The following is an 83,710-nucleotide window of genomic DNA, read 5'->3' on the forward strand; positions in this document are numbered from 1 at the left end:
GGCGGAGTTGCCGCCGCTGAGGAGGTTCGCCCCCCGGTCGGCCGGTCCGGGGCCGGTCGGGGTCGGATAACCGCTCGTGCCGTACGCGACGACCGCCGCGGCACCCTCCACTGTGGTCCAGCCGCTGACCGGGCCGGGGGTTCCGGTGCCGCCGCTCGTGGCGTCGGCACCGGGGTTGACGATGAGGTTCGCTGTCTGCTGCATCACGCCTCCTGGCAGGATCGACAGCAGCGTGGAGGCACTCGCTGTCCGGGCGGGGACAGCGGTATGACGCCGTGGTGAAGCACGGAGGACCAGTCGGCGTGGAACGCTGCTCGGAGCAGGCTATCGGCCCCGAACTGTGACGTCCATCGATGTTACTTTCGAAACTCTCCCGGGTCAGCCCGCCAGGTGGCCCCAGCGGTCCTCGAGCTCGGCCCAGGTGCCCTGCGCCATCGGGCGGCCGCCGTGCAGCACCACCACCCGGTCGGCCTGGGCCAGTGCCGCCCGCTTGGACGTCGAACCGACCACGGTCACGCCGGAGCCGCGCAGCGCCGCCCACAGTGCCAGCTCTGTGGTCACGTCCAGGGCCGAGGAGACGTCGTCGGCCAGCAGCAGCTCCGTACCGGGCGCCAGGGCCCGGGCCAGCGCGAGCCGCTGCAGCTGCCCGCCGGACAGCCGCGTGCCCTTGTGCCCGATGAGCAGCTCCAGTCCGCTGCCCGCCGCCGCCAGGTCGTGCTCCAGCTGCGCCGTCGAGACCGCGGCGGCCGCGTCGACCTCGTGGCCCAGCCGGATGTTCTCGCTGACCGTGCCGGACAGCACCCGCGGCAGCTGCGCCACGTAGCCGACCTGGTTGGGGCGCAGGAACAGCTCCGGCTCGGTGACCCGGTCGCCGTTCCAGGACAGCGCCCCGCGGTGGTGCACGATCCCGGCCAGCGCCCGCAGCAGCGACGACTTGCCCGACCCGACCGGGCCCACGACCAGCACCAGCTCGCCCCGGCGCACGGTCAGGTCGACGTCGCTGACGCCGACCGTGCCGTCCTCGTGCACGGCGGTGAACCCGGTCAGGTCCAGCTGCCGCAGCGGATGCCGGGGCACGGCGTCCGGGCCGGGCGCCGTGCCCGCCGAGAGGTCCACGCCGGGCACGGACGCGGAGTACGCGCCGGTGCCCGCCATGGCCACGGTCCGTCCCGTCCAGACCCGGGCCGAGGGCAGCTGCGACAGCAGTGAGGCGGTGGTCCAGGCGAACCAGCGCGCCGCGCCCAGCGTCGACACCACGATCAGCGTGGTGGCGGCGGGGACCTGCCCGGCCATGTACAGCGCCCAGGCGCCGATCGGCAGCAGGCCGCTGAGGATCGCCGGGGTCGAGCGCGACCACACCTGGGTGGCGATCTCGCGGCGCTGCCTGTCGCTGCGTACCGTGTCCAGGTCGGCCAGGCGGGCCAGCACCGGCCGGGTCGCCCCGGCGAGCTTGACCGTGCGCGCCGACGACAGCGACGACACCAGGAACGTGGCGAACGTGGCCCGCGCCGCTACGGTCTTGGCCGCCGACCGTTTAAGCACCGGGCCGAACAGGGCCGCGGTCAGGCCGGACACCACCATCGTGCCCGCGAAGAACAGGCCCGGGATGTAGGAGCCGGACACCAGCGTCATCGCGGCGATCGCGATCAGGCAGATGAACTGGTCGATCAGGTTGTCGGCCAGGATCACCACCCGCTCGTTGTCGCCGCCCTGGGCCACGACCTCGGCCGGGGTGTGCGCGCTGACGCGGCGGGGGCCGGTCTGGCCGTGCACCAGCCGCAGGTTGATGCGCAGCATCTGGCGCACCCACCACTCCGGGAACCAGATCGCGGTGTAGTACGTGGTGGGGACGGTGAGCACCAGCGCCGCGGCGATGCCGAGCGCGGGCCACCAGGGGCTGCCCGTGCCGTCGACCAGGTCGGCCCAGAACCAGGGCAGGATCGCACCGTCGAGGCCGAGCAGGACCATGACCAGGAACAGCAGCACCGAGCCGAGGCCGAAGCGCGGGTCGTTGACCATCAGGCGGTAGATCTCGCGCAGGGTGCGTACGCGCGGGGCGGGTGGCAGCGGCGGCGGGTCGGCCTTCGGCGGCGGGGTGGCGGCCACCTCGTCGACCAGGGCCGCGGGGGAGTCGGGCGCGACGACCTCGTCGTCGAGCACGGCGGTCGCGGCCCGCGGGCCGTCCAGGCCGTACTCGGTGGCCAGCACCAGCCCGCCACCGGTCTGGGCGGGCACGACGGCGGCCTCGACCGGGTCGGCCAGGCCGATGCGGCTGCTGGCCAGCAGCTGCGCGAAGCGGCGCGACTCGCGCAGCGGTCCGGACTCGACCACCTCGCCGTCGGCCAGCACCACGACCTCGTCGCAGGCGCGCACCGACGACAGGCGGTGGGCGATGACGATGCCGATGCGCCCGCGCATCACCCGTTCGGCGGCGCGCTGCACCTGGCCCTCGGTTACCGGGTCGAGCCGGGCGGTGGCCTCGTCGAGGATGAGCACGCGCGGGTCGCGTACCAGCACCCGGGCGAAGGCGACCAGCTGCTCCTGCCCGGCCGACAGCACGTGGCCGCCCTCGCCGAGGCGGGTCTGCAGCCCGTCGGGCAGGGTGGCCACCCACGCGGTCAGGCCCAGCTCCTCGACGGCGCGCTCGGCGGCGCCGGTCAGGGCCGGGTCGAACAGGGCGATGTTCTCGGCCAGGGTGCCGGCCAGGATCTCGGTGCGCTGCGGCACCACGGCGATCCAGCGGCGCAGCGCCTCCAGGTCCAGGTCGAGCAGGTCGACGCCGCCGAGGGTGACCGTGCCGCGCGGCACGTCGACGGCCCGGGTGAGGATCTTGGCCAGGGTGGACTTGCCTGATCCGGTCCGGCCGACCAGCGCGTACGACCGCCCCGGCGCGAACGTCAGGTCGACCTCCCGCAGCGCGGGCCGGTGGGAGTCGGCGGCGTACCGGAAGGTCAGCCCGCGTACCGCGATCTCGCCCGTGCTGGGCGGGGCGCCGCCGGCCGGCTCCTGCGCCACATCGCGCAGCAGCTGCACCCGGGCCCAGGCGCCCAGCGCGTACTGCAGCTCGGGCAGCATGCGGCTGACCTGCTCGACGGTGCCGCCGAAGGCCAGCGCCAGCAGCCAGACCCCGGTCAGCTGGGCGGTGTCGACGCGGCCGGTGGTCAGCGCCCACACCCCGGCGAGCACCACGGCGCCGATGCCGGCCCGGGTCGCCCCCGAGGCGATGGTGTTGACCTTGGAGGAGAGGCGCCACACCCGGCGGCCGCGGGTGAGCACCTCGGCGGCGCGGCGGGCGTACAGGCGCAGCACGTAGGGGCGGCCGAGGCTGGTGCGCACGTCGTCCTGCCCGTGCACGGACTCCTCCATCACCGCGGCCAGGTCGGACCAGGCCTCCTCCTCGTCCATGCGGGCGGGGGCGATGCGGCGGGCGGGTTCGCGCAGCGAGTAGCCGAGCGCGGCGGTGAGCGCGAGCATCGCCACCCCGGCGGGCCACCACACGAACAGCGCGGTCACCGTCGACAGCAGGCCGACGCAGCCCGCCTGCGCGATGCGGATGCCGCTGCTGCGCAGCTGGGAGGCGACCTGGTAGACGTCGCCGTCGATCCGGTCCAGCAGCTCCCCGACGGGCGTGACCTCGAGCGTGGGCAGGCTCTGCCCGAACGCGACCCGGCACAGGCGGCGGCGCACGTCGGCGGCCCAGTCCGCGGTCAGCCTCGCCATGATCAGGCCGACCACGAGGTCACCGAGCACGACGACGGCGAGCGACACCGACAGTGCGGCGAAGGCCAGCGGGGAGCGGTCGACCAGCACCGGCCCGGCCAGGGCCGAGGCGAGCGCGGCGCAGGCGGCACCGGCCACGATCAGCACCGCCACCACCAGGGTGCGGCGGGGCGAGGTGGCCCATAGGTCACGAAGAAGTCGCATGAAGGGCCCCCAGCCGAGTCTGTGCTGGCCCCAGCATGCGATGGCCGCCCGACCGGTTTCAAATCAATTACGGTGAACCCGCCGACCGGCCTGGGGCACGTCGATTCCGCAGCTCATGTCAACCTGAGCATTGCCCGGGCGGACCCCTTGCGCCACAACGCCATCCGGGGCGTATAGTGAAGGCACGCTCGTCGGACGACTTCCCCCGTGGTCGCCCGACGAGCCTTTTCTTTGCGCCGCCCGACACACCCGTACCCCACCGTCGCGTCTGGACGCGGCAGCCGGTCGGCCATCGTCGGACCGGCTGATCGGGTGGTTCGCCAATCTGTAACGCTCTACGGTGTTGGCACCGGCGCCAGTCGCACCTAGCCTCGCCCGCATGGACCAGCCTCGCCGCATCGATCGCGACCTGCCCGAAGCAGAGCTGGCACGCTTCGTGCTCGACCGCTACGCCCGCCGCCTCGGCGACGCGGGCCGGGCCGCAGCCGCCCGCGACGCCGGGCTGCGCGCCCTGCTCGACCAGCTCACCGCCCGGGTCGGGGACCTGCTCGCCCCCGACGACCGCCAGCCCACCCTCGACGAGCTCGCCAGCTACGCCGACGGCCTCGTCGACGCCGCCAGCGGGCTCGGCTGGACTCTGCCCGAGGGCGAGGACGTGCTCTGGCGCTACGCCGACGAGATCACCTGGCGGCTGGTGGCCGTCTGCGAACTGGCCTCGTCCAGGGTCGAGGGCGCCGACGTCTGACGCGCCCTCAGCGGTTCGCGGGATCGGCGGTGTGCGGCTCGCGACCGAGCTGCCGCCAGCTCGTCTCGGCGACGTCCACGTCGTAGTGCCTCGCCGCGGCCAGGATGTTGGCGAAGGCCAGGTCCCGATCGTCGTCGTTCACGTCCTTAAGCTGGTCGAACCGCGCCAGCGCGTTGCGGACGTGCTCGGCGTCGGTGAGCGGCAGCTTCCGCTTGTCCGGTATCGCGAACACGTGCTCGGGCAGGTCGTTGCGTTCGGCGGTGGTCAGCTCGCCCTCGCGCTCGTGCGCCCGCCAGGTCGGTCTGGTGCTCATTCTCGTTGGATACCCGCTGCGGCGTCCCGGGCAAACCCGGCGGCCGGGGCGGAATGCCGCGCGCCGACCGCGGGTTGGTGCGTTGCGTAAGCGTGACCGAACGAGGGAGAACCTGATGACCAGTAACGCCGACGCGGCGATCGCCGCGCTGCGGTCCGGCTACGACCACCTCGCTCCGCTCGTGGCCGGGCTGGACGAGGACGGCCTGGCCGGACCGTCCGGGTCCGCCGAATGGGACGTGTCGCAGGTGCTGAGCCACCTGGGCAGCGGCGCCGAGATCCACCTGGCCACCCTGGAGGCGGCGCTGGCGGGCGAGCCCAACAAGGGGATCGAGTTCAACCGGGGCGTGTGGGCGCGCTGGGACGCCATGTCGCGCACCGAGCGGGCAACGGCGTACGTGACCGCCAACGAGAAGATGCTGCGCCGGTACGAGGAGCTCGACCCTGCCACCCGCAAGGAGCTGCGGGTCGACCTGGGCTTCCTGCCCGCCCCGGTCGACGTGGCCACCTCGGCCGGGCTGCGGTTGAGCGAGTTCACCTTCCACTCGTGGGACGTACGCGTCGGCACCGATCCGGCGGCCGTGCTGCACCCCGAGGCGGTGCCGCTGCTGCTCGGCTTCACCGGCGGCATGTTCGCCTGGCTGGCCAAGCCCGCCGCGCTGGAGGGCCGCGAGGCGAAGGTGCGGGTGGAGCTGACCGAACCGCACCGCGTACTGGGCCTGCACCTGGCCGACCCCGTGGTGCTCGGCGACGTGCCCGAGCAGCCGGACGGCGTGCTGCACCTCCCGGCCGAGGCGTGGCTGCGCCTGGTCGTCGGGCGCCTGTCGCCCGAGCACACCCCGGCCGGGGTCGCGGTCGAGGGCGCAGCCGACCTGGACCTGCTCCGCCGGGTGTTCAAGGGCTTCTGATCCGGCGGCGCGCACGGGTGGGGTCGTCCGGACGACCCCACCCGTGCGCACACTGTCATCGGGAGGTGCGGTCGCCGACCCGGGCCATGAAGCGCAGCAGGTCCGTGTGCTGGCGCCCGACGACCGGCTCGGCCCGGTCCAGGGCCGCCGCGATCTCCGCCCGTACCTCGTCGGACGGGTGCCGCAGCCGGGCGCCGTCGGGCCACTGCCGCACGGCTGCCCTGGCGAGCTCGCGGATCCGGTCGTCAGGGTCGGTGAGCGAGTCCAGCGCGGTGCGGAGGGTCCACCACGGATCACGTCCGGTCCAGGGCCCGCAGCGCCGTGATCCGGTGGGCGGACGGCCGACCGGGGGCGGCCAGGTCCCGCAGCGGTTGCCAGCCTGCGCTCGGCTGCTCGGCGATGGTCCGCACGGCCAGGCGCAGCACCGCCCCGGACTGATCGTCCAGCAGCGGCCGCAGCAGCTCACCCGGGACCGGACCGAGCCGCCGCAGGCCGCGCAGCGCCGTCAGCCGTCCCCTGGCGTACGGGTGGGCCAGGTTCGCGCGGAGCAGCTCGGCGTCGTCCGGTGTGCCGGTCTCGCCGATACCGGCCAGCACCGGGACGGGCAGCGGCTGCCCGACCGCCAGCCGGCGGTAGTGGTCGACCGGGTCGCCGCCCGCCCGCCGTACGGCGGCCTGGGCGACCTCGCGGACCAGCGGATACCGGTCGGTCAGCGCGGCATCGGCGTCGAACTCCCCGAGCCGCGCCAGCAGCCGGACGGCCTCGGCGCGGACCAGGGCACTGCGGCTGTCGCGCAGGCGGCGCAGCACGGGCAGGTCCGTCGCGGCCCGGGCCAGCACGGCGTGGGCGCAGGTGCGCCGCACCATCGTGTCCCGGTCGCGCCCGGCCGCCGTGAGCAGCTGCTCGACCCCGATCCGGTCCAGACCGGCCGTGTAAGCAAGTCGGCGCACCCGGTCCGGTCCGGCCGCCAGCAGCGGCTGGAGCTGCTCGGGGGACAGCCCGGCCAGCAGGTCCGCGACCTGGCCGCGCAGCCAGCCGCCGTGCAGGCGGCCGTCCAGCGCCACCGCCAGGTCGACGGTGAGCACCAGCAGCGGGCCGTCGTCGGCGACCCCGGTGAGCACGGACGTGAGGGCGTGCTGAGCGGCGGCGCGCACCTGGTGCGCCCAGTCGCAGGTGCGCAGCATGAGCACGGCCGCGCTCGCGGGGCGGCGGTGCCCGGCGAGCCGGATCGCGGCGGCCTCGCGCAGCCGCCCGTCGGGGTGGCAGCCCGCCAGCACCAGGTCGAGTGCGTCGGCGGTGCCCTGGAGCAGCTTGCCGGGCAGCCTGTTGCGTCGCCCCGCTCGGCGGGCGGCGTCGGCGGCCGCGCGCAGCTCCGGTTCGAACCGCAGCCACCAGGCGGCGTCGCGCCCGTCCAGGGCCGTCAGGGTCGCGGCGCGGGTGTCGTCGTCTTGCGGCAGGTCCAGCAGGGACCGGGCCGTGTCGTCCAGGCCGTCGCCGGTCGTGCCGGGCTCCGACTCACCCGGCAGCGTCGGTGCGGTACCGGTCGGACAGCTGCTGGGCCAGCCGGTAGGTCAGATCGTCGGATCCGTTGAGGACGAAGTGGTGCGACTGCGGGGACGGCATCCGCGGATGGTATCGACGGATGCCTAACTCCGGGTTAACGCGCGGCTACCGGCTAGGCCACACGCCGAGCTGCGCCCCCGCCTCGTCGATCGCCACGTACTGGTCGCGGATGACGTTCAGGGCCTGCTCGGCGTGCGCCTTGACGGTCCGGTCGCTGCCGTAGTTCCGCTCCTGGCTGATGTCCTTCATGCTGTTGCCCGTCGCGGCCCGCTGCGTCCGCAGCCACAGCCAGTCGAACGGCGCCCCGGCGGTAGCCTGCTTCAGCTCGGCGGCGACGGCCTGCTGGTTCTCGGTCATCTCGCCGGGCAGCTTCACCCCCGCCCGGTCGGCCACCGCGGTGAGGTCGGCGTCGAGCTTGGCGTACTCGTCGTGGAACCGGTTGCCCAGGTCCTTGACCTGCGCCGCGGTGCCGCGCTGCGCGGCCAGGTCCGCGGCGGCCATCCCGGCCAGATAGGCCTGGTGCGCCGAGATCATGTAGGTGAGGTCGTTCGGGGAGGGCTGGGCGGCGGCGGGCGTGGCGACGGCCACCGCGACCGCCGCCGCGACGACGATGAACAGTCCTCTGATCGGGTTCATGGCGGTGCCCTTCGTCGGGGCCGGTGCCGGCACCGGCCACCCGGGGACGTACCCCCGATGGGCGCGCGGCATGCCACTGTCAGTCGGCGATGCCGACGGCCTGCCCGATGGTCTCGGGCCGGTTCAGCGCGTCGAGCATGGCGTGGGCGACGTTCGCCCTGCTGGCGAAGGCGCCGGGCGCGTTGCGGCCCAGGGCGAGCTGGTAGCGGCCGGTGAGCGGCTTGTCGGTGAGCCTGGGCGGCCGGAACGAGGTCCACGCCAGCCCGCTGGCCCGCAGGGCGTCCTCCATCAGGGCCAGGTCGGCGTAGTGCTCGCGCAGGATCGCCTTGATCAGCGGCCCGCCGAGGTACTTGACGAAGAAGCTGTCGCCGGGGTCATGCCGCGGCGGGTGAGGGTTGCCGGGCGAGGCGACGGTGGCCACGGGCGCGGCGCTGACCACCACGATGCGGCGTACGCCGGTGGCCTGCATGGCGGCGATGACGGCGCGGGTGCCCGGGGCGGTCACGTCGGAGTCGGCACGGCGCCGTGGCCCGAGGCCCGACAGCACCGCATCGGCGCCGTCCACGGCCCCGGCGAGGGCGTGCGCGTCGGGTGCGCTGAGGTCGGCGCGCACGGCTCGTACGCCCGGCGGCAGCTTCGACGGGTCGCGGACGACCGCGGTGACCTCGTGACCTGCGGCGGTGGCCTGCTCCAGGATGTGGCGGCCGATGCCGCCGGTGGCGGCGAATAGGGTGAGTCGCACGGTGCTTCCTCTCCGGCGCGAAGCGTCGCGCCGTGGACGGCTCAGTTCGTACAATATGAGAATCGTATTATCTGAGTTCGAGGTTCATACAATATGACTTCCGTAACAGGTGCGGATCGCGACCGGCGCCGGTTGACGGCGGGTATCAAGCGCACCCTGCGCGACCTGCGCAATCAGCTCTCCATCCTCAACCGGCAGGTCGGGGGGCGGCTCGAACTGAGGGACGTCGACCTGGACTGCCTCGACGTGATCAGCCGCCATGCGCCGATCAGCCCGAGCGCGCTGGCCCGCCAGGCCGGCCTGCACCCGGCCACGCTCACCGGCATCCTCGACCGGTTGGAGCGGGCGGGGTGGATCGTGCGCGACCGGCACCCCAGCGACCGGCGCGCGGTCACCCTGCGGCCCGTGACCGACCGCGGCGCCGAGATCTTCGGCCTGTACGCGGGCATGAACGCCTCCCTCGACCAGATCTGCGCCGGTTACGACGAGGAGCAGCTGCGCCTCATCGCCGACTTCCTCGACCGGGCCAACACGGCCGGCCGCGACGCGGCGACGCGGCTGGCCGAGGGTGATTAGTCGGGACGCCATCCTTTAAAGACGGTGGTATTGACACCCGGGGGTCTTCATACGACGCTTGGGAGCGCTTCCATTCATCGCTCCCGATAAGGACGCAACCGTATGAGACCACGGACCTCGCTGCTGGCGTTCGCGCTGGTAGCCACCACCCTGGCCATCCCGCCCGCCCAGGCGCAGGCCGACCCCGCCGTCACCGTCTCCGTCAACGCCCGCGCCGGGCTGGAGAGCGTCAGCGACGCCGCGATCGGCGTCAACCACGCCGTCTGGGACGCCGAACTCGGCACCAACGCCGTCGCCGACCTGATGAAGAACGCCGGGGTGCAGGCCATGCGCTACCCCGGCGGGTCGTACTCCGACATCTACCACTGGCGCGACAACACCGCACCCGGCGGCTACGTCGCGCCCAACACCGACTTCGACCACTTCATGGCCGGAGTGCGGCGCGCGGGCTCGCAGGCGGTGGTGATCGCCAACTACGGCACCGGCACCCCGCAGGAGGCCGCCGACTGGGTGCGCTACGCCAACATCGAGAAGAACTACGGCGTGAAGTACTGGGAGATCGGCAACGAGCTCTACGGCAACGGGCACTACGGCTCGGCGTGGGAGGCGGACGACCACGCGGACAAGAGCCCGGCCGCGTACGCGGAGAACGTCAAGCAGTTCGCCCAGGCCATGAAGGCCGTCGACCCGACGATCAAGATCGGGGCGGTGCTGACCACGCCCGGTAACTGGCCCGACGGCATCGTCGCGGGCGGCGACGCCGGGACCTGGAACCAGGTCGTGCTGTCGATCGCCGGTCCCTCGGTCGACTTCGTGATCCTGCACTGGTACCCGGGCGGCTCCGGCGCGGCCGACGCGCTGTCCAAGACCGCGCACGTCACCGACGCGGTCTGGCTGGTGCGCAACCAGATCACCAAGTACGCGCACAAGGACCTGGGCATCTCGCTCACCGAGGTCAACGCCGGCTACGGCCAGAACACCCAGCCCGGGGCCCTGTTCGCCGCCGACGCGTACGCCTCGCTGATCGCGGCCGGGGTCTTCACCATCGACTGGTGGAACGTCCACAACGGCATCGGCACCACCTCCACCGTCGAGGGCCAGCCCGACTACGGCGACTTCGGCCTGCTGTCCAGCGGCGGCTGCACCACCGACGGCAGCGTCTGCGAACCCCCGATGAACACGCCGTTCGCGCCGTACCACGCGCTGGCGATGCTGTCGAAGTTCGCCCGGCCCGGCGACCAGCTGGTCAAGGCCGCCGCCTCCGACCCGCTGGTCAAGGCGCACGCCGCCCGGCGTGCCAACGGCGACCTGGCCGTCCTGCTGGTCAACGAGGATCCGGCCGCCGCCAAGCCGGTGACCCTGAGCTACACGGGCTACTCCCCGGCGGCCACCGCGCAGGTGTTCACCCACGGCAACGGCGCGACCGCCATCACCACCACGACCGGCAGCGCCACCTCGGTCACCCTCGCGCCGTACTCGCTGACCACCCTGGTCCTGCGCCCGACCGGCGCCGTCACCGGCCCGGCCCGCCCCGGCCGCCCCGCGGCCGGCGCGGTCACCGCCACCGACGCCACCCTGACCTGGGCCCCGTCGGCCGGCACCGGCCTGAAGTACGAGATCCACCGGCAGAACGGCACCATCACCGAGCAGTGGGGCGAGACCACGGCCACCACGTTCACGGCGCACAACCTGCGGCCCGGCACCCGCTACACCGTCAACGTGATCGCGCGCGACGGCTCCGGCAAGGTCTCCTGGGCCTCGCCGCCGGTCATCTTCCAGACCGGCACCCCGGCCGCCTCCTCCTGCGCGGTGACGTTCGCCGACGTCAACGACTGGGGCAACGGGTACGTCGGCAGCATCGACATCACCAACACCGGCACCAACCCGATCGACACGTGGAACCTCGCGTTCTCCTGGCCGACCGCCTGGCAGCAGTTCAACAGCGGCTGGAACGGCACCTGGACCTCGACCGGCTCCTCGGTCCTGGCCAGCAACGCCGACTTCAACAAGGTGATCGCCCCCGGAGCCACCGTCAACATCGGCCTGGTCGGCGGCTACTCCGGCCCCAACGTCCCACCCGCCCTCTTCACCCTCAACGGCACCCTCTGCACCACCCGCTAGCCCTGAAGTAAGGAAGGGGCCCTTCTTATCGGAATCCGATGTGGAAGGGTCCCTTCCTAACCGCCGGAGGCGCGGCGGGTGGCGGCGTGGAGTGGCCGGTAAGCCTTGCTCAGGTCGTCAGCACTTACTAGTGTTCCTCGGGCAGCCCAGCGCCTGGAGGAGCGACCATGGAACCCGTACGGCTCGCGCTGATCGGTGCCGGAGACCGGGGCACCGGGTACGCCCGGTGGGCACTGGCGCACCCCGACCGGGCCCGCGTCGTCGCCGTGGCCGAAGCCGACCCGGACCGGCGCGAGCGCCTCGCCGCCGCGCACGGCATCGCCGAGCAGCACCGGTACCCGGACTGGCGGGAACTGCTCGCGGCCCGGCCGGACGCCGACGCGGTCGTCATCGCCACCCAGGACTCCGGGCACGTCGAGCCCGCCCTGGCCGCCGCCGCTGCCGGGCTGCACATCATGCTGGAGAAGCCGATGGCGCCCACCCCGGCCGACTGCGTACGCGTGGTCGACGCCGTCCGTGAGGCGGGGGTGCTGCTCGCGGTGTGCCATGTGCTGCGGTACGCGCCGTACACCCGGATGGTCAAGCACCTGGTCGACTCGGGCGCGATCGGCGAGATCGTGTCGGTGCAGCACCACGAGCCGGTCGGCTTCTGGCACCAGGCCCACTCGTTCGTGCGCGGCAACTGGCGCCGCCAGGACCTGTCCAGCTTCATGCTGCTGGCCAAGTCCTGCCACGACCTCGACTGGCTGCAGCACATCGTCGGGCGCGACATCGCCAAGGTGTCCAGCTTCGGCGGCCTGCGGCACTTCCGCCCCGAGCACCGGCCCGAGGGCGCCGCCGACCGCTGCCTGGACTGCGCCGTCGAGCCTGCCTGCCCGTACTCGGCGAAGCGGCTCTACGGCGGGCGGCTCGCGCAGGGGCAGCACTCCTGGCCGCTGAGCGTGGTCACGCCGGTGTTCACCGAGGAGGCGCTGCTCGCGGCGCTGCGCGAGGGGCCGTACGGGCGCTGCGTGTACGCCTGCGACAACGACGTGGTCGACCACCAGGTGGTCGCGATGGAGTTCGACGGCGGCGCCAGCGCGGTGTTCACCATGAACGCGTTCAACACCGGCGGCCACCGGCGGACCAGGCTGTTCGGCACCCGCGGCGAGCTGGTCTGCGAAGGCGACGACATCACCGTGTACGACTTCGTCAGCGGCGCGACGACCCGCCACGACCCCAGCACCGTCGGCGGGGCCGACGCGGCGGGCGGCCACGGCGGCGGTGACGCTGGTCTGATGGACGCCTTCGTCGCCGCCGTGGCCACCGGCGACGCCGGGCATATCCTGTCGGGCCCTGCTCAGACGCTGAACTCGCACCTGGCCACCTTCGCCGCCGAGCAGGCCCGCCTCGACGGCACCGTCGTCACCGTCCAGAGGTAAGGAAGGGACCCTTCTTATCGCTTTCCGATGTAGAAGGGCCCCTTCCAAACGTGGTGGCGGTGCTCATGCGGCGGGTGGGCCGGGGCATTCGGGGTTGGTGTGGCGCAGGCGGTGGATCAGGTCCGACCGCAGGTCGGCGATGCCCTGCACCTCCGGCGCCCGGAGCAGCACCGCCCCGTTCCCGGCGTAGCCGATGAGGATGGACCGCGGGAGCGGGCCTGCCTTCTCCGCGCCGGGCGGGTCGCCGAGCTCGAACCAGCTGGTGACCTCGTCCCAGCGCGGTACGGCCGCCGCGGCGGGCCGGACACGTGAAAGGGCTGCCCGGCGCGCCGCGCCGAACAGCCCTTTCACGCCCCCGATCGCGGCACCCCACCCTCGCACCGGGTGGCGCGCCACGCCGGTCAGTAGGCGAGCTTGATGATGCCGGGCAGCGACTTCTCCGCCAGGTAGATCTCGGAGAAGTAGTCGTAGCAGTTGCCGCTGGTGTTGGTGCTGCCGCCGCTGAGCACGCCCTTGGCCGCGACGCTGCCGTCGCTCTTGATCGTGTAGATCGGGGCGCCGGAGTCGCCGCCCCGGGTGCAGTTGCCGTACCGGTACGCCTCGGTGGCGTTGCGCAGCATGGCGCCGTCCGAGTAGCGCACGTTCACCAGCCGGTTGATCACCCGGAAGCCGCACATCTCGCCGGTGACCTGGCCGCTCACGCAGTACTGGTCGCCCAGGCCCGACAGGGTGGTCCACTTCGAGGTGACCTTGCGTGACGAGGACGAATTGCTGCCGCCCCGGTACACGTTGCCCCAGGAGAACAGGTTGGTGCCCATCTTGATCGTGGACACGTCGCCGGCGTAGTAGCTCTGCCCGTACACCCTCACCGAGCCGGTGGTGTTGTTCCAGTTGTCGGCGGTGACGGTGCCCATCTTGCCGGTGGTCGGGTTGTACGCGCTGCCGTTGAGGCTGGTGCAGTGCCCCGCGGTGAGGATGTACGAGGCACCCTGGTGCGTCCAGGCGAACGCGGTGCTGCAGCTGCCCACCGAGGTGGAGAAGTAGGCGCCGCCGTAGAACGGGCTGGTGTCCGACTGGCGGGTCGCCTTTCCGCTCAGCGTCGGGAAGCCCGGCACCAGCCACAGCGCGATCCGGTCGGCGCCGTAGCGGGTGGCCAGCGCCTCGCGCAGCGGCTGGGTCACGGCGGCCGCCTTGACCACCACCCGGTTCGTCTCCGCGTCGACGAACGCGGTGCGCAGCGCGCCGCTGTCGGGCAGGTCGGTCAGGGCGAGCACCTCGTCGCGCGGGCCGATCAGCGCGTTCAGGCTGTACTTGACGGTCTTCTTCGTCGGGTACAGCGAGGTGCCGCCCACCACCTGCGGCGTCGCCAGCGCCCTGCCGGCCGACCGGAGCAGGGTGTCGTCGCCGGAGTTCGGGTCGGACTCGACGTTGGGCGGCTTGACCTCGGCGTACGGGTCGTCGACCGGCTCGATGGCCTCGGCGCCGTCCCCGGCCGTGCTCGGCGGCTGGGTGGAGGTGTAGACGGTGATCGAGTTGCCGGCCAGCGACGACACGGTGGTGCTCGCCGCGGCGGTGACGGTCGAGTACAGCACGCCGTCGGCCAGGTACGGCATCGACAGCTCGTCGGGGTAGGCCTCGGCGCGGGCCATGGCGGTGGCGTACGCGTCCTGCGCCGTCGTACCGGCCCACTCGTTGGCGCCCGGGTCGGCGGTGATGACGGCGACCGCGGTGCTCGTCGCCGGTTGCGCGGTGGTGATGTCGGCGTGGGCCGCGCCCGGCGCGGCCACGATCGACACGGCCGCGGCCGTGGCGAGCACGGTCAACCGTCCGAGATGTTGTCTCACAGGGCATCCGATCTGTCTGCGATCCGGATTGGATCATCGGGAGCCTAGGATCGTCGGGCCTCGGCCCGTCCTCGTTTCATCCTCACCGTGCCGCGGTCGCGTACGGCTGAAGGAATCACCGCCGACCGATGTGATCTGATGTGGACATGTACGGCGCAAGGGAAGACGGCGGATATTGACGACTATCTGGTTCGGTGTGCTCGGCCCGCTGGAGGTCCGCGCGGACGGATGCCGGATCGGTCTCAACGGCCCCCGTCAGGAGCGGGCGCTGGCCGCGCTGCTGCTCGGCGCGGGCGCCGTGGTCACCTTCGACGAGCTGGTGGACGCCGTCTGGGAACGCCCGCCGGCCACCGCCCGCCGCCAGGTGCAGGACCTGGTCGGCCGACTGCGCCGGGACCTGGCCGGCGCGGGCGCCGCCGCCGACCTCATCACCACCCGCGGCTCCGGCTACCTGCTGCGGCCGGAGTCGGCCGAGATCGACGCGTACGGCTTCGAGCAGCTGCTCGCCCAGGCCCGGCAGGAACCGGACCCGCTCGCGGCGGCGAAGGTCTACCGCGAGGCGCTGCGCCTGTGGCGCGGTGAGCCGCTGGCCGGGCTGGGCAGCCCCCGGCTCGAACGCTCCGCCCGGATCTGGCAGGAGCGGCACCTGCTGGCCTGGGAGGAGTGCCTGGAGGCGGAGCTGTCGCTGCCGGGCGCCCGCGACGTGACGGCCGAGCTGGCGGCGCTGGCCGACCGGCATCCGTTCCGGGAACCGCTGGTGGACCTGCTGATGCGGGCGCTGGACGGGGCCGGTCGGCGGCCGGAGGCGCTCGCCGCGTACCACCGGCTGCGCCTTCGCCTCTCCGAGGAGCTGGGCCTGGACCCCGGACCGAGGCTGCAGGACCGGTACGCCGCGATGCTGCACAGCGATCCCGCCCCACCCCGATCCGCGACTCCGGCAGTCCCGGCCCCGGCGCAACTGCCCCTGGCCGGGCACGGGTTCGCCGGACGCGGCGTCGAGTTGGCCCGCCTGCACGCGCTGCTGCCCGACGACCCGGACGGCGCCACGACGGTGGTGGCGGTGGTGGGCACCGGCGGCGTCGGCAAGACCACGCTGGCGGTCCACTTCGCGCACCGGGTGGCCCGCCGCTTCCCGGACGGCCAGCTGTACGTGAACCTGCGCGGCTTCGACCCGGGCGGCACGGCGCTGGCGACGGCCGACGCGGTACGCGGATTCCTCGGCGCCCTCGGCGTGCCCGCCGACCGGGTGCCGGCCGACGAGCAGGCCGGCGTCGCGCTGTACCGCAGCCTGCTGGCGGGGCGCCGGATGCTGGTGCTGCTGGACAACGCCCGCGACGCGACCCAGGTGCGGCCGCTGCTGCCCGGCTCGGCGGGCACCATGGTGCTGGTCACCAGCCGCGACCGGCTGGCGGGCCTGGTCGTGGCCGAGGGCGCCCACCCGGTGACCCTCGGCGTGCTGACGGCGGCGGAGTCGCGGGAGGTGCTGGCCAGGCGGCTGGGCCCGCTGCGGCTGGCGGCCGAGCCGGACGCCGTCGCCGAGATCGTCGCCCGGTGTGCCGGGCTGCCGCTGGCGCTGCGGGTCGTCGCCGCGCGTGCCGCGCTGCAGCCGGACTTCCCGCTCCGGCGGATCGCCGGTGACCTGGGCGAGGGCGAGGTGCTGGACGCGCTCGGAGCCGACGACAGCGCCACCGATCCGCGCAGCGTGCTGTCGTGGTCGTACCGGCTGCTGAGCGCGCCCGCCGCGCGGCTGTTCCGGCTCCTGGGCCTGCATCCGGGACCGGACTGGACGCTGGACGCGGCGGCCGCGGCCGCCGGGGTGCCGGTCGACCAGGCGCGGCGGTCGACCGCCGAGCTGGTCGGTGCGCATCTGGTCGTCCAGCATCAGCCCGGGCGCTACACCTGCCACGACCTGCTCCGGGCGTACGCGGCCGAGCTGGCGACGACCGAGCCGGACGACCGGCGGCAGGCGGCACGGCAGCGGCTGCTCGACCACTACCTGCACACGGCGTTCGCCGCCGACCGGCTGCTGCTGGCCGGGCGGCGCCCGATCGAGCTCGCGTCGCCCGGAGCCGGGGTGCCCGTGCGCTCGTTCGACGACATCGAGCAGGCCCAGGCGTGGCTCGACGCCGAGCACGCCGTGCTGGTCGGCGCGGTGGCGGCCGCCGAGTCCTGGGGCTGCGACGTGCACGTCCGCCAGCTGGCCTGGTCGCTGGCGACGTACCTGCAGCGGCGGGGGCACTGGCGCGACTGGACCGCCACGCAGGAGGCGGCGGTGCGCGCCGCGCGGCGCCTGGGCGACCGGGCCGGGCAGGCCGACACGCATCGCGGCCTGGGCCGGGCGCTGGCGCTGCTCGGGCGCCACGACGGGGCGATGGCGCAGCTGGATGCGGCGCTGGCGCTGTTCGTCGAGCTGGCGGACCCCGTGGGCCAGACCGACACCCATCTGGGTATGAGCTGGGTCCGCGAGCGGCAGACGCGGCTGCCCGAGGCGGTGTCGCACGCCCGGCAGGCGCTGGCGCTGTCCACGGCCGACGGTTACGTCCGCGGCCAGGCGAGCGCGCTCAACAGCCTCGGCTGGTACCACACCGTGCTCGGCGACCATGAGCAGGCACTGTCCTGCTGCGAGCAGTCCCTGGCGCTGCACCGGCGCGGGGGCGACCTGCGCGGGCAGGCCGAGGCGCTGGACAGCGCGGGCTACGCGCACCTGCGTCTGGGCCGCCACGAACGGGCCGTGGACTGCTACGGGCAGGCGCTGGAGCTGTTCCGGCGGCTCGGGGACCGGTACCTGGAGGCGTACATGCTGGACCGGATCGGCGACGGGCACGCCGAGGCGGGCGCGGCGGTCGAGGCGGCGCGCTGCTGGCGCGCGGCGGTGGTCATCCTCGCCGAGCTGGGTCACCCGGACGAGGCCGAGACCAGGCGGAAGCTCGATCCGGACTGACCGGTGCGCGGCTACCGGTGGTGGTCGAGGGCCTGGTGGGCCTCGGCGCCGCCGGGGTCGGCGTGCACGGTCGCGGCGGACAGGCGCCCGATGGCGTGGATGAGCCGGTGCTCGGCGTCGACCGCGATCGCGTGCCCGACCCGGACGGGGGCCTCGGGGTCGACCACGATCTCGCACTCGGCCCGCAGCGTGTGCCCGATCCAGCGCATCCGCACCGCCCCCACCTCGCGTACGCCCGGGGTCTCCCGCAGCGCCTGCTCGGCCGTGGCGACGAGGTCGGGGTCGACGGCGTCCATCAGCCGCCGGTACACCTCGCGGGCGGCGTCCTTGAGCACTACCGCGATCGCCAGCGTGATCAGCAGGCCGACGACCGGGTCGGCCCAGGACCAGCCCAGGGCGACCCCGCCCGCGCCGAGCAGCACGGCCAGCGAGGTGAACCCGTCGGTGCGCGCGTGCAGCCCGTCGGCGACCAGCGCGGCCGAGCCGATCCGCCGGCCGACCACGATCCGGTACCGCGCCACGATCTCGTTGCCGAGGAACCCGACGACCGCGGCCGCCGCGACGTACGGCAGGTGCGTGACCTGCTGCGGGTGCAGCAGCCGCGACACGGCCTCCCATCCGGCCCACACCGCCGACACCGCGATGGTCAGCACGATGAAGATGCCCGCCAGGTCCTCGGCCCGGCCGTAGCCGTAGGTGTAGCGCCGGTCGGCCGGTCGCCGCCCGACCAGGAACGCGATGCCCAGCGGCACGGCCGTCAGCGCGTCGGCGACGTTGTGCAGCGTGTCGCCGAGCAGCGCCACCGACCCGGAGAACAGCACCACCACCGCCTGCAGAGCGGCGGTGGCGCCGAGGACCAGCAGCGACACCCACAGCGCCCGGATCCCCTGGCGCGAGGTCTCCATCGCACTGTCGACCTTGTCCAGGCTGTCGTGCGAATGCGGCGTGACCAGGTGCTTCAGCCGATGCCACCAGCCGTCCGCCCGGTGGTCGTGACCGTGCTCGGCGTGCGCGTGGCCGTGCTCGTGCTCGGCGTGCGCGTCGGGTGTGCTCGAGGGTTCAGGACGGCGCATACCGGGATGATATGTGCTGCCCAGGTCGGCCCGCTTGGTCTGCCCGGGGAGTGGGCGCCGGGTGTGGCCGGGCGGCTTCTGGGGCTGGTGATCCCCGCTTGCGGTCATACCACCGATCTGGAGCCTTGGAATTCACCCAGAACAGCGATCTTGCCCGAAAGCTGCTGAAAGACGTGTGCCAGGCAGGGCTGGCGGGCCCTGCCTGGCGTCTACGGTTGGGGAGGTAGACGTCTTACGGGTTGGTGAAGCCCATGGTGTAGCTGCCGGAGCCGCTGTAGGCGTGCACCCGGTAGCGGTAGGAGCCGGCGGTGCCCGAGTAGGTCAGGGTCTCGGAGCTGGACGAGGTCGCGCCCTGGGCCACGACGACCCACGCCGACCCGTTCCACTTCTGCAGGTACAGGTCGTAGTCGGTGCCGGACGGGCCCGCCAGGCAGCCGCGGTGGGTGCCGGAGGCCGTCGAGGTGTAGTAGCTGTTGTCCGGCTGGTAGGCGCTGGCGCCGCTGGACAGCGAGCCGCTGCGGGTGAACTCGTAGCCCGTGCAGCCGGTGGTCGGCGGGTTGCTGGGCGGGGTGGTGCCGCTGGTCATCAGCGTCAGGCTGTACGCCTGCAGGATCTCGTTGACCGGCTGGAAGTACGTGGTGCCGCCGGAGGAGCAGTTGCCCGAACCGCCGGAGGTGACGCCCTGCGCCTGGCTGCCCGCGATGAGCGAGCCGCCCGAGTCGCCCGGCTCGGCGCAGACGTTGGTGCGGATGAGCCCGGTGACGGTGCCCTGCGAATAGGTCACCGACGCGCCGCGGGCCTGGATGGTGCCGCAGTGCCAGCCGGTGGTCGAGCCGGAGCGGCACACCGACGCGCCGACGGCGGCCTCGGTGGAGCCGGCGACGGTCACGTTGCCGCCGGAGTAGTTGTTGACGTACGGGCGCGGGGTGTTGCCCGAGGCGACCTGGACCCAGGCGTAGTCGTTGCCGGGGAAGCTGGAGCCGCGGAAGGTGCCGCTGGGCTGCGTGGTGGTCGAGCCGGTGGTGCCGCAGTGGCCAGCGGTGACGAAGCCGCCGACGACCGGGAAGCCGACCGAGCACCGGCTGCCGCCGATGTAGTAGGCGTTGCCGCCGATCACGTCGATGTAGGGCACCGGGCGCTCGGTGGACGCCTCGACGCGTACGGCACCGGCGTCGATGCCGCTGGCCTTGATGAACGAGGCCGCGTCGCCGCCCGCGTGGGCGAGCACCACGACGCTGTTGGTGGTGACGTCGACGTACCAGCCGGGGACCGACTTGGGCGCCTTGGCCGCGACCGCGTCGAGCTTGGCCTTGGCCGCGTCGAGCTGGGCCAGGCTGAGCTTGACCACCTGGGGGGTCGCCCCGGCGGCCTTGACCTGCTCGGCCTGGGCGGCGTTGCTGACCGCCACGGTGAAGGTCTTGGCGTCGGCCGACAGCCACGCGCCGCTGTAGCTCGCGCCGAGCGCCTTGCGCAGCTTGAGGTCGGCACCGGCGGCCTTGGCCTCGTTGGCCAGGCGGAGCTGGACGCCCTTGGCGTCGAGCTTCAGGTCGCGCGACAGAGCCTGGAAGACCTGCGGCGACACACCGGCCGCGATCGCGGCGTCGGTGGTGGCGTCGGGGCGCTGGCCGGCCACGGCCGGGTACGTCAGCGCTGCGGTGATGCCCAGGGTGAGGGCGGCCACCGCGGAGGTGTAGAGGATTCTCCGGTTCATGCCGGGTAGTCAACCGGCAATCCATTTATATGAGTAGATATTGGTTCGGTCATAGCGTCATGCGATGGAACCCCGGGCCGCGAAGCGCGGGTTGGCCTCGCGCCACTTGAGGTAGTGCGGGTTGCGGGCGGCCGACTCCTCGTACGCCGCGGTGGCGTGGGCGAGCATGACGTCGGCGAACTCGGCGGCGGCGCTGCGCGGATGCCAGCCCAGCAGGTGCCGCCAGCGCAGCGGCCCGCCCGCGATGGGCACGGTGACGATGCCGTCGACCCGCCGGAAGGTGGCCTTGCACAGGCCGACCGCGTGCCCGGCGTGCACCGCGTCCAGGGCGTTGCCGATGTCCATCTCGTACATGCTGCGCGGGGCGAATCCGGCCCGCGCGCACGCGGCGGTGAAGCAGGCGCCGAAGCAGCCGTCGCCTGGCATGCTCGCCCACTGCGCCTCGGCCAGGTCCGCCAGGTCGATCTCCCAGCTGCCGGCCAGCGCGTGGTTCTCGGGCAGCATCACGAAGACGGCGTCGGTGGCGATCTCGCGCCAGACCAGGCCGTCGTCCGGATCGCCGGGCACGGTGTCGCCGCAGACGCCTACGACGCAGAAGTCGAGCTTGCCCGCGGAGGTCATCTCCGACAGGTTGTCGGCCCAGTGCGACGGATGGGTGAGCACCTGCAGGCTGTCGTTCTCGGCCGTGAGCCGGGACATGAGACCGCCCAGGATGGGCCCGTTGACCGCGCCGATGCGCCACTGGTTGGGCGGCAGCCGGTGGCCCGCCAGCTGGGTGGCGTCCTCCTGCAGGCCCTTCATCGCGGGCAGCACCACCCGGGCGCGGCTCAGCACCAGCTCGCCCAGCGCGGTCGGGGTGGCGCCGTGGCGGCCCCGCTCGAACAGCGGGCCGCCCAGAGCGCGCTCGATGCGCTGCAACTGCGCGGTGACGGCGGGCTGGGCCAGCCCGAGCAGGGACGCCGCCTTGGTCACGCTGCCGGTGTCGGCGATCGCGCACACCACCTTGAGGTGGCGAATCTCAAGCTCCATGGCCCTCCGGGAGTGCGGTCGGCGCGGTGGTGACCGCGGTTTCGCAATCGCTGGATCAATGTACGGATAGACGGTGGGCGCTGAGTATATGTCAGCCGTGCGCCGAAACCGACATTTAACAATGCGCAGGCGGCGCACCCCCGGAAGGGTTGCGCCGCCTGCGTTTCGCGGGTCAGTTCAGGCCGTTGTGGATGGCCGCGGTGAGCTCGCCGGTGGCGGTGTCGCCGTCCAGCGACCACGCCATGCTGCCGCCGAGGCCGTTGGCCTTGATGTAGGCCGTCTTCTGGGCGATGACCTGCGGAGTGTCGTACGACCAGAACGCGCTCGAGCCGTACTTCCAGGCCGCGCCGGCCACCGGGTCGTAGAAGACGGGGCCCTGCTTGGCGACCACCTTCTTGTAGTCGTCCACGCCGTCCTCGTAGGTGCCCCGGGCGGGTCCGCTCGCGGCCTGGTAGAGCCCGTTGCCCGTGCTCGCGACCCCGGTCCAGCCGCGGCCGTAGTACGGGATGCCGACCACGATCTTCGCGGCGGGCACGCCCTGGGCCAGGTAGGTGTCCACGGCCAGGTCCACGCTGAACGGCGAGGACGCGGTCGAGTACAGGTTGGACTGATGGCCGGTCTTCGGGTCCCACGCGCCGACCAGGTCGTAGCCCTGCACGTTGCCGAAGTCGAGGTGGTTGAACAGGGCGGGCTCGACCCCGGCGCTGATCTTCGCCGGGTCGGCGGGCAGGAACGCGGTCAGCTGGAACACCCGGCCCACCTGGGCGCCGTAGGCGGCGAGCTGGCTGCGGAACTCGGCTGCCAGCAGCGTGAAGTTCTGCTTGTCCTGGGGCCGCACCACGTTGCCGGCGTTGCCCTCCGAACCGGGCCACTCCCAGTCGAGGTCGAACCCGTCGAAGACCCCGTACGCGCTGCCGGGGCCGCCGTGCGGCGAGGTGCCGATCAGCGGCAGGTTGCCCTTGATGAACAGGTCGATGCAGCTGGCGACCAGCGTCTGCCGCGAGGCCGGGGTGAGCGCGGCGTCGGAGAAGTACTTCGACCAGGTCCAGCCGCCCAGCGACAGCAGCACCTTCAGGTTCGGGTACATCGCCTTGAGCTTGCGCAGCTGGTTGAAGTTGCCGGCCAGCGGCTGGGTGACCACGTCGCCGACCCCGTCGACGGACTCACCGGCCTTGAACCGCTTCTGGTAGTCGGCCCAGGCGTCGCCGACCCCGGCCTCGTTGGCCTCGAAGCAGCGGCCGTCGGCGCCGACGTTGGCGAAGGCGTAGTTGATGTGGGTGAGCTTGGCGGCCATCCCGGAGGTGTGCAGGTTGCGGACGAGGAAGTTGCGGCGGTAGATGCCCCACTGGACGAAGTAGCCGACCTTGACGTATCCGGTGGCCGCTGCCGCCACCTGGGCGGAGGCGGCCTGGGCCGGAGCAGGGGCGACGACTGCGGCACCGGCCAGCAGTAGCGCCGCGAGGGCGAGGCGGGTTCTCATGCCGCTCGAAGGTAGATCCGGACATTTTTCACAGCATCAGCCATTCGAAGGAGTCGATGTAGTCGGCGCCCTGTCACGTGTACGCGCGCTCCTGCATCGTGTACAGCTCGCGGTACAGCCCCGGCCGCGACATCAGCTCCTGGTGGGTGCCCTGGTCGGCCACGGTGCCGCCGCTCAGCACGACGATCAGGTCGGCGGCGCGTACGGTCGAGAACCGGTGCGAGGTGAACAGGGTGATCGCCCCGGCACCCCGGGCGGCCCGGCGCCCCGACGCGGCGAAGCGTCCGAACAGGGCGTCCTCGGCGTGGGCGTCCAGCGCGGCGGCGGGCTCGTCCAGCGCCAGCAGCAGCGGGGTCGGGCGCAGCAGGGCGCGGGCCAGGCCGATCGACTGCCACTGGCCGCCGGACAGCTCGGTGCCGTCGGCGTACCCCCGGCCCAGCATGCCGCCCAGGCCGCCCGCCTGCGCCACCACCGCGTCGGCGCGGGCCAGCCGGGCCGCCGCGTGCAGCGCGGTGTCGTCGGCGGCCAGGGCGAGCTGGCCGATGCCGATGTTGGTACGCACGGACAGGTGCAGCTTCGCGAAGTCCTGGAACAGCATCGCGATCCGGCTGTGCCACTTCGCGGCCGGGAGGTCGCGCAGGTCCACGCCGTCGACGGTGATCGCGCCGCTGGTCGGCTGGTAGAGCCCGCACAGCAGCTTGACCAGGGTGCTCTTGCCGGCCCCGTTCTCGCCGACCAGCGCCACGGTCGCCCCGGCCGGGATGGTCAGGTCCACCCCGTGCAGCACCGGCTCGGCCGCGCCCGGGTAGGCGAAGCCGACGCCGCGCAGCCGGATCCCGCGCCGCAGCCGCCGGGGCGTCTTGGCCCTGGCCGGTGCGGCAACCGGCACGGCGGCCGCGAGCTCGTCGAACCGCTGGGCGGTGCGCGCCGCCGCGGCCATGGTCGCGTGCAGCCCGATCGCGCTCGCGACCTGGACGCTGATCTGCACCGCCAGGGTCACCACGAGCACCACCTCGCCGACGGTCGCGGTGCCGCGCACGGCCTGCTGCAGCACGACCAGGATCGCCCCGCCGTACGCGGCGGCGAACAGCAGCTGCCCCGCGCCGCGCAGCGCGGCCGCCCGCCACTGCGCGGCCCACAGCGCGTCGGTGGTCTGCCGCCATGCCGACCCGTGCCGGTCGAGCAGGTGCGCGTCGGCACCGGACAGCCGGATCTCCTTGACGGCGTCGGCGTCGGCGGCCAGCGACAGCAGGTGCGAGGCGAGCCGTCCCGCCTCGGCGGTGCGTTCGCGGGCCCGGTTGGACAGTTCGGCCGCGCGCCGCGCGATCAGCACCGGCGGCACCGCCGCCAGCGGCAGCAGCGTCAGCCACGGGTTCACCGTGGCCAGCAGCACCACGGTCACCGCGGCGCGCAGCGCCAGCCCGGCCAGGTGCAGCACGCCCTCCAGCGCGGGCCGGGTCTTGGCGGCGTCCTCGGCGGCCAGCGCCAGGGTGTCGTTGAAGTGCGGATCGTCTAGGTGGGCGATGCCGCTGCCGCCGCCCGCGAGCGCGGCCAGGCGCCGGTCGAGTTCGGTGCCCGCCTGCTCGCCGACCTCGAAGTAGTACAGGTGGGCGAAGTGGCCCATCATCAGCTCGAACACCAGCAGCGCCGCCACGCCGACGGCCATGGCGGCGGCGGTCGCGGACTGCCCGCGCAGCGCGGCGTCGGTGAAGTCGCGCAGCAGGAACCCGACGAACGGGGTGCTCAGGTAGCCGATGAGCAGCAGTGCCACGCCGACGGTCAGCTTGCGCCGGTCGGCGCCCCAGGCCAGGCCGAGCACGAAGCGTACGGCCGTGGACAGCGAGGAGTCGGTGTTCTTCACGCCGCCACCGCCTCGTGGTCGCGGAACCGGGCGGCCTGGGTCTCGAACAGCCGCGCGTAGCGGCCCCCCGCGGCGATCAGCTCGTCGTGGCTGCCCTGCTCGGCCACGACCCCGTCGGCCAGCACCACGATCCGGTCGGCGTGGCGCACGGTGGAGAACCGGTGCGAGATGATCACGCTGGTGGTGCCCCGGGTCTGGGCCAGGAACCGGTCGAAGAACTCGACCTCGGCCCGTACGTCGAGGGCGGCGGTGGGCTCGTCCAGCACCAGCAGGGCCGCGCCGCGCGACATCGCGTGCAGGGCGCGGGCCAGCGCGATCCGCTGCCACTGCCCGCCGGACAGGTCCTGGCCGCCGGTGTAGCGGCTGCTCAGCGGGGTGTCCAGGCCGTCGGCGAGCCCGGCGAGCAGGTCGTCGGCCCCGGCGCGCGCGGCGGCGTGGCGCCAGTCGGCGGGGGTGCCGGTGCCCAGGCCGATGTTCTCGCCCGCGCTCAGCTCGTACCGGTTGAAGTCCTGGAACACCACGGCCAGCCGCCGCTGCCAGTCGGCCGGGTCCAGCGCGCGCAGGTCGGTGCCGTCGACCGTGATCGCGCCGGAGTCGGGGTCGTAGCAGCGGGTCAGCAGCTTGACCAGAGTGGTCTTGCCGGCCCCGTTGAGCCCGACGATCGCGGTGCACCGCCCGGCCGGGATGGTCAGGTCCAGCTGCTCGAAGACGCGGTGGCCGCCGGGGTAGGCGAAGCCGACCGCCTCGAAGCGGACCGCGTCGCGCGGCTGCGGCGCCGGCCGGTCGCCCGCGGCCGGTGCGGCGTCGCCGCAGGCCCGCTCGAAGCGGAGCAGCGCGGCGTACGCGCGGCCGCCGAACTGGGTCTGCACGTCGGCCTCCGGGAAGTAGACGCCGAACCGCATCGGGATCAGCACCGCCTGCACGGCGATGCCGTAGCCGAGCAGGGTGAGCTGCCCCTGCGCGGTCGCCTGCGCGATGCCCGCCAGGCTGAGCGCCCCGCCGACCAGCCCGATCAGCGCGAACCCGACGAACGGCCACAGCAGCAGGCGCCGCCGCATGGCCCAGAGCGGGTCCAGGTAGCCCCGGTGCTCGCGGTGCAGCCGCCGGGTCAGCCAGCCGAGCAGTCCGAGCACGCGCACCTCCTTGGCCGCCCCGGTGCCGGTGGCCAGGCCGCGTACGTAGGCCAGGCGCCGCCGCCGCGCCGACAGGGCGTCCCAGTGCGCGCCGAAGCGGCCCAGCGAGCCGCGCTGCCCGAACCGGATCACCAGCGCCGTCACCGCCACGATGACGGCGGTGACCGGCGAGAGCACCACCGCGATGAGCACCACCGCGCCGGCGAGCTGGGTGTAGCGGGCCAGCAGCGCGGGCAGCGCGGCGGCGGCGTCGCCGGGTGACGGGGTGGTCCGGTCCATCGCGGCCCGCACGTCGGCGAGCAGGTCCAGGGTGCCGGGCCGCTCCAGGGTCGCCACCGGCGCCCGCCGGTACGCCGCGACCAGCGCGCGCCGTACGCAGTGGGCGTCGACGCGGCGGGAGACGAGTTCGGCCAGGGCGGTTTGGAACGGGCCGAGCAGCTGCTGGACCGCGAGCGCCGCCAGGGTCAGCGCGGCGGTGGCGCCGAGCGCGCCCTCACCCCTGGCCACGGCGGGCACCTGGGCCAGCAGCTCGCTCATCGCGACGATGAAGGCGATCGGCGCGAGTCCGATCACGATGCTCATCGCCAGGGCGGCGGCCACGGGGCCGGGGCCCGCGTGCGGTAGCAGTCTCGCCAGTTCGATCCACCGACGCACGGCGCCTCCAGACGGCACGGTCGCTTGTCCGGCCACCGGTCGGACACCTCGGTGGCAGCGGCACAGTCATCAGGGAACTTAACAGTTAAGATACTTAAATGCACGTGTCCCTGTCGGCCGCCGTGACCGCCCATCCGCGCCGCCGCGCCGCTGCCCGGGCGCTCGCCGAGAGCGTGCCGGAGCTCGCGTTCGAGGTGGTCGAGGACCCGGTCCCCGACGGTCCGCCCAGTGCCCTGCGGGCCGCGCGGCTGGCGTGGGCGCGGGCCGATCCGGCCGCCACGCACCGGGTGCTGGTGCAGGACGACATGCGGCTGGCCGACGGGTTCGCCGCCCTCGTGCGCCGGGCCGCGGCCGCCCAGCCCGAGGCGATCCTGTGCCTGTTCACCGAGTGGGGTTCGCGCACCTCGCCCGCGGTGCGGCTGGCCGCGCTGACGGGGGCGGGCTGGGCGCCGCTGCTCGACCCGTACGTGCCGACCACCGCCGTGGTGCTGCCGACGGCGGTGGCGCACGCGCTGGCCGAGTTCCCGGCCGAGCCGGACGAGCCCGACGACGCGCTGCTGCTGCGCTTCGCCGGCGAGCACGGGCTGAGCCCGTTGGTGAGCTGCCCCAACCTGGCCGAGCACGAGATGGGGGAGTCGCTGGTCGGCAACGACATCCTGCACGGGCCGCGCCGCGCCGCCCTGTTCGCCGGGCCCGACCTCGGGCCCGCCTTCGCGCCGGGGTCGGTGCTCGCCGCCCGCATGGTGCCGCATCTGCTGCTGTTCGACGGCATCGCGATGTGCCAGGTGCGCGACGACGCGGGCTGGCACCTGGTCCGGGCGCACGACTTCCTGGCCCCGTCCGGCGTGACCGTCGCCGACCTGCTCCACTGGTATGCCGAGCGGGCGCACCGCCATGATCCGGCGGGTCGGGCGCGCCGGGTGGTCGCCGACTCGCTGCTGTTCCAGCTCTGGCTCACCGCGTTCTGCTACGGTGTGGCGGCCTCCGATGTGGTCGGTGGATCGGGCGAGCTCGGCCGCGCCCTCCGCTCGCCGCTCGGCGCCGCCGCGTTGCGCACGCTGGCGCCCGGTGCATTGCGGCGATTCGTGCCGATGCATCGACTGGGGGCTTTGCATCGCTTGCTCTCTCCGCTGCTAAAAGAGACGATTAGCGATGGATTCAGCTATGCTGAGCAGCACGGACATCTATTCTGGAAAGAACCTTTTCAGTATGAGTAAAGCATGCTAATAGTTGTACAGGTACAGATGCCGCGCAGCCGTTGAGACGGGTGGTCGTCGATGGAGTTGCAAGCACTGCTCAGCCCGGAGGGCCGGTTGGCTCCATTCCGGATATACGCACAGCTGCACGACGCCGGTGACGCCAGCCCCATGAACCCGCGCCGCGACGGCTACGCCCTCGCCGTGCACGGCCACGACGCCGTCGCCCACGTGCTGCGCGACAGCGGCTTCCGGCAGATCGACATCGATTACCTCGACCGCAACCGGCCCCGCTGGCGCGACCACGCCTGCCTGCGTACGCTGCGCAACTCGCTGTTCTTCAGCGACGGCCCCGAGCACACCCGGATGCGGCGCGTCATCGCGTCGTTCTTCACCGCCCGCCGGGTCGCCGCGTTCGAGCCGGAGATGACCAAGGTCATCCACGACCGCATCGACCACCTGGCCCGCGCCGGCGCCGACGGCACCGTGCTCGACTTCATGACCGAGTTCGCCTACGACGTGCCCAGCCGCATCGTCGGCGACCTGCTCGGCGTGCCGGAGGCCGACCGCGACTGGTGCCGCCCCCGGGTGACCGCGATCGGCGCCATCTTCGAACTCGACGGCAACACCTGGTCCAACCTGGCCCGTGCCGACCGGGCCGCCACCGAGCTGACCGAGTACTTCACCGACCTGGTGCGCCGCCGCGCCGACGATCCGCGCGACGACCTGGCCAGCGAGCTGGTCCGGGTGCAGCAGGAGTCGCCGGGGCGGCTGAGCTTCGACGAGCTGGTGGCCAACCTGATCACCACGTACAACGCGGGGTTCGTCACCACCACGCACATGTTCGGCAACGGGCTGCGGCTGCTGCTGGAGCATCCGCTCCTGCGGGAGCGCGTCACCGCCCGGCCCGAGAGCGTCCCGGCGATCGTGGAGGAGATCCTGCGCCTGGAGCCGCCGGTGCAGTTCACCATCCGGTACGCCATGGCCGACACCGAGGTGGGCGGCCACCCGGTGCGCGCCGGGGACACGCTGCTGGTGCTGCTCGGCGCGGCCAACCGCGACCCGCGCTTCTTCCCGGACCCGGACGCGTTCGACCCCGACCGGGCAGCGGGCGCGTCGAGCCTGAGCTTCAGCCTCGGCGGGCACTACTGCCTGGGCGCGACCATGACCCGGATGGAGGGCGCGATCGCCTTCCCGGCCCTGTTCGAGCGGCTGCCGCGGCTGCGCCTGGCCGGGCCGCCCGCGCCGCAGACCCAGTTCATGTTCCGCGGCCACGACCACCTGCCGGTCCGGGTGGACTGATGCAGGTCATCCCGCGTCGCGCCGACACCGCCACCACCGCGCCGCTGTCCCTGCTGCAGCGGCGGATGTGGCACCTGTGCACCGCCTACCCGGGCACGGCCTCGCCGATCGTGGCCGTCACCAACCGCATCGCCGGTCCGCTGGACGTGCCCGCGTTCACCGCCGCCGTGGCGGCCGTCTGCGACCGGCACGACGCGCTGCGCACCGTCTTCGCCCTCGGTGACGACGGTCCGGTGCAGGTCATCGCCCCGCCCGGCGGCACGGAGACCGAACTGGTCGAGCTGGGCGGCGCGGCCGACGGCGAGCGGCGCGCCCTCGAACTGGTCGGGCAGCTCACCGGCGCGCTGCTCGACCTCGACGGCGGGCAGCTGGTCCGCTCGGTGCTGATCCGGCTCGCCGACGACGACCACGTCTGGTGCTTCACCGTGCACCACCTGCTGGCCGACGGCGAGTCCGCGATGGTGATCGCCCGCGAGGTCGCCGCGCTCTATCGGGGTGCGGCCCTGCCCGATCCGCCGATCGGCTACGCCGACTTCGCCTCCTGGCAGCTGGCCGAGGCCGCCGGCGGCGACGACCTGGCGTACTGGGCCGGGCAGCTGTCCGGGGTGCCGGTGCTGGAGCTGCCCTGCGACCTCCCGCGGCCGCCGGTCAAGAGCACCCGCGCCGACCAGGTCGACCTCCACCTGGACGCGGTGCACGCCGACGCCGTCGACCGGCTCGCCCGCGCCCAGCGCGCCACGCCGTACATGGTGCTGCTGACCGCGCTGCTGACGGTGCTGGCGCGGCGGTCGGGGCAGGACGACGTCTGTGTCGGCACGCCCGTGTCCGGGCGCCTGCTGGTCGAGACCGAGGACGCGGTCGGCCTTTTCGGCAACATGATCGCGCTGCGCGCCGACCTGTCCGGCGCGCCGACGTTCGCCCAGCTGCTGGCCCGGGTCCGGGCGGTCACCATCGCCGGGCTGGGCCGCCAGTCGGTGCCGTTCGGGCAGGTCGTGGCGGCGGTCGACCCGCCCCGCGACCCGTCGCGCACCCAGGTCTTCCAGGTCATCTTCGCGCTGCACACGCAGACCGCCGGTCCGGCCGAGCCGGGCCTGGACTGGCGGCCGTTCGGGTCCAGCGCCCCGCAGATCCTGCACGACCTGGTGCTGGACAGCTGGCGCGGACCGTCCGGACTGGATCTCACCCTTCGCTACGACACCGGACTGTTCCGGCCCGAGACGGCGGCGGCCATGGCGGAGCAGTTCGCCACGGTGCTGCGGGCGATGGCCGCCGACGCCGACCAACCCGTGTTCCCGGTGGTGACCGGTGGGTAGGCGGCGGCACATCGCCTTCTTCAACGTGCCCGCGCTGGGCCACCTGTTCCCGACGCTTGGGGTGGTCAGGGAACTGGTCCGGCGCGGGCACCTGGTCAGCTACACCGCGACCCCGGACCGCGAGGCGTACGTGCGCGCGGCCGGGGCGCGGGTGGTGCCGTACCGGTCGACCCGGCCCGGCGACACCGACCCGGACCTGCGCGCCCCCGCCCGCGAGGAGCACGTCGGGCGCAGCATGCTCAACTTCCTCACCGAGGCCGAGGCGACGCTGCCGCAGTTCGAGCCGGCGTTCGCCGCCGACCCGCCGGACCTGGTGCTGTTCGACCGGATCGCCTTCGCCGGGCACCTGCTGGCGCTGGCGCACGGCGTCCCGTCGATCCAGCTGTGGCCGATGATGGTGTCGGCGCCGCAGTGGTCCATCGGCGAGGTGGTGCACATCGACGGCACCCACCCGACGCTGGCCGAGTTCGCCGTACGCGCCGACAAGTTCCTGGCCGAACGCGGCCTCGCCGAGCACGGCCCGCAGCTGTTCCTCACCCCGCAGGTAGCCCACCACCTGGCCTTCTTCCCGCGCGAGTTCCAGTACGCGGGGGACATGTTCGGCGCCGGGTACAGCTTCGTCGGCCCGTGCACCGTGCCGCGCGCCGGGGACCAGCCGTGGCACCCGCCCGCCGACGGCTCGCCGGTGGCGCTGGTGTCGCTGGGCACCCTCAACAACCGCTGGCCCGACTTCTACCGCCTGGTCTTCGAGGCGTTCGCGGACACGCCGTGGCACGTCGTGCTGCCGGTCGGGCGGCGGCTCGACCCGGCCGACCTCGGCCCGGCCCCGGCCAACGTGTCGGTGGTGGCGACGGTGCCGCAGCTGGCGGTGCTGGCGCACGCCAAGGTGTTCGTGTCCCACGCGGGCATGGGCGGCCTGATGGAGGGCGTGCAGGCGGGCGTGCCGCAGGTCGCCATCGCCCGGACCCTGGAGCAGGACGTCAACGCTGCCCGGGTCGCCGACACCGGCATCGGTGCGGTGCTGGACGTGCGCACGCTGACGCCGGGTGAGCTGCGGGCCACTGTGGACCGCGTCGCGGCCGATCCGCAGGTCGCGGCCGGGGTGGCCGCCATGCGCGCGCACGTGCTGGCGGCCGGGGGCGCGGCCCGCGCCGCGGACGTCATCGAAGCCTGCCTGCCGGCGGTGGAGGCCGGGGGCGGATAAGCCGACGGGCCGCCCGGATGCCCCCCGGGCGGCCCGTTCGCCTCATCGATTGATGGGCCAATTTATATCAGCCGAACCGACATATTTCACCACAGATTTGTATGTAAGGAACTTTACTGATTGCTGGCATCGTGAGCGCGTCACGGCGGCAGATCGCCACCCCCTCATGGAATCTCTGGAGGTTCCACACGTGATCACCGTTTTCCGGCGGCGCGCCCTCATCGGCGTCGCCACCCTGGGTCTGCTGGCGTCCACAGTGGTGGGCGCGGCCGGACCCGCGTCGGGCGGCCTGCCCGCCCGCTGGGTGGGGACCTGGGGCACCGCGCTGACCGCCGCCAGCCTCGGCAACACCGGCAGCTCCCTGGCCGGCTTCAACGACCAGTCGATCCGCCAGGTCGTGCGGATCTCGCTGGGCGGGGAGAAGGTGCGGCTGCGCTTCACCAACGCGTACGGCAACCAGCCGCTGTCCATCGGCCACGTCACCGTCGCACTGCCCGCCACCCCCGGCTCGGCCCAGCTCAAGCCGGGCAGCGTCCGCGAGGTCACCTTCGGCGGCAGCGCCTCGACCACCGTCTACAAGGGCGCCGACGTGCTCAGCGACCCGGTCGACCTGTCCGTCGAGCCCGTCTCCGAGCTGGCCGTCACCATCTACCTGCCCACCGCCACCGGCCCGGCCTCCTGGCACTGGACCGCGCGGCAGGCGTCGTACATCTACGCCGGCGACCACGCGACCGACGAGACCGGCGCCGCCCCGACGGCGACGTACAACAACTTCTTCTACCTGGCCGGGGTCGAGGTGTCGACCAAGACCGGGCTGGGCACCGTCGTCGTGCTCGGCGACTCCGTCAGCGACGGCTCCGGCGCCACCTTCGGCGCCAACACCCGCTGGCCCGACCAGCTCGCCAACCGCATCAACAGCACGTTCCCGGCGCTGGGCGACCCCGGCGTGATCAACGTGAGCCTGGCCGGCAGCGAGGTCACCCGCGACGGCATCGGCCTCAACTCGCCCGCCCTGGGTGAGAGCGCGCTGGCCCGCCTCGACTACGACGTGCTCGCCCAGCCGGGCGTGCGCAGCGTCATCCTCGAGCTCGGCGTCAACGACATCAGCTTCTTCAACGACCCGGCCGCCCGGATCACCGAAGGGCTGCGCCAGCTCGCCGTGCAGGCCAAGGCGCGCGGCATTCGGGTGGTCGTGGCCACGATCGGGCCGTTCGAGGGCTACTCGTCGTGGACGGCCGACAAGGAGGCCACCCGGCAGGCGGTCAACACGTGGCTGCGCGGCAGCGACGCGTTCGACAACCTGCTCGACCTCGACCAGATCGTGCGCGACCCGGCCGCGCCGAGCAAGCTGCTGCCCGCGTACGACAGCGGCGACCACATCCACCCGAACGACGCGGGTGCCGCCGCCATCGCCGCGGCCATCCCGCTCTGGCAGCTGTAGGTGACCATGCTCCGCACCCTGCCCGAACTCCTGGCCGTCCACGCGGCGGCCCGCCCCGACCACACCGCTCTGCGGCTGGCCGGCGGCACCGGGCAGGGTGCGGAGCTCACCGCGTCCGAGTGGCTGACGCGGTCGCACGCCACCGGGCACGGGCTGCTCGACCGGGGCGTCCGGCCCGGCGACCGGGTCGCGCTGGTCTTCGACGGCTCCGGGTGGCTGGACTACGCGGTCGCGTACGCGGCCGTCACCGGCGTCGGCGCGGTGGCCGTGCCGCTGTCGGCGAGCCTGCCCGACGCGCGCCTGCGGGAGCTGTACGAGCACGCGGGCGTCACCGCGACCGTCGGCACCGGCGGCTGGAGCCTGTCCGCCCTGGACAGTGGCCGAACCGATCCGCCACCGGTCACCGTCGAACCCGGACAGCTCGCGCAGATCGTCTACACCTCCGGCACCACCGGCACCCCCAAGGGCGTGGCGGCCGCGCACGGCAACCTCACCCACGGCCTCGACCCGGCCCGCCCGCCGCTGCGGCACTCCCGCCACGCGCTGCACGCGTTCCCGCTGGGCACCAACGCGGCGCAGACCATGCTGGTCATGGCCATGGTCGCGCACCCGACCATGGTGGTGCTGCCCGCCTTCGACGCCGCCGACTACGCCCGCGCCGCCGCCGCCCACCGCGCCGGATCACTGTTCCTGGTGCCCGCGATGGCCACCGGGCTGCTCGAAGCCGGCGCGTTCGACCACCACGGCCTGGACTTCGTGGAACTCGTCTCGTGCACCGCCGCCGCGCTGCCGCCCGCGGTCGCCAAAGCGCTGGCCGCGGCCCTGCCCGAGGCCGTCATCGTGAACAACTACACCTCCACCGAGGCCGCGCCCGCGCACACCAGCATGGTCTTCGACCCGGACCGCCCCGCCTCGGTCGGCCGCCCGGCGGGCGGTGCCGACCTGCGCATCCTCGCCGCCGACGGCGAGCCCGCCGCCCCGGGCGAGACCGGCGAGGTGTGGCTGCGCGCCGGTGACACCGCCCGCGCCTACCACGGCGACGCCGCCGCGACCGCCGCCACCTTCCGCGACGGCTGGGTGCGTATGGGCGACCTCGGCTACCTCGACCCCGACGGCTACCTCTACCTCGTCGACCGCGAGTCCGACCTGATCAACGCCGGGGCGTGGCGGGTGTCCACGCTGCGCGTCGAGGCGGCCCTGCACGAGCACCCGCAGGTCGTCACCGCCGCCGCCCTGGGCCTGCCGCACCCGGTGCTCGGCGCCACCGTGGCCGCCGCCGTCGTGCTGCGCGACCCGGCCGCCGCCCCCGACCTGCGCGCCTTCCTCGCCGACCGCCTCGCCGCGTACGAGCTGCCGACCCGCATCCTGACCGTGCCCGAGCTGCCCCGCAACGCAAGCGGCAAGGTGCTCAAGGGCGCGCTGCGGGAACTGTTCGCCCAGCGTCCGGCGCGGGTCGCGCCGCGTACCGAGGCGGAGTCGGCGCTGGCCGGGCTGTGGCGCGAGGTGCTCGGCGCGGCCGAGGTCGGCGTCGGCGACGACTTCTTCGCCCTGGGCGGCGACTCGATGCGCGCCACCCGGCTGGCCGCCGCCGCCACCGCCCGCCTCGGCGTCGACGTGCCCGTCTCGCTGGTCTTCGACCACCCGGTGCTGGCCGCGCAGGCGACCCGGCTGGCCGACCTGGCCCCGTCGCGGCGCGACAGCGCCACCGCGGTCGACACGGTCCCGCTCAGCTCCACCCAGGAGAGCATGCTGGCGTGGATGTGGGCCACCGGCGAGCCCCGCGACGTCGGCCCGATCAGCATCGGCATCCGGGTGCGCGACCAGCTCGACCCCGACCTGCTGGAACGGGCGCTGACCGAGGTGATCGGACGGCACGAGTCGCTGCGTACCGTGTTCGAGCGGGACGTGGCGCGGGTGCTGGACAGCTGCCCGCCGGTGGTGACCCGGGCGGCGGCGCGCGACGCCGGGCACGCGGGGGAGCTGTGCCGCGAGGACCGGGAAGGCGGCTTCGACACCACGCGCGGACCGCTGGTGCGGGCCATGGTCGCCAGCGTCGCCGACGACGACCACGTGCTCGGGCTGGCAGTGCACCACCTGGTGTTCGACGGGGCGTCGATGGGGGTGCTGCTGCGTGAACTCGGACTGGCCTACTCGGCGCTGCGGACCGGGGCGGGGCTGCCGCCGGTGCCCGCGCTGACGGTGCGGGACTTCGTGTCGTACACCCGGAATCGCTGGCAGACCACGCTGCCGCACTGGCGGGCGGTCCTCGACGGCGCGCCGGCCAACCTGGTGCCGTTCGCCGGGCGCAGGACCGCCACCCGGCTGCGCAGCGCGCAGCTCGAATGGGCCCTCGACCCGGCGCTGGTCGACGGGCTCCACCGGGCCGCGGCCGCGCACGGCGCCACCCCGTTCATGGTGATCGCCTCCTGCTGGGCGGCGGCGCTGGCCGAGCGCACCGGCACCGACGACATCGTGCTGATGTCGCCCGTGCCCGGCCGCACCCTGCCCGGCAGCGAGGCGCTGATCGGCTGCCTGAGCCAGTCGCTGCTGCTGCGGGTGGACACCTCCGGCCCGCCGAGCGCCCGTGAGCTGCTGCGCCGCACCCGGGCGGCGGCGCTGGCGGCGCTGGACCACCAGCACTACCCGTTCGTGGAGTTCTACCGCAGGCACCCCGGCGCGGCCTGGCTGCGGGTGGAGAGCTGGGCCGGGCAGGCGCACTTCCCGGGGCTGGACTCGGAGGCGTTCGAGCTGCCCCGGGCCCTGGACGCCGACTGGCCCACCCCCGGCGGCGAACCCGACCTGCAGGCCCCCGAGCTGGCCGTGGTGCAGCACCCCGGCGGCCGCGTCGCGGCGCATCTGCTGTGGAACCATCACACGTTCGACCGGTCCACCATGGACGAACTCGCCGACCGGGTCACCGCCCTGCTCGCGCGGGCGGTCGGCGAACTCGATCCGCAGTCACCAACGTACGAGGAGCAGTGATGAGCACCCCCGCGCAGCACGGCATGTGGTTGACCGAACGCCTGGGCCTGGCCGCGACGGCCTACCACATGCCGCTGCCGGTACGGCTGCGCGGACCGCTCGACCTCGACCGCCTGGCCTCGGCGGTCGCGGCCGTGGCGGCCCGGCAGCCGGTGCTCGGCAGCGCTTTCGTGCAGGACGGCGACCGGGTGCGGCTGGTTCCCGCGAACCGGCCGCCGGTGCTGGCGGTGGTGCCGCCGCCCGGCGACGTCGAGGCGTTCGTCCGCGAGGCCGCGCTCGCCCCGTTCGACCTGGCCGACGGGCCGCTGGTCAGGTTCAGCCTCGCCCCGCTCGGGCCGGGCGAGCACCTGCTGCTGATCGTGGCGCACCACCTCGTCTTCGACGGCGAGTCCAAGGAGATCCTGCTCGCCGACCTCGCCGACGCCTACTCCGGCCGCGCCACGGAGCCGGTTCCGGCCTTCGCCGACCTCGCCGACACCCAGGCCGCCGGCATCGAGCAGCTCGTGGGCCCGGCAGCCGAGCACTGGTCGGCCGCGTACGCGCCCGCCGGTGAGCCGAGCCTGCCCGGACTGCGCGGCCGGGGCGGCGCCGCGGCCACCCCGGGCACCACCGTCGCCGCCGAGTTGGACGCCGCCGCGCTGCGTACCGCCGCCGACCGGCTCGGCGCGACCGTGTTCGAGGTGGTGCTGGCCGGGCTGCTCACCCTGCTCGACCGGTACGGCGACCCCGCGCCGACGGTCAGCGTCGACTTCGGCACCCGCCCCCGCGACGGGCACGGCACCGTCGGCCTGTTCGTCAACGAGCTGCCGCTGGCCGTGCCCGCCACCGGCCCCGACGACCACGGCACCGCGGCCGACCAGGTGGCCCGGGTGCGCGGGCTGCTGCGTGCGGCGTACCCGCTGCGCGCCGTCCCGCTGTCGCGGGCCGTGTCCGGGCTCAGCCCCCGCGCCGCGCTCAGCCCCGTGTCGGTCAGCTACCGCCGCCGCACCCGCCCCGAACCCGACTTCGCCGGGCTCACCGCGCGGATCGACTGGACCGCCCACCACCACGCCGCCCGCAACGCGCTGCACGTGCAGCTGCTCGACGACCCGGCCGCCCCGGCGCTGCCGCTGCTGCTGCACTACGACCCGGCCCGGCTGGACCGCCGCGACGCCGAGCGCATCGCCGGGCACCTGCGGGCGCTGCTGGACGGCTTCGCCCGTACCCCCGACGCGCCGCGCCACGACCTGGACCTGCTCGCCGCCGACGAGCGGGACCGCCTGCTGCACACCTGGAACGACACCGCCCGCGAGCTGGACCTGTCCACCACCCTGACCGACCTGGTCGCCGCGCAGGTCGCGGCGGTCCCGGACGCGGTCGCGGTGATCGCCGCCGACCGCACCCTCAGCTACGCCCAGCTGTCGGCCGAGGCCGACGCCATCGCCGCCGACCTGGCCGGGCGCGGCGTCGGCCCCGGGGACCTGGTCGCGGTGTGCCTGCCGCGCACCGCGCACCTGCTGCCCGCGCTGCTCGGCGTGCTGCGCACCGGCGCGGCCTACCTGCCGCTCGACCCGGAGCACCCGCCCGCCCGCCGGGCCGACCTGCTCGCCGACGCCCGCCCGGCGGCGCTGCTGTCCGCACCGGACGGCGCCGTCGTGATCAGCGGGCCGGAGCACGAGCCGCGCCGGGTCGACCGCGACCTCTGCTACGTCATCTACACCTCCGGCTCCACCGGCCGGCCCAAGGGCGTGCAGATCAGCCACGCCAACGTGGTGAACCTGCTGCACGCCCTGCCCGAGGTGGCCCCGACCGGCCCCGGCGACGTGTGGCTGGCCGTCGCCCCGGCCGCGTTCGACATGTCCGTACCGGAGCTCTGGCTGCCGCTGGCCACAGGCGGCACCACCGTGCTGGCCACCGCCGAGCAGTCCCGCGACGGCGAGCGGCTGCTGGCGCTGCTGCGCGACCGGCGGGTCACCCACGCGCACCTCACCCCGTCGACGTGGCAGCGCCTGGTCGACGCCGGTTACGACCAGCCGCACGTGACGGCGTTCTCGGGTGCCGAGGCGCTGCCCGAGCCGGTCGCGGCCGAGGTGCGCAAACGGTCGCTGCGCCTGGTCAACCTGTACGGCCCCACCGAGACCACGGTCTGGTCCACCGCCGCCGAGATCGTCGACGGGGCGCCCGTCACCATCGGCCGCCCCCTGGCCAACACCACCGCGTACGTGCTGGACAGCGGGCTGCGCCTGGCGCCCGAGGGCGTCATCGGCGAGCTGTGCCTCGGCGGCGCCGGGGTGGCCCGGGGCTACCTCGACCGGCCGGAGCTGACCGCGGCCCGCTTCGTCGACACCCCGCTGGGGCGGCTCTACCGTACCGGCGACCGGGTGCGGCAGCTGCCCGACGGCAGCATCGAGTTCCACGGGCGCACCGACGAGCAGGTGAAGGTGCGCGGGTTCCGGATCGAGCCGGGCGAGGTCGAGGCGCACCTGCGGGCCCTGCCGGCGGTGACCGACGCGGCGGTGGCCGTGGACGGCGACGCGCTGGTGGCGTACCTGGTGGGGGATCCGGCGCCGGTGCGGCTGCGCGAGCTGCTGGCCGAGCAGCTGCCCGCACACCTGGTGCCGTCGTCGTTCGTACGCGTCGACGAGCTGCCCCGCAACGCCAACGGCAAGCTGGACCGGGCCGCGCTGGCCGGGCTGGCCGGCACCGTGCTCACCCCGCAGGCCAGCCCGCGCGCCTTCACCGGCCTGTCCCTGCAGGTGTACGAGATCTGGCGGGAGGTCCTCGGCCACGGCGAGTTCGGCCCCGACGACGACCTGTTCGACCTCGGCGGGCACTCGCTGACCGTCACGAAGATCGCCGCCCGGCTGCGCCAGCGCCTCGGCGTCGACCTGCCGCTGCACGTCTTCTTCGACACCCCGACCATCAGCGGCGTCGTCGCGGCGGCCGGGGACGGCAAGGGGTGACGTCGGTCGATACGCTGTGGGACCCGTCGCCGACCCGGAGGGCTGCGCATGTTGGTCGAGGATGATCCAGATCCCGCGTTTCGGCAGGTCACGTTCAGCTGGGCCGGTGACGGCGCGGCGGACGTGTTCGTACGCCTGAACACCGTGTCCTACCAGCACCACCTCGACGGCGACCTCAGCCCGCTGCTGATGACCCGCCACGACGACGGCGTATGGCGGCTCACGCTGCGCCTGCCCGCCGACCACCGGGGCACGTACATGTTCTGCCCGTCCCCGGTGCCGCTGGCCGGGCGGCGGCTGTCCGACGCCGAGTGGCAGGCGCTCAACGCCGCCGCCACCGGCGACCCGGCCCACCCGGACACCCTCGGCCCGCTGCCGTACGACCAGACCGTCCGTCCGGTGCTCGCACTGCCCGCCGCCCCGCCGCAGCCGTGGCTGGCCCCCCGGCCGGGGGTGCCCACCGGCACGCTCACCGAGCAGCTCCATCACAGCGTCGAGTTCGGCACCGCCCGCCGCCTCTGGACCTACAGCCCGCCCGGGTATGCCGACCTGGCCGACCTGCCGCTGGTGCTGCTGCTCGACGGCGACGACTGGTCGCACTGCGGCCTGCCCGCGATCCTGGACAACCTCATCGCCGAGGGTGCCGTCCCGCCCGCGGTCGTCGTCATGATCGACGCGCTGGACACCGGCACCCGCACCGCCGAGATGACCGACCACCCGCGCTACCTGCGGTTCCTGCTGGACGAGGTGGTGCCGTGGGCGAGCGGCCAGTGGCGGGTCACCACCGACCCGGCCCGCACCGTGGTGGCCGGGCAGAGCTTCGGCGGGCTGATGGCCGCGTACGCCGGGCTGCACGCCCCGCACCGCTTCGGCCTGGTGCTGACCCAGTCCGGCTCGTTCTGGTGGCCCGACTCCGGCGGCGGTGATCCCGACTTCGCGAACCGCCCGCTGCTTCGCGGCTTCGCCGCCGCCGGCCGGCTGCCGCTGCGGATCTACCAGGACGTCGGCCTGATCGAGCAGCCCCGCCTGCTGGGCTCCAACCGCCACCTGCGCGACGTGCTCCTGGCCAAGGGCTACCCGCTCGACTACCGCGAATACCAGGGCGGACACGACCTCGCCTGCTGGCGCGCGAGCCTCCCCACCGCCCTGATCTCCCTCCTTACCCCCTGACCCGGCGCCGCGCGCCGGGTGGCTCGGCGTGCAGTTTCGGGGAGAGTGCTGGAATCTCGGGCTTGATTCGCACACTTTCCCCGAAACTGCACACACCCACAGCCGTCAGGCGGGCACGGGGACGGCGGGCCGCCGCGTGCGGCGCCGGACGACCCACTCGACCACGGCCACGTTGATCAGCCACCCGGCGGCCATCAGCGCGGCGCGCACGTTGCCGGTCGGGATGCCCACCAGCACCATCCAGGGCAGATGGGTGAACGCCTGGGTGCCCGCGCCCTGCCCGACGGCGTAGCCGCGCATCATCCACACCCGGTGGGTCGGGAAGTCGCGCCTGCGGGCCGCGAGCAGGCCCAGCAGGATCGACACGGCCATCAGGCTGCCGAACACGAGCCGGAGCACGCGCACCGGCAGGCCGTCGCCGGGCGCGTCCGGGTACAGCACCGACATCCACAGCCCGGACAGGGCCGCGGCCAGGCCCAGCGGCACCGCGACCCGTCCGGCGGCCCGGTGCCAGCCGCTGCGGCGCCGCAGCGCGGGTGCGAACTGGAACGCGCCGAGCAGGCAGAACAGGGTCGCGCTGAAGATGTGGATGAGCACCGGGACCGGCGCGGCGAAGAAGCGCGCGTTCTCCTGGGTCACCTCGGCGCCGCCGAACAGCTGGGCGAGCCGGGCCCCGCCGCCCGCCGCGGGGATCAGGGTCAGCAGCACCAGCCCGGCCGGGACCAGCCACGGCCGCCTGCGGTGAGGGGAAGTCGTCATGCGTCGATCGTCGTGGTCCGGGCCGGTCGGCCCATCGGTCCGCGGGCCCGGACCGGCGCGCGCGGGGAGGAGGGAATCGGGCGTACTTTCGGCCGGGGCGCTCGTGATCAGGGGGGCGGCTGGCGTCCGATCCGGCCGGTGTCGTACGCCCAGATCGCGGTCTCGACCCGGTTGCGGGCCCCGAGCTTGGCCATCAGGCTCGCCACGTGGGTCTTCACCGTGCTGAGGCTGATGTAGAGCTGCGCGCCGATCTCCTGGTTGGTGCGGCCCCGGGCCAGCGCCGCCAGCACCTGCTCCTCGCGGTCGGTGAGCGGTTCGATCGGCTGCCGCGCGGGCGTGTCCGGGGCGGACCGGGCGAACGCCCGCAGCAGCCGGGTGGTGACATTCGGGGCGATCAGGGCGTCGCCGACGGCGGCGGCGCGGACCGCCTGGGCCAGCAGCGCCGGACCGGCGTCCTTGAGCAGGAAGCCGCGTGCTCCGGCGCGCAGCGCGGCGTAGACGTACTCATCCAGGTCGAAGGTGGTGATCACCACGACGGCGGGCCGCAGCGGCAGCGCGTCGATGCGCCTGGTCGCCTCGATGCCGTCCATGCCCGGCATGCGGATGTCCAGCAGGCACACGTCGGGGCGCAGCCGCGCCGCCAGCTCCACCGCCTGCGCGCCGTCGGCGGCCTGCGCCACGACCTCGATGCCGGGCTGCGTGCCGAGGATCATCGCCAGCCCGGCGCGGACGATCTCCTGGTCGTCGGCGACCAGCACCCGGATCGGGTCGCTCATGCCGGAGCGTGCCTCGGCAGGCGCGCGGTCACCAGCCAGCCGTGGACCGGGCCGGGTCCGGCGGTGCAGACGCCGCCGAGCAGGCGGGCCCGCTCGTACATGCCGACCAGGCCGTAGCCCGCGCCCGGCTGGCCCTGCGCCCGGCCGTCGTCGCTGACCGACAGGTGCACCGCGCTGTCGTCGGCGGCCACGCTGACGGTGACCTGGGTGGCGTGGCGGGCATGCCGCAGCGCGTTGGTCAGCGACTCCTGGGCCAGCCGGTAGACGGCGGCGTCCACAGCGGACGGCAGGCCGACCAGCTCGCCGCTGAGCCGGACGTCGACCACCGGGCCGGAGCCGGACCGGCCGGCCAGCCGGGCCAGATCCCGGATCTGCGGCTGCGGACTGAACCCGGCCGGCTCGTCGCGGCGCAGCACCCGCACCATCGAGCGCAGCTCCGCCAGCGCCTTGGCGGCCTCGGCCTCGATCACGTGCAGCGCCTCCACGGCCGCCTGCGGCTGCGTCTGCGCCAGCGCCAGCCCGGCCTGCGCCCGGATCGCCATCGCCGACACGTGGTGGGCGACGGTGTCGTGCAGGTCCCGGGCCAGCTGCTCGCGCTGCCGCAGCCCGATCTGCTCCAGTTCGCGCTGCCGGGCGCGGGCGCGGAAGCGCAGCGCGGTGCCGAGCGTGAAAGCGGCCAGAAGCACGGCCCCGCCGCCGATCGCGTCGCCGAGGCGCAACGGGTCCAGGGTGTACGAGACCGCCACGCTCGCCGCGATGAACGCCGCGCCCAGCACGGCGGCGCGGCCGGACCCCCACCGGAACAGGCTGTACGGCAGGAGCAGCAGGTAGATCGTGGTGACCAGCTCCGCCCGGGTCCCGTCGCCGAGCAGCGGCGCGACCGTGGTCACGGTGAACGACACGGCGATCATCAGCAGGGGGTGACTGCGGCGCCACAGCAGCGTCGGCAGCAGCCCGACCGTCAGCACCAGCGCGGGCAGCCGGTTCGGCAGGGTGGCCCGCAGCGCCGCCTCCAGCGCGATCGCCGCCAGCAGCACGCCGATCAGCACCCGGTCGTGTGCCAGGCGGCGCGGCGGCGGTTCGGGAGCCGGCTCGTGCCAGAGGGAGAGGATCAGACGACGCACCGCCTCATCGTACGAACGCCTGCGCCGTACCAGATCGGCCCAAAGTACGACCGTTTCCGGTCCTACCTGGACCGTACCGGCGAAAACCGCTCGTGCCCGACCCGGTGCCGCACTACGGTCTCCGCTCGTGACCGCGATCTTCGAACCTCCGCTCTCCCGGCGCCTGCGGGCGGCCCGGCACGTGCTGATCGCCGGCGCCGGCGGCGGCTTCGACGTGTACGCCGGGCTCCCGCTCGCCCTGGCCCTGCGCAACGCCGGGGTGCGGACCACCCTGGCCGGCTACTCGGTCAGCGAACTCGGCGCGCTGCCGCCGACCGCCTGGCTGCGCTCCGGCCTGGCCGAGGTCCGCCCGGACAGCCCCGGCAACGACCGCTACTTCCCGGAGCGGACCCTGGCCCGGTGGCTGGCCACCCAGGGCCACGACCCGGTGGTGTACGCGTTCGACCGCACCGGCGTGCGCCCCCTGCGCGCCGCCTACCGCGCCCTGGTCGAGAGGCTGGACGTGGACGCGGTCGTGCTCGCCGACGGCGGCACCGACATCCTGATGCGCGGCGACGAGGCCGGGCTGGGCACGCCGGAGGAGGACGCGACCAGCCTGATCGCCGTCGCGGGCCTGCCGGTGCCGGTGAAGCTCGTGGTCAGCCTGGGCTTCGGCATCGACTCCCATCACGGCGTCTGCCACGCCCACGTGCTGGAGAACATCGCCGCGCTGGACCGGGCGGGGGCCTACCTGGGCGCGTTCTCGATCCCGCCCGGCGGACCGGAGGCGCGGGCGTACCTCGACGCGGTGGCGCACTCGGTGCGCGAGGCGCCCCGCACCGCCAGCATAGTGAACACGCAGGTGGCCTCGGCGCTGCGCGGCGGCTTCGGCGACGAGCACGCCACCGGCCGTACCGAGGGCACGGAGCTGTTCGTGAACCCGCTGATGGCGATGTACTTCGGGTTCGACCTGGACGGGCTGGCCCGGCACCTGCACTACGGCGCGGCGCTGGAGCGCACCCGCTCGCGCACCGAGGTGGCCCTGGCCATCGAGGAGTTCCGCGAGGGCCTGGACCGGCCACGGCCCCGGCGCCTCATTCCGCACTGACCGCCGCGCCGGCTGGGGTACGCCCCGGCCGGCGCAGGTGTGCTCCGGCGCGCAAACGGGTACTGATCAGGCCATGGCCAACATCGGATACACGCTCATGTGCGAGCAGCGCGGCCCGCGCGACCTCGTCGACGACGCGGTACGGGCCGAAGCGGCCGGTTTCGACTTCGCCGTCTGCTCCGACCACTACTACCCCTGGCTGCCCGAGCAGGGCCACGCCCCGTACGCGTGGGCGGTGCTGGGGGCGGCCGCGTACGCGACCGAACGGATCGGGCTGATGTCGTTCGTGACCTGCCCGATCCAGCGGTACCACCCGGCGGTGGTGGCCCAGAAGGCGGCGACGGTCGGGGTGATGTCCGGCGGCCGGTTCACCCTGGGCCTGGGCGCGGGCGAGAACCTGAACGAGCACGTCGCGGGCGGCTGGCCGCACACGACCCAGCGGCACCACATGCTCGACGAGGCGCTGGAGATCATCCGTCCGCTGCTGGAGGGCAAGACGGTGCACCACAGCGGCGTGTACTTCGACGTACCCGACGCCAAGCTCTGGGACCTGCCCGAGCAGCCCGTACCGATCGGGGTCGCGGTCTCGGGCCGCTCCTCCTGCGAGCTGGCCGCGCGCCACGCCGATGCCCTGGTGGCGGTCGAGCCCGACCCGAAACTGATCGAGATGTACCGCGAGGCGGGCGGCCGCGGTCCCTGCTACGGGCAGGTGGCGCTGTGCTACGGCCCGGACGAGCAGGAGTGCGCCCGCATCGCGCACGAGCAGTTCCGCTGGTTCAACCTCGGCTGGAAGGTGATGGCCGAGCTGCCGCACCCGCGCTCGTTCCACGCCGCGGCGCAGTCGACCACCCCGGACCAGGTGGCCGAGCAGATCCCGTGCGGCCCGGACCTGGACCGGCACGTCGAGGCGGTGCAGAAGTTCGTCGACGCCGGGTTCACCGACGTGGCGGTGGTCCAGATCGGTGGCGACACCCAGCCGGAGTTCCTCGACGTTGCGCAAAAGGAACTGCTGCCCGCGCTTAACCGGCTTTCGCCGTCCGCCCGCCCCTAGTCTGGAGGCATGTTTCCCAGGGTTGGCGAGCTGCGCGGGATGGAACTGGGCACGCCGGGCGAGCTGCGCGAGCGGCTGAGCTCGCTGGTGCTGGCGGGAACGAAGACCGCCACGGCAGGGCTGCTCGCCGAGTACCGCGCCCAGCAGGAGCAGCTGGAGCACATCGGCGAGCGGGAGGCGCTGCTCGGCGACGGCGGCCGGGTGCTGGCGATCATCGAGATAACCCGGGTCGAGCTGGTGCCCTTCGCCGAGGTCACCTGGGAGTTCGCGCAGGCCGAGGGGGAGGGCTTCACCAGCATCGAGCACTGGGCGCAGGCGCACCGTCGCTACTGGGAGCGCGAGGGGTACGCCGTGGACGACGACACCGAGGTGGTGTGCCTGTGGCTGCGCGTCGTGCCGAACGCCGACAAGCCGTGACCGCAAACTTGCACACCGTTTGCACGATATGGCGGGGTTACAAGTTGATTTAGGAAATGTTTCTGTCGATATCTTGCCGTGCCCCCTCCGTACACATAGGGTCTAGCCAATCCCCGCCCGGGGATCGCGGTCCCGCTCGCCGCCCGTTCGGTGCCGGACACCCGTCCGGCGACGGAGGGTGACCCCTGGGCATCGGGGCGGCTTCCCCGTCGCCCGTGCGCCTCCGTCCCGGTGCCACGGTCGACCCCGCCTCCATGCCCGTGCACCGCGCGCCCTCCGTCACACCGGCATGTGATGGAAGGGAACTTGCATGGCAATCTCACGCCGGAGGCTCATGGCCTCCACCGCGGCGGGCTCCGCGCTCGCGGCCGCCGCGACGGGGGAGCTGCTCGCGGCCACCGCCGCCCCGGCCGCCGCGGCGAGCCCGGTCGGCGACGTCGTCGGCAAGATCACCGTCGGGTATCAGGGCTGGTTCGCCGCGATCGGCGACGGGTCACCGCTCAACGGCTGGTGGCACTGGGCGAACAACTGGGGCCAGCCGCCGTCGCCGGGCAACAACTCGATCGTGTCCTGGCCGGACATGCGCGACTACCCGACGTCGTACCAGACCGCCTTCAACAACCTGAACAGCGGCCAGCCCGCCCGGCTGTTCTCGCACTTCGACCAGTCGACGGTGAACATCCACTTCCAGTGGATGCAGCAGCACGGCTGCGACACCGCGGCGCTGCAGCGGTTCAACCCGACCGGCGGCGAGGGCCCGATCCGCGACGCGATGACGGCCAAGGTGCGCACCGCCGCCGAGGCCACCGGCCGCAAGTTCTACATCATGTACGACGTCACCAACTGGACGAACTTCCAGTCGGAGATCAAGGCCGACTGGACCAGCAAGATGTCGGCCTACACCTCCTCGACCGCGTACGCCCGCCAGAACGGCAAACCGGTCGTCTGCATCTGGGGCTTCGGCTTCAACGACCCCGGCCGCCCGTTCCCCCCGGCGCCGTGCCTGGAGGTCATCAACTGGTTCAAGGCCCAGGGCTGCTACGTCATCGGCGGCGTGCCGACCTACTGGCGCCAGGGCATCAACGACTCCCGCGCCGGCTTCTTCGACGTGTACACGGCGTTCCACATGATCTCGCCGTGGATGGTCGGCCGCACCGGCGACGTCGCCGGCCTGGACTGGTTCTACAACAACGTCAACCTCGGCGACCAGGCCGAGTGCAACAACCGCGGCATCGACTACCAGCCGTGCGTCATGCCCGGCGACCTGTCCAACCACGCCCGCGCGCACGGCGACTTCTACTGGCGGCACTTCTACAACATGATCCGCCTGGGCTGCCAGGGCATCTACATCTCGATGTTCGACGAGTACAACGAGGGCAACCAGATCGCCAAGACGGCCGAGAACGCCTCCATGATCCCGGCCGGGACCAGCTTCGTCACCCTCGACGAGGACGGCACCGTCTGCTCGTCGGACTACTACCTGCGCATCACCGCCGACGGCGGCAGGATGCTCAAGGGCCAGATCCCGCTCACCGCGACCCGCCCCACCCAGCCGGTCGTGGGCGGGCAGCCGCCCGTCGACGCCGACCTGGCCCGGGGCAAGGCCACCTCGGCCAGCAGCAGCAACGGCGGCTTCGGCACCGGCAACGCCGTCGACGGCAACCAGGGCACGTACTGGGAGAGCGCCAACGGCACCTTCCCGCAGTGGCTCCAGGTCGACCTGGGCGCCGCCTCGACGGTCAGCCGGGTCGTGCTCAAGCTGCCGACCGGCTGGGGCCAGCGCTTCCAGACCCTGTCCGTCCAGGGCAGCACCGACGGCAGCGCGTTCACCACCATCGTCAACCCGGCCCAGTACTCGTTCGACCCGAACCAGGCCAACACGGTGACCGTCACCTTCACGGCCCGCACCGCCCGCTACGTACGGATCAACATCACCGCCAACACCGGCTGGACGGCCGCGCAGGTGTCCACGCTGGAGGTGTACGGCACCGCCCCGCAGGGCGACACCCAGGCGCCCACCGCCCCCGCCAACCTGCGCGTCACCGGCCAGACGGCCAACAGCGTCTCGCTGGCCTGGAACGCCGCCACCGACAACGTGGGCGTCACCGGATACCAGCTGCGCCAGAACGGGGCGGTCGTCGCCTCGACGGCCGCGACGTCGTTCACGGTCACCGGCCTGAACCCGTCGACGACCTACAGCTACACGGTCGCCGCGCAGGACGCCGCGGGCAACGTCTCCGGCCAGTCCAACACGGTCAGCGCCACCACCAGCCCGGCGCCCAGCGGCAACCTGGCCAAGAGCAAGCCCACCACGGCCAGCAGCTACGTCCAGAACTACGTGCCCCAGAACGCGACCGACGGCGACGCGAACACGTACTGGGAGAGCGCCAACAACGCGTTCCCGCAGTGGATCCAGGTGGATCTGCAGGCGGCTACGTCGATCAGCCGGATCGTGCTGAAGGTGCCGCCGCCCGCGGCGTGGGGGCAGCGCACCCAGACGATCGCGATCCAGGCCAGCAACGACGGCACCACCTGGACGACGCTGGTGGCGCAGGCCGGGTTCGTGTTCAACCCGTCCTCGGGCAACCAGGTGACCATGACGTTCCCGGCCGGCGCCCGCAGGTACGTGCGCGCCTACTTCTACGGCAACACCGGCTGGCCCGCGGCCCAGCTGTCGGAGTACGAGATCTACGCCTCCTGACCCGCCCGGCCGCCCCGGTGCCCCACCACCGGGGCGGCCACCCGCACCGGACCCGCCCCGCCCGCCTGACCCCTCCCTTCTGACATAAACGCTGGCCTATGTGGTGGGAAGGTCGACGTTCGGGGTCCACTTGGCATCGACGGTGGCCCATCTGGTGGCCCGGCACGCCGAATCCGTCCTCTGGATAGGCCAACGTCAATGTAAAAGGCAGGCGCCGGGGCGGCCGAATCGGGTTGATTGCGGCTTAACGGCTGGCGTGCGGAGACGGCACGCCGGGTGTCGGGCGGGGGACAGCGCGGCGGCGCCGCTCGTGCAACCCTGAGCGCGATGCGTACCCACAGCCTTCCCCGGGCCGCCGCCGCCCTGCTCGCGGCGCTGCTGTGCGCGTTCTCCGGCGCCGCACCGGTCTCCGCCGCGACGATGGCCGCCCCGCTCGGCACGACCGTGCTGCAAAGCCTCGACACCGAGTTCGGCCCCACCCGCGCCCCCCGCCTGTTCACCGCCGCCTGCGGGCAGGGCGAGGAGCTCCTCAGCGGCGGCTGGGCCGGGTTCAGCCCGTTCGTCGAGGTGCTGGGCAGCTACCCGTCCGACGAGCAGGGCCGGCCGGTGGCCCCGGGCGGGCGGCCGAGCGCCTGGACCGTCGCGGCGTACAACCGCGGCAAGGACGTGCTCCAGCTCCAGGTCACCGCCGCGTGCCTGGCCGGGAGTGACGGGCAGCCCGCGGTCGCCGCCGCGACCGACACCCGCGCCGACCAGGCGTTCGCGCTGGCGGTGGCCTGCCCGGACGGGACGGTACGCACCGGCGGCGGCTTCCGGTCGGAGTGGACGCCGCAGCTCGGCGGCGCCACAGTGCACGGCAGCTTTCCCTCGGGTGACACGGACTGGACCCTCGATGTCCGGCTGACGCCGGGCGACCCCGACGTCAAGGCGCGCGCCACGGTGACCGCGTACGCGGTGTGCCTGGCCGGTCCGAAGGCCAGGGCCGAGACGGTGCCCGTCGACCTGGGCCTGGACAAGGCCGAACCGGTGTGCACGGGCGGCGGCGACATCTTCGCGCCGAAGTGCGTCGTGCCCCGCTCGGGCACCGCGAGCGCGCTGTGCCCGGCCGGGCTGACCCTGACCGGCGGCGGATACCAGCTACTCGAAGGCGACCTGCCCGGTGACACGGCGGTGCTGGTCGCCACCCCGCTGGACCCGGTCGCCCGGCGCGGCTGGACCGTCGCCGTACGCGGCGACGCGCCGACCGACGCCCCGATCACGGTCCGGCTCAGCGCCGTCTGCGTCTTCGCCGCGGAGAGACCGGTCCTGGACACCGGTCCGCCGATCGTCACCCTGCCGAACCCGACCGGGCCGAGCAGGCCGCTGCTGGTAGCGCTGGTCGGGCTGGGCGGGTTGCTGCTGCTCTTGCTGGTGGCGCTGGCCCTGTGGCGGATGCTGCGCCGCGACCGGGGCGAGCCGGCGGCCGGGGTCGGCGTCGAGGTCGTGGTGCGGTCCGGGCGCAGCGGCTACCGGCTGGACGGCTTCCGGGAGGACCTGTGACGACGGTACGGGAACTGCTGTTCGGCGACGTCGTCGGCGGCAGGGCGGGCGAGGCGGCCGATCGGGTCGAGCAGGCCGCCGAGCAGCTGGTCGGCGTCGGTGCGCTGCCCGCCGCCGACGAGGCCCCGGCGCTGACGGTGGCCCGCGCGTTCATGACCCGGGTGGCGCAGCTGCTCGACGTCGAGGTCAGCGACGTACTGGTCGGGGCGTGGCGGACCCGCTCGGCGCTGCTGGACGCCGCCCGCCGCACCCACGCCGCCCCGGGCACCAGCGAGCAGGTCGTCATCAAGGCCTACGCCCTGCCCTGGGAGTACGAGACCGAGCTGGACCTCGTCGTCAACGGCCGGACGCTGACCACGGTGACCGTGCTCGCGCAGGCCGAACTGGAGGTCACCGCGCTCGTGGCGACCGTCGCGGCGGGACGGCTGGCGCGGCTCGGCGGGGGCGACTGCCGGATGACCGCCCGGTTGCGTGTGCGCGGCGCCGATCCGCAGGCCGACGTGCAGGTCGCCCAGGGCGAGCGCACCTTCGCGGTGCCGTACGAGGTGAAGACCGGCGAGCGCGGCATCCCGCTGATCGAGCAGGCCCGCGACGTACCCGCGCAGGCTCCGGCGCCGCAGGCGCAGACCCGCACGCCCGCCTGAGCGAGGGGCGGGCGCAACGGTCGGACATCATGGTCGGGTGGCGCCCGCGGGTCGGCGCCCGGTGATGCGAGGAGGACGCCGTGACCGCGCTGGGTGCCGTGTTCGTGCCGATGCTGCCGCCGGAGCGGCTGCGCCCGATCGTGCGGGCCGCCGACGAGGCCGGGCTGGACGAGCTGTGGCTGTGGGAGGACTGCTTCTTCGAGAGCGGCATCGCCACCGCGGCGGCGGCGCTGGCGTACAGCGAGCGGCTGGTCGTCGGGGTGGGGCTGCTGCCGGTGCCGCTGCGCAACGTGGCCATCACCGCGATGGAGCTGGCCACCCTGCACCGGCTGTTCCCGGGCCGGGTGCGCGTCGGCGTCGGCCACGGGGTGCAGGACTGGATGGGCCAGGTCGGGGCCCGGGTGGAGTCCCCGCTGACGCTGCTGCGCGAGCAGCTGGACGCGCTGCGGGCGCTGCTGCGCGGCGAGGAGGTCAGCTGCCAGGGCCGCTATGTGCGGCTCGACAAGGTCAAGCTGCGCTGGGCGCCGGAGCAGCCGGTGCCGGTGCTGGCCGGGGCGACCGGGCCGCGCACGCTGCGCCTGGCCGGCGCGGCCGCCGACGGCACGATCCTGACCGGCGGCACCACCGTCGAGCAGCTGCGGGCCGCCCGCGTCCAGCTCGACGCGGGGCGCGCCGAGGCGGGCCGCACCGACCCGCACCCGGTCACGGTGTACCTGCACAGCGCGACCGGACCGGACGCGGCCGCGCGGATGGAGACCGAGCGGGTCGAGTGGCGCTACGACACCATGGCCGGGCGCTCGGCCGTCGGCGACGGGGCCGAGGTGGCGGCGTCGGCCCGGCAGTGGGTGGAGGCGGGGGCCGACGCGGTGATCCTGCAGCCGACCGCGGACGACCCGGACCCGGAGGGTTTCATGCGGTTCGTCGCCCAGCAGGTCAAGCCGCTGCTGTAGACAGAGGTGCGGGCGAGGCGGCGGTAGCGGAGGTGCGGGCCGCGGCGGCTTCGGCCGCGCGTGCCGCTCGCCCGGTCCCGGCCACGCCCTGCGTGATCCGAAATCGCGGGCGCTGGGTGCTGCTATAACGACACCCAGCGTCCACGATTCCGGATCACCATCCGGCACCGCGGCGCGAGGCGGCCGAAATGCGGGCTGGCGGCGGGCAAAGCAGACATATCATTCAACGTGTCGCTGATCTGGTCCGGTCCCGCCGCCGTGCGCGCGGTGCGGGCCGCCGTACTGGTGCCGGTCGTGTTCGCAGTGCCGCTGCTGGTGCTGCACTCGACCCCGATGGCGACCTACGCGGCGTTCGGCGGATTCGCCAGCCTCGTCCTGGCCCAGTTCGGCGGCGCCCGCCGGGACCGGGCCGTCGCGCACCTGATGCTCACCGCGGCCGGGGCGGCGCTGGTCGTCGTGGGCACGCTGGCCAGTACATCGGCGCTGACCGCCGCGCTCGCGACGCTGGTGGTCGCGTTCACGTCCTACTTCGCCGCGGTGATCGGGCCCAACGACGCCTCCGGCGCGGCCGCCGCAATGCTGCCGTTCATGCTGGCCGCCTCGGCGGCGGCGCCGCCGTCGGTGCTCGGCCCGAGAGTGGGCGGCTGGGTCGCGGCGTCGCTGGTCGGCGGGCTGGCCGTCGTGCTCACCTCGCCGCGTACCGCCGGACAGCCGCTGCGCGCCTGCGCCGCCGAGCTGTCCGAGGTGCTGGCCGACGAACTCGAGGCGGGGCTGCGCGGACCGGTCCCCGAGCAGGTGCGCGGGCGGGCGATCGCCGCGCTGCACCAGCTCATCGCGCTGTTCGTGTCCACGCCGTACCGGCCGAACGGGCTGGTCATCGCCGACCAGGCGATGGCAGGGGTGGTGGGCCAGCTGGAGTGGGCCAAGGGGCTGGTCACCGACGGCCTGGACCGCTCCGGGGACCTGCGGCAGGCCGACGCCGCCGAGCGGGCCCTGCTCGGCAGCTGCGCGCGGGTGCTGCGGCAGGTCGCCGGGCTGCTGCGCGGCGACGGCGGCGAGCCCGACCTGGACCGGCTGGAACACGACCGGGCCGCCTGCCTGGCCCGGCTGGACGAGGCGTGCGACGACTCCGGCCCCGGCACCCTGCGCTCGGTGGTGGTGCCGTTCTACGCGCTGACCACGGCGGTCGCGGTACGCGCGGTGGCGGTCGACGCGCTGATCGCGCAGCGCGGTGCGGACCCGCTGACCGTGGGCGAGAGCCGGCGCGACTGGGCGGTGCTGCCGCAGGCCGACGTGCCGCCGTCGTGGCGGCTGGCGACGCCCGCCGGGGTCGCCGGAGTCGTGCTGGGCAACGCGAGCCTGCGCTCGGTATGGCTGGTCAACGCGCTGCGCGGGGCGGTGGCGCTGGCCGCGGCGGTGATCCTGGTGCAGGTCAGCGATGTGCGCAGTGGCTTCTGGGTGCTGCTCGGGGCGCTGTCGGTGCTGCGTACCAGTGCGGCCTCGACCGGCACCCAGGCGGTCAAGGCGATCGTCGGCACGGCGGCCGGGGTCGCTGTCGGCGCGGCGCTGCTGCTGGTGGTGGGCACGTCGACACCCGCGCTGTGGGTGGCGCTGCCGCTGTCGATCCTGGTGGTCGCGTACGCCCCGGGCATCCTGCCCGACGTCGTCGGCCAGGCCGGGTTCACCGTGGTCATCCTGGTGCTCTACAACATCCTCGCCCCGACCGGCTGGACGCTGGGCCTGGTGCGGCTGCAGGACGTGGCGATCGGCTGCCTGGTCAGCCTGGTCGCGGGCGTGCTGGTGTGGCCGCGCGGGGCGGGGGACGTGGTGCGCGACAACCTCGCCGACGTGTACCGCCACGGCGGGCGGCGCCTGACCGAGATGGTCGGCCGCGCGCTGGGCCGCCCGGCCGACGCGCCGCCTCCCGCGTGGCGGCCGGGGGCGTCCATGGTACGGCTGGAGGACGCGCTGCGCGGCTACCTGGCCGAACCCGGCTCCAAGCGGATGGCCCGGCGCGACCTGTGGCAACTGGTCATGGCGGGGGTACGGCTGCGGCTGACCGCCGACTCGCTGTCCGGCCTGGTCCCGCGCGCCGCCTCACTCGACGCGCACGGCGACACCCTGGTCGACCACGCGCACGCCCTGGCCGACTTCTACGACGGCATCGCCGGGCAGCTCGGCCGCCCCGACGGCCGCCCGCCCACGCCGCAGGTGCCGCCCGCGCTGACCGAAGCCGAGATCACCGGCGAGCGCCCCGGTACGCCGCAGCAGCGCCTGCGCCGCCGCTGGGTCGCCGAGCACCTGCGCCACGTCGAACTGCACCTGGCCGACCTGCTCGGACCCGCCGAGGCGATGGCCGAGCGGCGCCGCCGCGGCTGGTGGCACTGAGCCCCGTCACAGCCCGGCGGGCGACTCCGCGTTCGACACCAGCAGCGACGGCTCGCCGGACCCGTCGGCGGGCACCGTCCAGATCGACGGCGTGCCGTCGGCGGCGCGCAGCGTGTACGCCACCGTCGCATCGTCCAGCCAGGCCGCCTGGTCGTCGACGCTGCGGGTCTCGGCCAGGTTGGTCACCCGCATCGTGTCCAGGTCCAGCCGCGACAGCCGCCACCCGTTGGTCGGCTGGTCGTCGATCGCCTGCTTGAACGCGATGCGCCTGCCGTCGGGCGACAGCGACGGGCACTCCACGTTGCTCGCCAGCGTCCGCACCGTACGCGCCGCGAAGTCGCCCTCGACCAGGTAGCGCTTGCCGCCGGTGGCCATGGTCGCGTAGAAGCGGTTGTCGTCGGCGGTGAAGGTGACGCCCCAGAAGTTGACGTCGGCGGCCGTGTGCCGTGCGCCTTCGACCGTGACCGCGAACTCCTCCAGCGAGTTCACCAGCGCCCCGCCGCGCGTGTCGTAGATCCCGGTGCGGGTGGAGAAGCCGCCGCTGTTGTAGGAGTCGCCGCCCACGAACGTCGTCCACGCCACCATCCGGCCGCTGGCCGACACCCGCGCCCGGTTGGGCAGGCCGGGCACGGTGAACTCCTTGGTGGTGCCCAGCTTCGCGTCGAGCACCATCAGCTGGTACGTCCACGCGTTCACGGGGTGGATGCAGACCCCGGTGCCCGCCGCCGCGTAGGTGCGTACGCACTCCAGCGCGGCCAGCGAGCGCGACCCGTCCGGGTCGGTGCGGGCCGAGACGGCCAGGTGACGGTCGCTGACGAACAGCAGGCGCGGCCCCGGGTCCAGGGTGACCGGCACCGTGGCGACCGGCGCGGGCTCACCGCGACGCCCGGCGAGCACGGTGTACGCCCCGGCAGCCAGCAGCAGCGCCACGCTCGCGGTGACCGCGACCAGGATCCGGCCCCGCCCCGGCGGTGCGCTCGCGGGGACGTCGGTGCTGGTCGCGTCGGTGCTGCTCGCGTCGGCGGTGCTGGTGCTCATCGGGTCGGCTCCACGGGCTGGGTCGGGACGGCGGGGCGGGCGGTGGCGCGGGTGCGCAGCAGCGCGACCGTGGCCGCGATCGCGACCAGCACGGCCGCGGCGGCGACCCGGCTGGCGGCCTGCGGGCCCCACAGCGTCCAGGCCAGCCCGAACAGCACCGAGGAGACGAGGTAGGACAGGGCCTGGCCGGTCTGGATCAGGGCGATGCCGGTGGTGCGCAGCCGCTCCGGCAGCACCGGCCCGGCCAGCGCCATCAGCACCCCGTCGGTGGCGGCGTAGAAGACACCGTACAGCCCGAGGGTCAGCACGAGCAGCGGCCAGCCGCCGACCGGCCCGAACACCAGCAGGTACGTGACGGCCAGCGCGGCGTACCCGCCGAGCAGCACCGGCAGCCGCCCGACCTTGTCGGCGAGGATGCCGATCGGGGTGGCCACGAGCAGGTAGCCGAGGCTGGTGCCCGCCGCGAGCAGCGGGAACCAGACGAGGCTCACCTCCTCGCGCCGCTGCAGCATGAGGTAGAGGAAGCCGTCGCCGATGGTGGCCAGGCCCAGCAGGCAGGCGGCGAGCACCAGGCGGCGGACGGGCGCCTCGGCCAGCAGCGTCGCGGCGTCGCGCAGGCGTACCGGGGCGGCGTCGGGCTTGGCGGGCAGGGCGCCCCGGTGGTCGCGTACGAACAGGGCCAGCAGCAGCACTCCGACCGCGGCGACGCAGAAGCTGGTGACGAAGACGGCGTCGTAGGACTGCGCGGCGGCGGCCAGCACCCCCAGCGCGACCAGCGGCCCGAGGAACGCGCCGATGCTGTCCATGGTGCGGTGCACGCCGAAGGCCCGGCCCAGCGCGTGCGGGGGAGTGGACAGCGTGATCAGGGCGTCGCGGGGCGCGGTGCGCAGCCCTTTGCCGGCTCGGTCGGCGGCGATGACCAGCCCGATCGCCCCGGTGGAGCGCCCGGCGGCGAGCAGCCCCAGTTTGGCGACCGCCGACAGGCCGTACCCGATCCCGGCCACCAGCTTGCGCCGGTGCGTCCGGTCGGCGAGGTAGCCCCCGGCCAGGCGCAGCAGCGCGGTGGCGCCGGTGTAGACCCCGTCGATGGCGCCGTAAGCGAGCGGGCTGAGCTGCAGGCCGAGCACCAGGTACAGGGGCAGTACGGCGGTGACCATCTCGGAGGAGACGTCGGTGACCAGGCTGACCGCGCCGAGGGCGAAGACGTTGGCGCTGACCGCGCCGAACCGGCCGCGCCGCCCGGTGCGCTCCCCGGTCGGCGGGGCGCCGGTCGGGGTCCCGGACTTGACGGTGGACAGGTACACCGGCTGCGTCTCCTTAGGTGCTGCGTTGCGGCCCATCCTCGGCCGGTCACGGCAACGCACGGTCGGCACCAGGCACCGGGCGGACGTGCATCCGGTGAACAACCGGTGTCCGCCGTGGACATGGTTCGAGCGTGCACCCCCTGGCCATCCGAGGCATACACGATGTTCACTTAATGGTGCCCCATCCCCACCGATCAGTCCCCGCATTCCCCGCGCTGGCACCCGATCCAGTGACCCCCCTCCGAGAAGGGACCGACATGCGCAAGGGACGCATCCGCGTCGCGGGTACGGCGGGCACGGCACTCGTGCTCACCGTCGCCGCAGTCACGGCTGTCCTGACGGCGTCGGCCGACCTGGCCGCCGCCGCCACCGCCACCTTCACCCCGGTGGCCGACACCTACGTCCAGCAGAGCACCGCCTCGACCAACTACGGCACCGCCACCCAGTTCATCGTCGACAGCTCACCGGCGCGCCGCAGCTTCCTGCGGTTCACCGTGAGCGGCATCAGCAGCCCGATCACCAGCGTCAAACTGCGCATCAAGACCACCTCGGCCCTCGACGCGGGCAGCGCCGCGGGCGGCGTCTTCAAGGCCATGTCGAACAAGACCTGGTCGGAGACCGGCACCACCTGGAACAACCAGCCCGCCATCGACGGCGCCACGGTCGCGACGCTGGGCGCGGTCGTCCGCAACACCTGGTACGAGATCAACGTGACCTCGATCGTGACCGGCAACGGCACGTTCAGCTTCGGGGCCAGCTCGTCCAACAGCGACGGTGCGTACTACGACTCGCGCGAGAGCGGAGCCGACTCGCCGCAGCTGGTGGTGACCACGAGCACCACCCCGTCGCCCAGCCCGTCGGTCTCGGCGCCCGCCGGGGACCCGGTGCTTGTCGGCGCCGGTGACATCGCCAGCGACGGCAAGGGCGACGACGCGACCGCCGCGCTGCTCGACACGATCCCCGGCACGGTCTTCACCACCGGCGACAACGTCTACACCAGCGGCACGGCCGCCGAGTTCGCGACGTACTACGAGCCGACCTGGGGCCGGCACAAGGCGCGCACCCGCCCGGCGCCGGGCAACCACGACTACTACACCGCCGGTGCGGCCGACTACTACAGCTACTTCGGCGCGCAGGCCGGGGCCGCGGGAGTGGGCTACTACTCGTACAACCTGGGCAACTGGCACGTCGTGGCGCTGAACTCCAACATCGCCATGTCGGCGGGCTCGGCGCAGGAGGCGTGGCTGCGCGGCGACCTGGCCGCCAACACGAGGCCGTGCACCCTGGCGTACTGGCACCATCCGCTGTTCACCTCCGGTGCCAACCACGCCCCCGACACCACCACCCGCCCGCTCTACCAGGCGCTGTACGACTACAACGCCGACGTCGTCGTCTGGGGCCACAACCACCAGTACGAGCGGTTCGCGCCGATGAACCCCGCCGGGGTCCTCGACAACGCCCGGGGGATGCGCTCGTTCGTGGCGGGGATGGGCGGGGCCGACTTCTACGGGTTCGGCACCATCCAGGCCAACAGCCAGGCCCGCAACAGCGACACCTGGGGGCTGCTCAAGTTCACGCTGCACGCCGGCGGCTACGACTGGCAGTTCGTCCCGGAGGAGGGCGGCACCTACAGCGACAGCGGCACCGGCACCTGCCACTGACGTGCCCGACCGCGGTGCCCGGGTCCGCGCGGACCCGGGCACCGCGCCATGGGCGGCGAGGCTTGTTGCAAACGACTGGCAACAAGGGAAGACTTCAGGTGTGCCGCCCACCGTCGCCGTCGAAGTCGTCCTGCTGTCCGAGCAGGACGGCCGCCTGTGCTACCGCGACCTGCGCGGGCCGCTGGTCGACGGGCTGCACCCCGACGACCTGGCCCGGCGCCTGGCCGGGCTGACCCTGTGCGTGCCGGGCGCGCTGCTGCACTCCACCTCGTGGCGGATGGACGAGGGCGCGGTGGTGCTCACATACGCCGCGCTGCCCGACCTCGACCCCGGGGCGCGGCCGCGGGCGGTCCGGGTCGATGCCATGTCCGGTGGCGGGCACCCGCTGACGCCCAGCCCGCACACCGTCGACCTGGACGCGGTCGCCGTGCACGCGTGCCGCCACCTGGCCATGCTGGCCACCACCGACGAGACCGTCGAGGGGGTGGTCCCGCTGCTGCCGGGGCTGTGGGAGCTGCTGCGCAAGCTGCCGCCGAGCCCGGCCGGCGCGCTCGGACCCGCTCCGCTCTGACCGGGGCGTCCGACCTGCTCGCCGACCGTGCGGTGAAGCGGGCGGCGAGCAGGTCGAACAGGGGACCGGCCGCGTCCATGAGCGGTGGGCACGGTCGGCGGCTCGGATCAGACCGGTGCGTGAGCGGCGAGGAACTCGAAGAACGCCTTACGGGCCAGCGCGTTGGTGTTCGGATTGATCAGCCGGACCCCGTGGCCGTTGTCGGTGACCAGGACCAGCCTGCGGTCCGCGCTGGCGGTGGTGGCGTCGCTCATCTGCCGCGCCGCCTCGGCGAAGCGGGGTTCGCCGGTGCCGCACAGGTACAGCACGGGCATGGTCAGCTCGTCGGCGACGTTCAGCACGCTCTTGCCGACCGCCCCGAACGCGAACGGCGCGGAAAGGCTGACCACGGCCACCGGCTTCGGCGTCAGCTGAGTGGCCGCGACCAGCACCGAAGTGCCGCCCATCGACGCGCCGACCAGCGCCACCGTGGTCGCGCCCTCGGCGCGCAGCAGCTGCACCGCCTCGGCGACATCCTCCTCGAATGGCCGGGCGGTCAGTTCAGCGGTGCCGTGACCGTTGAAGTCGAACGACAGGACCCGGTAGCCCTTGTCGCGCAGCTCCAACGCCACGGCGGCCCAATAGCACAGGTCGGCGTCGGCCTCGTGCGCGAGCACGACCCCGGCAGCCCCGGTGCCGACGACGACGCCGTCGAGTCCGTGGCCGAACCGGACCACCTTCCCGGCCGCCGTGAACGCCGGGCAGGCCGCACCCGGCACGGCCACGGTGCTGGTCGGCGTCGGTGCCGCGCTGGGTGAACCGGTCGTGCAGCCGCTCAGCGCCAGCAGCATCGCCGCGCCGAGCATCATCCGTCGGGACATGTCCGTCCTCTCGCCTCTGTCCAATACTTACGAACAGGACGCAAGAAAGCATCGTAACGTTGTCAAAAATGAGATTGTCACTGCCTCCGTTGGTCGGGTCGGTCTCCGCGGGTCGCGGCAAAACGGTTGAGCCGGCGGTGTCGGACTGCCTAGCCTGCGCTCATGCTTGACAGGACAGAAGCGTGAGCGCCCGGCTGGCCGAGATCGGCCGCCGGACCGTGCAGATCGCCGAGGACGGCGAATACACCAACCCCTCCGGCGCGACGGTGCAGATCGGCGCCGAGGTGCGGGCGGCGGTGGCCGGCACCCGCCACTACGTGCCCGAGCGGCACGTCGAGCCGGTCGGCCCGGCAGGTGCCGCGCGGATCGAGGTGACCCGCGAATCCACCCTGGTCGCGGCGCGCCGGACCGGAGCCGACGCGGCGACCCTGGTCTTCGCCTCGGCCAAGAACCCGGGCGGCGGCTTCCTCGGCGGGGCCAAGGCGCAGGAGGAGAGCATCGCCCGCTCGTCGGCGCTCTACCCGGCGCTGCTGGCGGCACCGGACTTCTACGCGTACCACCGAGCCCAGCGCGACCTGCGCTACAGCGACCGTGTGGTCTACTCGCCCGGGGTGCCCGTGTTCCGCGACGACAAGGGCGGGCTGCTCGACGAGCCGTACCGGACGTCGTTCCTGACCGCGGCCGCGCCCAACCTCGGCGCGATCGTGCGCAACCAGCCCGAGCACGCCGCCGACGTGCCCGCGGTGCTGCGCCGCCGGGCCCGGCGGGTGCTGTCGATCGCGGCCGCGCACGGCCACCGGACGCTCGTGCTCGGTGCCTGGGGCTGCGGGGTGTTCCGCAACGACCCGACGGTCGTGGCCGGCGCGTTCGCCGAGGCGCTGCGGGCCGTCGACCGCTTCGACCACGTCATCTTCGCCATCTACGACAACCTGCCGCACACCCCGGTGCACGCCGCCTTCGCCCGCGCCTTCACCACCGCCTGAGCCGGACCCGGCGCCCTCTGACTCGGAAGCTCGGGCGTGGGCCCGCCCGTTCGCGGGGGATCGCGGTGGCGAAGTCACACCCTATGTGATGTGGCCACACCGCATAGGGCGTGGGCCCGCGCATCGGATGGTCCCGGGCGCCCGGCTGCCGCAGCTGCGGTGGCGGCAATCCGTTTTCATGGCGCGAGCAGGGTAGGTAGTCTCGCCGCGTGATCGAGATTCCTACCGAAAGACTCATCCTGCGCGACTGGCGTGAAACGGACCTGCCCGCGTGGGCGGCCATCAACGCCGACCCTGAAGTGCGCGAGCACCTCGGGCCGGTGTGGGACGAGGCTCGGTCCGCGGCCTCGATCGCGCACTACCAGGAGGAGCACCGGCGCAACGGGTTCGGGTTCTGGGCCGTCGAGCAGCGCGACCGCGGCGAACTGATCGGGTTCGCGGGCCTCGACGTGATCGACCCGGACATGCCGTTCCAGGGCGTCGAGATCGGCTGGCGGCTCGCCCGTTCCGCCTGGGGCCACGGGTACGCCTCCGAGGCCGCCCTGGCCGTGCTGAAGTTCGGATTCGAGACGGCCGGGCTCGACGAGATCCTGGCGATCACCGTGGCGGCAATGTCCGTTCGCAGGCGGTCATGCGGCGCATCGGCATGACCCACGCCACCGACCTCGACTTCGACCACCGAGAGACCCCGGACGGCGAACTTCTCCGCCACATCGTGTACCGCAAGCACCGCTGAGCGCTGTCGGAGTGGGCCGTTACGGTCTCGCCCATGGTCACAGCTGATCTTCAGAAGTTGGACGACGTCGACACGTGGATCTTCGACCTCGACAACACGCTGTATCCGCCCGCATTGGGACTGACCGGGCAGATGGATGCGCGGATCCGGCAGTTCCTCGCCGAGTTCTTCGGGCTGGACGAGCACGGCGCCCGGGCAAGGCAGGCCGAGTTGTGCCGTGAGCACGGCACGACGCTGCGCGGGCTCACCGTCGCCCACGGAGTCGACCCGCATGAGTTCATCGCGCGGGAGTACGAGATCGACTACGACGCCCTGCGTCCGGATGCCGCACTTGACGCGGCGCTCGCAAAGCTGTTGCCTGGCCGCCTGCTCGTGCACACCAACAGCGTGGCCGAGCACGCGCGGGTGGTGCTGGACCGGCTCGGCGCGGCGTCGCGGTTCGAGGCGGTGTTCGATCTGCTCGCCGCCGAACTCGTACCGAAGCCGGATCCGGACGCCTACCGGCGCCTCGTCGAACGGCACGGGATCGACCCGACGCGCGCGGTGATGGTCGACGATCTCCGGCACAACCTCGAAGTGCCGCACGCCATGGGTATGCGGACGATCTGGGTCGACCACCACGGCCGCGCGGACAGCCTCCCGCCCGCTCATGCGGCCTGGCCCGACCTCGTCACGTCGGACCTGACCGCCCTGCTGACCCAGGTCGCTGCTACGCGGGCGCGGAAGTGAGGGCGAGGTCGCGTCCGGGACGCTCGCCCGAGAGGACGGCGGCCGCTCAGGCCGCGTCGAGGTCGTAGTCGAAGGTGTAGCGGTGCTCGCCGTCGACGATGTCGATCGCGAACGTGCCGCGCAGGCCCGCCAGCTCGCCGGTGCCGGAGTCGGGCACGACGACCACGCTGAGCGTGCCGTCGCCGCGTGACATCAGCCCGCTGTGCTGGAGCACGAACGTGCCGGTACGGCCGTGCAGGGTGCCGGTGACCTGGTCGATGGCGACGTACCCGGCGGAGTCGGGCACGGTCGAGCCGACCGACAGCATCTGCGCGATGGCGGTGGCCTGCAGGTCTCCGCTGATCTCCTTGCTGACCCGCATCCGCCCGATGGCCGGGTCGCCGCTGTCCAGCTGCTCGAAGCTCACCTTGAACGTGCCCGTGGCCCTGGCGCCCATCATCCTGCCCCCTCAGTCGACGACCACCCCATCCCAGCAGACGCCACCGACACCCCGTTAAGAAGGGGCCCTTCCGCTACGTAATGCGATAAGAAGGGCCCCTTCCTTTCGCCTGGGGCGCAACCGGCGCACAACCTTGCGGCAGCCCTGGCGCAGCCCTGCGACAGCCGGTGGGCCGTGCACTGGGCTCATGGCGTACACGGAAGGGAGAATCGTCATGAGACGGTGGCGGATGAGCGCCGCGCTCGCGGTCGCGCTGGTCGGCGGCAGCATGGTGGCGCTGCAGTCGGGTTCGGCGCAGGCGGCGGCGACGCCGGAGGAGACGGCGATCGCGCGGGCCAACGAGGCGATCCGGTCGCACCCGGACCTGTTCCAGGTGTCCGAAGGTGACACGTTCACGGTGTGGCGGGCCAACGTGGCGCGCAGCGGGGCCGCGCACGTCCGGTTCACCCGCGAGTTCAAGGGGCTGCCCGTGCTGGGCGGTGACCTCGTGGTGCACCTGGCCGCCGACGGCGGCCTCGACGGGGCTTCGCTCACGCTGGCCCGGCCGGTCGGCGTGGACGTGGCGCCGAAGGTCGGCGCCGAAGAGGCCGCCAAGGCCGCGCGGGAGGCGCTGCGGGCCCGGGAGGTCGGTACGCCGCAGCTGGCGGTCGACGCGGTCGGCGGCACCGGCGTGCTGGCGTGGGAGGTGCCGGTGACGCTGGAGGAGGGCACCGCCGAGGCGGTCGTGTCGGCCGTCGACGGCAGCGTGGTGCGCTCGGCGCGGCTGGAGCAGGAGGTCGCCGGCACCGGCGACAGCGTCTACTCCGGCACGGTGACCCTGCAGACGACCCTGCAGGGCGGGCAGTACAAGCTGATCGACCCGACCCGGGGCAACGCGACCACCTGCAACCTGAACCACGCCATGTCGGGCACCTGTACGACGTTCTCCGACGCTGACAATGTCTGGGGTGACGGGAACCCGGCCACCGACCAGAGCGCGGCGGTCGACGTGGCGTACGGCGCGGCCAACGCGTTCGACTACTACAAGAACGTGCTGGGCCGCAACGGCGTCTTCGACAACGGCGTGGGTGTCACCTCCCGGGTGCACCGGGGCGTGGACTGGGTCAACGCCCGCTGGAACAGCACCGCCAAGGTGATGGAGTACGGCGACGGCGAGGGCGGCGTCCATCCGCTGGTGTCGCTGGACGTGGCCGGCCACGAGATGTCGCACGGCGTGACGCAGGGCGCGGTGCCGCCCGGCGGCCTGGTCTACTCCGGCGAGTCGGGCGGGCTCAACGAGTCCACCAGCGACATCTTCGGCACGATGACCGAGTTCTACGCCAACAACCCGCAGGACACCCCCGACTACCTGCTCGGGGAGGAGATCGACATCTTCGGCAACGGGGACCCGCTGCGCTACATGTACGACCCGGACGCCGACGGCGCCTCGAAGAACTGCTTCTACAACGGTGTGGGCAACCTCGACCCGCACTACTCCTCGGGCGTGGCCAACCACATGTTCTTCATGCTGGCCGAGGGCAGCGGGCAGACCGCGTACGGCACCAGCCCGACCTGCGACGGCTCGTCGGTGGTCGGCATCGGCCGGGACAAGGCCGCCAAGATCTGGTACAACGCGCTGAACAACTACTTCACCTCCGGTGAGACTTTCGCGCAGGCCCGCGAGGACACCCTCGACTCGGCCAAGGAGCTGTACGGCAAGTGCAGCTCGGCGTACTTCGCGGTGGCCAGGGCCTGGGCGGCGGTGAAGGTCGGCCAGCCGCTGTCCTGGCTGAGCTGCCTCAAGATCTTCCACATCGTGTGGATCGAGTGGCCGCGCAACCCGATCCCGGACCCGGGCCCGCTGAAGTGGGTCACCAAGGTCCAGGAGAAGGGCGTCCAGGAGGTCGTCGAGGTGGGCGTGCACGTCAGCCACCCGCGCCGCGGCGACCTGCAGATCGACCTGGTGTCGCCCAGCGGGAGGTCGTACCGGCTCAAGAGCGCCGACCGCGAGGACCGGGGTGCCGACGTCGACGAGACGTTCCCGGTGCGGCTCGGGCAGGTGCTGGAGCCCGGTGAGTGGACGCTGGTGGTCGAGGACACCGTCAAGGGGGAGGGCGGCCGGCTGCTCGGCTGGACGCTGCTCTACTGATCGATGAACGTCCGTGCCTGGTCGGCGGCCCCACGGCCGTCGGCCAGGCGCACAACCTTTCCACAACCGTGCCGCCCTAGCGTCGTCGGGGTGGCCGTCCTCCCGGCCACACCGTGCTTGAGCTCTGGAGTGGACACATGAGACGCATCGTACGTCGGCTGGGCGCCGCGGCCCTGACCGTGTTGACGACGATCCTGCTGGTCCCGGCCCCGGCGCAGGCGGCGCCTGCCGGGCTGGCCTGCGGCAGCGACTGCTGGGTGCTGTCCAAGGACGCGATCTGCTGGGAGACCGAGCAGTGCCCGATCGACCTGGTGATCAAGGGCAAGATCGGTAAGGGCGGCGTCGCGGTCCGGTTCTGGACCGAGGACCTGCGCGCCCAGGCGCCCGACGACTACGAGCCGGTCAAGGAGGGCCTGCTGGAGCTGGTCGAGGGCGACACGGAGCGCAGCATCACGCTCCGGCTGGTCGCCGACGGGGTCGCCGAGCGCGACGAGACGCTGCGGGTGTGGCTGACGACCGGGCTCGGCGAGCCGCTCGCCGTGACGGTGACCATCCTCGACGCCGAGAAGCGCTGACAGGGTGCGGGGTGGCGGCGGGTCCGGGTCTACCGGGCCCGCCGCTTTTCAGTCCAGGCCGGCCAGGGCGTCGGCCTCGGCCAGGGCGTTGGCCTTGCGGTACAGGTCGATCGCGTGCTGCCGGTGCTCGGCGGCCGTGTCGCGGTCACCGGCGAGGTCGGCCAGCGCGGCCAGGTCGCGCAGGACGCAGGCGGTCTCGTACGGGTCCGGCGCCCGGCTGCGCAGCGCCAGCGCCAGGTGCAGGAACCCGCCCGCGGCCACCGGGTCGGGCCGGTGCAGGTGCACCCGCCCGATGCTGGCCAGCGCCACCGACTCCAGGTGCTGGTCGGCCAGCTCCTGGCTGAGCGCCAGCGCCTGCTCGAACTCGGCCAGTGCCGCGTCGTGGTCGCCGCCGCGCAGGTGCGCGGTGCCGATGGTGGTGCGGGTGTCGGCCTCGTAGCGGCGGTCACCCGCCAGGCGGCGTACGGCCAGTGCCTGGTGCAGGTATGACAGGGCGTCGGCGAGCTCGCCCCGGGCCAGGCGCGACTGCCCCAGGCTGCTCAGCGCGGCCGCCTCCAGGCGGGCGTTGGGCAGCTCGCGGCTCAGCGCCAGGGCGCGGGTCAGGTACGCGTCGGACAGCTCCGGGCGGCCCATCCGGACGTAGGCGTCGCCGATGTTGTTGAGCGACAGCGCGATCCCGAGCCGGTTGTCGATGCCGGTGTGCAGCGCCAGCGCCTGCTGGTACGCCTCGACGGCCTCGTCGAAGCGGCGCAGCCCCGCGCAGGCCACCGCGATGTTGTTGTGCACGTGCCCCTCGCCGCGCTGGTCGCCGCAGCGGCGCATCAGCGCCAGGGCGCCCTGCAGCGCGTCGATCGCCTCGTCGTGCCGGTGCGTCTGGATCAGCGCCACCCCGTACGCGCTGCGCATCAGCCCCTCGGCCGCCGGGTCGCCGTCCACCTGCGCGGCCCCCACCGCCTGGCGGCACAGCAGCACCCGGTCGCCCCAGTGCCCGCGCGAGTCGTAGAAGCCGGTCAGCAGGTAGGTGAGCTGCCAGGCGGCGGTGGCGTGGCCGTGGCGGGCCGCGTACGACACGACCGGCAGCAGGTTGGGCCGCTCGCCGTCGAGGAACGCCAGCGCCGCGTGGTGGTCGGCGAACTCCGCCGGCCGCGCCACCTGCGGCCGCACCCGGTCGCGGCCGGGGTCGACGATCCGGTTGGCGGCGTCGGCGACGCCCAGGTACCAGTCCACGATCCGGCCCGCCGCCGCGGTCCGCTCGGCGGCGCCGTCCTCGGTCTCGGCGCGCTCGCGGGCGTACAGCCGCAGCAGGTCGTGCAGCCGGTGCCGCCCCGGCGCCTCCTCGGTGACCAGGTGCGCGGTGAGCAGCTCAGCCAGCGCCCGCCGGGCCGGTCCGGGCCGCTCGCCCAGCGCCGCCTGCGCGACCCCCGCGCCGAACACCGGCCCGGGATGCTGCCCGAGCAGCCGGAACAGGCGGGCCGCGGCGGGCGACAGGGCCCGGTAGGCCCCGGCGAACACGGCGCGCACGCTGCGCGCGTCGCCGGGCACGGCCAGCTCGTCGAGGCGGTCCTCATCGTTGAGCTCGTTGTTCAGCTCGGCCAGCGCCCGGCCGGGGCGGGCGGCGAGCTTCGCGGCGGCGATGCGCAGCGCCAGCGGCATCCGGTCGCACAGGTCCGCGAGCTCGGCGGCGGCCTCCGGCTCGGCCCGTACCCGCTGCTCGCCCAGCACCCGCGCCAGCAGCGCCACCGCCTCGTGCCGGTCGAGCGCGCCGAGGTCCACCGCGCGTACGTCGTGGTGCGTGGCCAGGGCGGTCGGCTGGTGGCGGCTGGTCACCAGCAGCAGGCTCGCGCCACCGGCCGGGACCAGCGGCAGGACCTGCTCGGCGTCGGCGGCGTCGTCCAGCACGAGCAGCACCCGCCGCTCGTGCACCAGGCCGCGGTAGAGCGCCGCCCGCGCCGCCGGGGCGGCGGGCAGCCGGTTCTCGGCGACGCCGAGGCTGGTCAGCACATGCGCGAGGGCTTCGGCCGGGTCGAGGGCGCCGACGGGGTCGTGGCCGCCGAGGTCGAGGAAGATCTGACCGTCGGGGAAGTGCGGGGCGGCCCGGTGCGCCCACTGCACGGCCAGGGCGGACTTGCCCATACCGGCGGGTCCGGCGATGTGGCCGATCCGCCGCTGCCCCGCCAGCAGCGTGTCCAACGCCGACAGCTGCGCCTCGCGGCCGGTGAAGTGGCCGGCGAGGGCGGGCAGCTGCGCCGGGCGCGGTCCGGCGGCGACGGCCGGGACCTGCGGCGCGGCCGCCTGCACCGGCGCTGCCGGGGCGGCCAGCGCCGGGTCCTCGCGCAGGACGGCGGTGTGCAGGCGCTGCAGGGCCGGGCCGGGGTCGGCGCCGAGCTCGTCGGCCAGGTGCACGCGCAGCCGCCGGTACGCCTCCAGCGCGTCGGCGGGCCGCCCGCACCGGTGCAGCGCCAGCATGTACAGCTCGACCACCCGTTCGCGGTGCGGATGGTCGACCAGCAGCCGCTCCAGCTCGCCGACGGCCTGCCGGTGGCGGCCCAGCCGCAGCTCGGCGTCCCACAGCTGCTCGATCGCGCACAGCCGCACCTCGTTGAGGCGGGCGGCCTCGGCGGCGGCCCAGCCGGTCGGCTCGCCGTCGGCCAGCGCGTCGCCGCGCCACAGCAGCAGGGCCTCGCGCAGCTCGGCCGCGGCCCGGTCGGGGTCGTCGGCGTCCAGGCGCGCCCGCGCCGAGGCGACAGCGGACTCGAACAGGTGCGCGTCGACCGACTGCGCCGGGATGTCCAGCCGGTAGCCGGTGTGCTGGGTGCTCAGGGCGCCGTTGAGCCCGCACGCGTCCAGCGCCTGGCGTACCCGGGCGATGTGGCTGTGCAGGGTCTTCACGGCCGTGCGCGGCGGGTCCCAGCCCCACAGCGCGTCGATGAGCCGGGGCTGGTGCACGACGGTGCCCGCGTTCATCGCGAGCACCGCCAGCAGCGCCCGCTGCCGGGCCCCGATCAGCGCGGCCGGGCCGCCGGTGCCCGACGCCTCGATCGGGCCGAGCACGCGCACCCGCGACTCGCTCACCGCGCACCCCTTTCCGCCGGCTCCCACTCAGACTGGCAAACCATCCGGGGGTACGGCCGCAGACTGTCGCGATGCCGTCGCAGCACGGTCAGGCGGTCCAGCCCAGCCACGCCTCCCCGGCGCTGATCACGGCGAACCAGAACGCCGCGGCGACCACCGGCACGGCCAGCACCCACCAGGGGCGGGTGCGCCACCACATGATGCTCGCGATGAACAGCGCCGCCCAGACGATCATGAGTACGGCGACCGCCCAGCCCGGGGCGAGCAGGCCGCTGGCGGCGTACCAGACGGAGATGAGCAGGTGGCCGGCGAGCCCGACCATTCTGGCGATCTTCGCGGCGAGACTCAGCTGCGTCGCCGCCTGCGGCGCCGGTGCCTCGGTCATCCTCGCTCCTTTCGGCGCGGCCACGTGCCGCGGTTGGCAGCAGCGTGCCAGAGCGGACACCGCGGAGCAATCAACGATGAGTCCGGCGTACGCCCCGGCCGGTCTAGGCTGGGCACGTGACGGTCGTCATGCCCGTTCTCGCGGGTCGGGACGCGGAGCTGGCCCGACTAGACGCGGCCGCCCGCGCGGCCGCGGCCGGGCAGGGCGGCATGGTCCTGATCGTCGGCGAGAGCGGCATCGGCAAGACCACCCTGCTCGACGTGGCCGCCGACCGCTGCCGCGACCTGGGCATGCGGGTGCACCAGGGCGCGGCTGAAGAACTCGAACAGGAGATCCCCTTCGCCACCCTCGCCGCCTGCCTCGGCATCGGACCCGCCAGCACCGACCCGGACCTGGCGCCGCTGTCGGGCCTGCTGCGCGGCGAGGACGTGTTCGTCCACGGCGTCGCCGCCGCCGACCACGAGTACGCCATCGGCGAGGCCGTGCTGGCCCTGGCCGACACCTGGACCACCACCCGGCCCCTCGTGCTGATCGTCGACGATCTGCAGTGGGCCGACACCGCCAGCCTGCACGTCCTCGACCGGCTCACCGAGGGCCTGGCGAGCATGCCGCTGCTGCTCATCCTGGCCAAACGGGCCGCCGACCGCCGCGGCGAGGTGGCCGCCTTCTGGTACTGCCTGCGCGACCGGGGCGCGGCGCAGCTGCGCCTGGCGTCGCTGTCCGACGACGCCGTCGCCGACCAGGTCACCGCGCTGCTCGGCGCCCCGCCCGGACCGCGGCTGCGCGGCCTGCTCGACGGCGCCGCGGGCAACCCTCTCTACATCCGCGAACTGGTCACCGCGCTGCGCGACGACCAGTCCGTCCACGTCGCCGACGGCTGCGCCGAACTCGGCGACCGCGCCAGCGGTGACCTGCCCGGATCACTGGTCGGCGTGATCGGGCGCCGCCTGGACGCCCTGCCCGGATCCACCCGCGACGCCCTGCGTACCGCCGCCGTGCTCGGCGGCTCGCTCAGCGCGGCCGAACTCGCCGAAGTGCTGGACCGCCCAGCCGAGGACATCGCCGCCGCCCTGGGCATCGCCGCGCGCGGCGGGCTGATCACGACCGGACCCCGGACCCGGTTCCGGCACGCGCTGATCTGCGAGGTGCTCGCCGCCCAGGTCCCGGCCACGGTACGGGCCGCGCTGCACCTGCGCGGGGCGAGGGTGCTGGCGCGCCGGGGCGCCTCGGTCACCCGGGTCGCCGAACAGCTCGCCCAGGGCGCGACGGTCGATCCGGCGATGCGCGACTGGCTGGCCGAGCACGCCCGTACCCTCATCGCCCGCGCCAGCGGCCGCGCCGTGCTGCTGCTGCGCCGCGCCCTGTCCACCGGGGACCCGGCCCGCGCCGACGAGCTGCGGCTGCACCTGGTCCGGGCCCTGCTCTGGCACGGCGAGCTAGACGCCGCCGAGGCGAACGCGCGCCAGGCGCTCACCGCCGCGCCCGCCGCCGACCGCGCCTCGCTGTACTGGCTCCTCGTGCAGGCCTGCTACCGGCAGGGACGCCTCGACGACGCGCTCGCCGTCGTCCAGACGGCCGTGGCCGACCCCGACGTCGGCGAGGTGAGACGGGGACGGCTGCACGGGATCGCCGCCGTGGCCAGGATGTTCCAGGTGCGCTTCGACGACGCGGCCGAGCAGGCACGACGTGCCCTGGACAGCGGCGCGGCCACCGGTGACGAGCACACGCTGGGGCTGGGCGAGCTGGCCATGGCCGCCGTCACGACCATCGGCGGCGACGTGCCCGGCGGGCTGGCCCTGGCCTGCCGGGCACAGCGGCGGCTCGGGCAGGGAGTGCTGCCGGACCTGCAGGTCGACCCGGACGCGACGGTGGCGTACTGCCTGATCGGCCTCGACCGGCTCGCCGAGGCCGACGAGGCGCTGGCCGTGGCCGCCGAGCGCAACCGGCGCACCGGCGGGGCGTACCTCGCGTTCACCCACCGGCTGCGCGCCGCCGTGCGGTTCTTCGACGGCCGCTGGGACGACGCCCTGCTGGAGATCCAGACCGGCCTGGAGACCGCCGACCCGCTGGGCGAAGCAGGGCGGCTGCGCGGGCTCGCCGACGTCATCCGCGTGCACCGGGGCCGCTGGGCCGAGGTGGGCGCGACCCTGTCCGAGCAGGCCGAATCGGTGTACACAGGCGGTGATCAGAGCTACGCGCGCTGGGCGTACGCGCTGACCCGGGAGGCGTCGGCCGGGGCGGCCGAGGCGCTGCGGCTGCTGCTGCCGGTGTGGGAGCAGGCGGACGGGATCTTTCCGAGGCGGGTGGTGTACCGGATCTGCCCGGACCTGGCCCGAATGGCCGCCGCCTGCGGGGAGCGGGAGCGGCTGGCGCGGCTGGTGGCGGAGCTGGACGAGGTCGCGGGGGAGGAGCCGTGCCCGAGCCTGGGGGCGACCGTGCGGCTGTGCCGGGCGCTGACCGAGGACGACGTCGCGTCGATGCTCGCGGCGGCGGAGTCGTACGCGCAGGCCGGGTGGCGGCTGTGGGAGGGGTACGCGTACGAGAACGCGGGAGTGCTGCTCGCGCGGGCGGGGCAGGCCGGACCGGCCCGGCAGCAGGTGGACCGGGCGCTGGCGATCTACGAGCGGCTCGACGCGGAGTGGGACGCGGGGCGGGCGGGGGCGCGGCTGCGGGAGGCGGGCGTGCGACGCGGGGTGAAGGGGCGGCGGGGGCGGCCGAGGCACGGCTGGGCGGCGCTGACCGAGACCGAGCGCAGGGTGGCCCTTATGGTGGCCGAGGGGATGTCGAATCCGGAGGTCGCGGCGCAGATGTTCCTGTCCCGGCGTACGGTGCAGTCGCACGTCTCCAGCATCCTGGCCAAACTGGAGATCAGCTCGCGGGTGGAGCTGGCGGTGCTCGCCACGCGTGAAGCCGCACTGGACTGATTACTCCGTCACTGGCGGTGGTCTCCGGCCAAGACTTCGTCCCCGGTCGGGTGAGATCGCTCGACCTGGTTCGACCCCGCATGATCCGGCTTCCGGGCATAAAACTTGAATCGCATCAGCGTCCACACCCCGAGCCCGCACGCGACCAGTATCGGGATCCCATCGGTCAGCAAGCCTTGAAGCCTGAACACCGCGAGTCCGAATGTCAGCTGTCCGACGATGGCGGTGATGATGACGGCGCGGACCAGCCGACGGGCGAACTCCGGTTTCGGGGGGCTGCTCGGTGTGCGCTGATCGACCTGGATGCCTCGTTTGTCGGCCGCCATCGTGGCAGCCCATGTGAGCATGCGGATAACCGCTGTGAACGCTGCCCACAGCATCATGATGAGGAAGATCCACCCTCGACTTCCACTATCCCCGTACAGGGCGTTGAGGCTCGTGCTGAACGGGATGGCTACGGCGGTTCCGTAGCCCATCGTGGACTGCCGTGCGGCCAGGAACCATGATTCGGCAGTGGACTTGAGCTGGCGCTTATTGAGACGCAGCTGCAGCCCTCGGGACCGCCAGAAGAACATCATGACGACCGTTGCGGAGGCTACCAGCGCAGAGATCGCGACGACCTCGGAGTACGGGAGGTCATTCCACTTGCCCTGATGCTCAATAAGGATAGGGGCCAGGGTCGTGGGCGTTATCGTCAGCACATAAATGATGACTGTCGGCCGGACTGCACTGCGCGCCTGGTAGATCGCGTAGATGGACCAGGCTGCTACGACGATTTTGATGATGAACGAAAGATAGTGGAACTTGGCTTCGCCTTCCGCGATCAGTGCGAGGTCGCTGGCGACCAGGGCACACAGGAACACGGCCAGCAATACCATCGCGAGGACGCTGGGGAGATCCATGTCTGGTCGCTTGCCCGGATTGAGCGCCCTCTCCACCCGTGCACGCACGGGTGGCTCGATGTATCTCTGAAGCAGGTAGCGGAGAAACAGTGCAAGCGCGAACACCGCTGCCGTCCGGAGCAGGCCCTTGAACGCGGTGCGAGGGGTGAAACGCTCGCCGCGCTGGCCCGCCAACCAGTCGATGAACACGTCCAAGACCTTGTCGAAACCCGCGTGCATGATCGCTCGAAAAGAGGTCTCGATGACACCTGTCTGACGTGGAGCACCATTCTCGCTCATGCTTCTCCGGTTGGTTGGGATGCGGCCTTACCGCATCCAGAGCATCTGCATCACAGTCGCATGTGGAGGCACTACTGTCGTCCTACGTACATTGGGAGCCTTGGAAACTCTTTCCATGAGTGAGTGACAAAGGGTCAGGTTGAGATGTCTGTCCGGGTGACCCCGCAGTCGTGCTCATCTTCAAGGCAAGGATGGCGGTTGCCGTCGGTGGTCAGCCGACATCGGCCGACGTCGGCTTCCTCGGCACGGCACACTCGACTGCCTACGGGCGATCGCACCGTACGGCTTCGGCTCCGGCATCATGCTGAGCGGCGGGACGTGCCGTACCTCGGCTGAAATTCGCTGTTCCGTGGTGTTGGGGACCTGCGAACCTGGGGCGGTGACCACCATCCGCGAGTCGTCCTGGTCGGCCTGTTCTCGGCCAAGAACCGTCGTGTTCGTCAACGACCTGAACGACCACCGGCGCCGGTCGCTGTCCGCCCGCCTCCGGCGACCGGTGCTCGCGGCGGTTGACCTGACTGCGGCTGGCTTCACCGACGCACTGCGATCCCAGCGCTCGAAGACCCGGATCTCGAAGACCCGGACAAGGACCTCCCGATGAGTGACACGCCGCGGCTCGGCCCGGCGCCGCAGCGCATCACCGTCGGGGCGGAGCTGGTGGGCCGGCTCGTCGCCGCCCAGTTCCCCCAGTGGTCTGACCTGCCGGTACGGCCGGTGGCAAACGGCGGTTGGGACAACCTGACCTTCCATCTCGGCTCGGAGATGTCCGTGCGGCTGCCCACTGCCGCCGAGTACGCCCAGGCGGTGGCGAAGGAGCACCGGTGGCTGCCGGAGCTGGCCTCCCGCCTGCCGCTGCCCGTCCCCGTGCCGCTGGCCAAGGGCGCGCCTGGTGCGGGCTACCCGTACCCGTGGTCGGTCTATGCCTGGCTCGACGGCGAGCCCGCGAGCCGGGCCCGTGTCGGCGACCCGGTCCGGTTCGCCGCCGACCTGGCCGGATTCCTGGCGGCGCTGCGCCGGGTCGATCCCGCCGACGGCCCGCCTCCCGGCACGCACAACTGGTTCCGGGGCGGCACGCTGCGTACCTTCGACGGGCTGGCCCGGCGCGCGCTGACGAAACTGGACGGCCACGTCGACACGGACCTGGCCCGCGAGATATGGAAGAACTCGCTGGACGCCCCATGGGACGGGGTGCGGACCTGGTTCCACGGCGACGTCGCCCAGGGCAATCTGCTGCTCGCCGACGGGGAGCTGGCCGCCGTCATCGACTTCGGGACGTGCGGCGTCGGCGATCCGGCCTGCGACCTGGCGGTGGCGTGGACGCTGCTGACCGCCGAGGGGCGGCGCGTGTTCCGGCAGCGGCTGTCCGTGGACGGGCCGACGTGGGCGCGCGGACGCGGCTGGGCGCTCTGGAAGACCCTCAGCAACTGCGCCAACAGCCTGGGCGACACTGACGAAGACGCCGCGAACGCACGGCACGCCCTGGATGAGATCTTCGCCGAGTATGCCGCGGATGACGGGCACTAGCAGGCTCGACGCCTTCAGGTTCCGGCCATCGTGATCATGACATCGCCGCTCATATCCGAATTAGCCTAGTCGACGTAATGCCGCCATCTCTCGTAGCCTCTACGCGGCCTCACCTTCTCGAGAATGCGGCTTCAAGCCGCATCCGGGCGGGCGGCCGCACACCCCCGAGCCGCTGTGAAAAGAGAAGGCATGAACGAGTACCCGGCCGCGCCCGGTGAACAGCCCGTGACTCCGTCCCCGAAGCCGCGGCGACTGCTGTGGCCGGTGCTGGCCCTGGTCGGGGTGCTCGCTGGCGGCGGCGGCGCGGCATACGCGCTGTCGGGCGACGAGACCTCCTCGGACACCACGCCCACGGCGTGGGGCACGCCGCTGGCACCGGCGGAGCCGTCCGCGTCTTCGTCCGAGTCGCCGTCAGCCGCGCCGACGGCTTCGGCGTCCCCGTCTGCGAAGCCGTCACCGTCCGTGCAGCCGTCGCCCACCAAGGCGGCGTTGAAGATCACCCTGCGGGTGCCGTCGACGCTGGGCGGCCTGCCGAAGTCGCCGGAGCGACCGGAGGACCTGCCCGGCATGCGCCAGCGGTACCCCCAGGCGAAATGGGTGTCCGCGAGCTATGGCAAGCAGGAGGACCTCTCCGCGCCGAGCATCGCCTTCCAGGCGGGCACCTCGTCGAAGCTCAAGTCACCGGCCCAGGAGGTGGAGTGGCTGTGGAACAACGCGACCGAGGGCGAGTTCAGGGCCCCTTCCTCGGTCTCGACCGGCAGCCTCGGCGGCAAGGCCGTGTGCGGCAACCACGACGTCCTGAGGACCGCCTGGATGTGCGTATGGGCCGACAGCGGCAGCGTCGGCGTGGTCGTGCTGTGGGCCTACGAGGCGAGCGAGGCGAAGTCGGAGTTCGTCCGCGCCCGGGCGCAGATCGAACGGCGCGGGTGATCGACGGGCGGGCGGCCGTCCTGCGCCGTGAGCGGGGTGTCCGCTGACGGCTGGCACGGCCACCGTCGTCGCAGGTGGAAGTCCGGTTCGGGTGGCCGCGTTTCCGGATGGACAAGCGGTGCCCTCGCCCTCCATGCTGGCCGAACTATGGCAGTCGATGCAGGGGTTGCGCGCGCGAGCGATAGGCGGTTCTCCGGCGGACCACACCGGACAACCGCCTACGACCAGGTGAACACTGTGGCCGCGTTGGGCAGTGTGCTGCGTGAACTCCGTCGCCGACACGCCCGTCTGCACGGTGTTCCACCGCTGTCCTATCGCGAGCTGGCCGCCGCCACCGGCTGGTCGCGCGGCATCATCGGCGAGTACCTGTCCGGCCGCGTGCTGCCGCCCACCGACCGCTTCGACGACCTCGTCCGCCTGCTCGGCGCCACCCCCGCGGAGCAGGGCGCCCTGGCCACGGCCCGGGACCGCGTCGAAGAGCAGCGCCGCCAGTCCCCCCGCCCGGCGGCCTCCGCGCCGCTCGCCGACCAGAGCCCGCCAGTGCCCCGACAGCTGCCCGCCGACGTGCCCGGCTTCACCGGCCGCACAGCGCAGCTGTCAGCCCTCGACAACCACGGGGCGACGGTCTCGGCGATCTGCGGCACGGCCGGGATCGGCAAGACCGCCCTGGCCGTCCACTGGGCACACGCCACCCGCGACAGCTTCCCCGACGGCCAGCTCTACCTCGACCTGCGCGGCTACGACCCCGACCGCCCGGTATCCCCGACGGACGCCCTGGCCACGCTACTGCGCGGCCTCGGCGTGGACGCCCCGGGCATCCCGGCCGACCTGCCGGGCCGAGCCGCCCTCTACCGGACCCTGCTCACCGGCCGCCGGATCCTGATCCTGCTCGACAACGCGTACGAGGCCGAGCAGGTCCGCCCGCTCCTGCCCGGCAGCGCGCCCGCGATGGTCGTGGTGACCAGCCGGGACGGCCTGGCGGGCCTGGTCGCCCGCGACGGCGCCCGCCGCGTGGACCTCGACGTCCTCACCCGCGCCGAATCCGCCCATCTCCTCGGCACCCTGCTCGGCGCACGGGCGGCCGCCGAGCCGGGCGCGATCGCCGAACTGGCCCGCCGCTGCGGCCGCCTGCCGTTGGCGCTGCGCGTCGCCGCCGAGGCCGCCGCCGCCCACCCCGGCCGCAGCCTCGCCGGCCTGGTCGCCGAGCTGCCCTCCGGAGTGGGCGTACCCGACCTGCTGGACGCCACCGGCGATCCGCGTACCGAGGTGCGGGCGGTGTTCTCGTGGTCGCTGCGGCAGCTGCCCGAACCGGTGGCGCAGGCGTTCACGCTGCTCGGGCTGTACCCGGGCACGCAGTTCGACCGGTACACCCTGGCGGCGCTGGCGTCGACCGACGTCGAGGCCGCAGGCGGCCTGCTGCGGCGCCTGGCCCGCGCGCACCTGGTCGAGGCGGTCGGACCGGGCCGCTACCGGATGCATGACCTGCTGCGCGCCTACGCGGCCGACCTGACCGCAGGACACGGACCGGCGGCCCGCGCGCACGCCGTCGACCGACTGCACGCGTACACGGTCGAGTCCGTCGCCGCCGCTCGGGACGTGCTGTTCCCACACGACACCGGCCAGGGCGTGAACCTGGGCGGCGGCGGGCCGGGGCAGGTCCCGCCGCTGGCCGACGCGCGCCAGGCGCAGCGGTGGCTGGACCGGCAGCGGCCGGACCTGGTCTCGCTGGCCCTGCACGCGGCCCGCGCCGACCGGTCCCACGTCACCGCCGCGCTGTCCACGCTGCTCTGGCGGTACTTCGAGGTCGGCGGCCACCACCAGGACGCCCTGGCCGTGCACACCGCCGCGGTCCGGACGGCGGCGAACCCGGCCGTGCTGGCCAACCTCGCCAACGTGCAGTGGTGGCTGGGCTCCTATGCCGACGCCCGTACCCACTTCCAGGCCGCCGCCGACGGCTTCCGCGCGGCCGCCGACGCCGCCGGGCAGGGGCGGGCGCTGGCGCGCCTGGCCATGGTGCACGAACGGCTCGGCGACTACGGCCCGGCCCTGGACTGCCTGCGGCAGGCGTTGGCCGTATACCGCACGATCGGTGACCGGCACGGCGAGGCGTCGCAGCTGCTCAACCGAGGTTCGCTGTACCGCCGCCTGGGCCGACCGGCCCGCGCGCTGGCCCACCACCGCCGCGCGGCGGGGCTGTTCGCGCAGGTCGGCGACAAGCGGCTGGAAGGGTACGCGCTGGGCAACCTCGGGGCGACGCTGCTGCACCTGGGCCGAGCGAAGGACGCGCTGGCGCCGCTGCGACGGGCGCTGGTGCACTGCCGTGACGCGGGCGACCCCGCCGGCACGGGCAGCGCGCGGGCGACCCTCGGGGCGGCGTACCGTGTCCTCGGCCGTCCGGCCCGCGCCCACGAGCAGCTGGAGCAGGCCCTCGACCTGGCCCGCCGCACCGGCGACCGGGGCCTGGAGACCGAGACCCTGAACGCCCTCGGCGAGACCCTGCTCGACCTCGACCGCCCCGCCGAAGCGCTCGAACGGCACCGGGCCGCGTTCGCGCTCACCGCCCGCACCGGCGACCGCGGCGAGCACGCCCGCGCGCTCGACGGCCTGGCCTGCGCCCTGGACGCCTGCGGTGACCCCGCCGCCGCCCGCGACCACTGGACCCGCGCCCTGGCCGTCTACACCGACCTGGGCCTGCCCGAAGCCGACCGCATCCGCGACCGCCTCGCTCAGCCCGCGTAGGGCTCGGCCAGCCACGCGCTGATGATGGCGTAATCGGTTGTCAGCAGGGCGCGCCGTTGAGCGTGATGTCGGTCGGGACGATGGACGTCGCCGCGCGTGCCGTCCAGCCGAACACGACCCGGCTGCCGGTGGCGATGCTGCTGTTCCACACCACGTTGGTCGCGGTCATCTCCGACGGGGTCGGCTGGGTCATCCGCGCACCCCAGACGCTGCCCAGCTCGGTGCCCTCGGGCACGCTCCAGCGCAGCGACCAGCCGTCGAGCCGCGGCCCGCTGTTGAGGATGTCGATCGACGCGGTGAACCCGTACGGATACGAGTTGACGATGTACTGGCAGGTGACCGCCGACGTGGCCGCGGCGGCGGGGCTGGGCAGTGCGACGACCGCGACCAGCGCGGCGACGGCCGTGATTGCGCGCATCCCTGACCTCCATCGACCGAACGCTGTCCACAGTGTATGGATTCCGCCGCCGACTGTCCGTGCCACCTTCCGCCCGAAACGCGGTTGCGTCCGCCCTGACCGCGCATACGGTGTCGATGTGCTGACACCTCCGGACGACCTGCCCGACGACCTGCTGCGGGACGTGCTCGCCCGCGAATGGGGTCTGACCGCCGCCAGCGCCGACTACCGGCCGGTCGGCTGGGGCAGCCACCACTGGGAGGTACGCGAGCACGACGGCACCCGCTGGTTCGCCACCCTCGACGTGCTGGCCCAGCAGCGGCTGACCGCCGACGAGCCGACCGGTGCCGCCTTCGGCCGGCTCTCCGGCGCCCTGGCGGCGGTCTGCGCGCTGCGTGCGGGCGGTGCCGGGTTCGCGATCGCGCCGGTGCCGACCCGGTCCGGGGCGCCGCTGGCCGCCGCGGGCGAGGCCTTCGCCCTCGCGCTGTACGGGTTCGTCGACGGGCGCAGCTTCCGGTGGGGCGAGTGGGAGTCACCCGGCCACCGCAGGGCCGTGCTCGACCTCGTGGCACGGGTGCACGCCGCACCCGAGCCGGTGCGGCGCCTGGCGCCGGTGGACGACCTCGCGGTGCCGCACCGCGACGTGCTGGAGGCGGCCCTGGTCGGCGGGCCGGTGCCGGACGTCGGGCCGTACACCCGGGCGGCGGTCGACCTGGTCGGCGCGCACGCCCCGACCGTCCGGGCGCTGCTCGGACGCTACGACGCGCTGGTGGCGGCGGCGCGGGCGCAGGCCGGGCGGCTGGTGCTCACCCACGGCGAGCCGCACCCCGGCAACACGATGCACACCGCCGAGGGCTGGGTGCTGATCGACTGGGACACCGCGCGGTGCGCCCCGCCCGAGCGCGACCTGTGGAGCCTCGACCCGGGCGACGGCTCGCTGCTGGCCGCGTACGAGCAGGCCACCGGCGTGGCGCCGGATCCGGCGGTGCTGGAGCTGTACCGCGTCCGCTGGGACCTGTCGGACCTGGCGGTCGACACGGCCCGCTTCCTGCGCCCGCACTCCGGCAACGCCGACGACGCCGAGTCCTGGACGATCCTCACCCGCCTCCTCACCCACCTCTCCGCCCCCTGACGGGCGGGCGCGCGCCGCGGCAGCGTGCAGTTTCGGGGAAACTGCACGAATCCGGGCCAAGATTCCCGCACTTTCCCCGAAACTGCAGCCCGTCCTGGCGGCACCGCGGCGTCATGTCGTCGACAGCCTGGACGGCCTCTTCCTCGTCGCCCGAGACCGCGCTGCTGCTGCGATACCGCCAATGGCGCTTCGTGGCGGTGGTGTGGCCGGGCCGTGCCGCGCGACGGTTGCGAAACCCCTGCCATAGCGGCGTTTCCCGGCTTATCGCCTATCTGGGAACAATCCCTGGCCGATCGCCACGGCAGATCCGGATTGGATCAAGGTTAACCGTTTTTGCTGAGGGGTGTTTGTTTCCGGCCACAACATTGTTGAGCTGCTTGGATTTTCCAAACGACCATGGGAGAGCGCTCACCGAAAAGACTGGTATAAATGACGGCATGACAAGCAAACGGGCCGACCCGCGCTCCCCGACGCTGGAGCAGGTCGCCGAACGGGCGGGCGTCTCCCGCTCCACGGTCTCCCGCGTCATCAACGGCGTGGCCACCGTGGATCCCGAGCTGCGGCAGATCGTGCAGCAGGCCATCGAGGCCACGGGATACGTGCCCAACCTCGCGGCGCGGTCGCTGGTGACCCGGCGCACCGACTCGGTCGCCCTGGTCGTGTCCGAAGCGGACGACCGGAACACGGCCGACCCGTTCCTGAACCGGATCTTCACCGACCCGTTCCTCGGCCGGATCACCGCCGGGGCGCTGGAGGTGCTGCGCCCGGAGGGCATCCACCTGGTGATCATGCCCGCGGAGTGGACCGCGCAGGCCCACGTGGTGCGCTACCTGCGCCAGGGGCACGTCGACGGGGTGCTGCTGATCTCCAGCCACAACGCCGACCCGCTGCCCCGGCACCTGTGCGACCTGAACATCCCCGCGGTGCTGTCGGCCCGCCCCGGTCAGCCGCTCCCGATGAGCTACGTCGACGTCGAGCAGCAGGTCGGGGCGAAGCTCGCCGCCGAGCACCTGCTCGGCATCGGCCGCCACCGGCTGGGCACCGTCTCCGGCCCGCTGGACATGCCCTCGGCGCAGGACCGGCTCAACGGCTTCCGCAACGCGCTGGCCGTGCACGGCTACCCGTACGTTCCGTCGGCGGTCGGCGACTTCACCCGGGGCAGCGGCGAGAACGCCACCCGGGAGCTGCTGGCCGCGCACCCCGACATCGACGGCCTGTTCGTGGCCAACGACCTGATGGCCGAGGGGGCGCTGCAGGCGCTGCGCGACCTGGGGCGGCGCGTGCCCGAGGACGTGGCGGTGGTCGGCTTCGACGACAGCGTCGCGGCGCTGCAGTGCCGACCGCAGCTCACCACGGTGCACCAGCCGCTGGAGGAGATGGCGGCGGAGATGGCCCGGCTGCTGCTGGCGCGGATCAGCCAGCCGGAGTCGCGGGCGCGTTCGGTGATCTTCCATCCTCGGCTGGTCCGTCGCGGGTCGGCGTAGCGGTGATGCACCGTCCGGGGCGGGAGAGGGGTGCCGCCCCGGACGGTGCCGTCTCGGTGGTGCGTGATCAGCCGACCGGTGGCCGCGCGGGCGGGCGCCCGCGCGGTAGGTTTCGAGCACGGCCGTGTTGAGGCAGCTGCCTCGGGGACGAGCCGTGCCGGCGGCCGGAAACCGAATGACAGGCGGTTTCGGGTACGCCCCTGCGAGGTTGGGGACGAGCTCTCGCAGGGGGCAGGTGGGTCCCGCGGGGCAGCGGGGCCCACCTGCCGGCCGGACATGAGCGGTGTGCCCTGGTGTGCCGTCCGCTCAACGGCGCACCAGGGCGGCTCACCTCCGGGTGCCTAGTTGTAGACGCGGACGTAGTCGATGAGCATCTGCGACGGGAACGGGGTGCTCGCGTCGGGGTTGCCCGGCCAGTCCCCGCCCACGGCGAGGTTGACGATCAGGTAGAACGGGTGGTCGAAGACCCACGGGCCGCGGGTCGACTCCACCGTCGCCTTGCTGGCGTAGAACACCTCGGTGCTGTCGACGAAGAACCGGATGCCGTTGCTGTCCCACTGCGCGGCGTACACGTGGTAGTCCGCGGACAGGTCGATGCCCCAGATCTTCTCGAAGCCGTAGCCGCCCCCGCCGTTGTACATGGGCGCGTGCAGGGTGGTGTAGCTGCGGGTGGTGTCCTTGCCCAGGATCTCCATGATGTCGATCTCGCCGTTGTACGGCCAGGGCCGCCCGGTGAGGAAGTCGGCGCCCATCATCCAGAACGCGGGCCAGAAGCCGTTGCCCTTGGGCACCTTCACCCGGGCCTCGACCCGGCCGTACTGGAACGTGAACTTGCCGCCGGTGTTCATGCGGTGGCTGCTGTACTGCATGCCGCCGACGGCCTCCCGGCGCGCCTCGATCACCAGCGAGCCGGCGCCGTTCATGTTCGCGTTGTTGTTGTTCGTGTAGTACTGCTGCTCGGCGTTCTGGCCGGTGCCGGTGTCGATGGTCCACTTGCTGGCGTCCGGCTTCGTGCCGGCCGGGCCGTTGAACTCGTCGGCGAAGATCAGGTGCGTGGCCGGGAACGTCGGGTTCGGCGGCTGGGCCGGGGGCGTGTTGGGCGCGCCGCCGGTGCCGTACACCTGGAACTCGTAGAGCGAGTAGCCGTAGCCGTTGGAGCGCTGCGTGCCGTACATGCGCACATAGCGGCCGGTGCCGTTGACGGTCAGGGTCTGCTTGAACCCGGTGTTGGTGGTGGTGCTGTAGATGGTCGTCCAGTTGGCGGCGTCGCTGGAGGTCTGCAGCTGGTAGGCGACCGCGAAGGCCGGGTCCCACTGCAGCACGACCTTGTGGATCTGGGCGGTGGCGCCCAGGTCGACGTAGATCCAGCCCGGGTCGACCCAGCCGGTGGTGGCGCTGGTGGCCCAGCGCGAGGCCGGGTCGAGGTCGAACGCGCGGGCCGGGGTGCACTGGTAGCAGGCGCCGTCGTCCTGCGAGGTCGAGGCGAAGCCCGGCTTGTTGTACGACAGCAGCACGTCACCGCCCGGGTTCGGGCTCGGCGAGGTCGACGGGGACGGCTGCGGCGACGGCGAGGTCGGCGTGCCGCCGGTGAACACCTGGAACTCCCACAGCGAGTAGCCCCACTGGGTGCCCCGCGCGGTGCCGTTCAGCCGCACGTACCGGCCCGAGCCGCTGACGGTGAGGTTCTGCACGCCACCGGTGCCGGTGGTGGTGCTGTAGACGTTGGTCCACGGCCCGGTGGCCGAGTTCGACACCTGGATCTGGTACGCGCTGGCGTACGCGCCCTCCCAGTTCAGGGTGACCTTGCAGACCGAGGTGGTGGCGCCCAGGTCGACCTGGATCCACTGCGGGTCGGCGAAGGTGCTGGACCAGCGGGTGCCGGTGCTGCCGTCGAAGGCGTTGGCCGCGGCGAACGCGCCCTCCACCGACGAGGCCGAGGACGGCCTGCCCAGGGCGGCGTTCGAGGTGCCGCAGCCGGAGCCGCCGCCGATGACGCCGAAGACCTGGAACTCGTACAGCGAGTAGCCGTAGGCGGTGGCGCGGGCGGTGCCGTTCATCCGGACGTACCGGCCGGAGCCGGACACGGTCAGCGTCTGGTTGCCGCCGGTGCTGGTGGTGGTGCTGTAGACGTTGGTCCACGGCCCGGTGGCCGAGCTCGACACCTGGATCTGGTACGCGGTCGCGTAGGCCGGCTCCCAGCGCAGGATGACCTGGCTGATGGTGGCGGTGGCGCCCAGGTCGATCTGGATCCACTGCGGGTCGGCGAACGCGCTGGACCAGCGGGTCACGTTGTCGCCGTCGACGACGTTGCTCGCCGGGAAGGCGATGTTCTCGGTCGTCGAGGCGGTGGCGGTCTTGCCCTGCGAGATGAGCGGGTCGGCGGCGTTTGCCGAGGTCGCCTGCACCGCGACGTACGAGGCGAGGACGGCCCCGACGATGCCGAGGGCCAGGGCCCAGCGGCGCCTGGCGGCGATCGATCGCGGCGGGGCCGCGGTCGGGACGGATGTCATTGCATCTCCTGACGGATGGCTCGAGAACCGCGGGGACCACGCCCCCGCGGGATCCGGTGTTGCCGCCGTGGCCACGGGCTGATGACCACGGCGGCTGCCAGTTCAGACATGCGGCGCCGACCGGAGCCGGTGCTTGGGGAGCGGTGGCTCCGGCTGTCGCCAGGTGGCGCTGCCGCCGGCGCGGCAGCGCCACATCTAGGCGACATGTCGCCGCATGCTCCGACTCGCTGCCTGAAAAGAACATCAAGTCGGACAAATGAACTGAGGGAGCGCTCTCTGAGGAAGGATCGTCCTCGGCGGCGAATCTGTCAATGGTGGGTATAAATTGATCGCTCTACGCGACTGTCGGTAACCGAGACGAAATCTGGACTTAACCTGCACATGCTGCGGCGATAGCGTCCAGGGCACGATTCTGGCCAGTACTGAGGGTCACCGGGCTCGTGCCGAGAACGGTTCTCCAAGGTCATCTGTCAGGCCCGAAGCGGCTGAAGCGCTTCCAGTGGATCCGGTTTCAGGGCTCCGGCCAGCGCACCAAGTCCGCTGTCGGCGGCGTGTGCCATTTGTAACGAGACAGCAACGGCGACTTGACATCCGGGAGAGTGGCGACGAGTGTCATAGACCACACCGGTAGAGCGCTCTCACAGGGAGCGCTCTCCAGAAGATCAACCAAACGTGACCAGCACATCTGCACAAGAAACGTCCGCACCCCTGCCCTGGAGGACAGTTCATGCGTTCCGCGTTTTCCCGC

The 83,710-nt window shown here is 73.3% G+C and carries 63 protein-coding genes (1 of these 63 cut by a window edge); 36 read left to right on the plus strand and 27 right to left on the minus strand.

Annotated features, from left to right (window positions below; all coding sequences use genetic code 11):
- Together QEZ54_RS19395 and QEZ54_RS19400 are read right to left on the minus strand one after the other, a co-directional pair.
- A protein-coding gene (locus QEZ54_RS19395; protein ID WP_281306067.1) for a hypothetical protein crosses the window boundary here: on the minus strand, window positions 1-204 show its beginning. 915 nt of this gene lie to the left of the window's left edge; 204 of the gene's 1,119 nt are visible here — the first part of the coding sequence; the start codon lies at window positions 202-204; the stop codon falls past the left edge of the window.
- A 174-nt stretch (window positions 205-378) separates the two neighbouring features.
- Window positions 379-3,924 (minus strand): ABC transporter ATP-binding protein/permease, encoded by a 3,546-nt coding sequence (locus QEZ54_RS19400; protein ID WP_281306068.1) that lies wholly within the window; start codon window positions 3,922-3,924, stop codon window positions 379-381.
- A 379-nt stretch (window positions 3,925-4,303) separates the two neighbouring features.
- Here QEZ54_RS19400 and QEZ54_RS19405 point away from each other — a divergent pair, with 379 nt between their 5' ends.
- Entirely contained in the window at window positions 4,304-4,669 is a 366-nt protein-coding gene (locus tag QEZ54_RS19405) for a DUF6401 family natural product biosynthesis protein (protein WP_281306069.1), read from the plus strand.
- 7 nt (window positions 4,670-4,676) lie between these two features.
- On the opposite strand, the gene QEZ54_RS19410 is transcribed toward QEZ54_RS19405, so the two are convergent.
- On the minus strand, window positions 4,677-4,982 hold the full coding sequence (locus QEZ54_RS19410) for a DUF6582 domain-containing protein (RefSeq protein ID WP_281306070.1): 306 nt from the start codon (window positions 4,980-4,982) through the stop codon (window positions 4,677-4,679).
- A gap of 115 nt (window positions 4,983-5,097) precedes the next feature.
- On the opposite strand from QEZ54_RS19410, the gene QEZ54_RS19415 reads away from it, so the two are divergent.
- On the plus strand, window positions 5,098-5,889 hold the full coding sequence (locus tag QEZ54_RS19415) for a maleylpyruvate isomerase family mycothiol-dependent enzyme (protein ID WP_281306071.1): 792 nt from the start codon (window positions 5,098-5,100) through the stop codon (window positions 5,887-5,889).
- 55 nt (window positions 5,890-5,944) lie between these two features.
- On the opposite strand, the gene QEZ54_RS19420 is transcribed toward QEZ54_RS19415, so the two are convergent.
- The 4 genes from QEZ54_RS19420 to QEZ54_RS19435 all read right to left on the minus strand — a co-directional run bounded on the left by QEZ54_RS19420 (window position 5,945) and on the right by QEZ54_RS19435 (window position 8,830).
- The gene (locus tag QEZ54_RS19420) at window positions 5,945-6,103 is read right to left on the minus strand and encodes a hypothetical protein (protein ID WP_281306072.1); all 159 of its coding nucleotides are present in this window, start codon (window positions 6,101-6,103) and stop codon (window positions 5,945-5,947) included.
- A 79-nt stretch (window positions 6,104-6,182) separates the two neighbouring features.
- Window positions 6,183-7,166 carry a hypothetical protein gene (locus tag QEZ54_RS19425; protein WP_281306073.1) on the minus strand — a complete coding sequence of 328 codons (984 nt, stop codon included), beginning with the start codon at window positions 7,164-7,166 and terminating at the stop codon, window positions 6,183-6,185.
- A 391-nt stretch (window positions 7,167-7,557) separates the two neighbouring features.
- Window positions 7,558-8,088 (minus strand): DUF4142 domain-containing protein, encoded by a 531-nt coding sequence (locus QEZ54_RS19430; RefSeq protein ID WP_281306074.1) that lies wholly within the window; start codon window positions 8,086-8,088, stop codon window positions 7,558-7,560.
- A 79-nt stretch (window positions 8,089-8,167) separates the two neighbouring features.
- A complete protein-coding gene (locus QEZ54_RS19435) occupies window positions 8,168-8,830 on the minus strand; it encodes an NAD(P)H-binding protein (RefSeq protein WP_281306075.1) in 663 nt (220 codons plus the stop codon).
- Between the two features lie 93 nt (window positions 8,831-8,923).
- On the opposite strand from QEZ54_RS19435, the gene QEZ54_RS19440 reads away from it, so the two are divergent.
- The 3 genes from QEZ54_RS19440 to QEZ54_RS19450 all read left to right on the plus strand — a co-directional run bounded on the left by QEZ54_RS19440 (window position 8,924) and on the right by QEZ54_RS19450 (window position 12,948).
- Window positions 8,924-9,406, plus strand: coding sequence for a MarR family transcriptional regulator (locus tag QEZ54_RS19440; RefSeq protein ID WP_281306076.1), 483 nt, complete (start codon window positions 8,924-8,926; stop codon window positions 9,404-9,406).
- Between the two features lie 102 nt (window positions 9,407-9,508).
- On the plus strand, window positions 9,509-11,527 hold the full coding sequence (locus tag QEZ54_RS19445) for a cellulose binding domain-containing protein (protein ID WP_281306077.1): 2,019 nt from the start codon (window positions 9,509-9,511) through the stop codon (window positions 11,525-11,527).
- Window positions 11,528-11,694: 167 nt separating this feature from the next.
- Window positions 11,695-12,948, plus strand: a complete 1,254-nt coding sequence (locus QEZ54_RS19450) for a Gfo/Idh/MocA family oxidoreductase (protein ID WP_281306078.1) — start codon at window positions 11,695-11,697, stop codon at window positions 12,946-12,948.
- 63 nt (window positions 12,949-13,011) lie between these two features.
- Here QEZ54_RS19450 and QEZ54_RS19455 read toward each other — a convergent pair whose 3' ends face one another.
- Window positions 13,012-13,299 (minus strand): hypothetical protein, encoded by a 288-nt coding sequence (locus tag QEZ54_RS19455; protein ID WP_281306079.1) that lies wholly within the window; start codon window positions 13,297-13,299, stop codon window positions 13,012-13,014.
- A 50-nt stretch (window positions 13,300-13,349) separates the two neighbouring features.
- Complete coding sequence (locus QEZ54_RS19460) at window positions 13,350-14,792, minus strand: hypothetical protein (protein ID WP_281306080.1); 1,443 nt, start codon at window positions 14,790-14,792, stop codon at window positions 13,350-13,352.
- Between the two features lie 175 nt (window positions 14,793-14,967).
- On the opposite strand from QEZ54_RS19460, the gene QEZ54_RS19465 reads away from it, so the two are divergent.
- Window positions 14,968-17,733, plus strand: coding sequence for a BTAD domain-containing putative transcriptional regulator (locus tag QEZ54_RS19465; RefSeq protein ID WP_281306081.1), 2,766 nt, complete (start codon window positions 14,968-14,970; stop codon window positions 17,731-17,733).
- A gap of 11 nt (window positions 17,734-17,744) precedes the next feature.
- On the opposite strand, the gene QEZ54_RS19470 is transcribed toward QEZ54_RS19465, so the two are convergent.
- From QEZ54_RS19470 to QEZ54_RS19495, 6 genes are all read right to left on the minus strand, one after another.
- Window positions 17,745-18,806 (minus strand): cation diffusion facilitator family transporter, encoded by a 1,062-nt coding sequence (locus tag QEZ54_RS19470; RefSeq protein WP_281306082.1) that lies wholly within the window; start codon window positions 18,804-18,806, stop codon window positions 17,745-17,747.
- Between the two features lie 232 nt (window positions 18,807-19,038).
- Window positions 19,039-20,517: an alpha-lytic protease prodomain-containing protein gene (locus QEZ54_RS19475; RefSeq protein ID WP_281306083.1), complete on the minus strand. Its 1,479-nt coding sequence runs from the start codon at window positions 20,515-20,517 to the stop codon at window positions 19,039-19,041.
- A gap of 57 nt (window positions 20,518-20,574) precedes the next feature.
- Window positions 20,575-21,546 carry a LysR family transcriptional regulator gene (locus tag QEZ54_RS19480; RefSeq protein WP_281306084.1) on the minus strand — a complete coding sequence of 324 codons (972 nt, stop codon included), beginning with the start codon at window positions 21,544-21,546 and terminating at the stop codon, window positions 20,575-20,577.
- A gap of 172 nt (window positions 21,547-21,718) precedes the next feature.
- The gene (locus tag QEZ54_RS19485) at window positions 21,719-23,026 is read right to left on the minus strand and encodes a glycoside hydrolase family 18 protein (RefSeq protein WP_281306085.1); all 1,308 of its coding nucleotides are present in this window, start codon (window positions 23,024-23,026) and stop codon (window positions 21,719-21,721) included.
- 73 nt (window positions 23,027-23,099) lie between these two features.
- Window positions 23,100-24,887: an ABC transporter ATP-binding protein gene (locus tag QEZ54_RS19490; protein ID WP_281306086.1), complete on the minus strand. Its 1,788-nt coding sequence runs from the start codon at window positions 24,885-24,887 to the stop codon at window positions 23,100-23,102.
- Window positions 24,884-26,674 (minus strand): ABC transporter ATP-binding protein, encoded by a 1,791-nt coding sequence (locus tag QEZ54_RS19495; RefSeq protein ID WP_281306087.1) that lies wholly within the window; start codon window positions 26,672-26,674, stop codon window positions 24,884-24,886. The genes QEZ54_RS19490 and QEZ54_RS19495 overlap by 4 nt, the downstream gene beginning before the upstream one ends.
- 98 nt (window positions 26,675-26,772) lie before the next feature.
- Between QEZ54_RS19495 and QEZ54_RS19500 the strand changes: the two genes are divergently transcribed.
- The 8 genes from QEZ54_RS19500 (at window position 26,773) to fes (ending at window position 40,224) form a co-directional block, all read left to right on the plus strand.
- Complete coding sequence (locus QEZ54_RS19500; protein ID WP_281306088.1) at window positions 26,773-27,891, plus strand: hypothetical protein; 1,119 nt, start codon at window positions 26,773-26,775, stop codon at window positions 27,889-27,891.
- 60 nt (window positions 27,892-27,951) lie between these two features.
- A complete protein-coding gene (locus QEZ54_RS19505; RefSeq protein ID WP_281306089.1) occupies window positions 27,952-29,172 on the plus strand; it encodes a cytochrome P450 in 1,221 nt (406 codons plus the stop codon).
- Window positions 29,172-30,485 carry a condensation domain-containing protein gene (locus tag QEZ54_RS19510; RefSeq protein WP_281306090.1) on the plus strand — a complete coding sequence of 438 codons (1,314 nt, stop codon included), beginning with the start codon at window positions 29,172-29,174 and terminating at the stop codon, window positions 30,483-30,485. Before QEZ54_RS19505 ends, QEZ54_RS19510 begins: the two co-directional genes overlap by 1 nt.
- Complete coding sequence (locus QEZ54_RS19515; protein WP_281306091.1) at window positions 30,478-31,689, plus strand: macrolide family glycosyltransferase; 1,212 nt, start codon at window positions 30,478-30,480, stop codon at window positions 31,687-31,689. Before QEZ54_RS19510 ends, QEZ54_RS19515 begins: the two co-directional genes overlap by 8 nt.
- A 190-nt stretch (window positions 31,690-31,879) precedes the next feature.
- Window positions 31,880-33,130: a GDSL-type esterase/lipase family protein gene (locus QEZ54_RS19520; protein ID WP_281306092.1), complete on the plus strand. Its 1,251-nt coding sequence runs from the start codon at window positions 31,880-31,882 to the stop codon at window positions 33,128-33,130.
- Between the two features lie 6 nt (window positions 33,131-33,136).
- The gene (locus QEZ54_RS19525; protein ID WP_281306131.1) at window positions 33,137-36,112 is read left to right on the plus strand and encodes an AMP-binding protein; all 2,976 of its coding nucleotides are present in this window, start codon (window positions 33,137-33,139) and stop codon (window positions 36,110-36,112) included.
- Window positions 36,112-39,054, plus strand: coding sequence for a non-ribosomal peptide synthetase (locus QEZ54_RS19530; RefSeq protein WP_281306093.1), 2,943 nt, complete (start codon window positions 36,112-36,114; stop codon window positions 39,052-39,054). The genes QEZ54_RS19525 and QEZ54_RS19530 overlap by 1 nt, the downstream gene beginning before the upstream one ends.
- 48 nt (window positions 39,055-39,102) lie before the next feature.
- Entirely contained in the window at window positions 39,103-40,224 is a 1,122-nt protein-coding gene (fes, locus tag QEZ54_RS19535) for an enterochelin esterase (protein ID WP_281306094.1), read from the plus strand.
- A 105-nt stretch (window positions 40,225-40,329) separates the two neighbouring features.
- Here fes and QEZ54_RS19540 read toward each other — a convergent pair whose 3' ends face one another.
- The 3 genes from QEZ54_RS19540 to QEZ54_RS19550 all read right to left on the minus strand — a co-directional run bounded on the left by QEZ54_RS19540 (window position 40,330) and on the right by QEZ54_RS19550 (window position 42,883).
- Window positions 40,330-40,983: a DUF2306 domain-containing protein gene (locus QEZ54_RS19540; RefSeq protein WP_281306095.1), complete on the minus strand. Its 654-nt coding sequence runs from the start codon at window positions 40,981-40,983 to the stop codon at window positions 40,330-40,332.
- Between the two features lie 107 nt (window positions 40,984-41,090).
- On the minus strand, window positions 41,091-41,759 hold the full coding sequence (locus QEZ54_RS19545) for a response regulator transcription factor (protein ID WP_281306096.1): 669 nt from the start codon (window positions 41,757-41,759) through the stop codon (window positions 41,091-41,093).
- Window positions 41,756-42,883 carry a histidine kinase gene (locus QEZ54_RS19550; protein WP_281306097.1) on the minus strand — a complete coding sequence of 376 codons (1,128 nt, stop codon included), beginning with the start codon at window positions 42,881-42,883 and terminating at the stop codon, window positions 41,756-41,758. Before QEZ54_RS19550 ends, QEZ54_RS19545 begins: the two co-directional genes overlap by 4 nt.
- Window positions 42,884-43,010: 127 nt before the next feature.
- On the opposite strand from QEZ54_RS19550, the gene QEZ54_RS19555 reads away from it, so the two are divergent.
- The 8 genes from QEZ54_RS19555 to QEZ54_RS19590 all read left to right on the plus strand — a co-directional run bounded on the left by QEZ54_RS19555 (window position 43,011) and on the right by QEZ54_RS19590 (window position 53,660).
- Window positions 43,011-43,970, plus strand: coding sequence for a DUF1152 domain-containing protein (locus QEZ54_RS19555; protein ID WP_281306098.1), 960 nt, complete (start codon window positions 43,011-43,013; stop codon window positions 43,968-43,970).
- A gap of 73 nt (window positions 43,971-44,043) precedes the next feature.
- Entirely contained in the window at window positions 44,044-45,021 is a 978-nt protein-coding gene (locus tag QEZ54_RS19560) for a TIGR03557 family F420-dependent LLM class oxidoreductase (RefSeq protein WP_281306099.1), read from the plus strand.
- Between the two features lie 9 nt (window positions 45,022-45,030).
- The gene (locus tag QEZ54_RS19565) at window positions 45,031-45,438 is read left to right on the plus strand and encodes an ASCH domain-containing protein (RefSeq protein ID WP_281306100.1); all 408 of its coding nucleotides are present in this window, start codon (window positions 45,031-45,033) and stop codon (window positions 45,436-45,438) included.
- 310 nt (window positions 45,439-45,748) lie between these two features.
- Window positions 45,749-48,139, plus strand: a complete 2,391-nt coding sequence (locus tag QEZ54_RS19570) for a discoidin domain-containing protein (protein ID WP_281306101.1) — start codon at window positions 45,749-45,751, stop codon at window positions 48,137-48,139.
- A 327-nt stretch (window positions 48,140-48,466) separates the two neighbouring features.
- Window positions 48,467-49,678, plus strand: a complete 1,212-nt coding sequence (locus QEZ54_RS19575) for a hypothetical protein (protein ID WP_281306102.1) — start codon at window positions 48,467-48,469, stop codon at window positions 49,676-49,678.
- Window positions 49,675-50,322, plus strand: a complete 648-nt coding sequence (locus tag QEZ54_RS19580) for a hypothetical protein (protein WP_281306103.1) — start codon at window positions 49,675-49,677, stop codon at window positions 50,320-50,322. The genes QEZ54_RS19575 and QEZ54_RS19580 overlap by 4 nt, the downstream gene beginning before the upstream one ends.
- An 80-nt stretch (window positions 50,323-50,402) precedes the next feature.
- Window positions 50,403-51,272, plus strand: a complete 870-nt coding sequence (locus tag QEZ54_RS19585; RefSeq protein ID WP_281306104.1) for an LLM class flavin-dependent oxidoreductase — start codon at window positions 50,403-50,405, stop codon at window positions 51,270-51,272.
- A 228-nt stretch (window positions 51,273-51,500) separates the two neighbouring features.
- Complete coding sequence (locus QEZ54_RS19590; protein ID WP_281306105.1) at window positions 51,501-53,660, plus strand: FUSC family protein; 2,160 nt, start codon at window positions 51,501-51,503, stop codon at window positions 53,658-53,660.
- A 6-nt stretch (window positions 53,661-53,666) separates the two neighbouring features.
- On the opposite strand, the gene QEZ54_RS19595 is transcribed toward QEZ54_RS19590, so the two are convergent.
- Both QEZ54_RS19595 and QEZ54_RS19600 read right to left on the minus strand, forming a co-directional pair.
- Window positions 53,667-54,698, minus strand: a complete 1,032-nt coding sequence (locus QEZ54_RS19595) for a hypothetical protein (protein ID WP_281306106.1) — start codon at window positions 54,696-54,698, stop codon at window positions 53,667-53,669.
- Entirely contained in the window at window positions 54,695-56,002 is a 1,308-nt protein-coding gene (locus QEZ54_RS19600; protein ID WP_281306107.1) for an MFS transporter, read from the minus strand. The genes QEZ54_RS19595 and QEZ54_RS19600 overlap by 4 nt, the downstream gene beginning before the upstream one ends.
- A gap of 257 nt (window positions 56,003-56,259) precedes the next feature.
- Between QEZ54_RS19600 and QEZ54_RS19605 the strand changes: the two genes are divergently transcribed.
- Complete coding sequence (locus tag QEZ54_RS19605; protein WP_281306108.1) at window positions 56,260-57,663, plus strand: DNRLRE domain-containing protein; 1,404 nt, start codon at window positions 56,260-56,262, stop codon at window positions 57,661-57,663.
- 100 nt (window positions 57,664-57,763) lie between these two features.
- On the plus strand, window positions 57,764-58,234 hold the full coding sequence (locus QEZ54_RS19610; RefSeq protein WP_281306109.1) for a hypothetical protein: 471 nt from the start codon (window positions 57,764-57,766) through the stop codon (window positions 58,232-58,234).
- A 107-nt stretch (window positions 58,235-58,341) separates the two neighbouring features.
- Here the strand turns inward: QEZ54_RS19610 and QEZ54_RS19615 are convergent, their stop codons facing one another.
- Entirely contained in the window at window positions 58,342-59,094 is a 753-nt protein-coding gene (locus QEZ54_RS19615) for an alpha/beta hydrolase (RefSeq protein ID WP_281306110.1), read from the minus strand.
- A 182-nt stretch (window positions 59,095-59,276) separates the two neighbouring features.
- Between QEZ54_RS19615 and QEZ54_RS19620 the strand changes: the two genes are divergently transcribed.
- The 3 genes from QEZ54_RS19620 to QEZ54_RS19630 all read left to right on the plus strand — a co-directional run bounded on the left by QEZ54_RS19620 (window position 59,277) and on the right by QEZ54_RS19630 (window position 61,542).
- On the plus strand, window positions 59,277-60,077 hold the full coding sequence (locus QEZ54_RS19620) for a TIGR02452 family protein (protein ID WP_281306111.1): 801 nt from the start codon (window positions 59,277-59,279) through the stop codon (window positions 60,075-60,077).
- Window positions 60,078-60,286: 209 nt separating this feature from the next.
- A complete protein-coding gene (locus tag QEZ54_RS19625) occupies window positions 60,287-60,727 on the plus strand; it encodes a GNAT family N-acetyltransferase (RefSeq protein ID WP_281306112.1) in 441 nt (146 codons plus the stop codon).
- A 119-nt stretch (window positions 60,728-60,846) separates the two neighbouring features.
- Window positions 60,847-61,542: a pyrimidine 5'-nucleotidase gene (locus QEZ54_RS19630; RefSeq protein ID WP_281306113.1), complete on the plus strand. Its 696-nt coding sequence runs from the start codon at window positions 60,847-60,849 to the stop codon at window positions 61,540-61,542.
- Between the two features lie 46 nt (window positions 61,543-61,588).
- On the opposite strand, the gene QEZ54_RS19635 is transcribed toward QEZ54_RS19630, so the two are convergent.
- Window positions 61,589-61,981: a DUF3224 domain-containing protein gene (locus tag QEZ54_RS19635; RefSeq protein ID WP_281306114.1), complete on the minus strand. Its 393-nt coding sequence runs from the start codon at window positions 61,979-61,981 to the stop codon at window positions 61,589-61,591.
- A gap of 214 nt (window positions 61,982-62,195) precedes the next feature.
- Between QEZ54_RS19635 and QEZ54_RS19640 the strand changes: the two genes are divergently transcribed.
- Together QEZ54_RS19640 and QEZ54_RS19645 are read left to right on the plus strand one after the other, a co-directional pair.
- Window positions 62,196-64,109 (plus strand): M4 family metallopeptidase, encoded by a 1,914-nt coding sequence (locus QEZ54_RS19640; RefSeq protein WP_281306115.1) that lies wholly within the window; start codon window positions 62,196-62,198, stop codon window positions 64,107-64,109.
- 137 nt (window positions 64,110-64,246) lie between these two features.
- Window positions 64,247-64,684, plus strand: a complete 438-nt coding sequence (locus QEZ54_RS19645; RefSeq protein WP_281306116.1) for a Calx-beta domain-containing protein — start codon at window positions 64,247-64,249, stop codon at window positions 64,682-64,684.
- Window positions 64,685-64,732: 48 nt separating this feature from the next.
- Here the strand turns inward: QEZ54_RS19645 and QEZ54_RS19650 are convergent, their stop codons facing one another.
- A complete protein-coding gene (locus QEZ54_RS19650; RefSeq protein ID WP_281306117.1) occupies window positions 64,733-67,756 on the minus strand; it encodes a BTAD domain-containing putative transcriptional regulator in 3,024 nt (1,007 codons plus the stop codon).
- A gap of 88 nt (window positions 67,757-67,844) precedes the next feature.
- The gene (locus QEZ54_RS19655) at window positions 67,845-68,141 is read right to left on the minus strand and encodes a hypothetical protein (RefSeq protein WP_281306118.1); all 297 of its coding nucleotides are present in this window, start codon (window positions 68,139-68,141) and stop codon (window positions 67,845-67,847) included.
- A 116-nt stretch (window positions 68,142-68,257) separates the two neighbouring features.
- Here QEZ54_RS19655 and QEZ54_RS19660 point away from each other — a divergent pair, with 116 nt between their 5' ends.
- Complete coding sequence (locus tag QEZ54_RS19660) at window positions 68,258-71,065, plus strand: AAA family ATPase (protein ID WP_281306119.1); 2,808 nt, start codon at window positions 68,258-68,260, stop codon at window positions 71,063-71,065.
- Between the two features lie 8 nt (window positions 71,066-71,073).
- On the opposite strand, the gene QEZ54_RS19665 is transcribed toward QEZ54_RS19660, so the two are convergent.
- Window positions 71,074-72,246, minus strand: a complete 1,173-nt coding sequence (locus QEZ54_RS19665; RefSeq protein WP_281306120.1) for a hypothetical protein — start codon at window positions 72,244-72,246, stop codon at window positions 71,074-71,076.
- Between the two features lie 379 nt (window positions 72,247-72,625).
- Here QEZ54_RS19665 and QEZ54_RS19670 point away from each other — a divergent pair, with 379 nt between their 5' ends.
- The 4 genes from QEZ54_RS19670 to QEZ54_RS19685 all read left to right on the plus strand — a co-directional run bounded on the left by QEZ54_RS19670 (window position 72,626) and on the right by QEZ54_RS19685 (window position 77,439).
- A complete protein-coding gene (locus tag QEZ54_RS19670) occupies window positions 72,626-72,847 on the plus strand; it encodes a hypothetical protein (protein WP_281306121.1) in 222 nt (73 codons plus the stop codon).
- Window positions 72,844-73,770, plus strand: a complete 927-nt coding sequence (locus QEZ54_RS19675) for an aminoglycoside phosphotransferase family protein (protein ID WP_281306122.1) — start codon at window positions 72,844-72,846, stop codon at window positions 73,768-73,770. Before QEZ54_RS19670 ends, QEZ54_RS19675 begins: the two co-directional genes overlap by 4 nt.
- Window positions 73,771-73,959: 189 nt before the next feature.
- Window positions 73,960-74,700 carry a hypothetical protein gene (locus tag QEZ54_RS19680; protein WP_281306123.1) on the plus strand — a complete coding sequence of 247 codons (741 nt, stop codon included), beginning with the start codon at window positions 73,960-73,962 and terminating at the stop codon, window positions 74,698-74,700.
- A gap of 237 nt (window positions 74,701-74,937) precedes the next feature.
- The gene (locus tag QEZ54_RS19685; RefSeq protein WP_281306124.1) at window positions 74,938-77,439 is read left to right on the plus strand and encodes a tetratricopeptide repeat protein; all 2,502 of its coding nucleotides are present in this window, start codon (window positions 74,938-74,940) and stop codon (window positions 77,437-77,439) included.
- Between the two features lie 40 nt (window positions 77,440-77,479).
- Here QEZ54_RS19685 and QEZ54_RS19690 read toward each other — a convergent pair whose 3' ends face one another.
- Entirely contained in the window at window positions 77,480-77,857 is a 378-nt protein-coding gene (locus QEZ54_RS19690; protein ID WP_281306125.1) for a cellulose binding domain-containing protein, read from the minus strand.
- A 118-nt stretch (window positions 77,858-77,975) separates the two neighbouring features.
- Here QEZ54_RS19690 and QEZ54_RS19695 point away from each other — a divergent pair, with 118 nt between their 5' ends.
- Window positions 77,976-78,968 carry a phosphotransferase gene (locus tag QEZ54_RS19695; RefSeq protein ID WP_281306126.1) on the plus strand — a complete coding sequence of 331 codons (993 nt, stop codon included), beginning with the start codon at window positions 77,976-77,978 and terminating at the stop codon, window positions 78,966-78,968.
- Between the two features lie 437 nt (window positions 78,969-79,405).
- Window positions 79,406-80,452, plus strand: coding sequence for a LacI family DNA-binding transcriptional regulator (locus QEZ54_RS19700; RefSeq protein WP_281306127.1), 1,047 nt, complete (start codon window positions 79,406-79,408; stop codon window positions 80,450-80,452).
- 341 nt (window positions 80,453-80,793) lie between these two features.
- On the opposite strand, the gene QEZ54_RS19705 is transcribed toward QEZ54_RS19700, so the two are convergent.
- Window positions 80,794-82,962: a discoidin domain-containing protein gene (locus QEZ54_RS19705; RefSeq protein ID WP_281306128.1), complete on the minus strand. Its 2,169-nt coding sequence runs from the start codon at window positions 82,960-82,962 to the stop codon at window positions 80,794-80,796.
- Window positions 82,963-83,710: the final 748 nt, after the last annotated feature.

The sequence above is a fragment of the Catellatospora sp. KI3 genome (genome assembly GCF_029948125.1).
Lineage (GTDB): Bacteria > Actinomycetota > Actinomycetes > Mycobacteriales > Micromonosporaceae > Catellatospora.

Excerpts from the sequence above, each read along its gene's own strand:
- QEZ54_RS19400 (WP_281306068.1), bottom strand. The coding sequence starts at position 3,924 with ATGCGACTTCTTCGTGACCTATGGGCCACCTCGCCCCGCCGCACCCTG.
- QEZ54_RS19405 (WP_281306069.1), top strand. The coding sequence starts at position 4,304 with ATGGACCAGCCTCGCCGCATCGATCGCGACCTGCCCGAAGCAGAGCTG.
- QEZ54_RS19410 (WP_281306070.1), bottom strand. The coding sequence starts at position 4,982 with ATGAGCACCAGACCGACCTGGCGGGCGCACGAGCGCGAGGGCGAGCTG.
- QEZ54_RS19415 (WP_281306071.1), top strand. The coding sequence starts at position 5,098 with ATGACCAGTAACGCCGACGCGGCGATCGCCGCGCTGCGGTCCGGCTAC.
- QEZ54_RS19430 (WP_281306074.1), bottom strand. The coding sequence starts at position 8,088 with ATGAACCCGATCAGAGGACTGTTCATCGTCGTCGCGGCGGCGGTCGCG.
- QEZ54_RS19440 (WP_281306076.1), top strand. The coding sequence starts at position 8,924 with ATGACTTCCGTAACAGGTGCGGATCGCGACCGGCGCCGGTTGACGGCG.
- QEZ54_RS19445 (WP_281306077.1), top strand. The coding sequence starts at position 9,509 with ATGAGACCACGGACCTCGCTGCTGGCGTTCGCGCTGGTAGCCACCACC.
- QEZ54_RS19450 (WP_281306078.1), top strand. The coding sequence starts at position 11,695 with ATGGAACCCGTACGGCTCGCGCTGATCGGTGCCGGAGACCGGGGCACC.
- QEZ54_RS19470 (WP_281306082.1), bottom strand. The coding sequence starts at position 18,806 with ATGCGCCGTCCTGAACCCTCGAGCACACCCGACGCGCACGCCGAGCAC.
- QEZ54_RS19475 (WP_281306083.1), bottom strand. The coding sequence starts at position 20,517 with ATGAACCGGAGAATCCTCTACACCTCCGCGGTGGCCGCCCTCACCCTG.
- QEZ54_RS19480 (WP_281306084.1), bottom strand. The coding sequence starts at position 21,546 with ATGGAGCTTGAGATTCGCCACCTCAAGGTGGTGTGCGCGATCGCCGAC.
- QEZ54_RS19485 (WP_281306085.1), bottom strand. The coding sequence starts at position 23,026 with ATGAGAACCCGCCTCGCCCTCGCGGCGCTACTGCTGGCCGGTGCCGCA.
- QEZ54_RS19500 (WP_281306088.1), top strand. The coding sequence starts at position 26,773 with ATGCACGTGTCCCTGTCGGCCGCCGTGACCGCCCATCCGCGCCGCCGC.
- QEZ54_RS19505 (WP_281306089.1), top strand. The coding sequence starts at position 27,952 with ATGGAGTTGCAAGCACTGCTCAGCCCGGAGGGCCGGTTGGCTCCATTC.
- QEZ54_RS19510 (WP_281306090.1), top strand. The coding sequence starts at position 29,172 with ATGCAGGTCATCCCGCGTCGCGCCGACACCGCCACCACCGCGCCGCTG.
- QEZ54_RS19525 (WP_281306131.1), top strand. The coding sequence starts at position 33,137 with ATGCTCCGCACCCTGCCCGAACTCCTGGCCGTCCACGCGGCGGCCCGC.
- QEZ54_RS19530 (WP_281306093.1), top strand. The coding sequence starts at position 36,112 with ATGAGCACCCCCGCGCAGCACGGCATGTGGTTGACCGAACGCCTGGGC.
- fes (WP_281306094.1), top strand. The coding sequence starts at position 39,103 with ATGTTGGTCGAGGATGATCCAGATCCCGCGTTTCGGCAGGTCACGTTC.
- QEZ54_RS19540 (WP_281306095.1), bottom strand. The coding sequence starts at position 40,983 with ATGACGACTTCCCCTCACCGCAGGCGGCCGTGGCTGGTCCCGGCCGGG.
- QEZ54_RS19545 (WP_281306096.1), bottom strand. The coding sequence starts at position 41,759 with ATGAGCGACCCGATCCGGGTGCTGGTCGCCGACGACCAGGAGATCGTC.
- QEZ54_RS19560 (WP_281306099.1), top strand. The coding sequence starts at position 44,044 with ATGGCCAACATCGGATACACGCTCATGTGCGAGCAGCGCGGCCCGCGC.
- QEZ54_RS19565 (WP_281306100.1), top strand. The coding sequence starts at position 45,031 with ATGTTTCCCAGGGTTGGCGAGCTGCGCGGGATGGAACTGGGCACGCCG.
- QEZ54_RS19570 (WP_281306101.1), top strand. The coding sequence starts at position 45,749 with ATGGCAATCTCACGCCGGAGGCTCATGGCCTCCACCGCGGCGGGCTCC.
- QEZ54_RS19575 (WP_281306102.1), top strand. The coding sequence starts at position 48,467 with ATGCGTACCCACAGCCTTCCCCGGGCCGCCGCCGCCCTGCTCGCGGCG.
- QEZ54_RS19595 (WP_281306106.1), bottom strand. The coding sequence starts at position 54,698 with ATGAGCACCAGCACCGCCGACGCGAGCAGCACCGACGCGACCAGCACC.
- QEZ54_RS19605 (WP_281306108.1), top strand. The coding sequence starts at position 56,260 with ATGCGCAAGGGACGCATCCGCGTCGCGGGTACGGCGGGCACGGCACTC.
- QEZ54_RS19615 (WP_281306110.1), bottom strand. The coding sequence starts at position 59,094 with ATGTCCCGACGGATGATGCTCGGCGCGGCGATGCTGCTGGCGCTGAGC.
- QEZ54_RS19630 (WP_281306113.1), top strand. The coding sequence starts at position 60,847 with ATGGTCACAGCTGATCTTCAGAAGTTGGACGACGTCGACACGTGGATC.
- QEZ54_RS19635 (WP_281306114.1), bottom strand. The coding sequence starts at position 61,981 with ATGATGGGCGCCAGGGCCACGGGCACGTTCAAGGTGAGCTTCGAGCAG.
- QEZ54_RS19640 (WP_281306115.1), top strand. The coding sequence starts at position 62,196 with ATGAGACGGTGGCGGATGAGCGCCGCGCTCGCGGTCGCGCTGGTCGGC.
- QEZ54_RS19645 (WP_281306116.1), top strand. The coding sequence starts at position 64,247 with ATGAGACGCATCGTACGTCGGCTGGGCGCCGCGGCCCTGACCGTGTTG.
- QEZ54_RS19655 (WP_281306118.1), bottom strand. The coding sequence starts at position 68,141 with ATGACCGAGGCACCGGCGCCGCAGGCGGCGACGCAGCTGAGTCTCGCC.
- QEZ54_RS19665 (WP_281306120.1), bottom strand. The coding sequence starts at position 72,246 with ATGAGCGAGAATGGTGCTCCACGTCAGACAGGTGTCATCGAGACCTCT.
- QEZ54_RS19675 (WP_281306122.1), top strand. The coding sequence starts at position 72,844 with ATGAGTGACACGCCGCGGCTCGGCCCGGCGCCGCAGCGCATCACCGTC.
- QEZ54_RS19680 (WP_281306123.1), top strand. The coding sequence starts at position 73,960 with ATGAACGAGTACCCGGCCGCGCCCGGTGAACAGCCCGTGACTCCGTCC.
- QEZ54_RS19690 (WP_281306125.1), bottom strand. The coding sequence starts at position 77,857 with ATGCGCGCAATCACGGCCGTCGCCGCGCTGGTCGCGGTCGTCGCACTG.
- QEZ54_RS19700 (WP_281306127.1), top strand. The coding sequence starts at position 79,406 with ATGACAAGCAAACGGGCCGACCCGCGCTCCCCGACGCTGGAGCAGGTC.
- QEZ54_RS19705 (WP_281306128.1), bottom strand. The coding sequence starts at position 82,962 with ATGACATCCGTCCCGACCGCGGCCCCGCCGCGATCGATCGCCGCCAGG.